At 66.2% G+C, this 115343-nt stretch carries 104 protein-coding genes, 2 tRNA genes, 1 other RNA gene and 1 pseudogene (1 of these 108 running past the window's edge); 38 read left to right on the top strand and 70 right to left on the bottom strand.

Features of this window, described 5'->3' with window-relative positions; translation table 11 throughout:
* Together E3O39_RS09675 and E3O39_RS09670 are read right to left on the bottom strand one after the other, a co-directional pair.
* Nucleotides 1-1859, bottom strand: the 5' portion of a protein-coding gene (locus tag E3O39_RS09675; RefSeq protein ID WP_134447407.1) for a hypothetical protein. 1648 nt of this gene lie to the left of the window's left edge; the window shows 1859 of its 3507 coding nt (coding positions 1-1859); its start codon is at nt 1857-1859; its stop codon lies beyond the left edge, outside the window.
* Between the two features lie 4 nt (nt 1860-1863).
* The gene (locus E3O39_RS09670; protein ID WP_134447405.1) at nt 1864-4953 is read right to left on the bottom strand and encodes a DUF6603 domain-containing protein; all 3090 of its coding nucleotides are present in this window, start codon (nt 4951-4953) and stop codon (nt 1864-1866) included.
* Between the two features lie 308 nt (nt 4954-5261).
* Between E3O39_RS09670 and E3O39_RS09665 the strand changes: the two genes are divergently transcribed.
* Entirely contained in the window at nt 5262-6050 is a 789-nt protein-coding gene (locus E3O39_RS09665; RefSeq protein WP_134447403.1) for a ParA family protein, read from the top strand.
* Between the two features lie 91 nt (nt 6051-6141).
* Here E3O39_RS09665 and E3O39_RS09660 read toward each other — a convergent pair whose 3' ends face one another.
* The 4 genes from E3O39_RS09660 to E3O39_RS09645 form a co-directional block, all read right to left on the bottom strand.
* Nucleotides 6142-7140: a DUF5684 domain-containing protein gene (locus E3O39_RS09660; RefSeq protein WP_166787300.1), complete on the bottom strand. Its 999-nt coding sequence runs from the start codon at nt 7138-7140 to the stop codon at nt 6142-6144.
* 172 nt (nt 7141-7312) lie between these two features.
* A tRNA-Gln gene (locus tag E3O39_RS09655) sits at nt 7313-7384 on the bottom strand.
* A gap of 119 nt (nt 7385-7503) precedes the next feature.
* A complete protein-coding gene (gene gltX, locus E3O39_RS09650) occupies nt 7504-9054 on the bottom strand; it encodes a glutamate--tRNA ligase (protein WP_134447399.1) in 1551 nt (516 codons plus the stop codon).
* An 80-nt stretch (nt 9055-9134) separates the two neighbouring features.
* Nucleotides 9135-10067 carry a LysR family transcriptional regulator gene (locus tag E3O39_RS09645; protein ID WP_134447397.1) on the bottom strand — a complete coding sequence of 311 codons (933 nt, stop codon included), beginning with the start codon at nt 10065-10067 and terminating at the stop codon, nt 9135-9137.
* An 80-nt stretch (nt 10068-10147) separates the two neighbouring features.
* Between E3O39_RS09645 and E3O39_RS09640 the strand changes: the two genes are divergently transcribed.
* The gene (locus E3O39_RS09640; protein ID WP_134447396.1) at nt 10148-11254 is read left to right on the top strand and encodes an aminotransferase class V-fold PLP-dependent enzyme; all 1107 of its coding nucleotides are present in this window, start codon (nt 10148-10150) and stop codon (nt 11252-11254) included.
* Nucleotides 11255-11364: 110 nt separating this feature from the next.
* Here the strand turns inward: E3O39_RS09640 and E3O39_RS09635 are convergent, their stop codons facing one another.
* Together E3O39_RS09635 and E3O39_RS09630 are read right to left on the bottom strand one after the other, a co-directional pair.
* Nucleotides 11365-12069, bottom strand: coding sequence for a type 1 glutamine amidotransferase domain-containing protein (locus E3O39_RS09635; RefSeq protein WP_134447394.1), 705 nt, complete (start codon nt 12067-12069; stop codon nt 11365-11367).
* Nucleotides 12070-12126: 57 nt separating this feature from the next.
* The gene (locus E3O39_RS09630; RefSeq protein ID WP_134447392.1) at nt 12127-13143 is read right to left on the bottom strand and encodes an NADP-dependent oxidoreductase; all 1017 of its coding nucleotides are present in this window, start codon (nt 13141-13143) and stop codon (nt 12127-12129) included.
* Nucleotides 13144-13262: 119 nt separating this feature from the next.
* On the opposite strand from E3O39_RS09630, the gene E3O39_RS09625 reads away from it, so the two are divergent.
* Nucleotides 13263-13868, top strand: coding sequence for a TetR/AcrR family transcriptional regulator (locus E3O39_RS09625; RefSeq protein WP_134447390.1), 606 nt, complete (start codon nt 13263-13265; stop codon nt 13866-13868).
* Nucleotides 13869-13877: 9 nt separating this feature from the next.
* On the opposite strand, the gene E3O39_RS09620 is transcribed toward E3O39_RS09625, so the two are convergent.
* From E3O39_RS09620 to E3O39_RS09605, 4 genes are all read right to left on the bottom strand, one after another.
* The gene (locus E3O39_RS09620; protein WP_134447388.1) at nt 13878-14642 is read right to left on the bottom strand and encodes a fumarylacetoacetate hydrolase family protein; all 765 of its coding nucleotides are present in this window, start codon (nt 14640-14642) and stop codon (nt 13878-13880) included.
* Nucleotides 14639-15823 (bottom strand): branched-chain amino acid aminotransferase, encoded by a 1185-nt coding sequence (locus E3O39_RS09615; protein WP_134447386.1) that lies wholly within the window; start codon nt 15821-15823, stop codon nt 14639-14641. Before E3O39_RS09615 ends, E3O39_RS09620 begins: the two co-directional genes overlap by 4 nt.
* Complete coding sequence (locus E3O39_RS09610) at nt 15820-16902, bottom strand: 3-isopropylmalate dehydrogenase (RefSeq protein ID WP_134447385.1); 1083 nt, start codon at nt 16900-16902, stop codon at nt 15820-15822. Before E3O39_RS09610 ends, E3O39_RS09615 begins: the two co-directional genes overlap by 4 nt.
* Nucleotides 16903-17001: 99 nt before the next feature.
* The gene (locus tag E3O39_RS09605) at nt 17002-18528 is read right to left on the bottom strand and encodes an MFS transporter (protein ID WP_241985032.1); all 1527 of its coding nucleotides are present in this window, start codon (nt 18526-18528) and stop codon (nt 17002-17004) included.
* A gap of 91 nt (nt 18529-18619) precedes the next feature.
* On the opposite strand from E3O39_RS09605, the gene E3O39_RS09600 reads away from it, so the two are divergent.
* Nucleotides 18620-19213 (top strand): TetR/AcrR family transcriptional regulator, encoded by a 594-nt coding sequence (locus tag E3O39_RS09600; RefSeq protein ID WP_134447381.1) that lies wholly within the window; start codon nt 18620-18622, stop codon nt 19211-19213.
* On the opposite strand, the gene serA is transcribed toward E3O39_RS09600, so the two are convergent.
* The gene (gene serA / locus E3O39_RS09595; RefSeq protein ID WP_134447379.1) at nt 19203-20795 is read right to left on the bottom strand and encodes a phosphoglycerate dehydrogenase; all 1593 of its coding nucleotides are present in this window, start codon (nt 20793-20795) and stop codon (nt 19203-19205) included. The two genes, E3O39_RS09600 and serA, sit on opposite strands and share 11 nt — an antisense overlap.
* A gap of 96 nt (nt 20796-20891) precedes the next feature.
* On the opposite strand from serA, the gene E3O39_RS09590 reads away from it, so the two are divergent.
* Entirely contained in the window at nt 20892-21305 is a 414-nt protein-coding gene (locus E3O39_RS09590) for a hypothetical protein (RefSeq protein ID WP_134447377.1), read from the top strand.
* Between the two features lie 27 nt (nt 21306-21332).
* Here E3O39_RS09590 and E3O39_RS09585 read toward each other — a convergent pair whose 3' ends face one another.
* The 3 genes from E3O39_RS09585 to E3O39_RS09575 are packed head-to-tail and all read right to left on the bottom strand — an operon-like array spanning nt 21333 to nt 23140.
* A complete protein-coding gene (locus tag E3O39_RS09585) occupies nt 21333-21737 on the bottom strand; it encodes a hypothetical protein (RefSeq protein ID WP_134447375.1) in 405 nt (134 codons plus the stop codon).
* Entirely contained in the window at nt 21734-22285 is a 552-nt protein-coding gene (locus E3O39_RS09580) for a DNA polymerase III subunit gamma/tau (RefSeq protein ID WP_134447373.1), read from the bottom strand. Before E3O39_RS09580 ends, E3O39_RS09585 begins: the two co-directional genes overlap by 4 nt.
* Nucleotides 22286-22294: 9 nt before the next feature.
* Nucleotides 22295-23140 (bottom strand): FadR/GntR family transcriptional regulator, encoded by an 846-nt coding sequence (locus E3O39_RS09575; protein WP_241975377.1) that lies wholly within the window; start codon nt 23138-23140, stop codon nt 22295-22297.
* Nucleotides 23141-23218: 78 nt separating this feature from the next.
* Here E3O39_RS09575 and E3O39_RS09570 point away from each other — a divergent pair, with 78 nt between their 5' ends.
* On the top strand, nt 23219-24187 hold the full coding sequence (locus E3O39_RS09570; protein WP_134447371.1) for a carbon-nitrogen hydrolase family protein: 969 nt from the start codon (nt 23219-23221) through the stop codon (nt 24185-24187).
* A 9-nt stretch (nt 24188-24196) separates the two neighbouring features.
* Nucleotides 24197-25567, top strand: a complete 1371-nt coding sequence (locus E3O39_RS09565) for an APC family permease (protein WP_134447369.1) — start codon at nt 24197-24199, stop codon at nt 25565-25567.
* 89 nt (nt 25568-25656) lie between these two features.
* Here the strand turns inward: E3O39_RS09565 and ilvC are convergent, their stop codons facing one another.
* The 5 genes from ilvC to E3O39_RS09540 all read right to left on the bottom strand — a co-directional run bounded on the left by ilvC (nt 25657) and on the right by E3O39_RS09540 (nt 33102).
* Entirely contained in the window at nt 25657-26685 is a 1029-nt protein-coding gene (gene ilvC, locus E3O39_RS09560; protein ID WP_134447367.1) for a ketol-acid reductoisomerase, read from the bottom strand.
* Nucleotides 26686-26750: 65 nt separating this feature from the next.
* On the bottom strand, nt 26751-27260 hold the full coding sequence (gene ilvN / locus E3O39_RS09555; protein WP_134447365.1) for an acetolactate synthase small subunit: 510 nt from the start codon (nt 27258-27260) through the stop codon (nt 26751-26753).
* Between the two features lie 4 nt (nt 27261-27264).
* Complete coding sequence (locus tag E3O39_RS09550; protein WP_134447363.1) at nt 27265-29109, bottom strand: acetolactate synthase large subunit; 1845 nt, start codon at nt 29107-29109, stop codon at nt 27265-27267.
* Between the two features lie 38 nt (nt 29110-29147).
* The gene (ilvD, locus tag E3O39_RS09545; protein WP_134447361.1) at nt 29148-30842 is read right to left on the bottom strand and encodes a dihydroxy-acid dehydratase; all 1695 of its coding nucleotides are present in this window, start codon (nt 30840-30842) and stop codon (nt 29148-29150) included.
* A 43-nt stretch (nt 30843-30885) separates the two neighbouring features.
* Nucleotides 30886-33102: a bifunctional alpha,alpha-trehalose-phosphate synthase (UDP-forming)/trehalose-phosphatase gene (locus E3O39_RS09540; RefSeq protein ID WP_241985031.1), complete on the bottom strand. Its 2217-nt coding sequence runs from the start codon at nt 33100-33102 to the stop codon at nt 30886-30888.
* A 178-nt stretch (nt 33103-33280) separates the two neighbouring features.
* Between E3O39_RS09540 and E3O39_RS09535 the strand changes: the two genes are divergently transcribed.
* Nucleotides 33281-34138 (top strand): sugar phosphate isomerase/epimerase, encoded by an 858-nt coding sequence (locus E3O39_RS09535; protein ID WP_134447359.1) that lies wholly within the window; start codon nt 33281-33283, stop codon nt 34136-34138.
* Nucleotides 34139-34227: 89 nt separating this feature from the next.
* Here the strand turns inward: E3O39_RS09535 and E3O39_RS09530 are convergent, their stop codons facing one another.
* The 3 genes from E3O39_RS09530 to E3O39_RS09520 are packed head-to-tail and all read right to left on the bottom strand — an operon-like array spanning nt 34228 to nt 39889.
* Entirely contained in the window at nt 34228-36225 is a 1998-nt protein-coding gene (locus tag E3O39_RS09530) for a YhgE/Pip family protein (RefSeq protein WP_134447357.1), read from the bottom strand.
* Nucleotides 36222-39245: an MMPL family transporter gene (locus E3O39_RS09525; protein WP_134447355.1), complete on the bottom strand. Its 3024-nt coding sequence runs from the start codon at nt 39243-39245 to the stop codon at nt 36222-36224. Before E3O39_RS09525 ends, E3O39_RS09530 begins: the two co-directional genes overlap by 4 nt.
* A 5-nt stretch (nt 39246-39250) precedes the next feature.
* On the bottom strand, nt 39251-39889 hold the full coding sequence (locus E3O39_RS09520; protein ID WP_134447353.1) for a TetR/AcrR family transcriptional regulator: 639 nt from the start codon (nt 39887-39889) through the stop codon (nt 39251-39253).
* Between the two features lie 139 nt (nt 39890-40028).
* On the opposite strand from E3O39_RS09520, the gene E3O39_RS09515 reads away from it, so the two are divergent.
* From E3O39_RS09515 to E3O39_RS09485, 7 genes are all read left to right on the top strand, one after another.
* Nucleotides 40029-40217, top strand: coding sequence for a hypothetical protein (locus E3O39_RS09515; RefSeq protein WP_134447351.1), 189 nt, complete (start codon nt 40029-40031; stop codon nt 40215-40217).
* Nucleotides 40218-40330: 113 nt separating this feature from the next.
* On the top strand, nt 40331-40762 hold the full coding sequence (locus E3O39_RS09510) for a hypothetical protein (RefSeq protein WP_134447350.1): 432 nt from the start codon (nt 40331-40333) through the stop codon (nt 40760-40762).
* A 73-nt stretch (nt 40763-40835) separates the two neighbouring features.
* Nucleotides 40836-42677 carry a glycoside hydrolase family 15 protein gene (locus E3O39_RS09505; protein WP_134447348.1) on the top strand — a complete coding sequence of 614 codons (1842 nt, stop codon included), beginning with the start codon at nt 40836-40838 and terminating at the stop codon, nt 42675-42677.
* Between the two features lie 67 nt (nt 42678-42744).
* Nucleotides 42745-43395: a biotin transporter BioY gene (locus E3O39_RS09500; protein ID WP_134447346.1), complete on the top strand. Its 651-nt coding sequence runs from the start codon at nt 42745-42747 to the stop codon at nt 43393-43395.
* 6 nt (nt 43396-43401) lie between these two features.
* The gene (locus tag E3O39_RS09495) at nt 43402-44082 is read left to right on the top strand and encodes an energy-coupling factor ABC transporter ATP-binding protein (protein ID WP_134447344.1); all 681 of its coding nucleotides are present in this window, start codon (nt 43402-43404) and stop codon (nt 44080-44082) included.
* Nucleotides 44079-44672: an energy-coupling factor transporter transmembrane protein EcfT gene (locus tag E3O39_RS09490; protein WP_134447342.1), complete on the top strand. Its 594-nt coding sequence runs from the start codon at nt 44079-44081 to the stop codon at nt 44670-44672. Before E3O39_RS09495 ends, E3O39_RS09490 begins: the two co-directional genes overlap by 4 nt.
* A gap of 118 nt (nt 44673-44790) precedes the next feature.
* On the top strand, nt 44791-45228 hold the full coding sequence (locus tag E3O39_RS09485; RefSeq protein WP_134447340.1) for a flavodoxin family protein: 438 nt from the start codon (nt 44791-44793) through the stop codon (nt 45226-45228).
* Between the two features lie 57 nt (nt 45229-45285).
* Here E3O39_RS09485 and mgtA read toward each other — a convergent pair whose 3' ends face one another.
* Both mgtA and E3O39_RS09475 read right to left on the bottom strand, forming a co-directional pair.
* A complete protein-coding gene (mgtA, locus tag E3O39_RS09480; RefSeq protein WP_134448038.1) occupies nt 45286-47997 on the bottom strand; it encodes a magnesium-translocating P-type ATPase in 2712 nt (903 codons plus the stop codon).
* 150 nt (nt 47998-48147) lie between these two features.
* Nucleotides 48148-49542, bottom strand: a complete 1395-nt coding sequence (locus E3O39_RS09475; protein WP_134447338.1) for a cation:dicarboxylate symporter family transporter — start codon at nt 49540-49542, stop codon at nt 48148-48150.
* A gap of 134 nt (nt 49543-49676) precedes the next feature.
* On the opposite strand from E3O39_RS09475, the gene E3O39_RS09470 reads away from it, so the two are divergent.
* Nucleotides 49677-51347, top strand: a complete 1671-nt coding sequence (locus E3O39_RS09470) for a sensor histidine kinase (RefSeq protein WP_134447336.1) — start codon at nt 49677-49679, stop codon at nt 51345-51347.
* On the top strand, nt 51340-52053 hold the full coding sequence (locus E3O39_RS09465) for a response regulator (protein ID WP_134447334.1): 714 nt from the start codon (nt 51340-51342) through the stop codon (nt 52051-52053). Before E3O39_RS09470 ends, E3O39_RS09465 begins: the two co-directional genes overlap by 8 nt.
* 3 nt (nt 52054-52056) lie before the next feature.
* Here the strand turns inward: E3O39_RS09465 and E3O39_RS09460 are convergent, their stop codons facing one another.
* Nucleotides 52057-53115 (bottom strand): YbhN family protein, encoded by a 1059-nt coding sequence (locus E3O39_RS09460; RefSeq protein WP_134447332.1) that lies wholly within the window; start codon nt 53113-53115, stop codon nt 52057-52059.
* A gap of 7 nt (nt 53116-53122) precedes the next feature.
* Nucleotides 53123-53635 (bottom strand): DinB family protein, encoded by a 513-nt coding sequence (locus tag E3O39_RS09455; RefSeq protein WP_134447330.1) that lies wholly within the window; start codon nt 53633-53635, stop codon nt 53123-53125.
* A 164-nt stretch (nt 53636-53799) separates the two neighbouring features.
* Between E3O39_RS09455 and E3O39_RS09450 the strand changes: the two genes are divergently transcribed.
* Both E3O39_RS09450 and E3O39_RS09445 read left to right on the top strand, forming a co-directional pair.
* The gene (locus tag E3O39_RS09450; protein WP_134447328.1) at nt 53800-54972 is read left to right on the top strand and encodes an AI-2E family transporter; all 1173 of its coding nucleotides are present in this window, start codon (nt 53800-53802) and stop codon (nt 54970-54972) included.
* 9 nt (nt 54973-54981) lie between these two features.
* Nucleotides 54982-55644: a GAP family protein gene (locus tag E3O39_RS09445; protein ID WP_134447326.1), complete on the top strand. Its 663-nt coding sequence runs from the start codon at nt 54982-54984 to the stop codon at nt 55642-55644.
* Between the two features lie 67 nt (nt 55645-55711).
* Here the strand turns inward: E3O39_RS09445 and E3O39_RS09440 are convergent, their stop codons facing one another.
* From E3O39_RS09440 to E3O39_RS09410, 7 genes are all read right to left on the bottom strand, one after another.
* Nucleotides 55712-56098, bottom strand: a complete 387-nt coding sequence (locus E3O39_RS09440; protein WP_134448037.1) for a DUF1622 domain-containing protein — start codon at nt 56096-56098, stop codon at nt 55712-55714.
* Nucleotides 56099-56150: 52 nt separating this feature from the next.
* A complete protein-coding gene (locus E3O39_RS09435; RefSeq protein ID WP_134447324.1) occupies nt 56151-56864 on the bottom strand; it encodes a GAF and ANTAR domain-containing protein in 714 nt (237 codons plus the stop codon).
* Nucleotides 56857-57591: a GAF and ANTAR domain-containing protein gene (locus E3O39_RS09430; protein ID WP_134447322.1), complete on the bottom strand. Its 735-nt coding sequence runs from the start codon at nt 57589-57591 to the stop codon at nt 56857-56859. Before E3O39_RS09430 ends, E3O39_RS09435 begins: the two co-directional genes overlap by 8 nt.
* A gap of 218 nt (nt 57592-57809) precedes the next feature.
* Nucleotides 57810-58451: a ScbR family autoregulator-binding transcription factor gene (locus E3O39_RS09425; RefSeq protein WP_134447320.1), complete on the bottom strand. Its 642-nt coding sequence runs from the start codon at nt 58449-58451 to the stop codon at nt 57810-57812.
* Between the two features lie 69 nt (nt 58452-58520).
* Nucleotides 58521-58760, bottom strand: a complete 240-nt coding sequence (locus E3O39_RS09420; protein ID WP_134447318.1) for a hypothetical protein — start codon at nt 58758-58760, stop codon at nt 58521-58523.
* A 230-nt stretch (nt 58761-58990) separates the two neighbouring features.
* A complete protein-coding gene (locus E3O39_RS09415; RefSeq protein WP_134447316.1) occupies nt 58991-59410 on the bottom strand; it encodes a hypothetical protein in 420 nt (139 codons plus the stop codon).
* Nucleotides 59411-59568: 158 nt separating this feature from the next.
* Nucleotides 59569-60075: a hypothetical protein gene (locus tag E3O39_RS09410; protein ID WP_134447314.1), complete on the bottom strand. Its 507-nt coding sequence runs from the start codon at nt 60073-60075 to the stop codon at nt 59569-59571.
* Nucleotides 60076-60319: 244 nt separating this feature from the next.
* Here E3O39_RS09410 and E3O39_RS09405 point away from each other — a divergent pair, with 244 nt between their 5' ends.
* Nucleotides 60320-61756: an HNH endonuclease signature motif containing protein gene (locus E3O39_RS09405; RefSeq protein WP_134447312.1), complete on the top strand. Its 1437-nt coding sequence runs from the start codon at nt 60320-60322 to the stop codon at nt 61754-61756.
* Nucleotides 61757-61926: 170 nt separating this feature from the next.
* Here the strand turns inward: E3O39_RS09405 and E3O39_RS09400 are convergent.
* Nucleotides 61927-62002: transfer RNA gene (locus E3O39_RS09400), tRNA-Lys, on the bottom strand.
* Nucleotides 62003-62119: 117 nt separating this feature from the next.
* Here E3O39_RS09400 and E3O39_RS09395 point away from each other — a divergent pair.
* A complete protein-coding gene (locus E3O39_RS09395; RefSeq protein WP_241985030.1) occupies nt 62120-62998 on the top strand; it encodes an inositol monophosphatase family protein in 879 nt (292 codons plus the stop codon).
* Nucleotides 62998-63561: a septum formation family protein gene (locus tag E3O39_RS09390; protein ID WP_134447310.1), complete on the top strand. Its 564-nt coding sequence runs from the start codon at nt 62998-63000 to the stop codon at nt 63559-63561. The genes E3O39_RS09395 and E3O39_RS09390 overlap by 1 nt, the downstream gene beginning before the upstream one ends.
* Nucleotides 63562-63579: 18 nt before the next feature.
* On the opposite strand, the gene E3O39_RS09385 is transcribed toward E3O39_RS09390, so the two are convergent.
* From E3O39_RS09385 to prfB, 8 genes are all read right to left on the bottom strand, one after another.
* The gene (locus tag E3O39_RS09385; RefSeq protein ID WP_134447308.1) at nt 63580-65304 is read right to left on the bottom strand and encodes a SulP family inorganic anion transporter; all 1725 of its coding nucleotides are present in this window, start codon (nt 65302-65304) and stop codon (nt 63580-63582) included.
* Nucleotides 65305-65350: 46 nt separating this feature from the next.
* The gene (locus tag E3O39_RS09380) at nt 65351-66010 is read right to left on the bottom strand and encodes a dihydrofolate reductase family protein (RefSeq protein ID WP_134447306.1); all 660 of its coding nucleotides are present in this window, start codon (nt 66008-66010) and stop codon (nt 65351-65353) included.
* A gap of 127 nt (nt 66011-66137) precedes the next feature.
* Nucleotides 66138-66524, bottom strand: a transfer-messenger RNA (tmRNA) gene (gene ssrA / locus E3O39_RS09375).
* Nucleotides 66525-66643: 119 nt separating this feature from the next.
* Nucleotides 66644-67618 carry a hypothetical protein gene (locus E3O39_RS09370; RefSeq protein ID WP_134447305.1) on the bottom strand — a complete coding sequence of 325 codons (975 nt, stop codon included), beginning with the start codon at nt 67616-67618 and terminating at the stop codon, nt 66644-66646.
* A 90-nt stretch (nt 67619-67708) separates the two neighbouring features.
* Nucleotides 67709-68185: an SsrA-binding protein SmpB gene (gene smpB, locus E3O39_RS09365; protein WP_134447303.1), complete on the bottom strand. Its 477-nt coding sequence runs from the start codon at nt 68183-68185 to the stop codon at nt 67709-67711.
* An 89-nt stretch (nt 68186-68274) separates the two neighbouring features.
* On the bottom strand, nt 68275-69189 hold the full coding sequence (ftsX, locus tag E3O39_RS09360; protein WP_134447301.1) for a permease-like cell division protein FtsX: 915 nt from the start codon (nt 69187-69189) through the stop codon (nt 68275-68277).
* A complete protein-coding gene (ftsE, locus tag E3O39_RS09355) occupies nt 69186-70511 on the bottom strand; it encodes a cell division ATP-binding protein FtsE (protein ID WP_134447299.1) in 1326 nt (441 codons plus the stop codon). Before ftsE ends, ftsX begins: the two co-directional genes overlap by 4 nt.
* A 90-nt stretch (nt 70512-70601) precedes the next feature.
* Nucleotides 70602-71714, bottom strand: coding sequence for a peptide chain release factor 2 (prfB, locus tag E3O39_RS09350; RefSeq protein WP_134447297.1), 1113 nt, complete (start codon nt 71712-71714; stop codon nt 70602-70604).
* Nucleotides 71715-71799: 85 nt separating this feature from the next.
* On the opposite strand from prfB, the gene E3O39_RS09345 reads away from it, so the two are divergent.
* Genes E3O39_RS09345 through E3O39_RS09335 form a run of 3 tightly spaced genes read left to right on the top strand, consistent with a single transcriptional unit; the run spans nt 71800 to nt 74325 of the window.
* Nucleotides 71800-73113 (top strand): MFS transporter, encoded by a 1314-nt coding sequence (locus E3O39_RS09345; protein WP_134447296.1) that lies wholly within the window; start codon nt 71800-71802, stop codon nt 73111-73113.
* Nucleotides 73114-73156: 43 nt separating this feature from the next.
* Entirely contained in the window at nt 73157-73660 is a 504-nt protein-coding gene (locus tag E3O39_RS09340; RefSeq protein ID WP_134447294.1) for a nitroreductase family deazaflavin-dependent oxidoreductase, read from the top strand.
* 2 nt (nt 73661-73662) lie between these two features.
* Nucleotides 73663-74325 (top strand): pentapeptide repeat-containing protein, encoded by a 663-nt coding sequence (locus tag E3O39_RS09335; protein ID WP_134447293.1) that lies wholly within the window; start codon nt 73663-73665, stop codon nt 74323-74325.
* Between the two features lie 73 nt (nt 74326-74398).
* Here E3O39_RS09335 and E3O39_RS09330 read toward each other — a convergent pair whose 3' ends face one another.
* The 7 genes from E3O39_RS09330 to E3O39_RS09300 all read right to left on the bottom strand — a co-directional run bounded on the left by E3O39_RS09330 (nt 74399) and on the right by E3O39_RS09300 (nt 78305).
* The gene (locus tag E3O39_RS09330; protein WP_134447291.1) at nt 74399-74887 is read right to left on the bottom strand and encodes a helix-turn-helix transcriptional regulator; all 489 of its coding nucleotides are present in this window, start codon (nt 74885-74887) and stop codon (nt 74399-74401) included.
* Nucleotides 74888-75042: 155 nt separating this feature from the next.
* A complete protein-coding gene (locus tag E3O39_RS09325) occupies nt 75043-75876 on the bottom strand; it encodes a DMT family transporter (RefSeq protein WP_134447289.1) in 834 nt (277 codons plus the stop codon).
* 80 nt (nt 75877-75956) lie between these two features.
* Entirely contained in the window at nt 75957-76601 is a 645-nt protein-coding gene (locus tag E3O39_RS09320) for a phosphoribosyltransferase (RefSeq protein ID WP_134447287.1), read from the bottom strand.
* A 73-nt stretch (nt 76602-76674) separates the two neighbouring features.
* Nucleotides 76675-77172 carry a pilus assembly protein TadG-related protein gene (locus E3O39_RS09315; protein WP_134447285.1) on the bottom strand — a complete coding sequence of 166 codons (498 nt, stop codon included), beginning with the start codon at nt 77170-77172 and terminating at the stop codon, nt 76675-76677.
* Entirely contained in the window at nt 77169-77564 is a 396-nt protein-coding gene (locus tag E3O39_RS09310) for a hypothetical protein (RefSeq protein ID WP_241975381.1), read from the bottom strand. Before E3O39_RS09310 ends, E3O39_RS09315 begins: the two co-directional genes overlap by 4 nt.
* Nucleotides 77565-77670: 106 nt before the next feature.
* Entirely contained in the window at nt 77671-78063 is a 393-nt protein-coding gene (locus tag E3O39_RS09305; protein WP_134447283.1) for a TadE/TadG family type IV pilus assembly protein, read from the bottom strand.
* A 56-nt stretch (nt 78064-78119) separates the two neighbouring features.
* Complete coding sequence (locus tag E3O39_RS09300; RefSeq protein WP_134447281.1) at nt 78120-78305, bottom strand: hypothetical protein; 186 nt, start codon at nt 78303-78305, stop codon at nt 78120-78122.
* A 207-nt stretch (nt 78306-78512) separates the two neighbouring features.
* Here E3O39_RS09300 and E3O39_RS09295 point away from each other — a divergent pair, with 207 nt between their 5' ends.
* Nucleotides 78513-79976 (top strand): recombinase family protein, encoded by a 1464-nt coding sequence (locus tag E3O39_RS09295; protein WP_166787299.1) that lies wholly within the window; start codon nt 78513-78515, stop codon nt 79974-79976.
* Here the strand turns inward: E3O39_RS09295 and E3O39_RS09290 are convergent.
* A complete protein-coding gene (locus E3O39_RS09290; RefSeq protein ID WP_134447276.1) occupies nt 79938-80492 on the bottom strand; it encodes a recombinase family protein in 555 nt (184 codons plus the stop codon). The genes E3O39_RS09295 and E3O39_RS09290 overlap by 39 nt on opposite strands.
* A 151-nt stretch (nt 80493-80643) precedes the next feature.
* Here E3O39_RS09290 and E3O39_RS18965 point away from each other — a divergent pair, with 151 nt between their 5' ends.
* Genes E3O39_RS18965 through E3O39_RS09270 form a run of 4 tightly spaced genes read left to right on the top strand, consistent with a single transcriptional unit; the run spans nt 80644 to nt 81914 of the window.
* Complete coding sequence (locus tag E3O39_RS18965; protein ID WP_166787298.1) at nt 80644-81006, top strand: hypothetical protein; 363 nt, start codon at nt 80644-80646, stop codon at nt 81004-81006.
* Nucleotides 80985-81257, top strand: coding sequence for a hypothetical protein (locus E3O39_RS09280; protein ID WP_134447274.1), 273 nt, complete (start codon nt 80985-80987; stop codon nt 81255-81257). Before E3O39_RS18965 ends, E3O39_RS09280 begins: the two co-directional genes overlap by 22 nt.
* Complete coding sequence (locus E3O39_RS09275) at nt 81257-81598, top strand: hypothetical protein (RefSeq protein WP_134447272.1); 342 nt, start codon at nt 81257-81259, stop codon at nt 81596-81598. Before E3O39_RS09280 ends, E3O39_RS09275 begins: the two co-directional genes overlap by 1 nt.
* A 28-nt stretch (nt 81599-81626) precedes the next feature.
* Nucleotides 81627-81914 (top strand): hypothetical protein, encoded by a 288-nt coding sequence (locus E3O39_RS09270; RefSeq protein ID WP_134447271.1) that lies wholly within the window; start codon nt 81627-81629, stop codon nt 81912-81914.
* A 194-nt stretch (nt 81915-82108) separates the two neighbouring features.
* Here the strand turns inward: E3O39_RS09270 and E3O39_RS09265 are convergent, their stop codons facing one another.
* The 12 genes and pseudogenes from E3O39_RS09265 to E3O39_RS09210 all read right to left on the bottom strand — a co-directional run.
* On the bottom strand, nt 82109-82453 hold the full coding sequence (locus E3O39_RS09265; protein WP_134447269.1) for a hypothetical protein: 345 nt from the start codon (nt 82451-82453) through the stop codon (nt 82109-82111).
* Nucleotides 82454-83040: 587 nt separating this feature from the next.
* Nucleotides 83041-83349 (bottom strand): hypothetical protein, encoded by a 309-nt coding sequence (locus E3O39_RS09260; RefSeq protein ID WP_166787297.1) that lies wholly within the window; start codon nt 83347-83349, stop codon nt 83041-83043.
* Nucleotides 83349-83879, bottom strand: coding sequence for a hypothetical protein (locus tag E3O39_RS09255; RefSeq protein ID WP_134447265.1), 531 nt, complete (start codon nt 83877-83879; stop codon nt 83349-83351). The genes E3O39_RS09260 and E3O39_RS09255 overlap by 1 nt, the downstream gene beginning before the upstream one ends.
* 122 nt (nt 83880-84001) lie before the next feature.
* Nucleotides 84002-85072, bottom strand: coding sequence for a hypothetical protein (locus E3O39_RS09250; protein WP_134447263.1), 1071 nt, complete (start codon nt 85070-85072; stop codon nt 84002-84004).
* 33 nt (nt 85073-85105) lie between these two features.
* Nucleotides 85106-85369, bottom strand: a complete 264-nt coding sequence (locus E3O39_RS09245) for a hypothetical protein (protein WP_134447261.1) — start codon at nt 85367-85369, stop codon at nt 85106-85108.
* Nucleotides 85370-85430: 61 nt separating this feature from the next.
* Nucleotides 85431-85655 carry a hypothetical protein gene (locus E3O39_RS09240; RefSeq protein ID WP_134447259.1) on the bottom strand — a complete coding sequence of 75 codons (225 nt, stop codon included), beginning with the start codon at nt 85653-85655 and terminating at the stop codon, nt 85431-85433.
* Nucleotides 85652-86527, bottom strand: coding sequence for a hypothetical protein (locus E3O39_RS09235; RefSeq protein ID WP_134447257.1), 876 nt, complete (start codon nt 86525-86527; stop codon nt 85652-85654). The genes E3O39_RS09240 and E3O39_RS09235 overlap by 4 nt, the downstream gene beginning before the upstream one ends.
* A gap of 17 nt (nt 86528-86544) precedes the next feature.
* On the bottom strand, nt 86545-89871 hold the full coding sequence (locus E3O39_RS09230; RefSeq protein WP_134447255.1) for an FtsK/SpoIIIE domain-containing protein: 3327 nt from the start codon (nt 89869-89871) through the stop codon (nt 86545-86547).
* Between the two features lie 10 nt (nt 89872-89881).
* Nucleotides 89882-90856, bottom strand: a complete 975-nt coding sequence (locus E3O39_RS09225) for a hypothetical protein (RefSeq protein WP_134447253.1) — start codon at nt 90854-90856, stop codon at nt 89882-89884.
* Complete coding sequence (locus tag E3O39_RS09220) at nt 90853-92253, bottom strand: protein phosphatase 2C domain-containing protein (protein WP_134447251.1); 1401 nt, start codon at nt 92251-92253, stop codon at nt 90853-90855. The genes E3O39_RS09225 and E3O39_RS09220 overlap by 4 nt, the downstream gene beginning before the upstream one ends.
* Nucleotides 92254-92258: 5 nt before the next feature.
* Nucleotides 92259-93008, bottom strand: a complete 750-nt coding sequence (locus E3O39_RS09215) for a VWA domain-containing protein (protein WP_134447250.1) — start codon at nt 93006-93008, stop codon at nt 92259-92261.
* Nucleotides 93009-93543: 535 nt separating this feature from the next.
* Nucleotides 93544-94443, bottom strand: a pseudogene (locus tag E3O39_RS09210) (IS1380 family transposase); the annotation flags it as partial.
* Nucleotides 94444-94727: 284 nt separating this feature from the next.
* Here E3O39_RS09210 and E3O39_RS09205 point away from each other — a divergent pair.
* The 5 genes from E3O39_RS09205 to E3O39_RS18960 all read left to right on the top strand — a co-directional run bounded on the left by E3O39_RS09205 (nt 94728) and on the right by E3O39_RS18960 (nt 102070).
* Nucleotides 94728-95240 (top strand): hypothetical protein, encoded by a 513-nt coding sequence (locus tag E3O39_RS09205; RefSeq protein WP_134447246.1) that lies wholly within the window; start codon nt 94728-94730, stop codon nt 95238-95240.
* Nucleotides 95241-98576: 3336 nt separating this feature from the next.
* Entirely contained in the window at nt 98577-99002 is a 426-nt protein-coding gene (locus E3O39_RS09200; RefSeq protein WP_134447244.1) for a hypothetical protein, read from the top strand.
* A gap of 9 nt (nt 99003-99011) precedes the next feature.
* A complete protein-coding gene (locus E3O39_RS09195) occupies nt 99012-99542 on the top strand; it encodes a hypothetical protein (RefSeq protein WP_134447242.1) in 531 nt (176 codons plus the stop codon).
* Nucleotides 99543-99897: 355 nt separating this feature from the next.
* Nucleotides 99898-100554: a hypothetical protein gene (locus E3O39_RS09190; RefSeq protein ID WP_134447240.1), complete on the top strand. Its 657-nt coding sequence runs from the start codon at nt 99898-99900 to the stop codon at nt 100552-100554.
* A gap of 1366 nt (nt 100555-101920) precedes the next feature.
* Nucleotides 101921-102070 (top strand): hypothetical protein, encoded by a 150-nt coding sequence (locus tag E3O39_RS18960; RefSeq protein WP_166787292.1) that lies wholly within the window; start codon nt 101921-101923, stop codon nt 102068-102070.
* A 643-nt stretch (nt 102071-102713) separates the two neighbouring features.
* On the opposite strand, the gene E3O39_RS09185 is transcribed toward E3O39_RS18960, so the two are convergent.
* From E3O39_RS09185 to E3O39_RS09165, 5 genes are all read right to left on the bottom strand, one after another.
* Entirely contained in the window at nt 102714-103769 is a 1056-nt protein-coding gene (locus tag E3O39_RS09185; RefSeq protein WP_134447238.1) for a PD-(D/E)XK motif protein, read from the bottom strand.
* Nucleotides 103770-103785: 16 nt separating this feature from the next.
* Complete coding sequence (locus E3O39_RS09180; RefSeq protein WP_134447236.1) at nt 103786-106584, bottom strand: Z1 domain-containing protein; 2799 nt, start codon at nt 106582-106584, stop codon at nt 103786-103788.
* A 10-nt stretch (nt 106585-106594) separates the two neighbouring features.
* Complete coding sequence (locus E3O39_RS09175) at nt 106595-108499, bottom strand: DUF262 domain-containing protein (RefSeq protein ID WP_134447234.1); 1905 nt, start codon at nt 108497-108499, stop codon at nt 106595-106597.
* 54 nt (nt 108500-108553) lie between these two features.
* Nucleotides 108554-109921 carry a DNA cytosine methyltransferase gene (locus tag E3O39_RS09170; protein ID WP_134447232.1) on the bottom strand — a complete coding sequence of 456 codons (1368 nt, stop codon included), beginning with the start codon at nt 109919-109921 and terminating at the stop codon, nt 108554-108556.
* 885 nt (nt 109922-110806) lie between these two features.
* Nucleotides 110807-110995 carry a hypothetical protein gene (locus E3O39_RS09165; RefSeq protein ID WP_134447230.1) on the bottom strand — a complete coding sequence of 63 codons (189 nt, stop codon included), beginning with the start codon at nt 110993-110995 and terminating at the stop codon, nt 110807-110809.
* Between the two features lie 404 nt (nt 110996-111399).
* On the opposite strand from E3O39_RS09165, the gene E3O39_RS09160 reads away from it, so the two are divergent.
* The 3 genes from E3O39_RS09160 to E3O39_RS09150 all read left to right on the top strand — a co-directional run bounded on the left by E3O39_RS09160 (nt 111400) and on the right by E3O39_RS09150 (nt 113494).
* Complete coding sequence (locus E3O39_RS09160; protein WP_134447228.1) at nt 111400-111603, top strand: hypothetical protein; 204 nt, start codon at nt 111400-111402, stop codon at nt 111601-111603.
* Nucleotides 111604-112441: 838 nt separating this feature from the next.
* Nucleotides 112442-112933, top strand: a complete 492-nt coding sequence (locus E3O39_RS09155; RefSeq protein WP_134447226.1) for a hypothetical protein — start codon at nt 112442-112444, stop codon at nt 112931-112933.
* A 21-nt stretch (nt 112934-112954) separates the two neighbouring features.
* Nucleotides 112955-113494 (top strand): hypothetical protein, encoded by a 540-nt coding sequence (locus E3O39_RS09150; RefSeq protein ID WP_134447224.1) that lies wholly within the window; start codon nt 112955-112957, stop codon nt 113492-113494.
* A gap of 594 nt (nt 113495-114088) precedes the next feature.
* Here E3O39_RS09150 and E3O39_RS09145 read toward each other — a convergent pair.
* Nucleotides 114089-115343: tetratricopeptide repeat-containing protein (locus E3O39_RS09145; protein ID WP_134542319.1), on the bottom strand; the 1255-nt coding region annotated here is incomplete at its 5' end.

Here is a 115343-nt window from a genome sequence, read left to right as displayed (position 1 = left end):
GTGTCGACGGCCTTCCAGCGGCTCGGCTCGGTGAGGTAGGTGGCGAAGCCGCCCGTACCCTCGACGCGTGCGTTCGCCTCCTTCAACAGTCCGCCGATGGTGTCGATCGGAGCGCCGATCGCCGCACTGACGAGCTGCAGGTCGAGGTGGGCGACGACATCGGCCGTGAGCCGCCCGATGCCCTCGGGGTTCGCGTATACCCGGGTGAAGTCCCGGAGCCCCGCGTCCGTTCCCACGACGTTGCCCGCGCGTTCGCGGGAGGCGGCATCCGTTCTCCTGATCATCGGTCCGGCCGGGCGGGTGACCCGCCGAAAGGCGCTCGTCGTCGCTGCGACCGGGGTCGAGCTCAGGACCACATCGGCGAACAGCGTGCTGCCCGCAGCGACCGAGATCCGGGTGGCGAGAGGAGCGGCGACCTGCAGCAGGTGCCCGGCCTGCAGCTCACTGATCCTGCCGTGGAGCCTGGTGGCGAGCAGTTCTGCCAGCTGTGCCAGGCGGATGGCGCGATTCGCCGCCTCCACCTCCCCGAGCTGGGCCCACGCCGACTGCATCAGACGCTCCTGGTCCCTCTGTACCACCCGGGTTCCAAGCCCGCCCACGATGCGCTTCACCGGAGCGAGGTTCAGCTCGGCGAACCAGTCGGAGCCCTCGATGACGGCACTCCCGCGATGCAGCTTGGCGTAGATGCGCGGGCCGATGATGGGCAGGTCGGGCACGCCATCCGTCTGCTCCTGCGTGCCCTCGATGGCGGCAGGCAGATCGAGTTCGGCGCGCAGGCCGTCGACCATTTCGGCGGGCCAGACCGCCGTCTCCGCGATCTGCTGCTCAGGAGTTGACGGCGCGCTCGGCGAGAACAGGGCACAACGCAGCACCTGCTTGCGCCCGACCTCGTCGGCACCGAGGGCCCGCAGTGGCTTGCCCGGCTGCGACGTGTCGATGAACTTGCGCCCGACCTCGTAGGGTGCGGCGATCCCCTGCAGCTTGATCGCGAGCGAGCGGAAGTCGCCGTCGGGACCGGTGCGGAACTCCCAGCTGTCGTAGACCGGGAGTCGCACCGGGTCTGGTGAGGAACTGGTCCAGGCCGGGTCGAGGGTGCCGCCCGCGAGGCCGAGACCTCCGCGCACGCCCACGTCGGTCGTCGGCACGAGGGCCGCGATGTAGTCGGTGTCCTGTTTCAGGATGCGCGGTGAGATGACCCGGGACAGGTTGACGGGAGCGTGCGCTGGTGAGAACCGGGCGGAGAGGTCCTGCCCTGTCGTCGTGGCCGGTACCTGGGCATGCGCCCACAGGTCGGCGCGAGTGAGCGTCGGCAATTGCGCGAGCGCCACCTGGAACACGGGGAGCAGTGTCCTGGACGCCGGCTCGCGCATGACCGTCGAACGCTCGAGCACGACGAGAGTAAGCCAGGGACGCATGACCGGAGCCTGCTGTGCGGCGCTGAACGCCCACGGCAGCTCGGGGCGATCGAATTCGATGTGGGCCAGCACGGTCTCCTCGGCTGTGCGAACGCCCGGGGCGGGGAAGCGCCGCACGATCTGCGCCGGGTCGATGCCGCGCACGTCGCCCGGACCGTACAGGGTCACCGAGAGGTCTGCGGATGCCGATCCCCCGGCGCTGTCGGTCAGGGGAACCTTCACCTCGGAGCTGGAACGCACCTTGCCGGGGGGCGGAGCGCTCGCCGCTGCGGAGAGGCCGCCGACGACCGTCGACGCGAACTCGAGCGACTCGATCGCAACGGCGCTCTCATCGAAGTCGTCCTCAGGAGCGATCGCCAGGGCGAAGGCGTCGCGCACCACATGAGTGGCCGTGCGGTCGAGCGGCGCGACGACGCTCGCTGCGAGGGCATCCAGGTCGGCCATCAGATCACCCCTTCACGATCATGCGCGTCGCAGTTGCGGCGCTCTCGGTGTTGATTGCCGCTGTCACGAGCGCGGCCTGCGTGGCGCTCAGTTCTCCGAGGCCGGCGAGCAGCGCCGCACCGGTGGCGGCATCCGCGATCCTCGACGAGCCCTTGTCGGAGACCGTGACACCGGCGTTCGGCGGAGCCGGCTGCGTGTACGGATTGCCGACCTCGCGCACAGCCCTGCCCACGTTGGTCTTCGTGGCATAGGAGTTCGCGATGGTGGCGAACGTCCCCGTGAACTCGATCATCGCCGATGGCTCGTCGGGATTGCGCACGTAGGTCTGGTACGCCACGGTCGCCGACGTCGGGGTTCCGACCTTCGGGGTGGTCGCCGCGGCGATGCGGCATCCGCCCGTCATGTCCTCGAAGCCCGAGCGGGCGAGCAGGGACTCGCCCTCGAGCGCGAAGAACTGCCCGGGGGCGAATGCCGTCCTGAGCTCGCTGACGGCGCCGACGAGCCCGGAGTCTGGGGTCGCCGTCGGAGTGCCGATGGTCACCATGTCGGCCTTCACCGATGCCGAGCCGATGCGCGCGATCTTGACGCCCAACGGCACCTGGGTCTGCGACACCTCGACTCCGGCCAGCGGATGCCCGATTCGGCCCTCGACGTCGTCGACCTCGGCCAGGGTGACCAGTTGCGCGGCGTGGTCGGGCAACTGTACTTTCCAGGCGTCGGGCTCGTTCATCGCCGCTGCGGCGATCTGGAGGGCATCGACCGTGGCGATGAGCGGCGGCGGCTTCTCACCCCACTCGACGGGACCGAGATCCTCATCGAAGGTGGGGAGGAACCAGACGTCGACCTTGATGTGCCCAGCCAGGCGGAACGGTTTGGTCCCCTCGAGCGAGCCGCGGAAGACGATCGAGCAGAGCGTGAAGCCGAGCAGCTCAACCTCGACGCCCACCTCGATGGTGATCTTGAAGGCGAAGCGCGGCGCCCAGATGAAGATCATGTCGAGCGTGAGCCAGGCCTTCGCCACGATGACGGAGAAGTCGGCGTTGAGGCGCCCATCGACGCCGAGCATGACCGAGCCCGCCGTGATGGCGAAATACGCCTTGATGACAAAACTGATCGCCTTGGACGGCGAAAGGTCGATGGTGACCCTGTCCATGTCACCGAGCTTCGGCTTGCCGCCCGTCAGCTTCTCGTACTCGGGGTGAAAGCCGCCGACCGAGAACTCGAACGCTCCGTTGCCCGACCACTGGATGTAGAGGCCGAGGTCACCCGAGATCTTGATGCCGGCCACGGTGGAGTCGCGCATGCTCGCGAACAGCAGCAGGTAGTCGGGGGTGATCGCCACGAAGACGTCGGCGCGGATGTCGGTGATCGGCGCCTCCTTTGTCGGTACTCGCACCCGCAGGGAGCCGAGAATGACGATCATCGGATCGGGAAGCGCGAGCACCACGCCGAGCTTCATCTCCACGAACTTCGCCTGCGAACCCCAGCCGAGTTCGACGATCGGGCCGAAGACGAAGCCGCCGTCCTTCGGCGGGAACACGTGCGCCACCTTCTCGAGCAGCTTGGGCGCCTCGGCGACGGGGTTGTCGGGGAACAACATCTTGTCGAGGATGTGCTCCTTCATCCCGGAGCGGAGCTCTTCGAGGTCGAGACCGCGGTTGAGCGCCAGGATGCCACCGATGCCGTTCAGAGTGAATCCCATGCTGAGGTCGATCGCCACGGGGAAACGCACGCCGATGACGAGCACGATGGAGAACGGGTCCGGCGAGAGGATGACTATGGCCGACAGGCCGAACTTGAGGATCTGAAGCTGGACGACCCCGCCGAACTCGACCCGCTTCACGTCCTGCCCGCCGACCTTGTATGTGCGCTCGACGCGTTGGATGAACCCGCCACCCGTGACGGGGCCTGCCTTCACTCGCAAGCCGATCGCATCCGGCCAGCGAGGCGAGACGGGGAGGTTGAAGACGGCCTGCTGCTCGGCCTCACCCTCGGGTGTCACCACGAAACCGGAGCCGACGATCTGCAGCCCGATGACATCCCCCAGCTTCGCGGCGATCGACGTGGTGAGTTCGAATCCGGTGACCTCCCGAGCCGGGTTGCGCACGAGCCCGAACGCCACCTCGCGCAGTTCGACCCCCGGGAACGAGAAACGCGTGGGCAGAACCGCCTTCTCATTACCGCGGCCGTCACCGATGTAGAACCCCTGTCCGGTGTCGAGCGAGACCGTCGTGAGGGTCGTGGCCTTCGGGTCTTCGGAGCCCGGCATGACCTTCGCCAGCAGGGGGTCGCTCGTGAGGCCGGGCTGCAGGATCGTGCGGAAGCGCAGACCGAGGATCGCCACATCGCCGATGAACCACTTGCCGTCGCGCTCCAGCAGGCTGGTCTTCTCCTCGGCCGTCGGGTTCGCGATCTCGCGGTCGCTGAACTGCAGGAACGCCTCGAACGTGACCTGGTCGAGCGTCATCGCGCCCAGCTTCACCTGGCCGGAGCGGAGGAATGTGGCAGCCAGGAGGAACTTTCCGTCGGTGCGGTCGAGGGCGAGGTTGTCGCCGAGCTTCTTCACCAGGTCATCGACGCCGAGCACGTTCTTCCCGAAGCTGTTCAGAAGCTTGCCGGAACCGGCGCCGAGATTCTTGAACGGTTGCGCCCACGGGTTCCAGAGATCCATCAGGCCGGAACGGATGGTCTCGTCGACGGTGCCGTCCGCCTTCTTGGCCAGCTCCTTGGCGACGATGTTGAACGCCTCGTCCATCGCGGCGAGGGCCATGCCGATGCGCACAGCGACCCTCGCGGCGGTATCGACGTTGAAGTCGTCCTTGTCGATGTCATCTGCCGACTCCTTCACCATCTTGGCGATGAGCTCGGTCTGCTTCTTGATCTTCTCGGCAATCGGTTCCACCAGGGCGACGGCGGCCTTGATGTCGGCCTTGAGCTTCTCGAAGGTCGGCTTGACGTCGCCGACGGCGCCGAAGGTGACGATCGACTCGAGGAACGGCACCGTGTCCTTGAAGGACGTGCCGCTCATGGCGCCGAGGCGTGAATTGGCGAAAGCTTCGATCCCGTTGAGGAATCCGGTTCCGATGTCGGTCATCGTGTCCCACTTTGTGTTCAGGAGCAGCGCTGGCCTGCAGTCCTGGCTTCGTGCGTCCGTCCGCAGTGCTGCGGACGTTTCGGCTCCGGGCGCGGAACGACGAGTGTGCAGACTCGAAGCGCGAGCGGAGGACGCCCGAACACAGCGGGCATCGCGAGAATTCAGTTGTTCCGGGGGTGGTCAAGTGGCGCGACGTTGCGGGAGCTGAGAACTGATCTGGGCAAGAGCATAGACCCGGGGCAGGGCGGGCGTCTAGAGCACCGTCCCTCCTCACGTCAGCACGAATGGCAACGTCGTACTATCGGAGAATGAAGGTCATCGCGGTCTACAGCACCAAGGGTGGGGTCGGCAAGACAACGACGGCCGTGAACCTCGCATGGGAAGCATCCCGGAACTCGCGTGTTCTGCTCTGGGACCTCGACCCGCAGGGAGCCGCGACCTTCGTTCTCAACGTCAAGCCCAAGGTCAAGGGCGGCGTGAACTCGCTCGTCACGGGCAGGACAGATGCAACGGCATCCGTTCGGGCCACGGCATACGAGCGACTCGACGTGCTGCCCGCCGATGACAGCTACCGTGACCTCGACCTCGTGCTCGACGCCGCGAAGAAATCGACACATCGTCTCGGGCGCATACTCGAGTCGGTCGCCAGAGAATATGACGTCGTCGTGCTCGACTGCCCTCCGGGATCGTCCCTCGTCGCAGAGAACGCCCTCCGCGCAGCCGATGTCGTGGTCGTTCCGCTGATTCCGTCCCCGCTCTCCCTGCGGTCGCTCGACCAGGTGGTCTCGATCGTCACGGAGTCCGCGAAGTCCACACCCATCCTGGCGTTCCTTACGATGGTCGATCGGCGCAAGACCGGGCACCGAGTCGCAGCCGAATCATTGCACGGCGCCCGACCGGAGGTGCTTGCGATCAGCGTGCCCGCGACCGTCGTGGTCGAACGGATGGGTGCCGAACGAGCCCCGGTCGCAGCCTTCGCCCCGAACACGACTGCCGCCCGCGCCTACAAGGACCTCTGGACCGCAGTCGCCGCAGCGGTGCATCTCACGAAGCCGGCCACAAAGCCCACGAAGAAGAGCCACCCCAAGGCCCATTGACACGCGACCCTGCCGGGAGGCTGTATTCGACCGCTATCCCGTGGTCTGGCGCTCTGGCCGCAGGAAACGGGTCTGCAGGGATGCCCAGGGGCTAGAACTGGGCCGGTCGAGAGGCCGAGCCATAGCCTTCGAGGGGAGGCGGGTAGCCGTGCATCGCGAGCAGCTCCGGCGCGTACTGCTCGTCACGGCCGCCAAGGATGATCGCCCAGACGAACGGCAGGAACATGCCGAGCACGAGCATCCCGGAGTCTTTTCGGAACGCGATCCCAATGCGGTACATGCCGATGTAGACGAACACGGAGGAAACCACATTGCCGCCGGGCACAAGCCCCAGCCACACCCAATTGCCGCTCTGACCGCCGAGCCGCAGCAGCGTCCACGTCTGCAGGAAGGGAACCCACGCCTTCCAGGAGGGTATTCCCGTCTTGCGGAACAGTGTCGCGAGCGACGCAGCAAGGAGGAGGTAGCCCGCGAGGAACGACACGAACACGATTCCCGCGGTCGCGGTGAGGACCACGCCCAGTGCCGGTGTGAGAGCGCCCAGATCGAAGCGGCTGAAAGGCCCCTGGCTCGCGAGCGTGGCCAGCGGCGCCGAGAGCGCGCGATCGTTCGCATCGATCGCGAGACAGGCGACAAACCGGTCTCCGACGGCCCACTCCTCCTCCGTCGGATTGAACCAGATGTACGTCAGCCAGCTGGGCACGCCGGAATCGAAAGCTGCACCGCAGCGAGATTCACCGACCGAATTCAGCTGAGCCGTCGACGGGTAGTCGCCGGCAGGGAAGGTGAACGTGTTGTACACCTCGCTGCCGTGCGGGGAACCGCAGTCAAGGATGTCGACCGTGTCGTAGACGACTGTATTCGCGGAGATGTCCGTGCACTGTCCTGGCGTGAGCTGGCTGAACGGTTCCGTGTCGACGACCAGAGAACCGTGTAGATCGGGAGCACCGGGCGCCCCGCTGCCCCCTGCAGATGACTGCGGCCACGCGCATCCCGAAAGGGCCAGAAGCGCGAGCACACCGATCATCCCGCCGAGGACTGCTCGTCGTGCCACAAGTGCGGGCCGCAGCGGGCCGGAGCGTGTCGTCATCGACATGATCCTATGGGCGCGACGAACAATGATCCGGGCACCGATTGTCCGGCGTGTCGCCGAGCCCAGACTGGCGAGAGGTTGTGGCACCCACAGCGGCACTTGTGGCGAAAAAACCTGTGCCTGGAAACAAAAGAACCCCTGGTTTCCGCGGAAACTCAGGGGTTTTAAGCTGGGGTACCTGGACTCGAACCAAGAACAACTGAACCAGAATCAGTCGTGTTGCCAATTACACCATACCCCATTGGCCGTTGGCCTCTCCGAAGATCGGCCGACTCGTAACTCTAACCCACAGAGCGGATGCTGGCCAAACTGAGCGCCACATCGGCGGGTTGCGAGCCCCGAATCATCGGTTCACGCCCGTCAGCTCGCGACCACCGGCGAGCTCGCCGCGTCAGCGGCCACGACCGCAGAGAGCACTCCGAGCCGCGCGAGCGACTCGCCTCGGCCGAGGATCTCCATCGACTCGAACAGCGGCGGCGACACCTTCCGGCCCGAGATCGCGACGCGCAACGGCCCGAACGCGACCCGCGGCTTGAGCCCGAGCCCCTCGATGAGCGCAGCGGTGAGCGCCTCGTGCACCCGGTCGTGGGTCCACTCGGCCTCGGGAATGCTCTCGAGGGTCGTGACGGACGCCGCGAGGATCTCGGCGGCATTCTTCGGGAGGCTCGCGAGGGCATCCGCCTCGTGCACGAGCGCGTCGCTCGTGACGAACAGGAACCCGAGCATGCCCGGCGCCTCGCCGAGCAGCGCGATGCGCTCCTGGATCAGCGGCGCCGCGGCCGTGAGCACGGCCTGGCGGGCGTCGCCCAGCGGCAGGTCGACGACTCCGGCGGAGACGAGGTAGGGCACGATACGCGCGGCGAAGTCAGCTGGCTCGAGCAGGCGGATGTGGTCACCGTTGATCGACTCGGCCTTCTTGAGGTCGAAGCGCGCCGGGTTCGGGTTGACGTTCTCCACGTCGAAGGCGGCGACGAGCTCGTCGACGCTGAAGACGTCCTGGTCCTTGGAGAGTGACCAGCCGAGCAGTGAGAGGTAGTTGAGCAGCCCCTCGGGGATGAAGCCGCGCTCGCGGTGCAGGAACAGGTTCGACTCGGGGTCGCGCTTGGAGAGCTTCTTGTTCTTGTCGCCCATCACGTAGGGCAGGTGGCCGAAGCGCGGCACGAAGGTCGTCAGGCCGATCTCGATCAGCGCGTGGTACAGCGCGATCTGGCGGGGCGTCGAGGACAGCAGGTCCTCGCCGCGCAGCACGTGGGTGACGCCCATCAACGCGTCGTCGACCGGGTTGACGAAGGGGTAGAGCGGATGCCCGTTGGGGCGCACCACGACGAAGTCGCTGAACGAGCCGGCCGGGAAGGTGATCTCGCCGCGGACGAGGTCGTCGAAGCTGATGTCGGTGTCCGGCACCTTGAGCCGCAGCGCGGGGGCGCGGCCCTCGGCACGGTAGGCGGCGCGCTGCTCCTCGGTGAGGTCGCGCTCGAAGTTGTCGTAGCCCTGCTTGGGGTCGCGGCCGAGGGAGACGTTGCGCGCCTCGATCTCCTCGCCGGTCGCGAAGCTCTCGTAAATGTGGCCAGAGGCCTTGAGCTGCTCGACGACGTCCCGGTAGATGTCGTAGCGCTCGGACTGGCGGTACGGCCCGTGCGGTCCCCCGGCGTCGACGCCCTCGTCCCAGTCGAGCTTCAGCCAGCGCAGCGCGTCCTTGAGCTGCAGGTAGCTTTCCTCGCTGTCGCGGGCGGGGTCGGTGTCCTCGATCCGGAAGATGAAGGTGCCGCCGGTGTGCCGCGCGTAGGCCCAGTTGAACATGGCCGTGCGAACGAGACCCACGTGCGGGGTTCCGGTCGGTGAGGGGCAGAACCGTACGCGAACATCCGTGCCGGTCGCGGTGGAAAATGGGTACACAGTGGTCTCAGACATCGGTATCGAGTCTACTTGGCGCGTCGATCACGCGGTGGGTGCACGCGGGGACAGGTGCGTGCCTGCGTGCGTGCGGGGCACTATCGGGCGGATACGGTGAGCGATGCGAGTGCGCGGAGGGTCTCCCCCAGCGCCGGCACGCCAATGGCCCCGTCAGCGGTGACGGCATGGAGCGTGCGATACTCTCCCGGCCGGGTCGGACGGATCAGCACTCCCGACCGAGCGCCGACGGAGTCGATCGCGAGCGTCGGCAGCACGGCGACGCCGATGCCGGCGCCGACCATGCCGAAGACCGCGGCGACATTGTCGGTCTCGTAGGAGATGTCCGGAACGAACCCGCGCCGTTCGCAGAGCTCGAGCAGGTGCCCGCGGCAGCGCGGGCAGCCGCCGATCCAGCGCTCGCCCGCGAGATCGCCGAGGTCGATCGACTCCGCATCGCCGAACCGGTGGCCGGCCGGAACCACGAGCAGCACCTCGTCCCGTCCGAGCGTCGTGACCGAGAGCCCCTCCGCACTGTCCCGGTGCGGGTCGACGAGGTCGCCGGGGTAGCTGAACGTGATCGCGAGGTCGACGCGGTTCTCGCGCACGAGGGCGACGGCCTCGGGTGGTTCGGCTTCGACATAGGTGATCGACAGCCCCGGATGCCGCCTCCCCAGGTCGGCGAGCAGGCGCGGCACGATCGTCGCGGACGCAGAGGGAAAGGCCGCAACCCGCACCAGGCCGGCCCGGAGACCCTGGAGTTCGGCGAGGTCACCTGCGGCGGCGTTGAGGGCTCCGGTCACGGTACGGGCGTGCCGGGCGAGCAACCGGCCGGCCTCGGTGAGACGCACACCCCGGCCGACCCGCTCCACCAGGGCGAGTCCCACCCGCAGCTCGAGGCGCTTGAGTTGCTGGCTGACCGCGGGCTGGCTGTAGCCGAGGGCGCGGGCCGCTGCCGTGATCGAACCGTGCTCGGCGAGAGCCTGAACGATGCGCAGCGAATGGGAGTCGAGGGCGGAATCGGCGAGAGGCATCCTCAAGGATAACGCTGGGTTATGGTTTCTATCACTCACTGGCGATTGTCGAATGAGTGCGAGCGGCGGATGCTGGAGGAATGACCAGCCCAGCCTCCCCCGACACGACCCGCTCGCGAATCGACGGTCCGCTACAGGGCATCCGCGCAGCCCGGGCGCAGTTCCCCGGCGGGCGCGGGTACCTCGCCGCCTGCACGCTCGGGCTGCCGACGGCCGGAACGGTCGCGGCCCTTCGCGCAGACCTCGACGCCTGGGCGAGCGGCTCTGCCTCGGCCGCAGGGTACGCCGCGCTCGTCGAACGGGTGCGTGCCGTCTACGCGCGGCTCGTGATGGTACCGGTGAGCCGGGTGGCAATCGGTTCCCAGGCTTCCGTGCTCGCGGGCCTCGTGGCCGCGAGCGTTCCGGACGGGGCGGAGGTGCTCTGCGTCGACGGCGACTTCAGCTCGATGGTCTTCCCGTTCCTGAACCAGGCCCACCGCGGCGTCACTGTGCGACACGTTCCGCTCGCGGACCTGGCCGAGAGCATCACGGGTAACACCTGGTTGGTCTCCTGGTCACTCGTCCAGTCCGCGACGGGCACTGTCGCCGAGACGACGGCGATCATCGCCGCTGCGCGCCGTCACGGGACCTTCACCCTGTGCGACACCTCACAGGCAGCCGGGTGGATGCCGGTGGACGCCTCGGTCTTCGACGCCACGATCTGCCACGCTTACAAGTGGTTGTGCGCGCCGCGCGGCGTGGCTTTCCTCACGATTGCCGAGGGGTTCGGCTCCGTCGTGCGCCCGGCCCAGGCCGGCTGGTACGCCGGCGAGGACGTCTGGGGCTCCTGTTACGGGCCGGGAATGCGGCTCGCGGCCGACGCCCGTCGTTTCGACGTGTCGCCGGCGTGGCAAGCCTGGGTCGGTGCGGAACCCGCCCTCGAGTTCTTCGGCACACTCGACCTGGCCGAGGTGCGACGGTACGACGTGGGCCTCGCCGACGCCTTCCGCGCCGGACTCGGCATCGACCCGACCGAACAGACCGGCCAGGCCACCGTGACGTGGGCGGATGCCGCGGGCACCGACCTCGCGCGCCTCACGGCGGCCGGACTCACGGCATCCGGTCGGGCGGGCCGCGCTCGCGTGGCCTTCCACCTCTGGAACGATGCCGACGACGTTCAGGACGCGCTCCGCGCCCTCGGCCGCTGACGCCGCAGCCGCTGACAACGCGACCGCCGGCACCGCGTGAGGTGTCGCAGATCGAGGTTCGCGGGCCTCCGGAACCTCGATCTGCGACACCTCAGGCGCGCGTGCTTCTACTACTTTGCAGCGACGACGGCGATGATCCGGGCCGCGAGCTCGCCGGAGGATGCCGGGTTCTGACCGGTGTACAGGTTACGGTCGACTTCGATGTGCGCGGTGAACGGCGCCGCCTCGACGAAGTCCGCGCCGAGGTCCACCAGGCGGGTCTGCACGAGCCAGGGCGCCTTGGGCGCCAGTCCCCCGATGACCTCTTCCTCGTTCGTGAACCCGGTCATGCGATAACCGGTGAACGGCCAGCTGCCGTCCGCGCGCTTCGCGGCGAGGAGCGCGGCAGGGGCGTGGCACAACACGGCCAGGATACGGTCGGTGTCGAGCGCCTCGGTCATGAGCGCGCCGGACGTCGCGTCGACAGCGAGGTCCTCCATCGGGCCGTGGCCACCGGGGTAGAAGACCACGTCGTAGTCGGCGACATCGATGTCGTCGATGCTGCGCGGGGCGTCGAGCTCCTCGCCGATCGACCCGAGGTAGGCGATGATCTCGGCGGCCCGGTCCTCCCCGCCCGCGGCCTGGGGGGTGAGGCTGCCGCGGTCGATCGTGGGCGCGACCCCGCCGGGAGTCGCGATGGTGATGGACCATCCGGCCTCGCTGAATCGCCGGTGCGGTTCCGCGAGCTCCTCCGCCCAGTACCCGGTCGGGTGCAGGGTGCCGTCATTGAGGGTCCAGTGGTCAGCGGCGCTGACGACGAAGAGTACGTGGGCCATGATTCTCCAATGTTCAAAAATGGGTGGATGCGTGTCGTGGAGCGGGATCGAGTCGGCTCAGACGGTCGTGCGCACGACCATCTTGCCGGTGTTCTCTCCGCGCATGAGGCCCAGGAAGGCCTCGACCGCGTTGTCGATCCCGTCGACGACGGTCTCGTCGAAGACGACGGCGCCGCTCGTCAGCCATCCGGACATCTCGGTCGAGAACGCGCCGAAGTGCTGCAGGTAGTTGCCGACCGTGAACCCCTTCAGGGTGAGCCCGCGGGTCACGATGTTCGACATGTTGCGGGGTCCCGCGGATGCCTCGGTCGTGTTGTAGAGGGAGATCGCGCCGCAGAGTGCAGCGCGTCCGCCGTCCTTGAAGGCGCCGAGGGCGGCCTCGAGGTGCTCTCCCCCGACGTTGTCGAAGTACACGTCGATGCCATCGGGTGCGGCGAGGGCGAGCTGGCCGGCGATGTCGCCGTCCTTGTAGTTGAAGGCGGCGTCGAAGCCGTACTTGCTCGTGAGCAGCGCAACCTTCTCGGGCGTGCCTGCGGAACCGACAACGCGGCCGGCACCCTTGAGGCGGGCGATCTGGCCGACCATGCTGCCGACGGCCCCGGCTGCGCCCGAGACGAAGACCGTGTCGCCGGGCTTCATGCCCGCGATGTCGAGGAGGCCGACGTAGGCGGTGAGAGCGGTCATCCCGAGCACGCCGAGGTAGGCGGAGAGCGGAACGCCGGGCAGTTCGGGCACGACGCGGAAGCCCGCGGCGGGGGCCTGCACGAGGTCGCGCCAGCCGTACTGGTGCACGACGACGTCGCCGACGGACACTCCGTCGGCGGCAGATGCGACGACCCGGCCGACCGCGCCACCGGTCATGGTCTCGTCGAGTGCGTAGGGCGGCGAATAGCTCTTCACATCGTTCATCCGGCCGCGCATATAGGGGTCGACGGACACGAACTCGTTGGCGACGCGGATCTCGCCGGGCGCGAGCTCCGGCAGGTCGACGTGGACCGTGCGGAAGTCGGCCGCCGTCGGCCATCCGACGGGGCGTGCGGCGAGCTGGATCTGGGTGCTGGTATTCGCTGTCATGGGTGACTCCTGAACTTCTCTGTGCCGAACGTGGGGCTCGGAACGTTTTTGTACCGACTGGTTTACTATATGCTGAATCGAACGGTACACAAAAACCCGACCACTGACTGGAGACCGAGATGGGCCGCACGCCGAGCTTTGACGCTCCCGTCGTCGTGACCGCGGCACGCGACCTGTTCTGGGACCGCGGCTTCGAGGCGGCGTCCCTCGCCGACCTCGAGCGGGTCACCGGGCTCAACAGGTCGAGCCTGTACCACGCGTTCGGAAGCAAACGCGGGCTCTTCGACGCCGCGGTCGCGGACTACCTCGAGACGGTCATCCGCCCGCGCCTGCGCCCGCTGCTCGCCGAATCGGCCGGCCGTGCCGCCCTGCTCGCGTACTACGGCGACCTGAGCCTGGCCGTCGCCTCCCTGCCCGACGATTCACCGCGCCGGGGCTGCCTGCTCGTCAACTGTGCAGCGGGACTCGCCGGCCACGACGACCCCGCCAGGAAGGTCGTCGACGACTACCGCGCCGAGCTCACGGCGGCACTCCGCAACGCCCTCGCGGGAGCGGCGGCCGAGATCGCTCCGGGCACGGATGCCGGGGCCGCTGTCCTCGACGAACGCGCCCGCACGCTCGCCGCCTTGTCGATGAGCGTCATGCTGCTCGCCCGGGTGAACCGGGACGAGTCGCTCGCACTCCTCGCCACGGCCGCGGACCAGGTCCGGTCCTGGCACCCCTGATCTATTGCTCTAGAGGCGCTTGACCGGGTTCGTCAGGATGCCGATGCCCGGGATCTCGATCTGCACGGCGTCGCCGTCGTGGACCTTTTCGGCGCGGTCAGGGGCGCCGGTGAGGATCACATCGCCCGGCAGGAGCGTGAAGACGCTCGAGACGAACGCGACGACCTCGGCGACCGAATGCTTGTAGAGCGCAGCCGTCCCCTTCTGGAACTTCTCGCCGTTGACCCGACCGGTCAGGTGCAGGCTCGTCCAGTCGTACTCGGTGTCGATCACGGGGCCGAGCGGGCAGAACGAGTCGAAGCTCTTGGCGCGGGCGAGCTGCCCGTCGCGCTCGAGGAGATCGCGCGCCGTCACGTCGTTCGCAATCGTGTACCCGAAGATGACGTCTTCGGCGTTCTCGACCGTCACGTTCTTCGCGATCTTGCCGATCACGATCGCGAGTTCGCCCTCGACGCGCACGTCGTGGGACTGCGCCGGGAGGAAGATCGGGTCGTCCGGCCCGATCACCGAGGTGTTCGGTTTGAGGAAGAAGAGGGGCTCGCGCGGTTCGGCGTGCTCGCGTTCTTCGTCGTCGGAGAAGAACGCATGCGCCATGCCCACGATCTTGGAGCGCGGGATCACGGGCGCGAGCAGCTTCACGTCGCGCAGGGCGATCCGGTCGCCGGTCGGGTCGTACCCGGCGAACATCGGGTCGCCCTTGAGTACGACGAGCTCATCGTCGTCGACGATGCCGAAGGCGATGATTCCGCCCTGGCTGAACCGCGCGACCTTCACGCCTGGTCCGCGGGTACGTCGAGGCGGGTGAGCCAGCCGTGCCGGTCGGGCAGCAGCCCGTACTGGATGTCGGTCAGCTCCTGGCGGAGCGCCATCGTGATCGTGCCGGCCGGCGCATCCGCATCGCCGATGGCCAGGCCGCCCGGTCCCTTGAGCTGTGAGATCGGGGTGACCACGGCGGCGGTGCCGCACGCGAAGACCTCGGTGATGGCACCGGATGCGATTCCGTCGCGCCAGTCGTCGAGGGTCACGTCGCGCTCCTCGACAGTCAGTCCCCGGTCACGAGCGAGCTGGATGATGCTGTCGCGCGTGACACCCTCGAGGATGGTGCCGGTCAGTCGCGGGGTGACGAGCGTGTCGGTGCCGTACACGAAGAAGACGTTCATCCCACCGAGCTCGTCGATGTGCGAACCGGTTTCCCCGTCGAGGAAGAGTACCTGGGCGCAGTCGTTGTCGTATGCCTGCATCTGCGGCAGGAGCGAGGCGGCGTAGTTGCCACCGCACTTCGCGGCCCCGGTTCCGCCGCGGCCGGCACGGGCGTATTCGGTCGAAAGCCAGATCTTGATCGGGGCGACGCCGTTGGCGAAGTAGGCGCCCGCAGGGCTCGCGATGACGTAATAGCCGACCTTGTGGGCGGCGCGCACACCGAGGAAGCTTTCGTTGGCGATCATGAACGGTCGCAGGTAGAGACTCGTCTCATGGTCCGACGGCACCCAATCGCCGTCCACGGCGATCATCTGCCGGATCGATTCGATGAAATCGCTCTCGGAGAGCTCCGGCAGGGCGAGCCTGCGTGCCGAACGCTGGAGCCGGTCGGCGTTCTTCTCCGGGCGGAAGGTCCAGATGGAGCCGTCGGCGTGGCGGTAGGCCTTGAGCCCCTCGAAGATCTCCTGGCCGTAGTGCAGCACCGAAGAGGCCGGGTCGAGCTGCAACGGGCCGTACGGGATGACCCGGGCATCGTGCCAGCCCTCCTCGACGGTCCAATCGATCGAGACCATGTGATCGGTGAACTTTTTGCCGAAACCGGGGTCGGCGAGGATCTCCTCACGCTCGGCCCTCGTGCGCGCCATCGTGGACGGCGTCAGGCTGAAGGTCAGCGGGAAGGCGCCCGTGGTCGCGGCGTCGGTCGTGGTGCCTGTGGTGGTCTCGGTGGTGGTGTCGCTCAGTGCTGCCTGGCTCATTGGAGTCCCTTGTCTGTCATTCGAGTCACGATGGCGTCGCCCACCGCGCTGGTACCGCGCGACGCCGTGAATGCCCCATTTTCCGTACGGGCCGCGATATCGGCGACCACCGCGTCCCGGACCCGGGCCGCGGCATCCGTCAGGCCCAGGTGATCGAGCAGGAGGGCGACGGAAAGGATGGCGGCCGTCGGGTCCGCAAGCTGCTTGCCCGCAATGTCGGGGGCCGAACCGTGCACCGGTTCGAACATGCTCGGGAACCGGCCGTCCGGGTTGATGTTCCCGGATGCTGCCAGGCCGATGCCGCCGCTGATTGCGGCCGCCAGGTCGGTGAGGATGTCGCCGAAGAGGTTATCCGTGACGATGACATCAAATCTACTCGGATTTGAGACGAGGAAAATCGTCGCAGCATCCACGTGCAGGTAGTCCACCGTCACGTCGGGGTATTCGGCGGCGACGGTCGTCACGATCCGCTGCCACAGGCCGCCGGCGAAGACGAGCACGTTGGTCTTGTGCACGAGGGTCAGGTGTTTGGCCGCGCGGCCCCTGGCGACCTCGAAGGCGTAGCGTACGACGCGTTCGACGCCGAAGGCCGTGTTGACCGAGACCTCGTTGGCGACCTCGTGCGCGGTGCCCTGGCGGATGGCGCCGCCGTTGCCGACGTACGGCCCTTCGGTGCCCTCGCGCACGACGACGAAGTCGACGTTGCCGGGAGCCGCGAGCGGGCTCGGCACACCGGGGAACAGCACGCTCGGTCGCAGGTTGACGTAGTGGTCGAGCGAGAAGCGCAGCCTGAGCAGCAGGCCCCGCTCGATGTTCGCGTTCGCGAGGCGCGGGTCGCCGGGCACTCCCCCGACGGCGCCGAGCAGGATGGCGTCGTGGGCGGCGATCGCCCCGAGGTCATCATCGGTGAGCACGTCGCCCGTCTCGAGGAACCGGGTCGCGCCGAGCGAGAACCAGGTCAGCGCGAATTCGACGTCGTCGGCCACTGTCGCTGCGCCGAGCACCTTGACGGCCTCGGCGACGACTTCGGGTCCGATCCCGTCTCCGGGAATGACGGCGAGCTTGATCTGACGGGACATGGGACTCCTGGGGGCTCGGATTGCTGTACCCAAACCCTACTGCGACGCGTCAGGTCGGGTGATCCCCGCGTCTTCGTCACTCCCGGAATCGACGCCGGCTCACCGCGCCGAGCGCAGTGCGACCCAGGCGACCATGGCCGCTACGACCACGAGTCCGGCTCCGATCCAGGCGGTGGGACCGATTCCGGTGAGGAAGGCCTCCCGCGCAGACTCCAGCAGCATCCGGCCGGCTCCTGCCGGCAGCTCGGCCGCAACGGCGACGGCCCCGCCGAGGGTCTCCCCCGCCGCGGCCCGTTGTCCGGCGCCGAGCCCATCAGGCAGCACCACCGCGGAGCGGTATGCCGAGGTGAGGATGCTGCCCAGGACCGTGGTGCCGAGAACCGCGCCCAGTTCGTATGCGGTTTCCCCGACAGCGGATGCAGCGCCCATCTTCTCCGGCGGTGCGCTCGCCACGATCAATTCGTTCGACACCGTCTCGGCAGCCCCGATCCCGATCCCGAGGGCGACGAAGGCGACGGCCACACCGGCAGGGCCGAATCCGGCTCCGCCGATCGCGAATGCCGTGTACCCGGCCGCAGAGAACAGCAGCCCGGCCGGGATCACGATCGACGGCCGGATCCGCCTGGCGATCGGGACGACGATCAATCCGGCCAGGATCATCGCCACCAGGCCGGGCACGAGTACCAGGCCGGCAGCGAGGGGCTCCAGGCCGAGGACGAGCTGGAGGTATTGCGAGACGAAGAACAGTCCGCCGACGAGCGCGACGACGCTCAGGAAGTTGACCCCGACCGCGCCGCTGAACGAACCGCGACGGAAGAGTGCGAGGTCGAGCATCGGCTCATGGAGACGCCGCTGCCGATGGGCGAAGAGGATGCCGGCAACCAGTCCCACTGCGATCGACACGGTTCCGGCGACGCCGAACCCGGAGTCGGCGAGCGTCTTGATGCCGAAGACGATCGGGAACATCGTCAGGAGCGAGAGCAGGATGCTCGGCACATCGATCGCACCCGGGTTCGGATCCCGGGATTCCGGCACGATCAGCGGCGCCACCACGAGCAAGGGCAGCAACAGCGGGACCGCGAGCAGGAAGACGGATCCCCATTCCCCGTTCTCGAGGATGAGTCCGCCGACAACGGGGCCGAGTGCGCTGCCGGCCGCGAAGCCGCTCGCCCAGATGGCGATGGCGAGGCGGCGCTCATTGCGTTCCGTGAAGACGGACCGCAGGAGTGCGAGCGTGGGCGGCATCAGCATGGCCCCGAACACGCCCAGTGCAGCACGGTCGAGGATGAGCCATTCGATGCTCGGCGCGAAGGAGGCGATCACCGACATCGCTCCGAAGCCGGCGGAGCCGATCAGCAGCAGTCGGCGCCGGCCGATCCGGTCGCCGAGGCTGCCCATCGAGACCAGCAGCCCCGCGAGTACGAGGGGGTAGATGTCGATCACCCAGAGCAGCTGGGTGCCGCTCGGGCTGAGGGCCTCGGAGATCTGCGGCAGGGCAAGGTTCAGCACGGTGTTGTCGATCGAAACGAGCAGCACCGGCAGCATCAGCACCGCAAGGGCCCACCAGCGGCGCACGGGCGCGGCGCCGGGTTGGACGGGGATCCGGGGGCGGGTCGGGGTTGACACGGTGCAACAACTTTCCGGGCAGGGGACGGGTGGACCCGTCGCAGAAGGGGGACGGCACAAAACTATACCGTCCAGACGGTACAGTAGCACCATGACACCCTCGCCCGTCCAGCCCCCGCTCCGGTCAGCCGACTATTCCCCGACCCGGGACCGGGTCCTCGACGCGTTCACCGGGCTCCTCATCGACCAGGGCGAACGTGCGGCCACCCTCGAGGGTGTCGCCGCGGCGGCCGGCCTGTCGAAGGGCGGGCTGCTCTACCATTTCGGGTCGAAGGAGGCCCTGGTCCGGGGACTGCTCACCCGGCTCGAGGAGCTCGTGGCCGACGACATCGTACGCATCCGCTCTGCGGCGGCCGGACCCGTTGACTACCTGATCCGGACCTCGATGAGCGAGGGCACTCCCCTGGACCGCACCATCGCGGGAGCCGTGCGCCTGGCGCAGGGATCGCATCCGCTGGCCAACACGGCCGTTGTCTCAATGCGGCGCCAGTGGCTGGCCGTGATCGAGGAGACCGTCGGGGATCCGGACGTCGCAGAGGCGATCATGTTGATCAGTGACGGACTGTACTTCGGTTCCACCATCACGAGCGCGGCCTATCCCGCCGCCGACGTGGTGTCGGCGGCGAGACTGGACCGGTTGCTCGCCGTGATCGGTCGAATGACCGACCGGACCGCTACTCCGTGATGGCGATTTCGACCATCACGTCGGCCGAGATCGCGTCGCGCACGGTGGCGAGCAGGCTCGCCGAGACGGGTGAGTCGACGGTCAGCACGCTCAGCGCCTTGCCGCCGGCCTCGTGGCGGGCGATCTGCATGCCCGCGATGTTGATCTGGGCGTCGCCGAACTCGCGGCCGTAGACGGCGACGATTCCGGGGCGGTCGGTGTAGACCATCACGATCAGGTGCTCGGCGAAGGTGACCTCGACGTCGTACCCGTTGATCTCGACGATCTTCTCGATCTGCTTCGTGCCGGTCAGGGTGCCGGAGACGGAAACCTGTGAGCCGTCTGCGAGGGCGCCACGAATCTGGATGACGTTGCGGTACTCCGGCGATTCCTTGTCGGTGAGCAGGCGGACCGCGATGCCACGCTGCTCGGCGAGCAGCGGCGCGTTCACGTAGGAGACGGTCTCGCTCACGACGTTCGTGAAGATGCCCTTGAGTGCCGCAAGGCGCAGCACGCTCACGTCGTAGTCGGCGAGCTCGCCGCGCACGTCGATGTCCACGCTTGTGAGCGGGCGCTGTGCGGTGAGGCCGGAGAAGACCTGGCCGAGCTTCTCGACGAGCGGGATGCCGGGGCGCACGTAGGGGTCGATGACGCCGCCGGCGACGTTGACCGCGTCCGGCACGAGTTCGCCGGAGAGGGCGAGGCGCACCGACTTCGCGACGGAGACGCCGGCCTTCTCCTGGGCTTCGTCGGTCGATGCACCGAGGTGCGGGGTGGTGATCAGGTTTTCCAGGCCGAGGAGCTTCGACCCGGTCGGGGGCTCAGACACGAACACGTCGAGGCCGGCCCCGGCGATGGTGCCGGCAGTCAGGGCGTCGTAGAGGTCGTCTTCGTCGATGAGGCCGCCTCGGGCGACGTTGATCACGAACGCGGTCGGCTTCATGAGCTTGAACTGCGCGGCTCCGATCATGCCGGTCGTCTCCGCCGTCTTCGGCATGTGGATGGTCACGAAGTCGGACTGCGCGAGGAGTTCTTCGAGAGTCACGGGCACAACGCCGAGCTGCTGCGCACGGGCGGAGGTGATGTACGGGTCGAACGCGATGATCTTCGTGCCGAAGGCCTGCATTCGAGCGGCGATGAGGGCGCCGATACGGCCGAGGCCGATGATGCCGACGGTCTTTTCGTACAGTTCGACACCGGTGTACTTGGAGCGCTTCCACTGCCCCTCTGCGAGGGCGCCACTCGCGGCGGGGATGTGACGGGCGAGGCTAATAATGTGACCGACGGTCAGTTCTGCGGCAGAGATAATGTTCGAGGTCGGTGCATTGACGACCATGACGCCTGCGGCCGTCGCAGCCTTAATGTCCACGTTGTCGAGTCCGACACCGGCGCGGGCGATCACCTTGAGCAGGGGTGCAGCCGCGATAGCCTCGGCGTCGACCTTCGTCGCGGAGCGCACGAGCACGGCGTCGGCCGTTGCGAGCGCGGCGAGCAGGGCCGGCCGGTCCGTGCCATCGACAGTGCGGACCTCGAAGTCGGGTCCGAGTGCATCGACGGTTGCGGGTGATAATTCTTCAGCGATAAGAACGACTGGTTTTGACACGAAAACAGAACCTCCGATAGCAGCAGCAATTGTGGCTCGCGCCGCGACCGTGGGGCGCCAGTATTGGGTCGAGTCTATCGGCCGTAATATTCCCCAATGAGCACTGTTACGTTGGACTCCCTCCAGTTCGTCCTGCGCTGCCTTCTGGCCGTCTTCTTCTTCGGCGCGGGGATCACCCACTTCATCCCGGTGGTCCAGCGCACGATGGCTGCCATGATCCCGCCGGGACTCCGCTTCACGGGATTCTTCGGCGCGCGTGGCCCCGTCGTCCTGGTGATCTTCACGGGCGTCTGCGAGATGCTCGGCGGCCTCGGCCTGCTCTGGCCGCCGACCACCGGAGTCACCGGAGTCACCGGAGTCATGCTCGTGATCTTCCTGATCGCGGTCTTCCCGGCCAACGCGTTCGCCGCCCGCGACCCGCTGCGCTTCGGCCGGGCCGCGATCCCGCTCCGGACCCGGGTCATCGAGCAGGTCGCGCTCATCGCCCTCGTCGTGCTGGCGATTCTCTGAGCCTGCGATCCCGGTCCGACGCCTCGATCAGACGATCAGGCTGCCGAGTCCGAACTGGTAGATATCGAGGGCGAGGGCGGATGCGAGGGCCAGGCCGACGAGGAACAGGGCGGCCTGCGCGTACAGCGGCCTGCCCCGTCCGATCCGGGCGGCGAGCAGGAAGATCAGGATCGGCAGGAGTACCCCGGCGATCAGGATTCCCCAGCCGAACCCGCTGAGCTGGGTGTCGAGGGACCCGGCGGCGAGGTTGAGGCCGATCAGGTTCCCGAGGGCCGCCCAGACATCCCAGGCGTAGAACAGTCCGACGAAGACGGCGACGACCAGGAACGGCCAGGAAGGCCTGCGGCGCTGTGGTGCGGCGACGGTCTCGGTCGAACCGGTGCCGGACGCATCGGGACCGGACGGGTTCGGGAGTGCGACGGGCTCGCTCATGCGACGGCCCCTCCGCTCACGAGGAGCGGGAGCGGAGCGAGCAGCACGACGCCGAGGAGCAGCCAGAGGATTCGTCCGCGCGGCCGGGTCGGGGTCAGCCAGAGCGTCACCGCGAACCACGCGACGGGGGCCGCGACGGCGAGCCAGGTTCCGAGGCTGAACATGAAGCTCGCGAGAGCGTCGCCGAGCGGATTGTCGATCCGGCTCACGCCGATGAACCAGCCGATCGTGAAGAGCAGGTAGATGCCGCCGAACACCCCGAGGGAGATGAGGGTGAATGAACTCATCGGCGAGCGTTCCGAGTTGCGGGCCGCGGCATCCGCTTCGATCGCAGCGGTCGGGCCCTTGACGCTCCAGCCGTCCGGCAAAGCGGCGTAGACCGGAGCGCTGGCCGGTGCGGAGGCAACGGGGTCTGACTCGACCGGCGTGCGCGAGTTCTCGCGGGCGTCGGCGTCCTCCGACCGGGTTTGCAGGGTGGGATCGTCGTCGCCGGCCCAGCCGAGCGCGTCGTCGTCGCGCGGATTTCCGCCGCGTGGTGCTGAAGTCATAGGGCCAGATTAGCCGTCGGAGTGCGGCGCCGCGTCAGGCAGCGGGTCAGGAGACCTGGAGGGGGGCGTGGCGGTGACCGCTGTCGGGGCATCGTTCGGTGGCTGCGGCAGCCCCATGAACATGGTGTGGTGCAGGGCCTCGACGTGCGCGCGGGCGATGCGCACGGCATCCACAGGGTCGGAGCGGCGGAGCGCGGCAACGAGGTCGGCGTGGTCGTCGTTGACCCCGTGCAGGAAGGAGATCGGATAGGGCAGGAAGTATCGGTAGAGGGCGGCGAGGGCGGCACGGTAGAGGGGAAGAGCGAAGTCGAGGCCGCTCGCGACGGCGACTCCGACGTGGAAGCTCTCGTCGGCCAGGTGGTACTCGGTCCAGCTTCTGGCCTCCCGCATCCGGGTGATCTGCAGGTCGAGGACGGCGAGGTCGGATTCCGTCGCGGCGAGCGCGGCGTGGTGCACGACGGCGCACTCGAGGAGCACCCGTCGGTCGATGAGATCGTGTACTTCGGCGGCGTCTGCGAGATAGCTGCGGATCTCGGCGACGGCCGAGTGGGCGGGGACGTCGGCGACAAAGGTTCCGCCGCCTCGGCCCCTGCGGCGCACGAGCACGCCGTCGTCCGCGAGGCTTTCGAGCGCTCGCCGGGCCGTGATCGGGCTGACGGCGAGAGCCTCCGCAACGTCGTCGACGGGCGGCACTCGTTCGCCCGGCAGCAGCAGGCCGAGGTCGACGGCGAGGGCGAGCCGGGCCCGCACGGTGTCGATGGCCGCGAGGCGGGTGATCCCGGTGACGGCGGCGGCGGTCAGGGCCGCGAGGCCCGATGGCGCCGCTTCAGTGTCGCCCGGTATCGATGTGGTCACGACACCACAATAATCGACACGAAACGCGCCGGTAATGTTCAAAATGATCTAATTTAGGAGAACTCGGAAGGACGAAGGATGAGAACCCTGAAAGTGGCCGCCGTGCAGGCGGCTCCCCAGCTGATCGGAGCCGCGATCGAGCCGTTCGCCGCCGAGCTGCGGTCCGTGCTTGCCGGAGCCCCCGATGCCGACGTGGTGGTGTTTCCCGAGTTGCATCTCTTCGGCTCCCCCGCGGACCGCGGCGACGTCACGTCAGAACCTGAGTCGGCCGACGCACGGAACGCGAGCCTCAGGGCATCCGCCCAGCCCCTCGACGGCCCGCTCGGCGATTCCCTCGGAGCGCTCGCCAGGGAGGCAGGCATCTGGCTCGTTCCGGGGAGCGTGTGCGAACTCGGCCAGAACGGGGAACTCTTCAACACGGCCGTGGTGTACGCCCCGACGGGGGAACGCGTGGCCTCATACCGCAAGATGTTTCCCTGGCGGCCGTTCGAACCGTACGATCCCGGCGACCGGTTCGTCGTCTTCGATGTGCCCGGTGTCGGGCGGCTCGGCCTCTCCATCTGTTATGACGCCTGGTTCCCCGAGGTGACCAGGCATCTCGCGTGGCTCGGTGCAGAGGTGGTACTGAACCTCGTGAAGACGACGACGGACGACCGCGCCCAGGAGCTCGTGCTCGCCCGCGCCAACTCGATCGTGAACCAGGTCTTCACCGTGAGCGTCAATTGCGCAGGTCCCGTCGGCCGGGGTCGGAGCATCGTCGTCGACCCGGAGGGCCACGTCCTCGACGAGAGCGCTGACACCAACTCCGACGTGCTTCTGACCACCATCGACCTCGACCACGTGACCCGGGTGCGAGTGCAGGGAACCGCGGGTACCAACCGACCGTGGGCGCAATTCGCCGACACGGATGCCCCGATCGAGCTCCCCCTGTACGGCGGCCGGATCTCTCCTTCCAGCTGGCAGCCCCAGTCCTGGTCCCCGACCTCTCCAGCCCCGCTGATCTCAGTAGTAGCCCCCTCAGTTCGCCCCGCCACCCCAACCCAGTAAGGACGACCCATGGTTACGCCAACGCACCCCAGTCCCACCCTCACTCGTTCTCTCACGCTCTCCTCTGTCGTAATCTTCGGCCTCGCCTATATGACGCCGATCATCGTGCTCGGGATCTTCGGCATCGTCGCCGAGGTCACCGGCGGCGCCACGCCCGCCGCCTACCTCGTGGCCCTCGTCGCGATGCTCTTCACCGCATCGAGCTATGGGCGGATGGCCGCCGCGTACCCGGTCGCGGGGTCGGCATACAGCTACGTGCGCCGCGCGATCGACTCCCGCGTCGGTTTCCTCGTCGGCTGGGCCGTCCTTCTCGACTATCTCTTCCTGCCGATGGTGATCTGGCTGATCGGTGGCGCGTACCTCGGCGCTCAATTCCCCGACGTGCCCGGGTGGATCTGGATCCTCGGGTTCATCCTCGCGACGACCGCGCTCAACATCATCGGGATCCGGGTGGCACAGAAGGCGAACTACATCCTGATGGCCTTCCAGGTGCTCGTGATCGTGCTCTTCGTGGCCCTCTCGATCGGCTCCGTCCTCACGAACTCCGGCCCGCTTGCCCTCTTCAGCTCCACGCCGTTCTTCAACGACACGGCGAGCCTCACCGGCATCTCCGCAGGGGCCGCGATCGCCGCATACTCCTTCCTCGGTTTCGACGCCGTCACGACGCTGACAGAGGAGACGATCAACCCGCGGAAGAACATGCCGCGCGCGATCATGCTCATCGCCCTGATCGGCGGAGCGATCTTCATCGTCGTGGCGTACACGACGACACTCGTCCAGCCGGGCGGCGTCTTCGAGAACGTGTCGTCCGCCGCCTTCGACATCGCTCTCACCATAGGCGGCAACGTGTTCGGCGCGATCTTCATCGCCGGGCTCGTGCTCGGCCAGTTCGCCTCCGGGCTCGCCGCCCAGGCCGGAGGAGCCCGTCTTCTCTACGCGATGGGCCGCGATGGCGTCCTCCCCCGCCGAATCTTCGGCACCATCAGCGAGCGCTACCGCACGCCCGTGATCAGCATCATCATCACAGGAGCCGTCGGCCTCATCGCCCTGTTCCTCGACGTGGCAACCTCGACATCGTTCATCAACTTCGGCGCCTTCACCGCGTTCACGTTCGTGAACCTCGCCGTGATCGCCTTCTTCATCCGCGAGCGCAGGGCCGGCCGGCACCACAACGTGTGGCTGTACGTGGTCGTGCCCGCGATCGGAGCCGTCATCGATGCATGGCTGCTCACCAAGCTCGACGTGAACGCGATCACGCTCGGCCTCACCTGGCTCGGCGTGGGCGTCGTCGTGCTCGCCATCCTGACCAGGGGCTTCCGGATTTCGCCGCCCGACCTGGCCTTCGAGGAGGCTGAAGAGGCCGTCCTCACCGAGCACTGACCCTGCGGGGCGTTACGACGAACGGCGGGGCTCCTCGGGTAGAGGGGCCCCGCCGTTCATGGTGCGGTGCGTCGTGCGCGATGCGGTGGTTAGCGGGCGGCTTCGCCGTCGACGTAGTCGTCGTCGTTCGAGGCGTTCCACGCGAAGAGCTTGCGCAGCTCGCGGCCGGTGGCCTCGATCGGGTGCTCTTCGCCCTTCTTGCGGAGAGCGAGGAACTCGGGTGCTCCGGCGTCCTGGTCGGCGATGAAACGCTCGGCGAACGCGCCGCTCTGGATGTCGGCGAGAACGGCCTTCATGTTCTCCTTGACGTGCGGGTCGATCACGCGCGGGCCGGAGACGTAGTCGCCGTATTCCGCGGTGTCGGAGACGCTCCAGCGCTGCTTGGCGATGCCGCCCTCCCACATCAGGTCGACGATGAGCTTGAGCTCGTGCAGCACCTCGAAGTAGGCGACCTGCGGCTGGTAACCGGCCTCGGTCAGGGTCTCGAAGCCGTACTGGATGAGCTGCGAGACGCCGCCGCAGAGCACGGCCTGCTCGCCGAACAGGTCGGTCTCGGTCTCTTCGGTGAAGGTGGTCTTGATGCCGGCGGCACGGAGCCCGCCGATCGCCTTCGCGTAGCTGAGAGTCAGCGGCCAGGCATTGCCGGTCGCATCCTTCTCGACGGCGACGATGACGGGTACGCCACGGCCGGCCTCGAATTCGCGACGCACGGTGTGGCCGGGCCCCTTGGGGGCGACCATGACGACGTCGACGCCCTCCGGTGCGGTGATGTAGCCGAAGCGGATGTTGAACCCGTGTCCGAAGACGAGCGCCTTTCCGGCCGCGAGGTTCGGAAGCACGTCAGCGGCGTAGAGGTGACGCTGCACCTGGTCGGGCGCGAGGATGACGATGACGTCGGCCCACTTGGCTGCCTCGGCGGTGCTGAGGACGGTGAAGCCGACCTCTTCGGCCTTGGCCTTCGACTTCGAGCCATCCTTCAGGCCGATGACGACCTCGACACCCGAGTCGCGGAGGTTCTGGGCATGCGCGTGTCCCTGCGAGCCGTAACCGATGACGGCTACCTTCTTGCCCTGGATGATCGACAGGTCAGCGTCTTTGTCGTAGTAAATCTCAGACACGAGTGGTTATCTCCTAGTTGTTTGGTGAAGAAAGGTCGGTGAAGAAAGGGGGTGAGGGGCGGACGCTAGCTCTTGAACACGCGTTCGGTGATCGATTTGGACCCGCGGCCGATGGCGAGCAGTCCGGACTGTGCGATTTCCTTGATCCCGTAGGGCTCGAGCACGCGCAGCAGCGCCTGGGTCTTGCCGGAATCCCCGGTCACCTCGATCACGACGGAGTCAGGGGCGACGTCGACGACCCGCGCACGGAACAGCGTGACGGCTTCGAGCACCTGGGACCTCGTCGTGTTGTCCGCACGCACCTTGACCAGCAGGTGCTCGCGCTGCACGGACTGCGCGGGGTCGAGCTCGACGATCTTGATCACGTTGATCAGCTTGTTGAGCTGCTTCGTGACCTGCTCGAGCGGGAGGTCCTCGACGTCGACGAGGATGGTGATCCGCGACAGGCCGGGGATCTCGGTGTGGCCGACCGCGAGGCTTTCGATGTTGAAGCCGCGCCGGGCGAAGAGGCCGGCGACGCGGGTCAGCAGGCCGGGCTTGTCCTCGACGAGGAGGCTCAGGACATGGGAACTCATGGGCTTACTCCTCTCCCCAGGTCGGTGCGTGGTCTTTCGCGTACTGCACGTAACTGTTGCTGACGCCCTGGGGCACCATCGGCCAGACCATCGCATCGCGGCTCACGACGAAGTCGATCACGACCGGGCGGTCGTTCGTCGCGAGGGCGAGCTTGATCGCGTCGTCGACCTGGTCCGCGCTCGTGACGCGGATGCCGAGCGCACCATACGCCTCGGCGAGCTTCACGAAGTCGGGCACCATCGCCGAGCCGTGCCCGGTGTTCAGGTCGGTGAAGGAGTGCCGACCGTCGTAGAACAGGGTCTGCCACTGGCGCACCATGCCGAGCGAGGAGTTGTTGATGATCGCGACCTTGATGGGGATGTTGTTGATCGTGCAGGTCGCGAGTTCCTGGTTGGTCATCTGGAAGCATCCGTCACCGTCGATCGACCAAACCACCCGGTCGGGTTCTGCGACCTTGGCGCCCATCGCCGCGGGAACGGAGTAGCCCATCGTGCCGGCACCGCCCGAGTTGAGCCAGGAGTTGGGGCGCTCGTACTTGATGTACTGGGCCGCCCACATCTGGTGCTGGCCGACGCCGGCGGCGTAGACGCCCTCCGGCCCGGTCAGTTCACCGATGCGCTTGATCACGTACTGCGGGGCGAGCAGGCCGTCCGTCGGCTCGGAGTAGCCGAGCGGGAACTCCTCGCGGAGACCGTTCAGGTAGCTCCACCACTCGGTGAAGTCCGGGGTGGTGGTCTTGAGCACCGCGGAGAAGGCGACGGTCAGGTCGGCGAGCACGTCCTTGGCGTCTCCGACGATGGGCACGTCTGCGGTGCGGATCTTGGAGATCTCCGCGGGGTCGACGTCGACGTGCACGATCGTGGCGTGCGGCGCGAACTCGCTGACCTTCCCGGTGACCCGGTCGTCGAAGCGGGCGCCGAGCGCGATGATCAGGTCGGCCTCCTGCAGGGACAGCACGGCGGGAACGGTGCCGTGCATGCCCGGCATGCCGAGGTGCTGGTCGTGCGAGTCCGGGAAGGCGCCACGGGCCATCAGCGTCGTGACGACGGGCGTGCCGGTGAGTTCGGCGAAGGCGAGGAGCTCGGCGGATGCGCGGGCGCGGATGACGCCGCCGCCGACGTACAGCACGGGCTTCTTCGCATCGGCGAGCAACTGGGCTGCCGCCTGCACCTGCTTGCCGTGGGCCTTGGTGATCGGACGATAGCCGGGCAGGTCGATCTTCGGCGGCCAGATGAACGGCGCCGTCTTCTGCTGGGCGTCCTTGGTGATGTCGACGAGCACAGGGCCTGGCCGGCCGGTCGAGGCGATCAGGTAGGCGGATGCGATCGCACCGGGAACGTCTTCCGGGCGCTTGACGAGGAACGAGTGTTTCGTGATCGGCATCGTGATGCCGACGATGTCGGCCTCCTGGAAGGCATCCGTGCCCATCAGCGTCGAGAAGACCTGGCCGGTGATGCACAGGATCGGCACCGAGTCCATATAGGCGTCCGCGATCGCCGTGACGAGGTTCGTGGCGCCGGGGCCTGAGGTCGCGATGGCGACGCCGACGCGGTTGCTCGCCGAGGCGTAGCCCTCCGCAGCGTGGCCGGCGCCCTGCTCGTGGCGCACCAGGATGTGCCGGATGGCGTCCTGGGTCATCAGCTCGTCGTAGAGCGGGATGACGGCGCCGCCGGGCAGGCCGAAGACATCCGTCACGCCGAGCAGTTCGAGGGTGCGGATGATCGCACCGGAACCGGTGAGGAGTTCGGGCTCACCGGATGCTGCCGCGGCCGTCGCCGCGGCGGACGACGTGGCGGCCGAGGTCGGCGAGGGCGTGGGTGATGGCACGGGGTTCTGTTCCGCGGTCATTGATTCAGGTCCCTAAGGTCGAGTACGAATGGTGAGCGCTACCCCGTGACGGCGCCAACGGCCGCCGATTGCACGAGCTTCGTGTACTTGGCGAGCACGCCGCGGGTGTAGCGCGGAGGGAGAGGCGCCCAGCCGACTCGTCGGGCGTCGAGCTCTTCAGGGTCGACCAGTAGGTCGAGCGTGCGAGCTGCGATATCGACCCGTATGAGATCACCATCGCGCACGAAGGCGATCGGACCTGCGTCCACCGCTTCGGGTGCTATGTGGCCGATACACAGTCCGGTTGTGCCGCCTGAGAATCTGCCGTCCGTTAACAGTAGTACATCGGCACCGAGCCCGGCGCCCTTGATGGCCGCGGTGATCGAGAGCATCTCGCGCATGCCGGGGCCTCCCTTGGGGCCTTCGTAGCGGATGACGACGACGTCGCCCTTTTCGATGGTGCCCTCGGTGAGGGCGTCCATCGCCGCGCGCTCGCGCTCGAAGACGCGGGCGGGTCCGGTGAACACGTCACTGTCGAAGCCGGCGGTCTTGACGACAGCGCCCTCCGGCGCCATCGAGCCCTTGAGGATGGTGATGCCGCCGCTCTTGTGGATCGGGTTGTCGAACGTGCGGAGCACCTCGCCGTCGAGGTCGGGCGGGTCGATCTCCGCGAGGTTCTCTGCGACGGTCTTCCCGGTGACGGTGAGGGCGTCCCCGTGGATGAGGCCGGCCTCGAGCAGGGCGCGCATCACGGCGGGCACCCCGCCGTGGCGGTCGACGTCGTTCATGACGTACTTGCCGAACGGCTTCAGATCGCCGATGTGCGGAACCTTGTCGCCGATCACGTTGAAGTCGTCGAGGCTCAGTTCGACCTCGGCCTCGCGGGCGATGGCGAGCAGGTGCAGCACCACGTTCGTGGAGCCGCCGAAGGCCATGGCGACGGCGATCGCATTCTCGAAGGCCTTGCGGGTGAGGATGTCCCTGGCCGTGATGCCGAGGCGCAGGAGGTTGACGACGGCCTCGCCGGAGCGGTGCGCGTAGTAGTCGCGGCGGCGGTCGGCCGAGGCGGGGGACGCGGATCCCGGAAGGCTCATGCCGAGGGCTTCTGCGACGCTCGCCATGGTGTTCGCGGTGTACATGCCGCCGCAGGCACCCTCGCCGGGGGCGAAGGCGCACTCGATCCGCTTGGCGTCGGCCACGGACATCCGCCCGGCCTTGACGGCGCCGACGGCCTCGAACGAGTCGATGATGGTGATGTCTTTTTCGGTGCCGTCCGAGAGCTTGACCCAGCCAGGCGCGATCGAGCCGGCGTAGAGGAAGACACTCGCGAGATCGAGCCGGGCAGCGGCCATCAGCATGCCGGGCAGGGACTTGTCGCAGCCGGCGAGCAGCACGGAGCCGTCGAGGCGCTCGGCCTGCATGACGACCTCGACGGAGTCCGCGATGACCTCTCGGGAGACGAGGGAGAAGTGCATGCCCTCATGGCCCATCGAGATGCCGTCGGAGACGGAGATGGTGCCGAACTGCAGCGGATAGCCGCCACCGGAGTGCACGCCCTCCTTGGCCGCCTGCGCGAGGCGGTCGAGGGACAGGTTGCACGGTGTGATCTCGTTCCAGGAACTCGCGATGCCGATCTGGGGTTTGTCCCAGTCCGCGTCGCCCATCCCGACGGCACGGAGCATTCCGCGGGAGGTCGTGGCTTCGATTCCGTCGGTGACGTCGCGACTACGCGGTTTCAGATCGATCTCAGGCATGTAGTGATTCTAGAACCTGTGTTTCGGGAACTTTGCCGCAGGGTTACCGTTCGCTGGGAGTTCCGGGGGTTCCGGGAGCTGGGGCGGCCTCCCGGAGGTCGGCGATCAGCTGCAGCACGATCGGCACTTCCTCCGGTCCGCGCACCCGGTAGCCCGCGAGGGAGGTGCCTGCGCCGATCTTCAGTCCGAGGTCGCCGGGGTGCAGTGCGGTGAAGGCGTCTTCGTCCGTCACGTCGTCTCCGGCGTAGAACACCCGGTCGGCGCCCGTGTATGCACGGAGCCGTTCGAGCGCGTCACCCTTCGAGCTCGAGCGCACGGAGAATTCGAGCACATTCTTTCCCTCGCGCACGGTGAGGTCTGGCAGCACGGCGCCGAGCTGCACGCGGGCGTCGCGTTGCACGGCCTGGCCGGCCTGCGCGGTCGACTTGCGGGTGTGCAAGGCCAGGCCGGCGGGCTTCCGTTCGATCCACGCACCCGTCACGGATGCCGAGACCCGTTCGAGCACGCGGGCGAGCGTGTCGAGCTGGTCGAGTTCGTCCTGGTCGAGTCCGAGCTCTTCGCCCGGGGTGTCCAGCTGGACCTCGATGCCGTGTGAACCGGTCAGAAGCACCTCGACCTGCGGTTCGGCGACCTGGCGCAGGCTCGCGAGCGACCGGCCGGAGACGAGGGCGACACGCACGCCGTCGAGTCCGATCAGGCGTTCGACGGCCTCCCGGGTGCCGGCGACGGCACGCGAGTCCTGGGGGTTGTCGACGATCGGGGCGACGGTGCCGTCGAAGTCCAGCGCGATGAGCAGCGAGCCCGCGGAACTGAAGTCGCGGAGGGCGTGAGCGAGATCATCGGGAACGCCGGGCTGCACGGCGGCACCCTCCCGGAGTGTGCGGAGGAAGGACGACGACCAGGCGGCGACGTCGTTGTCGAACACCTTGCGGCGCAGGGCGCGCATCCGCCGCTGCCGTTCGGGGCGCGGCATCGCGATCGCACGCAGGATGGCTGCCTTCATGCCGTCGATGTCGTGCGGGTTGATCAGCACGGCCTGCTTGAGTTCGTCGGCCGCCCCGGCGAATTCGCTCAGGACGAGCACGCCGTCCTTGTAGTCGCGGACGGCGACGTATTCCTTCGCGACGAGGTTCATCCCGTCGCGGAGGGCGGTGACGAGCATGACGTCTGCGGCGAGGTACAGGGCGACCATTTCCTCGCGCGGGTAGCCGTGGTGGTGGTAGCTGATCGCGGTGTGGCTGATCGTCGAGTAGTCGCCGTTGATCCGGCCGACGGCGAGTTCGATCTCGTCGCGGAGGGCCATGTACGCTCCGACCCGTTCCCGGGACGGGCTCGCGACCTGCACGAGGGTGACGTCCTCGACGGAAATCGACCCGTCCTCGAGGAGCTCGCCGAAGGCCTTCAGCCGGTGGCCGATGCCCTTGGTGTAGTCGAGCCTGTCGACGCCGAGAATGATCGTCTTCGGGTTGCCGAGGTCCTCGCGGATGCGGCGCGCGCGGGCCTGGATCTCCGGACGTTTCGCGAGGTCGGCGTATGCGACGGCGTCGATCGAGATCGGGAAGTGCTTGGCGATCACCCGGCGGTGGTGTCCCCCGGCGCCTGGAACGTCGATCGCGACACCGCGGGTGGTGTATCCGAAGAGGCGACGGACCGCGCGGGAGAAGTTGCCGGCATCCGCCAGCCGCTGGAAGCCGATCAGGTCGGCGCCGAGCAGGCCGTCGAGGATCTGCTTACGCCACGGGAGCTGCGCATAGATGCCGTACGGCGGGAACGGTATGTGGTTGAAGAAGCCGATCACGAGGTCGGGGCGCATGTCCCTCAGCATCCGCGGCACGAGTTGCAGCTGGTAGTCGTGCACCCAGACGGTTGCACCGGCTGCCGCGGCCGCGGCGGCCGCTTCGGCGAACCGGCGGTTGACGCGCACGTACGCCTCCCACCATTCGCGGTGGAAGCTCGGCGGGGAGATCACGTCGTGGTAGAGCGGCCAGAGGGTGTCGTTGGAGAAGCCCTCGTAGTAGTCCTCGAGGTCGGCGTCGGTCAGCGAGACGGGAACGATGTTGATGCCGTCGTTTTCGAAGGGGGCGAACTCGCGGTCGGCGACGCCGGGCCAGCCGACCCACGCGCCGTCGGAGGAGCGCATCAGCGGCTCGAGGGCGGTGACGAGTCCGCCGGGTGAGGTCTTCCAGCTTTCGGTGCCGTCCTCGGCGACGACGAAGTCCACGGGCAGCCGGTTCGAGACAGCGACGAGGGCGTATGTCACCTTCGGCTCGGCGGCGGGCGTGTTAACGGCTTCAATCGAAATGGCTGGTCCGTTCCGGTACCTGCACGGCGCACGCACCTCGGTGAACTTCCAAGGATACCAGCAGCCCCGGCGGAGCCCCCTGACTATTCGGGCGCGCGACACCCGTTGTTCAGCAGTCGGGTTTACTCTGGCGCCAATGATTCGCATCGGCATGAGCACGACCTGCGCCTATCCGCTCTCGACGGAGCACGCCTTCCGGCTCGCGAAACTCGCGGGCTACGACGGCATCGAAATCATGGCCTCCCGCGACGACGTCACCCAGGATGCCGCTGCGCTCCTGGCCCTGTCGCGGAAATACAAGCTGCCGATCTTCTCGATCCACGCTCCCGTGCTCCTGCTCACGCATTTCGTCTGGGGTCGGGACCCACTCGTGAAGCTCGAACGCTCGGCGGCGCTCGCGGCCGAGGTCGGGGCGCGAACCGTCGTGGTGCATCCGCCGTTTCGCTGGCAGGCCGACTTCGCCGTCACGTTCCTCGACTCCGTGCGCGAGATCAGCGCGGACAGCGGCATCGAGATCGCGGTCGAGAACATGTTCCCGTGGAAGTTCGGCGGCCGGGGCATGAAGGCGTACTCCCCCGGCTGGGACACCACCCGGATGGACTGCGACGCCGTCACGCTCGACTTCTCGCACTGCGCCCTGAGCGGGCTCGACAGTCTCGCGATGGCGACGGAGCTCGGCGACCGTCTCCGGCATGTGCATCTCTGCGACGGCTCCGGCTCCCTCGACGAGGGCAAAGTCTTCGACGAGCACCTGCTGCCCGGCCGTGGCAGCGAGCCGGTCGCCGAGGTGCTCAACCTGCTCGCGCGCACCGGCTGGGACGGCCGGATCGTCGCGGAGGTCAACACCCGCAAGGCGCGCACCGAGCAGGAACGCCTCGTGCTGCTCGTGGAGACCCTCGCGTTCGCGCGCTTGCACACCGCCCAGCGCCGGGTGCGCCGCGCCCCGCGGTCGCCCCGCGCCCACGAGTCCCTGCGCCCCGGACAGCAGCACTAGCCCCGTCCCCACGCGCGAAAGCGGGTGAATCGTCGGTCTGGTCCGCTCAAACCGACGTTTCACCCGCTCTCGCGGAAGGAGCTCGTGCGTCAGCCGCGGGCGAGGGCCAGGGCGAAGGAGCGCGGGCCGCGCTTGGCGGCAACGGCCCAGAACGTCAGGCCGATGCTGACCACCGCGAAGAGCAGCAGGATGCCCACGGCATTGAGCGCACCTGCTCCCCCTCCGGAGACGATCCCCTGCATGCCGCTCACGGCCCAGGTGAGCGGCAGGAACGGGCTGATCGCCTGGAACGGCGCCGAGACGAGCTCGATCGGGTACAGTCCGCCGACCGCAGTGAGCTGCAGGGCGAGGAGCACGAGGGACACCACGATGCCGACCCGTCCGAACGCCACGGTGAGGAACTGGTGCACCGCGACGAAGACGAACGCGAGGAAGACCGCGAAGCCGAGTGTCGCCGGGAGCAGGGTCCAGGTCACGCCGAGCGAGGCGTGCAGCAGCGCGACGACGACGACCGCCTGGGCTGCGGCAAGGCCGAACGCCCGGCCGAAGCCACGCGAGACAAGGCGCCCTGTTGAGGCGGTCGAAGCGAGAGCGGTGCTTGTCACCGGGCGCATCACGAGGAAGATCGCGAGCGCGCCGATCCAGAGCCCCACCGGCACGAAGACCATCCCGAGGAGCGGGCCGATCGTCGCGATCGGGTTGTCGCGGCTCGTGGTGATGGCGACGGGCTCGGAAACGACCGAAGCCGACTGCGCAGGGTCGTCCTGGTTCAGCTTCTTCGCGCTCTCGGCTCCGGACGCGAGCCCGGTCGCGAGCTGGCTCGCGCCCGTCTCGAGCTGGTGCACCCCGGTGGCCGCGGCCGCGGTCCCCGTCGCGAGTTGGGAGACGCCGCTCGAGAGGCTCGAGACGCCGGAGGCGAGGCCGGTCGCGCCCGTCCGCAGCGATGCCGAACCGGCTGCGAGCTTCGCGGCCCCTGTCGCGCTCTGCGCCACGCCGCCCTGCACCCCGGTGAGGGCGGATGTCGTCTGCTGGCTGAGTCCGGCGCCCTGCGTCGAGAGGGTGTCGAGTCCGCCCTGGAACTGGGTCAGTCCGGCCTGGTAGGTGTCGAGTCCGGCCTGGTACTGGGCGATGTAGGCGTCGGCGTTTGCGGGGTCAGCCTTGATCGCCGCGGCGACCCCGGCGAACTGGCCGGCCAGCGTCGTGAAGCCCGCCGAGACCTTGGTGAACCCGGTTGCCGCCTGCGTGACTCCCCCGGTGTACTGGGCGACGCCACTGCTGAGGGCGCTGAGACCTGCCGTGCCGGTGTTGAGTTTGCCGAGGCCCGCACTGAGCGCATCCACCCCGTTCGTGTACGCGGTAACCCCGGTCGCGAAGCTCGACGCTCCTGTCGAGGCGGACGCCGCCCCGGTTGCAGCGGAGGCCGCGCCCCCGGAGAGGGAATCGAGGCCGGTGGCCACTCCGGTGACGCCCGTCGAGACCTGGCCGGCGCCATCCGCTGCCGTCGTCAGCGAGCCGCCGAGCGTTGACAGGCCGGAATACAGGCCGCTCAGGTACTGGGTCGTGATCTGCCGGCCGAAGACGCCCGTCATCGCGGAGCCGACCGTCCCTGCGACGGTTCCGGCGAGATAGGAATGCGCGTCATCGGTGCGGATGGCGAGCTCGGCCTGGGTCGGCGCTGCGGTGCCGATCGAGGTGATCGACTTGGAGAAGTCTGCGGGGATGGTGAGCACCGCGTATGCCTTGCCGGAGGCGAGTGCCGCCGCAGCGTCCGCGGAATTGGAGATCGTCCAGGCGAACCCGGTCGACGCCGTCCGCGACGAGGCCGGCGCGGTGAGCTCGGTCACGAGCAGGCGCCCGGCGAGCACGGTCTGCTTCGTGCCGTCCGCGGCCGTCGTCGTCACGAAGGTGTCGTTGTTGACGACGATCGCCGGCAGGGTGTCGAGCCGCTGGTCGGCGGTCGCGAGCGCGCCGGCGAAGACGCCTGCGACCGCAAGGGGTACCACGATCAGTCCGGCGAGTACGGCGCCGAAGGTCCAGCGGCGCTGTCCCGGCGTGCGGCTGAAGAGTCGTTCGAGCCTGGTGCTCATCGCAGTGCGGCCTTTCCATCCAGGGCGTCGGCGCCGAAGACGGCGTCGCGGGGGTCGAGGGTGTCGGTTGGCCGGGTCGCATGACGCGGCTCCGGGTCGAGCGGTGGGTATCCGCCGAGAGCTCCGCGGGCGGCGGGACCCGTCGTTTCGACGGGCTCGAGCGTTTCGAGGTCGACGACCAGCACGGCCCGGCCGGCTGCGGCGAGCGGATGCTGCGACGCCGCCGCGATGATGAGCGTGGTGTCTGCGGGGGCGAGCGTCGCAACCACGACACCGATGCTGAGTCCTGCGGGATCGGCGGGGAGTCCTTCGCCCAGGTCGATGACGACGACGCCAGGACGCTCGGCGAGCGCCGCCGCGACGAGGACCGCGGCACGGGACACGGCGGAGAGGGAGGACACCGGGGTGTCCGCGGTGGGGGGTGCGACCGGGGCACGGTCGTCGGCGATGGCACGGTTGATCCGTCCGATCCAGGCGTCGAGCTGACCGCGCCGGCTGCGGGAGCGGAACCGTGGCTGGGTGAGGTCGAGCCGCTCGGCGAGCAGTTCGCCGATGGTCAGGCCGTTGTCGCGGCTGTCGCCGACGTCGGCGAGCGCGACGACGCGCAAGGCGCGGCCGCGTTCGGAGGGCAGCGGGTAGCTGAGCACCTGGAGCCGGCCGGAGACCGGGTCGAGACGGCCGGCGAGCGTCGCGGCGACGACCCGGCGATGGGCGGTGGTCCCGGTGAGGACCAGCACCGATCCGGTCGGCACGGAGACGGTGAGCGGGCCGATCGTGCTGCCCGGCAGGCCGAAGACGGCCTGGTCCGCCGTGATGGCGCCGTCCTGGGCCTTCGCCCAGTGGCTGTCGAGCATGTGGTGGCGAAGTCCCTCGCCCTCGATGTCGACGTTGGGGAGCAGGCGGTCGAGCCAGCGCGGCAGCCACCACGCCGCCCGGCCTGCGAGGGCCATCGCTGCGGGCACGAGGGTCATCCGCACCAGGAAGGCGTCGAGGAACACGCCGACGGCCAGGGCGAATGCGATGCCCTTGATCGCCCCGGTGCCGTCGGGTACGAAGGCGAAGAAGACGAAGAACATGATGAGTGCCGCAGCGGTGACGACGCGGGCGGCGTGTGCGAATCCGTAGACGACGGCCTGGCGCGGGTCGTTGTTCTTGACGTACTCCTCACGCATGCCGGAGACGAGGAAGACCTCGTAGTCCATGGCCAGTCCGAAGAGCACGGCCATCAGCAGGATCGGCAGGAAGCTCAGGATCGGACCGGGCGTGCTCACCCCGAGCAGGTCGGCGAACCATCCCCACTGGAAGATCGCGACGGTCGCACCGATCGAGGCGAAGACGGAGAGCAGGAACCCGACCGCGGCCTTGACCGGAACGAAGACGGAACGGAACACCATCGTCAGCAGGATGATCGAGAGCCCGACGACGATGAGCGCGAACGGGATGAGGGCGTTGCTGAGCCGGTTCGAGATGTCGATCGACACGGCCGTCGCTCCCGTCACCGTGACGGGAGTCCCGAGTTCGGAGTCGATCCCCGGCGCGAGGTCGCGGATGGCCTGGACGAGATCCTTGGTCTTGGGGTCGTTCGGCGCGCTGTTCGGCATCACCTGGATGATCGCGGTGTCGACGGTGGCGTTCGGGGTGCCCTTGCCGACGAAGGCGACGTCGGGCAGGGTACGCAGCTTGGCGCTGATCGTCTCGAGGTCAGGGAAGATGTTCGTGGTCTGGGTGATGTCGACGACCACGATGAGCGGGCCGTTGTAGCCGGGACCGAAGCCCTCCTCGATCATGGTGAACGCCTTGTGCTGGGTCGAGTCGACCGGCTCGGACGCTCCGTCCGGCAGGTTGAGGTCGAGGCTGAGCGCGGGGATCGCGAGGGTGCCGAGGATTCCGACGACGAGGATGACGGCGACGATCGGCGCCTTCATCACGAGGCCCACCCAGCGGCGGCCCATCGTGGGCCTGCCCGTGTCCGGCATGGTCGCCCGGTTGTGGGCGCGCCCGCCGGGTTTCGGGGTGAGGCGGCCCTTGGCGAGGCCGAGAATCGCGGGCAGGAGGGTGATCGCGACGAGGATGGCGATGAAGACGGCGACCGCGGCTCCCACACCCATCACGCTCAGGAACGGGATTCCGACGACGAGCAGTCCGAGCAGGGCGATGATGACGGTGAGCCCGGCGAAGACGACCGCGCTCCCGGCGGTGGCCACGCTCGTCGATGCCGATTCGTGCGGCTCGACGCCCCTGGCGAGCTGGGTCCGGTGCCTGGACAGGATGAACAGTGAGTAGTCGATGCCGACGGCGAGCCCGAGCATCATTGCGAGCATCGGTGCGGTGCTCGAGACGGGCACGAACGCGGAGATCGCGGTGATACCGCCGATCGCAACGCCGACGCCGATGAGCGCCATCAGCAGGGGCATCCCAGCCGAGGCGAGCGACCCAAAGGTGATCAGCAGCACGACCCCGGCGAAGAGGAGGCCGAAGACCTCGGTGATGGTGATGCCGAAGGTGTTGGACGAGAAGACCTGGCCGCCGAAGGCGACCTCGAGACCGGCCTTCTCCGCGATCGCGGCCGTCGCCGTGACGGCGTTGAGGGTAGCGTCCGTCACATCCGCGGATGGACCGTCGAGTTGAACGACGCTGCGCGCGGTGGCCTCGTCCGTCGAGATGGCGCTCGAGGCGTAGTCGGAATACGGGGTGATCACGGACACGACGCCGGGAACGGCCTCGAGTTCGGTCGCCATGTCGGTGATGGCCGTCTTGTACGGCTCCGTGTTGACGGATGCCCCGTCCGGCGTCCTGTAGACGACCTGCACCGAGGCTCCGGCCGCCTGGGGGAAGACGGCGGCGAGCTGGTCGATCGCGTCCTGCGATTCGGTGCCTGGGATCGCGAAGGACTCGGCGGTCTTGCCGCCGAGCGCGATGCCGCCGCCGAGGATCCCGACGAGGAGGAGTGCCCAGACGCCGATGACGAGCCACGCGCGCTTGTAGGCGAAGTGGCCGATCCGATACAGAAGGGTTGCCATTGTGATTACTTCCTGGGCTGGGTGGTGCGGACGGCGACGGGGGCGAGGAGCTCGGAGAGGAGGGTGATGAGGGCGGGCCGGAGATCGTCGGTCGGCGTGATGTCCTCGTCGAAGAACGTCAGGCCGGCGACGAGGGAGTACGCGGCGCCGCCGAGCGCGACACCGAAGCGCATCCGGTCGATGGTCGTGGCGTGCTCCTGGCAGAGGGCGTCGCCGAGGCGCACGATCAGGGCCCTGGCCCGATCGATCACGGCGATGCCCTTGAGGGACTGGGCCTGGTTGATCAGGACATGCACTTCGAGCCGGTACTGGAGCAGGAAGTCGACGAAGTCCTCGATGAACCGGTGCCGCGAGGCCGCGTTCTCCGAGGTCGACGTGAACCCGCCGAGGATGGCCTCGAGGCGTTCGATGGCCGGGGTCAGCACCTCGCCGAGGAGGGCGTCCTTCGAGGCGAAATGGTAGAGCACACTCGATTTCGAGTACCCGGCGGATGCTGCGATCTGCTGCAGGGAGGTACCGGCGAACCCGACGGCAGCGAACTGCTGGAGCGCCATGACCCGCAGTTCGGCTCCCGCGCCGGGGCGGACGGTCGCGGTCGCGGTCGCGGCCGCTGCGGGGACGAGGTCTTCCGGTTCGATCTGCACTGGACTACCTTACCTGACCGATCGGTCAGTTCCTGCACGGTCGGTCAGTTTGTTCACCCGACGGAAACATGCCGGATGCCTGGGACCGGGCGGCACACGACCCGGTCCCGATCCGGGTACCGTGGTCCTCGGAGGACCCATGCGAAAATTCATCTTCAGCAGCGCGATGCTCGGCGTCGTCGCCGGCGGTTGGAACATCCTGCAGGCCACCCGGCGCGGACCGCGCGACTGGCGATTGCTGCTCATGTGGATCGGCTGGGCGCTGAGCGCAGCCGTCGCCATTGGCACCATCGTCAAAGATGCCGATGAACGGCAAATCGACAGCTAGAAAGCCCCGGTTTCCCTCCCGGACTCGCGATTGACCGGCGTGTCCGCGGTTCAATCATGCCCGGGGCCGCCACACTGATAGCAGAAAGAGCTTTCGATCGAAAGGGGCTCCCGATGTTTGGTCGACGACGTCGTGCCGCGCCTGCTATTCCGGTACCGGTGCTGCCCACCCCCGAGCTCAGCGACGACGAGGTGTTCGACCTCTTCCACGGCGAGCTGTCGCGGCTGATCGGCGAGCAGGGACTCTGGACCCTCGTTCCGCGCAGCCCCGCGGACACCGACGTGATCTTCCACGACCTCAAGGCCCGCCAGGTGGCCGCCTCCCTGACATCCGCGCTCCGCAGCGCCACCTCGGAACTGCGCGGCGAGTCCGTCGGTGAACCGGCGGCACTGTCGTTCACCCCCGCCCCCATCACCGTCTGGGCCGAACCGGATGCCGCGGCCCGCAAGCCGACTGCCCCGCAGGCGGAACGTTTCGTCTCGGCCGTGCCGCTCCCGGGGTACACCGCTGTCGAACCCGCAGAACGCGCCCGCCTCGTCGCCTGAGGATTTCCTCCGGGTCCCGGCCCGGGCATCCGCTCACGGCCGGAGGACGCCCGCGCGGTGACAGGATGTCTGCATGCCCCTGAACATCGAGGATTACGCCCTGATCGGCGATTGCCATTCAGCGGCCCTCGTCGGCAGTGACGGAAGCATCGACTGGCTCTGCCTGCCGCGCTTCGACTCCGCGTCCATGTTCGGCGCGCTCCTCGGCACCGAGGACCACGGGCGCTGGCTGCTCGCCCCGGCAGACCCCGCTGCAACGAGCACGCGCAACTATGTCGACGGCACCTTCATCCTGGCCCAGGTCTGGACGACCCCGACCGGACGTGTCGAGGTCCTCGACTTCATGCCGCACGGTGACGGCCGGCCGGACGTGCTCCGCCGGGTGCGCGGCCTGGCCGGTGCCGTTGAGATGACCGAGGAACTGCGCATCCGTTTCGGCTATGCAGTGAGCATTCCCTGGGTGCGCCAGGTCCACCAGGACGGCGAGACCGTGCTGCTCGCCGTCGCGGGGCCAGACGCCATCGCCGTGCGCGGCCCGGAACTGACCGCCGCCGATCACCGGCACACGGCCACATTCACGGTCGCGGCGGGAGAGGTCGTCGACCTGCAGCTCGCCTGGCATCCCTCGCACCGGCCGCCGCCCGCCCGGATCGACGTCGACGCCGCCCTGGCTGCGACGACCGCCTGGTGGACAGACTGGGCGCGCTCGTGCACCCACGACGGTCCATACCGGGACGAAGTCGTGCGCTCCATGCTCGTGCTGCGGGCGCTCACCCACGAGGAAACCGGCGGCATCGTCGCGGCGGCGACGACCTCGCTGCCCGAATTCCGCGGCGGCCACCGCAACTGGGACTACCGCTACGTCTGGCTCCGCGACGCGGCGCTCGCCCTCAGCGTGCTGCTCGCGCACGGGTACGCCGAGGAGGCCCAGAACTGGCGCGGCTGGCTGTTGCGCGCGATCGCCGGCGACCCGGACGACGTGCAGATCATGTACGGCCTCGCCGGCGAACGCTACCTGCCGGAACGCGAGCTCCCGAGCCTGCCCGGGTACCGCGGGTCCAGCCCCGTGCGGGTCGGCAACGGCGCCGTCGACCAGTTCCAGGCCGACGTCATCGGCGAGGTCATGGTGGCACTGCACGCCGCGCGCCACAGCGGCCTCACCGAGGGCGAATTCTCCTGGCCGCTGCAGCGCGCCCTGATCGGGTCCCTCGAACGAACCTGGTCCCGGCCGGACCAGGGTATCTGGGAGGTGCGCGGTCCGGCCCGCGAATTCACCCACTCCCGCGTGATGGTCTGGGCGGCCTTCGACCGGATGGTGCGGGGCTGTACCGAATTCGGCCTCGACGGCCCCGTCGAACGCTGGACCGCCCTCAGGGACGAGATCCGCAGCGACATCGAGCAGCGGGGCTTCAACGCCGAACTCGGCACATACACCCAGTACTTCGGCGGCACGGAGGTCGACGCCTCCCTGCTCGTGCTTCCCCAGGTGGGCTTCCATGATCCGACGGATGCCCGGATGCTCGGCACGGTCGCCGCGATCGAGGCCGACCTGTTGCGGGACGGCCTGGTGCTGCGCTACCGCACGGAGGTTCCTGTCGACGGACTGGCCGGTGGCGAGCATCCGTTTCTCGCCTGTTCCTTCTGGCTCGTGGAGCAGTACGCGAACTCCGGACGGGGTGAAGACGCCCGGGCCCTGATGGACCGGCTCGTCGGATTCGCCAACGACGTGGGCCTGTTGAGCGAGGAGTACGACGTCGGCGCGGGCCGCCAGGCCGGCAATACACCGCAGGCGCTCAGCCACCTCGCCCTCGTGCGTGCCGCCGATGCGATCACGGCGATGGAGGATCGGGCAGCCCGGCTCGCCGGGACGGGCAACGACGCCGCCACTGTGGCCGTCCCCGGCGCCGGGGGATAGAGATCCGCCGGATTCTTTGTAGGTCTCCTCTGGAAACCGCCCCCGCGCTGCTCGTACATTGAAAACCATGACCGCCAGAACCCTGACCGTGCGCGACCTCGCGCAGATCGCCATCTTCGCCGCGCTGATCGCGGCGCTCGGCGTCCCCGGACCTCTCTCCCTCGGCGTGATCGCGGTGCCGATCACCCTGCAGACCCTCGGCGTGATGCTCGCCGGCGCGGTCCTCGGGGCCCGCAAGGGCTTCTTCGCCGTACTGCTCTTCCTCGCCCTCACGGCCGCAGGGCTGCCGCTGCTCGCCGGCGGCCGTGGCGGCCTCGCCTGGTTCACGACCTCGCCGTCCGCTGGCTATCTCTACGGCTGGCTCCTCGGCGTACTCGTGATCGGGTATCTCACCAGCCGGCTGCTCCCGAAATACCCGTTCTGGCCCGCCCTCGGCGCGACCGTGCTCGGCGGCATCGTCATGATTTACGCCATCGGCGTTCCCGTCACGGCGTTCACCCTGCACCTCCCGATCTGGGGCGCCCTGGTCGACGCCTCGAAATTCCTGCCCGGAGACGCGATCAAGGCCGTGGTCACGGTGCTCGTCGCCCGGCAGGTGCACCGCGCATACCCGGGGCTCATCCCCCGCCGCCGCGCAGTCACCGCGTCGTCCGCAACCTCGACCCCGACCTCGACCTCGACCGCGACCCCGACCCCGGCCCGGGCCTCGGACGAGTAGGCCACCGTGAGCACGATCGTCTTCGACGGAGTGTCGCACTCCTTCGGCGACCGCAGCGTGCTCCGCGACCTGAGCCTCACCCTCACCGAACGCCGCATCGGGATCGTCGGCGCGAACGGCTCGGGCAAATCCACCCTCGTCCGCCTGATCAACGGGCTCATCACACCGGATGCCGGGACTGTCACGGTCGACGGGCTCCTCGTCGCGAAGAACGCGCGCGAAGTACGGCGCAGGGTCGGCTTCATCTTCACCAATCCTGACAACCAGATCGTGATGCCCACCGTCGAGGAAGACGTCGCGTTCAGCCTCCGCAAACGCGGACTGGGCGCCGCCGAGATCGCCGGCCGTACCCAGGCGGCACTCGACCGCTTCGGGCTCAGCGCCCACGCCGCCCATCCGGCGCATCGGCTCTCCGGTGGCCAGAAGCAGTTGCTCGCCCTCGCCGCCGTCCTCGTCGGCGAGCCGCAGGTCGTCGTGGCCGACGAGCCGACAACGCTCCTGGACGCCCGCAATTCCCGGCGCATCGCCGACCTCTTCCGGGCCATGACCCAGCAGGTGATCGTGGTCACCCATCAGCTCGACCTGCTCGAAGACTTCGACAGGGTGATCTGCATCGAGGACGGCACGGTCGTCGCGGACGGCGCACCGGCCGTGGCCATCGATGCGTACCGGGCATTGCTGGCATGATCGGCCTCTACTCCCCCGGGCATTCACTCCTCCACCGGGCGCCGACCCTGCTCAAGCTCGCCGTCCTGTCGGCCGGGGTGCTCTGGGTCGGCATTCTCGGCGAGCCGTGGCAGCTCCTGGTCGCGCTCGGCATCATCGCCGGCCTGTATCCCGTGGCCGGCGTGCCTCCGCGCGCAGCCTGGCAGCAGATCGGTCCGATCCTGTGGATCCTCCTGATCGCCGTGCCGATCCAGGCGCTCCTGTCTGGCTGGGTGCCGGCGGCGCTCATGGCCGGGCGGCTGCTCGCGGCCGTCGCCCTCGCAGCGCTCTTCACGCTCACGACCACCGTCACGGCGGTCCTCGAGGGGTTCCAGCGGCTGCTCCGCCCCTTCGATCGCTGGGTCGATGCCGACAGGGTCGGACTGCTCGTTGCGATCACTCTGCGCTGCATCCCCCTCGTCGCCGAGATCGTCACCGAGGTACTCGAGGCACGCAGGGCCCGCGGCACCCAGGGTTCCCTGCTCGCGCTCGCGGTGCCGGTCGTCGTGCGCTCCCTGTACGCAGCGGATGCGATCGGTGAGGCCCTCGTCGCGCGCGGCCTCGACGACTGATCGCACCCGTCTGACACCCGTTCTGGGTGCTTCTCCGGCACGAACGAGCCTCGACAGGCCCACCCTCCGGGACCACACTGAGAGCATCTGAACCGTCGTTTCCGACTGGAGGCCGCTCGTGAGCGCGCTCGTTGTCTTCGATTCCAACTACGGCACCACCGAATCCGTTGCAGGGGCCATCGCGGATGCGATCGGCGGCAGTGCGGTGTCCGTTTCGACCATCAGCCCGGACAGCCTGACCGGAGTGGATCTCCTCGTCGTCGGCTGCCCGATCAACGGCTGGCGTCCGTCACCGCGGATGCAGGCCTTCCTCGACCAGTTGAACCCCGGCACCCTGCGCGGCATCCAGGCTGCCGCCTTCGACACCCGGGTCCACTCGCCCCTGCACGGGGATGCCGCAGGAAGGGTGACCCGCAGGCTCAAGTCCGCAGGGGCCCACATCCTGACCCGGCCGACGGGGTTCATCGTCGACGGCAAGACCGGACCGCTCGCCGACGGGGAGCTCGACCGGGCACGACAGTGGGGCGACTCGATCGTCGCCGCCCTCGCCTCCTGATCCGTTTCCTGATCGGCCCCTGATCAGCCTCCGTCAGGATCCGCCTGCGTCGTGAGGCTATTTCCGCCCGGCCCTGGCACGTCGGCGCCGCGAGGCCGACCGTCGCCTGGCGACGACCGCTCCCGGTTCCACGACGCTGAAGCGTGCCGCGCGCCGGGCAAGGTGGTGGCTCGAGACCCGCTGACGGGTGGCCGTCGGCTGCTGCGCGGGACGGCTGAAGAACCACTGCTTGGCGAACTCGACCAGGACGAGGTACAGCACGGTCATCCCGGCCAGGGCGAGGAAGAACGGCAGCGGCAGGGGGTCGAAGCCGAGGACTCCGGCGAGCGGAGAAAACGGCAGGTACATGCCGATCGCGACAACGGAGAACGCCGAGATGGTGAGCCCTCGAGAGGCCCGGCTGCGCAGGAACGGCACCCGTCTGGTGCGGATCGCGAAAATAATGAGCGTCTGCGTGGCCAGCGATTCGATGAACCACCCGGCCCGGAACTCTCCGGGCGCGGCCTGGAAGACCAGGAGCATCAGCGCGAAGGTCGCGAAGTCGAAGAGCGAGCTGATCGGGCCGAACAGGAACATGAAGCGCCGGATGTACCCGATGTCCCAGTGCGAGGGCGCGAGCAGCTGCTCCTTGTCGACCCTGTCGCCGGGAATGGCGAGCTGGCCGGCGTCGTACAGGAGGTTGTTCAGCAGGATCTGCCCCGGCAGCATCGGCAGGAAGCTGAGCACGACGGATGCCGTCGCCGCGCTGAACATGTTGCCGAAATTGCTCGAGGTGCCCATCAGCACGTACTTGATCGTGTTCGCGAAGATCCGTCGACCTTCCATCACCCCGTCTGCCAGCACTCCGAGGTCTTTGTCGAGCAGCACGACATCCGCGGCGTCCTTGGCGACATCCGTTGCGCTGTCCACCGAGATCCCGATGTCGGCTCCGTGCAGGGCGAGGGCGTCGTTGACGCCGTCGCCGAGGAAACCGACGGCACGCCCGTTCGCCCGCAGGGCGTGGATGAGCCGGGACTTCTGCTCCGGGGACACCCGGGCGAAGATGCTCGCTTCCTCCGCCCGGACCGCGAGTTCGGCATCCGTGAGGGCGTCGATCTCCCCGCCCGTCAGGGTGCCTCCCGACTCGAGGCCGAGGTCGCCGCACACCTTCTCCGCGACCCGGGCGTTGTCCCCCGTCGCGATCTTCACGGAGATGCCCAGGGTCTCGAGCCGCTTCAGTGAGGCCCGCGCGCTCTGTTTCGGGCGGTCGAGGAAGATGAGGAACCCGGCGAGCGTGAGGTCGTTCTCATCGGCCGGGCTGATGTCCGTGAGCCCGGAGCCGGTCCGGGTCGCCACCGCGACGACGCGGCTGCCCTTCGCGTATTGCTGGTCGAGCAGGTGCCGGGCGGCCGGTGCCACGTCGCGGCAGACCCGGAGCACATCCTCGGGCGATCCCTTGGTGACGAGGGTGAGCGTCCCTGCCGGGTCTCGCACGAGCACGCTTGTCATCCGGCGCTCATGGTCGAATGGGATCACGTCGAGCCGGGTGTACTCGGACACCTGCGAGGCCGGGGCCTCCGGTGCGGCCCAGACGGCCACATCGAGCGGGTTCTGGCCGACCGTCGACACCGTGCCCGTCGAGTAGTCGACCTCGGTCGCGAGCAGCCCGAACCGGAGGACGTCACCCGCGTCCACGTGCGGGGCCGCAGGGAGCGCCGTCGTGAACGAGATCTTCCCCTCGGTCAGGGTTCCCGTCTTGTCCGTGACGAGCACGTCCATGTCTCCGAGGTCCTCGATCGAGACCAGGCGCTTGACCAGCACCTTGCGCTTCGCGAGCTCCCTGGTTCCGGTGGCGAGGCTCGTAGACACGACGGCGGGCAGGAGCTGGGGCGTGATCCCGACCGCGATCGCGAGCGAGAACAGCAGGGACTCGAGCAGGGGGCGCTGGAGAAGCAGGTTTGCGACGAAGATGAGCGTCGTCAACCCAATGGCCACCTGGAGCAGCAGCAGCGAGAAACGCCGCAGGCCGAGCTCGAACTCGGTCTGCGGCTGCCGGGTGCCGAGGCCGAGCGCAATGCGCCCGAATTCGGCGTGGGCGCCCGTGTAGACGACCACGCCGACGCAGCTTCCGGACTGGATGACCGTGCCCATCAGCACGCAGGAGTTCAGGTCGCCGAGCGCCGCTCCGGCGGGGATGGGTTCCGGCGACTTGTCAACCGGCAGTGATTCCCCGGTCAGGATGCTCTCGTCGCAGAGCAGGTCCTCACACGAGAGCAGGCGGATGTCGGCGGGGACGACGGCGCCGAGGGACAGGTGGAGGATGTCGCCGGGAACGATGTCGACGACATCGATCTCGACCAGGGACCCGTCCCTGACGGCGACGGCCTTGTGCGTCACCCGCGAATGCAGCGCCTCGGCGGCGAGCTCGGCCCGGTACTCATTGCTGAAGCCGAGTCCGACGCTCGCCAGGAGGATGACGCCGATCACGATGGAGTTGGTGACGTCCCCGAGGAGAAGCGACAGGGCGGCGGTCACGATCAGGAGGATGAGGATAGGACTGCGCAGTTGCCTGCCGAGCACGGACAGGGGACCTGCCTTGTGCGTGCGCACCGCATTGGGTCCGGTCGAGGCGAGCCGACGAGCTGCCTCGACGCCGGTCAGGCCCGCAGCCGTTGACCCGAGTCGGCTCAGCACCTCACCGGCGCTGCTGCTCGCGAAGTCCGCGAGCGTCGTCGCCTCGGGAGGCTCCGGGTTCAGCCTCGCGGTTTCCTTCGACGTGAGGTCGGGCATCTCCGTCATCTTCTTCTCGGTCCCCCGGTCAGGCGCCTCCGGCGGCGCTGATTCCGAGACTATCCCTCCCCGGCGAGAACACGGATGCGCGACGGCGAGCCCGCCCTCGAAGGGGGCGGGCCCGGCGCCGCGCACCAGGTGGGGCCTGGGTCAGTGCCTGGCGTCTTCGAGCACCGCAGACTGCGCAGCCCGTTCTGCCGCGACGGACCGCTCCGCGGGGGTGGGATCGATGGTGTGCGCCATCATCGTGGTCTCGTCGAACGGCTCCAGTCGGTCGAGGACCCGGTCGACCTGGGCCCTGTCGATCTCCCGGGTCCAGGAGCCGATCAGAACGGTGGCCACGGCATTGCCGGTGAAGTTCGTGAGTGCGCGGGCCTCCGACATGAACCGGTCGATGCCGACGATGAAGCCGACACCGCCGAGCAGCTGCGGGGCGTGGGCCTGCAGCCCCGCAGCGAGGGTCGCGAGGCCGGCACCTGACACACCGGCGGCTCCCTTCGACGCGATGATCATGAACACGAGCAGGCCGATCTGCTCGCCGAGGGCGAGGGGCTGGCCCATTGCTGTGGCGATGAAGAGGGAGGCCATGGTCAGGTAGATGGCGGTGCCGTCGAGGTTGAACGAGTACCCCGTCGGCACGGTGACGCCGACGACCGGCTTCGAGACACCGAGGTGCTCCATCTTGGCGATCAGCCGCGGCAGCGCCGCCTCAGACGACGACGTCGAGAAGATCAACAGGTATTCCCGGCCGAGGTAGCGCATCAGCTTGAAGATGCTCACGCCGGTGGAAATCTTCAGCAGCCCGCCGAGGATGACGACGATGAAGAGGATGCAGGTGAGGTAGAAGGCGCCCATCAGGGTGAAGAGACTGACCACGGCCTGGAAGCCTGTCGCGCCCACGACCGCCGCGATGGCGCCGAACGCGCCGATCGGAGCGAGCCACATCACCATGATCAGGATCCGGAAGACGAGGGCCTGCACGTTCGCGATCGCCTCGAGTATCGGTTTGCCCGCCCTGCCCATCTTCTGCAGGGCGAACCCGGCGATCAGTGCGACGAAGAGGGTCTGCAGGATGTTGCCGCTCGTCAACGACGAGAAGAGCGTCGTCGGGATGATGCCCAGGAAGAAGCCCTGCGAGTCCGCGGCGGCCGGCGGCACGTATGCCGCGGCCGCTTTCAGGTCGAGCCCTGCGCCGGGGTGGATCAGGTTCCCGACCAGCAGCCCGATTCCGAGTGCGAAGGTCGACATGACGAGGAAGTACCCGAGCGCCAGTCCGCCGATCCGTCCGACCGTCGCGGCCTTCGCGATCGAGCCGATGCCGATCACGATCGTGCAGAAGATGATCGGCGAGATCATCATCTTGATGAGTGCGATGAACACGTCGCCGAGCGGCTTGAGCGAGACGGCGAAGCCGTCCTTCCCGCCGAAAAGCAGGCCGACGGTGATGCCGAGCACGACGGCCACGACGACCGCGATGTACAGGTAGTGGGACGTGTCGATCCGTTTCGCCGGCCGGACCGGACGTGTGGCTCGCAGTGCTGCCATGAGAGACTCCTTTGTCTGGTGTTGTGCGTTTCAGAATGGTCGACGCGGCGCGTGGCGTCACGGTTGCGGTCATATTGTTCACGCGCGACGGGCATATGGTTTCATTCACATCGAGGTGAGAAGGGCGGCACGCCATGATCCGCGACTGGAGCATCGCGCGCCGGCTCTTCCTGGCCCATTCCGTCTTCATCGTCGCGCTCGCCGCCTCGGTCGGCACGGCACTGTTCATCGACGCTCGCGATCGCGGCTACGCCGAAACCGAGAGCCGGATGCTGTCGGTCGCGACGGCCATCGCGGAGAACCCGCTCGTCCTGGAGGCCAGCGGGGCCCCGGATCCGAGCGCGCTCCTGCAGCCATACGCGCTCAGCGTCACGCAGAAGGCGGGGCTCGACTTCATCACGATCATGGCGCCGGACCGCACCAGGTGGACTCACCCGACCGAATCGGAAATCGGGCGGCCGTACATCGGCACCATCGCGCCGGCCCTGGCGGGAACGCCGTTCACCGAGGTCACGACGGGAACCCTGGGCCCGTCCGTCCGCGCAGTCGTGCCCGTCGTCGATGCGCAGGGCGCCGTCCGCGCGCTCGTCGCTGCCGGGGTGAAGACCAGCAACCTGTCGATCGCCCTGACCGCCCGACTGCCCGCTGTCCTGGGCCTGGCACTCGCCCTCCTCGTGGCCGGCGCGATCGTCACGTCCCTGATCGGGCGCTACCTGCGCAGGGTCACCCTGGGCTGGGGACCGGAACAGCTCGCCCAGCTGTTCGTGTACTACGACTCCGTACTGCATTCCGTGCGGGAAGGCCTCGTCCTCGTTGATCTGAAGGGCGACCTCGTTCTCTACAACGACCAGGCCGCCGAGCTTCTCGGCATCCCGTCCCGACCGGCGAATCCGAGGGGCGGAGCCGCCGCCCCGACCCTCGGCGAGCTCGAGCTCCCGGCGGGACTCGGTGACCTGCTCCGCAGTGGCCGCCCCGTGCAGGATGAGATCCACCTCACCAGCACCCGGGTGCTCGTCGTCAGCCAGCAGCCCGCACTCGCGCCACCGGTGAGCGGCCGTGGGAAATCGACGCCGATGGGGTGGGTCGCCACGATCCGCGACCACACCGATCTGGAGTCCCTGGGCAGCGAGCTGCAGTCCATGCAGACCCTGTCCGATGCCTTGCGGGCCCAGACGCACGAGCATGCCAACCGGCTGCACACGATCGTCTCGCTGATGGAACTCGGCCGCACCGGAGACGCACTGGAATTCGCGACCAGGGACCTCGAACTCGGCCAGATGTTGACGGACGAGGTGGTCGCGTCGGTCGACGAGCCCGTGCTGAGCGCACTGCTGATGGGTAAGTTCGCCCAGGCCAGCGAGCTCGGCGTCGTCCTCGCCGTCGAGGCCACCGGCAGCCTGTCCGACACCGGGCTGCAGGCCAGGGACCTCGTCACGATCGTGGGCAACCTGATCGACAACGCCCTCGACGCGGCCATGGACGCCGCGGCGCCGCGGGAGGTCCACCTCTCCGTGCACAGCGGTGCGGCCTCCGTCGTCGTCGAAGTCGCCGACAGCGGCCATGGCGTCGATCCGGAGACGCTCGACGACGTGCTTCGCCGCGGCTTCAGCACCAAGGAACCCGGTGAGTTCGGGCGTGGGCTCGGCCTCGCACTGGTCCAACAGACCGTCAACCGCCTCGGCGGTACCCTGACGATCGGATTCCGGAGGGGCGCGGTCTTCACGGTCACGCTTCCCTGCCGGGCACCCTCAGCGGAGGTCGCCGCCGTGCGCCCCACCGGAGCGAGGGATCCGCACGATGCCTGACGCGGACATCCGCGTGCTCGTCGTCGAAGACGAGGCCATCGCGGCTGAAGCCCACGCGGTCTATCTCGGTCGCCTGGCAGGCTTCGTCCACGCCGGAACCGCGCGGGACGGACACTCCGCCCTGCGTTCGCTGGCAGAAGCCGAGTCCGCGGGCCGCCCGATCGACCTGGTCCTGATGGACATGACCCTCCCCGACCTCCACGGCCTCGACGTCAGCCGCCGGATGCGTTCGGCCGGGCTGATGACGGACATCATCGCGATCACGGCGGTGCGCGACCTGAAGATCGTGCGTGGCGCGGTGGCAGCAGGCATCGTCCAATACCTGATCAAGCCGTTCACCTACGCGACCTTCGCGCAGAAGCTCGGCCAGTACCGGGACTTCCGACTCCAGCTCGGCACCCAATCCCGGGTCACCAACCAGTCGGACGTCGACCTGGCATTCGCGAGCCTGCGCGCGCCCGCCGAGCTTCCCCGGCCGAAAGGACTCGCGGAAGGCACCCTCTCGGCCGTCGTCGACTTCCTCAAAGAGCACGAGTCCCCGGTCTCCTCGAGCGAGGTCACCGACGCACTCGGGATCTCCCGGGTGACGGCTCGCCGGTACCTCGAGTACCTCGCGGACACCGGAACCGTTCTGCGCTCTCCGCGCTACGGGACGCCTGGGCGTCCGGAGAACGAATATTCCTGGATGCGCATACCGCGCCCGTGACGCTCAGGGAGCGGCGGGACGCCGCCGGAGCACGCCGAGGCGCAGCGAAACGTAGGCGGCGAGACCGAGCGGGATCGGAAGCCAGAACTCGAGCACCCGCCAGCCGACAACGGCGAGCAGCGCCGTCGCGTGCGGAGTCCCGACCGCGACGAGGGCGGGCACGAGCACACCCTCGACGATACCGAGGCCTCCCGGGGTCAACGGCAGGAGCGCGAGGAGCCCGCCGAGCCCGTAGACCGCCAGCAGCGGGCCGATGGCAAGCGGATGCCCGAACGCGGCGAGCAGGACTCCGAGCGAAGCAGCGTCGAGAAGCCAGTTCGCGCCGGCGAGGCCGAGCGCGGCGGACATCCGCCGTCGGTCTGTGACGAGCTCGAGGACCTGCGCCGCCACGCTGCGAACGAAGACCTCGACCCGATCCTCGGAGACCAGCGGCACGCGCGCCGCCACCCGGCGCGATCCACGCACGACGAGCTCAGTCCGGCGGGTCAGGAACCAGACGCCGGCGCCCGTGCCGACCAGCAGGACCAGCACCACCGTCCCTGCCACGATGTACGTGCCCGTGACGACAAGGGTCGTGATCGACAACAGGATCCCGCCGGCGAACACGATCCCGAGCACGAGGTTCGAACCAGTGGTCTCGATGGTCGCCGTGGTGAGCGCAGCGCCGGATCGCACTCCGGCGCGGACGAGGAGCCGGAAGCGCACCGCGGCTGCCGTCGCTCCTCCGCCGGGCACCACGTGGTTCACCCCGAGGTCCGCGAGGTCGATCCGGAGGAGGGTGAAGTAGCCCGGCCGGACGGGTCCGAGCACCGCGGCGGTCAACGCGCTGAAGGAGAGCAGCGAGGACAGCTGGAGGGCAGCGGCCAGGAGAACGAGCGGCAGCGAAACGCTTTCCAGCGACGCGAGGGCTGCCTCAACGCCGGCGAACTGCGGCACGACGACGAACCAGACGATGACGAAGAGCAGGGCCGTCGACAGGAGTACCTTGAGCCACAGCGGCACGCGCGCGCGGGTCCCGGCAGGAGTTGCGCCGGCGGCGGGAGGAACAGCGCCCTGGCGCACGGCGGGGTCAGTCCCCGGAACGGACCGCCAGGCCCCGCACGAACGCGGCCTGGCCCGCGTGCTGCAGGTCGTCGGCCAGCACGCTCACCAACCGGGCTCCGAGGGTCACGGGCGGGTTCCACGAGGTGTCGACGATCCGGTCGAGGTCCTCGGGGGTCAGCGTCGGAAGATAGGCGAGGGTCCGGCTGTGCACGGCGTCGAAGTAACCGCCGAGCAGCTCGGCACTGGCCCGGACGCCGCCGACCTGTTCCGCGGTCTGGCCGTATCCGGTCTCGGAGTCGGAGAAGGGCAGGTCGAATTTCGCGGCCCAGCCGCCGCTGATCCAGACCTCGTCCTCGCCGAGAAGTTCGGAGACATGTCCGTCCTGCACCCGTGTCAGGTGCCAGACCAGCCAGGCGATCGAATTCGCCTCCGGGTCCGCCCGGTATTCGAGCAGGGCCGGTCCGGCCTGCCGCAACACCGAACGCACCACGCCGCCGACCCGGCCATAGGCCTCACTCAACAGCTCGCCTGACAGCATCCGTCTCCCCCGCTCTGGTTTGTTCCTCTCAGACTAGCTTCGAGGCGCCGAAGCGGAGAAACGCGGAAACGACGCTGGGCGCACGAAATGGGACTACGTTTCCCAATGAATCGTTGGCGGAGCCACTCGATGGACAACCCATCGAAGAGGATGGCGGGACAAGTATGAGCATCGTCGGACCCGACCCCACACCCCTGCCCCGGTATCCCCGCGGGACGCTGCTCCTGGTCGGCCTCGCAGCCGCCACGATCACGGCGATCGGGATGAGCAGCATCCGCGGCATTCTGGCGCCGGTCCTGCTCACTCTTGTGCTGTCCATCTGCGCTCATCCTGTCCGGGTACGCCTGGAGAAGCGCGGGGTGCCGCACGGCCTCGCGACCGGCTCGGTGATCCTCGTCGTCTTCGCGCTGCTGTCCGGCTTCTTCTATGTCGTCATCGTGGCCATCTCCCAATTCGTCTCGATGCTGCCTGGCTATGCCGCGGAGATCCACGATCTCGGCGTCTCCCTTGGCGAGTTTCTCAACACGATCGGCATCGGCGACGCGCAGATCCAGGCGATGACGGAAGGCTTCACGCCCAGCAGGTTCGTCCCCTACCTCAGCGGTTTCCTCGGCAGCTTCTTCGGCATCGTCGGCTTCCTGGTCATCGTCCTGACCATGCTGATCCTGATGTCCTCGGACGCTTCCTATGCGCACACCATTCTCGGGCAGTTGAGCCAGCGCCGGCCGGGCCTCGTCGATGCCCTCAAGGTCTTCGCCGCGAACGTTCGCCGCTACATGATCGTCACGACCGTGCTCGGGTTGGTGCAGGGATTTCTCAACACCATCGCGCTGTGGATCCTCCAGGTGCCCGCCGCCCTGCTCTGGGGGCTCCTGGCTTTCCTCTGCAGTTTCATCCCCAACATCGGCTATTTCTTCGCCATCACCCCGCCCGTCGTGTTCGGCTATCTTGTCGGCGGCTGGCCGACCGTGATCGCCGTGATCATCGTCTACGGCGTGATCAACGGCGGCGTGCAGTCAATCATCCAGCCCAAGGCCGTCGGCAGCGCCGTCTCTCTCAACCAGACCATCACCTTCTTCTCCGTGCTGTTCTGGGCCGTCGTGATCGGGCCCATCGGCGCCATCCTCGCTATCCCCCTCACCCTGCTCGCCCGAACGTTCCTCGTCGACTCCGATCCCGACGTCGCGTGGGTCAGGCCGGCATTCGGCCCGACAGTCGAGACCCGACGTCTCCTGAAGGCGGCCGATGTCGCAGGCAAGAATGCGCGGAAAGCGAAGCCACCCTCATCTCCCCGCCCGACAGCCACGCAAGCGCCGGAGCCCGGGCACGAGGGGTGAGGCGCTCCCATGCTCGCCACAATCGGACGGCTGCTCCCGCTTGCACTCGCCGTCGCGCTCAGCACCACCCCGCTCCTCGTGACGGTGCTGTTGCTTCTGTCTCCGAAACAGCGCTGGTCGGCCCCCGCCTTCCTCGCGGGCTGGATCGTCGGGCTCATCGTCGTCACGGCCGTGTTCACGGCCACACTGACCTGGCTTCCCCCGGCCGACATGACTGCCCTCCAGCCGGCCATCGGCTGGACGGAGATCGTTCTCGGCGCCGTGCTGATCGGGTCCGGCGTGTGGAAACTCCTGCATCCGTCCCCTCCCCGGCTGGCCGAACCCGCCTGGCTCAACCGGATCGCGACCCTCGGGCCCGTGTCCTGCGCCGGGGTCGGACTTGTGCTCAATATCCGGCCGAAGGCCCTCGTTCTCGGCACTGCAGCGGGGCTCGCCCTCAGCGCGCACGCGCTCCCGCTTGCCGAATTGGTGATCTGCATCCTCGTCTACACGGTCATCGGGGTGTCCAGTGTCGCGGTCCCTGTGATCCTCACGCTGGCGTCCCCGCAGACGATGATCAAACCCCTCGTGGCGCTCAAGAAGCGCATCATCAATCCGTCCCAGACCGTCACGGTTGTCGTGGCCCTGATGCTCGGTGCCCTGATCCTGGGCGACGGCATGACCCGGGTCTGAAGCAGCCACGCCACCTGGTGTGGCGTGGCGTGTTCGTGACCCGACCGCCACGGGGCTACGGCGCAGGCTACTGAGCAGGCGGCTGCGGGGTGACCGGGGAGACGGGATCGACCCGCCAGCGTGACCACGGCCATACCCCGTCCATTTCGACTTCGAGCGAGAAGCTCAACACAACGCGGATCACGACGATCACGGCGAGGACGACGACGCTTTGGACGGTCGGTTCGACGAGGATGGTCCGGATGATGTCGGCCACGATCAGGACCTCGAGGCCGAGGAGGATGGCCCGGCCCAGGTCACGACGGAGGTCCACGTACGCCTGGGCACGGGTGGAGCTCCGCAGCACGCGCGGAAGGGCGACCGCGAAAGCCAGGGCCCCACCGAGCACCATGATGATTGCACCGGCAGCCTCGACGACCTGCACGCCGGCCGAAATGACCTGCTCGAAGTCCATGGACATCCCTCTCCTCGTGGTTCAGCGTGCAGACGGTCGGCGGGATGCCCGCTCAGATCACGAGTGTTTGTTCGACAAGACCTTGGGCGACGCTTGAGAGCAGCAGGCGGTTTGCCCGGGCATACGTCCTCAGCAGGGTGAACGCTTCCTCCATCGACACGCCTCGGGAGTGCGCAAGTACGCCCTTGGCCTGCTCAATGACCACCCGGGAGGTCAACGCGTTTGTCAGCTGTTCCCGGACCGACATGCTTTCCCGGAGCGTACGCTCCTGCAGGATTCCGATCGTGGCAACGTCGGCCAGCGCCTGGGAGGCCCGCACGTCCTGCTGGCGAAGTGCACCCGGAACATTCGACAGCAGGTTGAGGGCACCGATTGTCGTCTCCCGCAGCCGCAACGGTATGGCGAAGACCGCGGCAAAACCCTGCTCGCGTGCGCTGTCCCGAAAACGCTGCCACGCGGGCGGACTCTCCTCTACATCCGTCAGGGATACGACGGCACCGGTGACAAAGCATTCCACGCAGGGGCCCGCCCGAGCGCTCAGTTGCATGACCTCGACAAGTCTGCTGGCCTCGCTCGTCGAAGCGACAACTTCCAATTCGCCATCGGCGTCGGCCAGAAGAATTCCAGCGGCCGCAATATCGAAGAGATCAGTGCAACTCTCGACCAGGGTCTGCAGGAGATCCACCACGTCGTAGTCGGCCACAAGCGTGTCGGCAAGGGTCGCGAACGTGTCGATTAAACGGTCCTCTCTCGTTCCATCAATCATGGGACCCTTCGATCTGGCTCTCGATTACCGCGAAACTCAATCGGCGGTCAATGATTTCTGCCGCAATCTCGGCCATTGACCGGCCAGCCGCAAAAGCATGGCCCTGCATGACGAGGAGGGCATCCGCGGCAGGAATTCTCAGTTGAGCCAGGACCATTCCGGTGGCTTGATGGATCTCGCGACGAGAGAATTTCTGGCGAGTGGCACTGTCGGTCTCGTTTTCGATCTCGGTGTGGGACAGTCTGATGGCTCGAGAGAGGACCAGACGACTGACCACGGTCGCAAGGCTCGAAATCTGCTGGACGCTCTGAGAGCTGAGACGATAAGGGCGGTTGGTATACAGATCGATCGCACCGATGCGCAAAGGCCCCAGGATCAGGGGAAAAGCAAAGACCGCACCGAGGTCATCTGCAAGGATCGCTTCCGAAAAGGCCGGCCAGGTCCGGTTCGGCCGTTTGCGAATATCAGGCTCGAGGACCGGAGCCGCGGTCTGCAGTGCGTCCCAACAGGGGCCCTCGCCAAGATCGAATTGCAACTCGTCGAGACGAAACGACTGGGCGTCACTGGCCGAAATCGTTTCAGCGGCAAGAATATCGCCGAACGTCGAGACGGATGCCCCGTCCACGGGCAACGCCGCCAGGAGCGGCTCGTACAGACGCGCCTCCTGCCCGGTCAGGGCGTTCAGTGCATCAGCAGCCACGGCAAACAGATCAGGCATCGGGGTCATACCCGCGATTCTGGTCGCAACCACGATTCACTCCCGTCCGCTGCATGATCGCAACGTACTCCTCCGGCGTCGAAAAGGAATGCAGGCAGCGCTCGGGCTCTCTCCGCCACCGTCCCGGCCCCGACAACGGTGTGGGCGTGCGCACCGGGAATCGCTCTCGTGCGTTCCCCGGAGTGTGCTCGGGAGTGCAGTCGTCGTGTCGGTTCACGACTGAGACCTTATCGAATCGGGAATGCCGCTTCCAGCATCCACTCGATGGAATTCTGATTTTCGGGAGGCACGATTGCGGGCAAGAGAATCTCCCACATTTCCCGTACGCGTCGACAGAGGTCGGCACGTTCGGTGAAGACATCAGAAACCATCTGGACCCCCGTGAAAGCGGGAATGATGAAGTGCGCCAGCTTCTCGGCGTCGGTGCCTGCGCGGAGTTCGCCGGCCTCCGTGGCGGCCAGAGTCAGTGCCTCGAAGGTCGCAAGCCAATCTTCGTATGGTCGCGCCATCGACCGATCGAAAGTCGAGGTTTCGGTTGTGAGGCGGATGCCGGCACGGACGATGGGGTCGGTGGTCAATCGTCCGGCCAGATCGCTGCAGAGCCTGAGCATCGACTCAAGCGGCCCGGTTGTCGTGTCGAGTATCGCCGTCGCGGCAGCTGTCGCGATCTCGTGTTCCGCTTCGATCACGGCGAGGGCGACGTGCTCCTTGGACTGGAAATGAAAGTACAGCGCGCCCTTGGTCACTCCGGCGGCGGCCGTGATGTCCGAGAGCGTGGCCCCGCCGAAACCCTGGCGATAGAAGACGTCCGCAGCCCCCGCGATAATCTTCTCGCGAGTGAGTACGGCGCGCTCTTGTTTCACGGTCATGGTGCGCCTCCTGGCGATTCCGCATCGAACATGGACCCGACGGCACCTCTGCATCCCCGTCCGGCACCCTCACTCCGGCTCGATCAGCGCCTCTGGGTTGGGTTCCGATCTGAGCGCCGACCGAATCATCAGGACACCGATGGCCAACAACACCGAAATACCGAGAATCGGCCCCACTGCGTAGCCGAGCCAGAAGAGCGGCACGAATACGCAACCGGCGATGACGAGTGCTGTTGAAATGTCCACCAGCTGCGCGCGAGTTGATTGTTTCAAACTTCCCCCCAGATGTTTTTTCGGTGAGCGCGGCACCGGCCGAACGCGAGTTCGACTCCGTGCTCACCGACCCCCGACGGCACAGACGCCGGCGATGCGCCTTTCAGCGAACGCCGATGCCATCCAATAAAAAACCGGTTTCCCCGTTTGTTTGGTTCCCCTCGATGAGTGTATGCCATTGTGCGCAGCGACAGGGTGGTCTCACTCAAGAAAAGTGGCGACGTGGGCGAGGAACCGGGCGGCCTCAGGTACCGATGCAGGTGGCCTTACTGGTTACGCGACGCGGTCGCGGGTGATGTCGTTCCCAGCCGCATCGACGAGAAAGCGAACATCATCGCGATCAAGATGTTCGTGACCAGTGGAACCATCAGGCCCCCCGATTCCGGCCGACTGACAAAAGCGATAAGCACGTAGATCGCCTGGGAACCGAACAGGAGTGCAAACACGACACCGGATGTCCGGTGCGCCGTCATCTTCCACCACGGGCGCCTCTGTTCGACCGGTTCGTCCTCGGCGCGAAAGGTTCTCGCAGCAAAGACGACCAGGACCAGCGCAAGGACGGCTGCCGCGACGGACGCAACAGGCACCGGGAGACCGATCGTCAGGGCCGACCCGAGAATGACGAGAACGCCACCGCTCGTCACGTAGGCGATTTTCGTTGACGTGCTCGTGATTCGAATTGCCATGGACATCCCCCTCGATGAAAAGACTGACTGGCGTAGACCTGGCTACCGCACCTGCCGGACCCACCCCTGCGACCGATCAGGACGCGGTGCGTGGTGGCGCTTCTTGCACACCCGCGTCTCCGTGTTCCTGATTATGCCGCAGTGCGCTCAGCAGCCGGTCACGGGACAGCGACCCGCGAGGCCCGGCCCGCGCGCGCCCGTCCGATCGCCTTGTTCACTTCCACGAGCAGGAAGATGACGGCGGAAAGTCCCAGCGTGTACGCCCATTCGCGAACCCCGATCGGCGTCGAGCTGAACCAGAGGTTCATGAATGGCGTGCAGAGGGTGAGGCTCGACGCCCGGAGGAACCGGGAAGTGAACAGGAACGCGAGCCGGCTGAAGGTGGGCATGGTCGCGGCCGCGGTCTGCGCTTCCACGGTGGTGGACCCGATTCCCTGCTCGAGGAAGAACACCCCGACGGTCGCGGCCGTGATCAGGTTGACCCACAGGATCTGCGTCGGTTGGAGCGGCAGCGCGAATCCGAACAGCACGGCGAGCAGGAGCACCAGAGACTCGGCTGCGGTCGTGGGCAGAATGAAGACGATGGATTTCTGCAGGTTGTCGCGGATGCGACGGCCTTCGTGAACTGCACTCTGGATGGTGGCGAAGTTGTCGTCGGCGAGCACGATGCCTGCCGCTTCCTTCGTCGCTTCGTGCCCTTGATCCCCCTTGCCAGTCCGACGTCCGCTCGACGAAGCGCGGGCGCGTCGTCGACCCCGTCGCCGGTCATCGCGACCTCCTCCCGGTGTGGCTGGAGGGCCTTGGGGAGAAGTTGTCCACAGAAATCTTCTTTGACCGGGTATTCCACAGGTGGCTTGTGGGGTGGCGGATGCCCCGGGAATGTCGGTGGTGGTCCGTAGAGTGACCGGTATGACAGCTGAAGAACCCTCAACTATTCGTTCGGAAAGCACGGCGGAACCCCCGCCCGGGATCCCTCCCGACTCGTACCTCAACCCCCGGCATCTCAGCCTGGTGGAGCCGTCCCTGCCCGAGGTGTATGACGCGATCCGGGAGGCGGACCGGGAGATGAACCGGGCCGCCGCGAAGCGGGCGGCCGCGATCTATGCGGCGCAACGGGTGCTCGCGGACGTGGGCCGGGCCCGGGCGGAGGCCGCAGAACGCGCCGGCGGGCCGCGAATGCCGTGGTCTCCGGAAGAAGCCACGAAAGAGGAATTCACCTGCGAGGTCAGCGCCCTGCTGCGGCTCCCGCGCCGGACGGCGGAGACCCTGATCGAAGCCAGCCGCACCCTCGCCGAAGACCTCCCCGCAACCCGGGATGCCCTGGCCTCCGGGGTGATCAGTTACCGGCACGCGCAGGTGATCATGGAGCAGGCCTGGGGCATCCGGGTCGATGACCCGGAAGCGGCCGCGCGGGCGCGTGCGGTGTTCGAGGAGGTCCTTGTCCCGGATGCGGAAGTGCTGACCGTGGCGAAGCTCGCCGACCGGGCCCGAAGGGTGCGGGAACGCACCCACCCGGAGACCATTACCGCGAGGCACCAGAAAAGCGTCGAGGACCGGCATGTGGTGTTCCAGGCCCTCAACGACGGCATGGCCTCCCTGTATCTGACCGGGGATGCGGAGAAGGTGCAGGCTGCCTACCACCGCACCGTCGACACCGCGCTGACCCTGCAGGGCCCGGAGGAGTCACGCACCCTGACCCAGATCGCGGCGGACGTCCTCACCGATGTCCTGATCGGCGGGGTCACCCCGGACGGACTCGGTGCCGGGGTGGCCGCGCAGGTCAACGTCACCGTCCCCGTGCTGACCCTGCTCGGGAAGAGCGAGGAACCCGGGTATCTGGCCGGGTACGGACCCATCGAACCCGACACCGCGAGGCGTCTCGCGGCCGGGGCGCCGAGCTTCACCCGGCTCCTCACCCACCCGGAAACCGGCGTCGTGCTCTCCATGGGACGCGACACCTACAAACCGCCCGCGGCTTTGAAGAAGTGGCTCGAGGTGCGCGATGAAACCTGCACCTTCCCGGGCTGCCGGCGCTCCGCCAAACGATCAGACCTCGACCACAGTGTGGAGTGGCAGCACGGCGGGGAGACCGACGCGATGAACCTCGCCCACCTCTGCCCGTATCACCACGCGGTGAAGAGCTACACCCGGTGGTCGCCCAGGCACCTCGGCGACGGTCGCATCGAATGGACCTGCCCGGCCGGGTACAGCTACATCGTCGAACCCTCCGCGGATATGAGACCACCCCGGAAACCGAAACCCGCACCGAAACCACCGGTCCCGTTCGTGGACGTCTGGAACCTCGACCCCACACCCGACGACCCCGACGACCCGACACCGTTCTAGAACGCAGGGCGTTGCCCGGCAGGAAGTATTGCTCGTGGCGTGCGGTCGTGAGCCTCAAAGTCATGGTCGAATCTGGCGGACCTGCACATGTCGCAGACATGGCTGAATCTCAATGCAACAAAAAAGGGCCCCGTTCGTGAGAACGGAACCCTCCGCTGATCTGGCTTTACTGGTGCACCCCCCGGGACTTGAACCCGGAACCCACTGATTAAGAGTCAGTTGCTCTGCCAATTGAGCTAGAGGTGCGTATTTGTTTCTCCGGGACGACCCGAAGCGACTCTAGAGAATAACACCGGAAACGTCCCCGGCGCCAATCGAGGCCGCGCACCGGTGAGTCGCGCGGAAATTACTATCCTTGGGAGTGTGACCGACGCGACAATTCCTCCCCGAAACAGTGCCTCCGACGAGGCCTCGACCTACAGCCTCGACGATGACCTGGCCCTCGCCATCGAACTCGCCGATGCCGCGGATGCCATCTCCCGCGACCGCTTCACCGCGATGGACCTCGTCGTCACGACCAAGCCGGACCGCACCCCCGTGACGGACGCCGACCAGGCCGTCGAACGAGCCATCCGCGCCCTCCTCGCGGAACGACGTCCGAAAGACGGCATTCTCGGCGAGGAATACGGCACCGCCGGCTCGACCGTGCGCCAGTGGATCATCGACCCGATCGACGGCACCGCCGGTTTCCTGCGCGGCGTGCAGATCTGGGGAACTCTGATCTCCCTCGCTGTCGACGGTATCCCCGTCGTCGGAGTGGTGAGCTCCCCCGCCCTCGGCAAGCGCTGGTGGGCGCGAGCCGGCGCCGGCGCCTGGTCCAGCGACGAGCGCACCCCCGACGCAGCCCCGCGCCGGCTCCAGGTCTCCGGCGTCCCGACCCTCACCGACGCGTCCCTGAGCTACAACAGCATCCAGCAGTGGGACCAGACCGGCCACCTCGACGAGCTTGTCGCCCTCTCCCGGTCGGTGTGGCGCACTCGGGCATACGGCGACATGTGGTCGTACATGCTCCTGGCCGAAGGCGTGCTCGATATCGTGGCCGAATTCGACCTCAAGCCATACGACATGGCCGCGCTCGCCCCGATCGTCCAGGAGGCCGGCGGCACCTTCACCTCGGCCGACGGGCTCGAGGGACCCTGGCACGGCAGCTCCCTCGCCACCAACGGACTGCTGCACGCCGCGACCCTCGACGTCCTCCGTGCGTCCGCGGCCGGCACCGCCGGCACGGCCCGTCACGGCTGATGCCACCCTCGCGCCCCGGGCCGGTCCGGGTTGCCCCCCTCTCTGCCCGGCGCGCCGTCATCGCGCGAGCCGCGGCCACAGCAGCACTCGCCCTCGGCCTGTCGCTTGCGGTGAGCGGATGCGCCTCCGTCGCCCGTCTGGCCCCCTCGGCCAGTGACGGGGCCGCCTCGCTTGCCGCATCAGCCACGGCCGTGCCGATCGAGGTGTCAAAGGTCGTAGTCGGGGACTGCCTCGACAACGCCGGGGACGCCGATGTGGCATCCGCTGTCACCGTCACGCTGGTGCCGTGTGCCGAAGTGCACGCCTTCGAGGTCTACGCGGGCTTCGACCTGCCGATGGAGTCGTATCCCGGCGAAGACGCGGTCGTCGCGGCGGCCGAAGACGGCTGCGGAACCCGGTTCGAGGCCTTCACCGGCAGCGCCTATGACGGCTCCCAGCTCGATTACAACTACTTCGTTCCGCCGGAGGACGGCTGGACGATCTCCGGCAGCCACCTGGTCTCGTGCCTGATCGACGACCCCGCCGGCCCCGTGACCGGAACCCTCGCCCAGGCCCGCCGTTGATGCCCTGACATCACGAGGTCAGGCGTCACGGTCCCACTGCGTGCCGTCGAGGTCGCCCCGCAGCGTCCCGGTCGCCGCGTCGACGGCAGCGCCGACGGTGTCGGCGAATCGTTCGGGCGGGAACCGTTTGCCGAGGCCGTATCGACGCAGGACGTCTTTCACGGGACCCTTCATCTCCGCGAAAACGAGGGTGGCGCCGCGCTTCTGCAGGAACTCATCCAGTTCGAGCAGTTCGTCGACGGCGGTGGTGTCGATATCGGTGATGGGTTCCGCGGCCAGGATCACGGTTTGCACGTCGGCGCCGGCCGCGCTGACGGTCGCCCGGACGTAGTCGTCGAAGATCCCGCCATTGGCGAAGAAGAGCGGCGCGTCGAAACGCACGATGACGATTCCGGGCAGGCGCTCGCCTTCCGGGTGCCGGGACAGGTCGTGGTAGCCCCGGAGGCCATGAATGCGACCCAGCTCCGCACGATACGGCCGCCAGGCGTGGCCGACGAATTCGCCGAGCGACAAGACGACCGCGACGATGATCCCTTCGATCACGCCGACGACGAGCACGCCGAAGAAAGCAGCGACGGACAAGAAGGCATCGGTCCTGCTCATCCGCACGAGGGCGACGAATCCCGTGATGTCGACGAGCCCCGCCGCCGCGACCATCACGACGGCCGCGATCGTGGCGGATGGCAGGAAGTCCGTGAGGCCGGGTGCGAGCAGCATGAACAGAACGAGGAGGACAGCCCCGGCCACTCCGGCGAGTTGAGAGCGCGCCCCGGCGCTCTCAGCGGCGGCAGTACGCGACGACGACGCCGAGATGGGGAACCCGCCGAACAGGCCGGCGAGCAGATTCGAAGCGCCGACCGCCACCATCTCCTGGCTGCCGTCGACGTTGTCCCCGCGGCGCGCGGCGAAGGTGCGGGAGAGCACCGCGGTGTCCGCGAAGGCGATGAGCGCCATCCCGAGCGCGGGAAGGGCCAGGCCGACGACATCTGCCCCCTGCAGGCCGGCGAGGGCGGGTGCCGGAAGGCCGGCGGGGAGAGCGCCGACGACGGGGAGGCCGTCGTGGAGGCCGAGGGCGAACGTCAGCACCATCGAGGCCACGACCGCGACGAGGATCCCAGGGATCCGGCTCTTCGTCCAGACCAGGACGACGATGACACCCAGTGAGCCGATCCCGAACAGCATCGCGGTCGGGTTCACCTGGCCGCCGACGATGCCGGTGACGATGGCGATCGCATCTCGCAGCGGCGATGCCGACGAGAGAGAGAATCCGAGGAGCGGCGGGATCTGCGACAGAATGACGATCACCGCGAGTGCGTTGAGGTAGCCGACCCGGAGCGGCTTGGAAAGCAGGTCGGTCACGAACCCCAGGCGCAGCAATCCGCCCAGGATGAGTACCGCGCCGACCATGATTCCCAGGAGTCCGGCGAGGGCAACGGCACGGGCGCTGTCCCCGGCGGCGAGCGGCAGGATGGCCGCGGCGATGATCGGCGCGAGAGCCGAGTCGGGAGCGAGCACCAGGATCCGGGACGGCCCGACGACGGCGTAGACGAGAAGAGGAACGATCGTGGCGAACAGGCCGGACTCGGGCGGAAGGCCGGCGACCTCGGCATAGCCGATGCCGACCGGGATGAGCAGGGCGGTCAGGATCGCCCCTGCGCGCAGATCGGGCAGCAGCCAGATGCGCCGATAGCCCAGCGCTGTAGCGACGCCTGGCGCCCATTTCCGCAGTCCGGTGTCGGCCATGAGACTCCTCGTCCGAGGTCATCATGCCCCGAAAGCGCGCGGCGGACTACCGAGCCGTGCGACGGGTGAAGACCAGATGGACGACTCCGGACGGAGAAGGGGTCGCCTCGATGTCAAAGCGTTGCTCGAGCCCTTCGAGTCCGTCCCACAGTCGTTCGCCCCGGCCCAGGACGATCGGTACGAGGACGATGTGCATGTGATCGATCAGGTCGGCCTCGAGGAACTGTCGAACCGTGCTGACGCCGCCACCGACCCGGACGTCGCGGTCGCCGGCCAGGGCGCGAGCCTGTTCGAGCGCCGAGACGGGGTCGGAATCAACGAAATGGAAGGTTGTTCCGCCGTCCATCACGAGCATCGGCCGGGGATGGTGCGTCAGCACGACCACGGGGGTGTGGAACACCGGGTTGTCGCCCCACCATCCCTTCCACTCTTCGTCCTCCCAGGGACCACGCACCGGGCCGAACTTGTTGCGGCCCATGATCTCCACGCCGATCCCGGGACCCCAGGCGCTGGCGAACGCATCGTCGACGCCGAAGGATGCCGCAGACTCCCCGTGAAGGCCCATCTCGCGGAAGGTGCGTGTCGCGATCGCCCATTCCAGGAGCCGGGAGCCTGCGTGTCCGAAGGGAGCGTCGAGTTTCTGGCCTTCTCCGGTGCCGAAGCCGTCGAGGGAGACCGAGAAGTTGTGCACGCGGACGAGGGACATGTCATCTCCTGGAGTCGTGGTCGTAGGGAATCACACTATGGTGATTCGACCCACGGGCTCAAGGGGTCACGAGCTCACGACCGACGGTCCGAGACTCGAGGACTCAAGAGCGTGTGACAGGAACCGATGGTGGAGATGGGGGGAATTGAACCCCCGTCCACTGCTGTGGTCATATGCCTTCTACGGGTGTATCCAGTGAAGTCGTTCTACTCGGCTCCGGAATTTGCCACTGTCAGCTAATCCGACGAGCCCAGCCCTCGTTTAAGTCCCCCTACACCCCGCGGCTCAGAGTAGGAGCAATCTCTCTAAATGACGTCAGGGTCCGGGTAGAGAGCATTCCCGGCCTGACGGACTCTCTAGTTGCTTTACTTAGGCCGCGAGGGCGTAAGCAGAAGCAGAGTCAGTGCGGTTTGTTTTGGCACTTATTGTTTTGCAGGGAGCGTTAACGAGTTAACCCTGCATCCTCGACCCGCTTCTCACAATTGCGCAGTCAATGTCGAAACCGATCATCCCCATGAGCACTCGTCGCCATTGTTCGGCGCCACCGACGTGCGGCGGAATGAGTGGGTCCTGTCACACGCTGTTGAGTTGTCAATACTGCACTCGTTCTTTTCGAACTGATCGTGCAGCCCTTCAGTCTACAACACTTCTGCCGGAATGCGGGGCGACGGCCAGCAGGACGCGCTCGGCCTCGGAGTCGCCGGGAACGATCACATCGATGCGCGCAGCACCAGACCGGACCGTGACGATACTCGCCTCGGCGTAACGCGGATGCCGCTGCACGGTGACCGACTCCAACCGCGCCAGGAACACGATCAGCCGGGAGCTCGACAATTCGGACCGATCGGCCAGACCGAACCAGTCGCGACGGGACAGCACTTGAACCTCCGCGTCGGTCCCGCAGACGATGGCGCCGTGCAGCACAGTCGGACGGAACAGGTTCAACACCCGCGCCATGAAGCCGCCGGTCGCCCGAACCCGCTCACGCGGATGCGCGGCGTAGAGGTGGAGTTCCGGCTCGCGATCCCGCAGATTCGTCCAGTCCGCCATCAGGTCCGCGTCGGTTGCCCGGAATACGGCAGAGTTGAGGACGGCATTGGGCCGCCGGTCGATGGCGGGGCCGACCGGGAAAGTCAGCATCGAAGCAGCGGCCGTTGCGGCGTCGTGTGAGCCGAACGTCACTCCCAAGCCCAGCGACATGTCACGGAGCATGTCGACGAATCCGCTGACGACCTCGCGCGAGGAGCCGTTGTAGCCGACCTGGAGCACGCTGCCGTCCCGGGAGTACACCCGAAGGCGCCCGTCGGTGAGGTCGACGCTGTCCTCGATGGCAACGACGGCGTCGTAGGGCAGAGTCGAGCCGGCGTATGCCGAACCTGTCCTGCTCAGCACAGTGAGGGCGTCGCTCCCCGCGATGATCAGGTGGTCATAGAGGTCCATGGTCGGATCCGCGTCCCTGCGCGGGATGTTCCGCGGCACCTTGAGCACGAGGCGCTCCGACGTGGGATCGCACCCGAAGTCGCGAAAGAGCCGCGGGACCTCATCCAGTGTCCGCACCGCGTCCACCCAGGGGCCGAAGGCGTTGTATTCCGCGTCGGCTGTACTCATTGCCTTCATCGTAACGCCCCGCATCCGCCGCATCGACGCGTGCGGATGCCGTCGCCCGCTCGTCCGACGGGCGGGCGATTCAACCGGGTGTCAGTCGCCGAGGTGCTTGCGCGCGGACATCGCGCGGTCGGACTCGCGCTTGTCCTGGCGCTCACGGAGCGTCTGGCGCTTGTCGTATTCCTTCTTGCCCTTGGCGACGGCGATCTCGACCTTGGCCTTGCCGTTGCTGAAGTAGATCCGCAGGGGAACGAGCGTGTAGCCGCCCTCCTTGGTCTTGTGGCTGATCTTGATGATCTCCTGCTTGTGCAGCAGCAGTTTGCGCTTGCGCCGCGGCGGGTGGTTCGTCCAGGTACCGGCCATGTATTCCTGGATGTGAACGGCGTCGAGCCAGGCTTCGCCGCCCTCGATGAAGGCATAGCCGTCGACGAGCGAGGCGCGGCCGGCGCGCAGGGATTTCACCTCGGTCCCGGTGAGCACCATTCCGGCCTCGTACGTCTCCTCGATGAGGTAGTCGTGGCGTGCCTTGCGATTGGTCGAGACGACCTTTTCGCCGATTTCCCTGGGCACGGGTTACTCCTCAACGTCGGTGGGTGGGCAGACCGGTACCGGCCAGCCCACCAGTCTAGCTCTCGGCCTCGAGCCGTTCGGACGAACGGCTACACCTTCAGGTAGCGGGTGATGGCGAAGTTCGCGGAGAAAGCCGCGAGTACCGCGCCGACCACCAGCAGGATCGGCACGACGAGGAGCGCATCCTGCATGCCCACAAGCGAGAAGCCTGTCAGCCGGGAACCGAGGAAGCCCTGGACGAACCATTGCACGAGGGCAAGGACCGCACCACCTGCCAGAAGCGATCCCAGCAGCGCCGCAAAGACGCCCTCGAGGATGAACGGCGTCTGGATGAACCGGTTCGATGCACCGACGAGTCTCATGATGCCGAGCTCACGCCGCCTCGAGAAGGCCGACAGCCGGATGGTGGTGGCGATCAGCAACGCTGCAGCCACGAGCATGAGCGAGGCGATACCGATCGCCGTGTAGCTCGCCGCATTGAGCACGGAGAAGATCTGGTCGAGGTACTTGCGCTGGTCAGCGACGTTCTCGACCCCGGCCACGCCGGACAGGCTCTCCACGAGCACATCCGATTGGGACGGGTCCTTGAGGTTCACCCAGAAGGTCTGGTTCAGTTGCTCCGGAGTCACATAGTCGGCGACCGGGTTGCCTGCGAACTGCTTCTTGAAGTTCTCGAAGGCCTGTTCATGCGTCTCGAAATAGTACTTGTCCACGAACGGCGAGAGCGTCGGCGACTCGAGCTGGGCCTTGACGGCGTCGATCTGACCCTGGCTCGCCTCTCCCCCGGTGCAGGTCTCCCCCGGTGAGATCGCGGTGCACATGTAGATTCCGACCTGGGCGCGGTCGTACCAGAAGTTCTTCATCTGGCCGATCTGCATCTGCATCAGGATCGCAGCGCCGACGAAGGTCAGCGAGATGAAGGTCACGAGCACGACAGAGACAACCATCGAGGCATTGCGACGCAGGCCGTTGGCGGCTTCGGAGAGCACCAGTCCGAGTCTCATCGGGTGGGTCCCACATTCTGTTCGCCGGTCTGGTCTGGTTTTTCGCCGGGAGCACGAAGCCCCAGCCTCTCGGCCAGGGTGAGCTGGTCGAGAACGTCGTCCTGGGTAGGTGCCATCGGACGCGACATGTACTTCGGTTGCTCGGCAGCACCCGCATCTGACGGGGAATCGTCTGCACCGGTCCCGGTTGGCGTCGTCGCGGCATCCGCCTGCTGCTCGCGGCCGGGCAGGAAGATCGCCGAGGTCAGCGGGAGGGGCATGCCGGAATCTGAGGCAATAGCCATGGCCTGCTCGCCGAACGGCTGCGGAATGGCGGCGGGCGGCGTGGCCGGGGCCGCAGCGTCTGCGCCCGTCTCGGCGAGGGCGCCCGCACGAGCCGGGGCGTCGGGGACGATGACGACCGGCGTGATGGGTGCAGCAGGAACGGGAACGGCCGCTGGCACGAGCGGCGCGGGCACGGGTGCGGAGGGGTGGGTGAGGGCAGGAGTGGCCGGGGCCATCGGGTTCGCCTGGTTTGCCTGGTTCGCCGGGGCGAACACCGACGGCAGTGCGCTCGGCGCAAGTGCTGACACGGTGTGCTGCGGGTCGATGGCCGGCTTCCGGTGCAGGCCAGCTCCGAGCGGAATGATCGGGATGCCTGCGGTCGCGTAACCACCCTGGCGTTCGTCGCGCACGATCTTGCCGCCGGAGAGCTCGATGACCCGGCGCTGCATCTGGTCGACGATGCCGGCCTCGTGCGTGGCCATGACCACGGTCGTGCCGCCCGCGTTGATGCGCTCGAGCAGGGCCATGATGCCCGCGCTCGTGGTGGGGTCGAGGTTTCCGGTCGGCTCGTCGGCGAGAAGCACCTGCGGCTTGTTGACGATGGCTCGCGCGATCGCGACCCGCTGCTGCTCACCGCCGGAGAGTTCGTGGGGCAGCCGGAGCGCCTTCTCGGCGAGTCCGACCATCTTGAGCGTGTCAGGAACGGCCTCCTGGATGAAGCCGCGCGACTTGCCGATCACCTGCAGGCTGAAGGCGACGTTCTCGAACACGCTCTTGTTCGGCAACAGCCGGAAGTCCTGGAAGACGACTCCGAGGTTGCGCCGGAAGTACGGGACTTTGCGGTTCGAGATCGACCGCAGGTCCTGTCCGAGCACGTGGATGCGCCCGCTCGTGGGCTTGTCCTCCTTGAGGATCAGCCGCAGGCAGGTTGACTTACCCGAACCGGATGCACCGACGAGGAAGACGAACTCGCCGCGCAGAACCTCGACGTTGATGTCGTCGAGGGCCGGTCGGGTCGTTCCCGGATATTTCTTAGTGATGCTGTCAAAACGGATCATGGCCCCTTGAGCCTAGGCAGGCATCCTGTGTTTTGCCAGTTCGACATACCGGCAAGCTTTTCCTCACAGGCAGGAACCGCCGAATTGGGCTCAATCCTGCGGTGCCTGCTTCCGCCAGCGGATGCCGGCGGCGATGAAACCGTCGAGGTCGCCGTCGAAGACCTGGGTGGGATTGTTGACCTCATAGTTGGTGCGGAGGTCCTTGACCATTTGGTACGGGGCGAGCACGTAGCTGCGCATCTGGTCGCCCCAGCTCGCCGTGATGACGCCGGCGAATTCCTTCTTGGTCGCGGCTTCCTGCTCGCGCTGGATCAGCAACAGCCGGGACTGCAGCACCCGCATGGCGGCCGCGCGGTTCTGGATCTGGCTCTTCTCGTTCTGGCAGCTCACCACCGTGCCGGTCGGGAGGTGGGTGATCCGGACGGCGGAGTCCGTCGTGTTGACGGACTGGCCGCCGGGTCCGCTCGACCGGAACACGTCCACGCGGATGTCGGTGTCCGGGATCTCGATCGACTCGGTCTGCTCGATGAGCGGCACGACCTCGACGGCGGCGAAAGAGGTCTGGCGCTTGCCCGCGGAGTTGAACGGGCTCATCCGCACGAGCCGGTGGGTGCCGGCCTCGACGCTCAGCGTGCCGAAGGCATACGGCGAATCGATCTGCAGGGTCGCGGACTTGATGCCGGCCTCTTCCGCGTATCCGACGTCCAGCACCGTCACCGGGTAGTCGTGCTGTTCGGCCCAGCGCAGGTACATCCGCATCAGCATCTCGGCGAAGTCGGCGGCGTCGACGCCACCGGCGCCCGAGCGGATGGTCATCACGGCGGGTCGTTCGTCGAATTCGCCGTTGAGAAGGGTGTGCACTTCGAGTTCGCCGAGTACCTTCTGCAGGCTCGCGAGCTCTGCGGTGGCTTCCTCGGCCGACTCCTCGTCGCCCTCGCCGTCGTTGGCCATCTCCACGAGGACTTCGAGGTCGTCGAGCCGGGACTCAATGCTCTCGATGCGCGCGAGCTCCGACTGGCGGTGGCTGAGGTCGCTCGTGACCTTCTGGGCGTGCTCCGAGTCGTCCCACAGGTCGGGGGCGCCGGCCTGGTCGTTCAGGTCGGCGATGTCGGTGCGCAGTTGATCGATGTCGATCACGGCCCGAATGTCGCCGAAGGTGGCCCGCAATGCGGCGATCTGCTCCGAAATGTCCAGCTCAATCATTTGCTGCCCAGCCTACCCGGCGTCGCAGGTCCCGGGCTGGTGCCCGCCCGGGCGCGGCTGCGCACCCGGGTAGCATCGAGGAGTCATGACAAGCACCGAACGCCCCTTCAGCCTGCGCTCGGTGGCCCTTGCCGCCTTCCTGCCGACGTTCCTCTTCTCCGTCGGTGAGGGTGCGATCATCCCGCTGATCCCGATCGTGGCCAACAACCTCGGGGCGTCACTCGCCATGGCCGGGTTCATCGCCGCGATGATCATGGTCGGCGAGCTCATCGGCGACATCCCGAGCGGCTGGGTCGTCTCCCGGATCGGCGAGCGCAACGCGATGATCTGGGCATCGTTCCTCGCGATCATCGCGATCCTCGTCTGCCTGGTCGCCCCGAACCCGCTCGTGCTGGGCGTCGGGATCTTCATCGTCGGCCTCGCGACGGCGATCTTCTCCCTCGCCAGGCACGCCTTCATGACGAGCTACGTGCCGGTCGCCTACCGGGCGCGTGCGCTGTCGACCCTCGGCGGGATCTTCCGCGGCGGCTGGTTCGTCGGCCCCTTCATCGCGACCGCCGTCATCCGCTTCACCGGGGGCACCCAGGCCGTGTTCTGGGTGTTCGTCGTCGCGTGCCTCGGCGCGGCCCTCGTGCTCCTGCTGCTGCCGGACCCGGAGAGCACCTTCGGCACTCCCGAACTCGCGACGTCGCCGGACGGAACCGTGCGCCCGGCCGGCCAGGAACTCGCGGAGGAGGAGAGCCAGGGCCTGTTCCAGACCATCTGGAGCTTCCGCGGCGTCCTCATCCGGCTCGGCACCGGCGCGGGCCTCGTCGGCGCGATGCGGTCCGCGCGCGCCGTCCTCATCCCGCTCTGGGCCGTCAGCATCGGCATCAGCGAGCCGGACATCGCGCTCATCATCGGCATCGCCGGCGGCATCGACTTCGCCCTGTTCTACGCGAGCGGCCAGATCATGGACCGTTACGGTCGCATGTGGAGCGCGCTCCCCTCGATGATCGGCCTCGGCCTCGGCCTCCTCGTCCTCGCGTTCACGCATGACCTGTCCACCAACGTGCAGTGGCTCATCGGTGTCGCGATGTTCCTGTCGGTCGCGAACGGGATCGGCAGCGGAATCCTGATGACTCTCGGCGCCGACCTGGCCCCCAAGGACAACCCGGCACCGTTCCTCGGGGCGTGGCGGTTCACCGGCGACTTCGGCAGCGCCGTCGCCCCCGTCGCGGTCGCCGGGCTCACGATCGTGTCGATCTCCCTCGCGAGCGGCGTGATGGGCGCCTTCGGGCTGATCGGCGCCGTGTTGCTCGGCCGGTACATTCCGCGCTACGTGCCCCGCCGCCCCCGGCCCGGAACCAAGCCCGGACCAGCGTCGGGGACCCCCGGAACGCTGCCCGGCCGGGAATGACCGATGTGGAATGTTCCCCAGTGCAGTGACGTTTAATGGTGTCATGCCCCTCATCGGAGAATATGAACCCAGCCCACAGCAGTGGGTCCGCGACCAGGTCGCCCTCTACGAGAGCTCCGGCGGCGAGCAGGGCACCACGATGCGCGGCATGCCCGTCATCGTCCTGACCACGCTCGGTGCGAAGTCCGGCAAGATCCGCAAGGCCCCGCTGATGCGCGTCGAGCACGACGGCAGCTACGCGGCCATCGCCTCGCTCGGCGGCGCACCGCGGAACCCGGTCTGGTACGCCAACGTCGTCGCCCACCCCGAGGTCGAGCTGCAGGACGGCACCCGGAAATGGGACATGGTCGCCCGTGAGGTCACCGGCGACGAACGCGCCGCGTGGTGGGAGCGCGCCGTCGCGGCGTATCCCGACTATGCCGACTACCAGGTCAAGACCGAACGGATCATCCCCGTCTTCGTGCTCGAGCCCGTCGCCGCAGAGCCGGTAACCGCAGAGCCTGTCTCCGCCGTTCAGAGCACCGCCGCACCCGCGGCGCAGGACTGAGCGTGGCGCGCGCCCGCTCCGGCACCAGACCTCCCCTTCTCGACCCGATCCGCCTCGACGACCTCACGGATGCCGATGGCTCAGAGCTCGTCTCGGGCGCCGATGTCGAAGCACAGCGTTTCAGCGACTGCGACTTCGACGGACGGGACCTCACCGGGGTCGCCTTCCGCGAATGCGAATTCCACACGGTGTCGCTGAACGATGCGAAACTGCGCGGCGCGACCCTGTCGGAGTGCGTCGCGGGCGAACTGCACGCGGCCATCTTCAGCGCACCCCGCTCGGTCTGGCGCGACGTGCGCGTCGAGCACTCCCGCCTCGGCTCGGTCGAACTCTACGAGTCGAGCCTCCGGTCCGTGCAATTCGACGGCAGCAAGCTCGACTTCGTCAATCTGCGGAACGCCCAGCTGCACGATGTCCTGCTGAGCAATTGCATCATCGAGGAGCTCGACCTCGGCAGCGCGACGGTGCAGCGCCTCGAGCTCCGGGACTGCCGGATCGGCACTCTCGACGTGACGAGGGCCGCGCTCAAGGACGTCGACCTGCGCGGAAGCGATTTCAGCGCCATCCGTGGTCTCGAGGGTCTCCGTGGCGCCACGATCGACGACTCCCAGCTGAGCCTCCTCGCCCCGATCATGGCGGATCACCTGGGCATCATCGTCGAGTAACGGCGTCGCGGCGCGGCGGCGCGGCGCGTTACTGCCCCCCCCACGCGCAACGTCTCGCCGGCCCGGGGCGGGCTCAGGGCTTCCGCGCACCGCCCGATTTTGCCGGCTTCCGGAGTTTCCCGGCCTTCGACTTGGCGGATTTCTTATGGGACTTCGGGGACTTCGGCGCCTTCGAGGACTTCACTGGTCCCGCAGGAGCGGAGCGGCCCGCGGAGAGGCGGGAGGTGGCCTGCAGGTCGCTCGGGTCGGCATCCGCTTCGGCCCACATGGACGCAGACTCGACCGGCTGGTCGCTCGGCGCTGCGGGAACACGGCGATACCCCTGCAGCCAGGCGTCGAGCTCGTCGAACCCGGTGGATGCGAGCGAGTAGATGCGTTGCTGGGCGCGGGGCTCCACGGTGACGAAGCCCGCCTCGCGCAGGGTGCGCAGATGCCGGGAGGTTCCGGGCTGGCTGAGGCCCAGGTGCGCCGCGAGCTGTCCGGTGCTGCGCACGCCGAGCCGCAGCTCGGCAAGGATCAATCGACGATTCGGGTCGACAAGGACATCGAACGCGGTTTGCATACCCCCGGCATGGGTATCTTTCGGCGAACTGCCCATGGTCTGCATTGCTTTAGTATGCCTTCGGCTTATATAACCGTCAAGCTCATATAAGCGCCGGTCCTGGACTACGGGATGGCGCCCGCTGTCGCCTCCAGGTCGGAGATCGGGCGGTCGCGCTAGGTCGCGATCGCGGCGCCCGCGGCCACGCAGACCACGACGATCGCGATCTGCTGCTGGAGCAGCAGAGTCTCCCCGAGCACGAGCACACCGAATATCGCCGCGATGACCGGTCCGAAGCTCGTGATGATCGCGTAGAGACGCGGAGTGATCCGGCGCAGGATGTACGTGTCGAGCACGTACGGGAATGCAGAGGAGAGCACCCCGATCGCGAGCAGCAGCCCAAGCACACCCCAGTCGAGCCGGGTGTAGTCGACCGTGAGGAGCGCAAACGGCACGAGCAGGGTGAGACTGACGACGCTCGCGACCGAGATGCCCTCGAGGCCGGGGAAGGTCACGGCGACCCGTCGGGTCAGCAGGATATACCCGGCCCACGCCGCCGCCGCGACGAGGGCGTAGAACAGGCCGAGCAGGTTGATCTCTCCGGAGGACCAGGTCAGCAGGAAGACTCCCCCGGCCGCCGTGGTCGCGCAGAGGAAGTCGAGCGGTCGCCGCGAGGTGAAGAGGGCGAGGGAGAACGGGCCCAGGAATTCGATCGTCGCAGCGATGCCGAGCCCGAGCAGGTGCACCGCCTCGTAGAAGGCGAGGTTCATCACGGCGAGATCGACTCCGAGAAGGAGCGCGGGCCAGAGCAGCCGCCACGTCAGGGTGGACAGTTTCGGTCGGTAGAACGGCAGGACCGCGCAGGCCATCACGATCTGCCTGGCCGCGACGACGACGGGGGAACCCACGATCGGGATCGCGAGTCCGGCGAGCGAGGAGCCGTAGTTGATGCTGACCTCGGTGACGAGCTGGGCACCGGCCCCCGCCAGCCGTCTGGATTTCGCCGTCACGCCGGGCGCCCCTGTCTCGTTCACGATGTCGTGCCGCGCGGATCGCGCTCGAATTCGAGGCTAGCGGGTGACGGGACGGTTCACGGCCCGGCCCACGCCTCGGCCAGGAGTGTGACCGTTTCGTCATCGGAGAGCTGGTGGAAGTCGACGTAGAACTGGCCGATCGCCCAGAACTGCTCGGGGGTCTGCACCACGACGACGTCGTCCGCGAGCCCGCGCATCTCCTCGACGACATCGGCCGGGGCGACGGGCACCGCAAGGACGATACGGGCGGCGCCCTGGCGCTTCACCGCGACGAGGGCCGCCTTGGCCGTCGCTCCCGTGGCCAGCCCGTCGTCCACGACCACGACGACCCGTCCGTCTGGGTTCACCCGGGGACGGTCTCCGAGATAGACGGCGCGCCGCCGCTCGATCTCGGTGAGCTCCCGGCGCCTGGCCCGGCCGAGTCCCGCGGCGTCGGCCCCGGTCTCGACGAAGACGTCCTCGTTGACGATCATCTGGGCGTCTGCCCCGTCCACGACGGCGCCCATCGCGACCTCGGGGAATCCGGGTGCACCGAGCTTGCGCACGAGGATCAGGTCGAGAGGAGCGTGCAGGCGCCGGGCGACCTCGAGGGCGACCGGCACTCCGCCGCGGGGCAGCGCATAGACGACGGGGTCGGTGAGGTCCAGCTCGGCGACGAGCTCGGCGAGCAGGCGGCCGGCGTCGCGGCGATCGGTGAACATGGGGCCTCCCGGTTCCTCCCGGTTCCTCCCGGACTCTCCCGGTTCACTGTGGAGAGTAGCCCCGCGTGCGCCTCTACCGGAAGACCGAGCGGGCGACGGCCGACACCTCGAGGGGAACACCCGCCGGCACCACGAGGGTGAGGACGGGCGGGCGCCAGTACGCACTCAGGGACACCGTCGCACTCTGACCGTCTGCGGATACCGCCCGACTCACGACCAGTTCCTCGAGGGTGGGGTGCGGGGCCGCCGCGAGGTAGGCATCCGCTGCCGTGCGTACCGCAACGGAATCGAGTTCGGTGCGCAGCGGGACCGCCGAACCATCCGGGGCGATGGTGACCGCGTCCAGGGTGTACGCCTCAGCTGCGGCGAGCGCGGCACCGTCCGCGAGGGTGAGCAGGCGTTTCCGCTCGAGGTAGAGGGACGATGCGGCCACGACCAGGAGGATCACGACGAGCGCGAGAAAGCCGTAGAAGATGGTGAGCAGGAGAGTGGAACCGGTGTCGTCCGACAGGTCGTCCCGCCTGTCGCCGGCTCGCACCTCGGGCGCCCGGCCTCGTGGTCGCACGGTCATGGTCCGGTCCCCGGCTGCCAGAATCGGGACACGGTCTGGGTCGCGTTCGACTCGAGGGGCACGCTCGCCGTCCCGGCCAGCCCAAGCACGTCCGGTACAAGGGGCAGGGACACCCGCAGGCGCACGGTGACCGTCACTGCGGTGCGGCGTTTCAGGCATCCGCCGGCCGCGGCCGCGCAGTCGATCGACACCTGCGCGTCCCCGGCCGGAAGGCCGTAGTCGGCGAGGGCGAAGTCGACCGCGCGCTGAGCGCGCTCCGCCGCGACTGCCTCGCTCGGCGCGCGCACATAGACCCGGGCGGCCTGCCGGGCGGCGCCCTCCACGGCGAGCGCGCCGCCCTGAAGCACGGACATGGCGAGCACGAGGTAGACGAGCGGCACAAGGAGAATCATGCCCGTCGTAATGAATTCGAGGGACGCTGACCCGTGGTCAGAGCGCAGTCGGCGGGAGATTCGCTCCACAAAACCGGCGGGGGCTGAATGACGGGTGGCGTCTGCCTCAGTCCGAGCCTTCGACGACGGCACGCCCGATCACCTCCAGGCTCCGATCGGGGCCGAGCAACCCGAGCAGCGGAAGCGGGGCGACCACCCGCATCCGCACGGTTGGGAAGCCTCCGTCACTCGCGTAGGTCGCGGTCACGTCGGTCGCGAAGGCGGGACCGAGCGCGGCCACGATCAGGTCCCGGGTGCGCGCGGTGCCGGCATCGAGGCCGGTGTCGGCGAGCGAACCGTAACGGGCGCCCTCGGCGGCGGCATCGAGCACGGTGTTGCGCACGTGCAGCGCGAGTGCGAGTTGAAGCACGGTCAGGGTCAGCACCGTCAGCAGTGCCGCGACGAGCACGAACTCGACCGGCGAGGAGCCGCGGTCGGCGCCGAAATCGAGGCGCAGCATCCCTCGTCGACCGCCGGTCTGCGGCGCGACGCCGTGCGCCGGGCGGGCCGAACCCGTCAGAGTCCGCTCACCCGGTTGATCGCCTGTTGGAAGATGCCGCTCAGCGCCGGCCCGGCGAGACCCCAGATCACGATCACCAGCCCGGCGGTCATCAGCGTGATCAGGACCCAGCCGGGCACGTCCCCGGTGTCGTCGTGCCTCGCCGTCCACTGCCTGCGGATGCGCCGCGTCAGGGTATGCATGTTCGTCTCCTCTTCTCGGTGGTCGTCGTGTCGGTGCTTGTCGTGCACGTGGTGAGGGTGCCAGGGTGCGGTCCATATATGCGGTCGAGGCCGGCACGGTCAGAAACCGGCCTGCAGGATGAAGAGGCCGGGGAAGATCGCGAACAGGATCGTCATGGGGAGGATCAGGAATACGAGCGGGCTCATACAGAGACTAGGATGTTAACTATGCGAGCTGCGATTTACACCCGGATCAGCGAAGACTCCGCGGGCCGCGGCCTCGGTGTTGCCAGGCAGAAGCGGGACTGCGAGGAGTACGCCGCACGCAAGGGATGGGACGTCGCCGACTACTTCACGGACAACGACATATCCGCCACGCGGTCAAAGGTGCGCCCTGAATACGAGCGGATGCTTGCGGATGTCCGGGGGCAGCGTATCGATGCAATCATCGTTTATTCGATGGACAGGCTCACTCGGCGCCCCTCAGAACTTGAGTCCGTAATCGCCCTGGCCGACATCTACGGGCTGGAACTTGCGACTGTTGCCGGCAACGTGCATATCGCGACGCATGAGGACCGTGTGCTTGCCCGGACGATGGGGGCACTGGCATCCTACGAAACTGCGAAAATGAGCCAGCGGCTCAAACGCAAATTCTTGGAGAAGGCAGAGCTCGGCGAGCCGCACGGCTTCTCCCCCTACGGATACACGCGGATCCAGCCGCTTGACCCTGACGGACGGCGCACCAGTAAGATCGGCCGGGACGTAGTCCATCCGGAGCATGGCGAGGTAGTGCGGGAAGCCGCACGGCGCACGCTTGCGGGCGAATCGCTCCGTTCGATCGTGAGCGACTTCAATGAGCGCAGCATCCATGGGCCGAAAGCCAACCAGTGGAACTCGACCATCCTTCGTCAGATTCTGCTACGGCCGACGAACGCCGGGCTGCGGCAGTACCAAGGCAGGGTGCTAGGCCCGTCAACGACCCAGCCGCTGTACGACGTCCCAACGCATGACCGTCTGGTTGCACTACTGAAAGACCCCAGCCGTAAGAGCAACTTCGCCGGGTCCAGCTACAAGTACCTGCTAAGCGGCCTCGCCATTTGCGGCTTGTGCAGAGGTCCGATGCGCCGCCAGATCGGGCGCACGGTAGTAAGCAAGAAGACCGGCGCCACTAAGCGACGGCCGGCGTCGTACAACTGTGCAGACTGCTACAGGGTGCGACGCAGCCAGGAGGCCGTCGACGAACTGATCGTTGAGCAAGTAATCGCCCGCCTATCGATGGCCGACGCGGAGGGACTCTCCAGAACTGGTGACAGTGAGCTCGCCCAGGAAGCGCAAGCTTCCATCGAAGCGATTGACGCGAAGCTGGCTCGTGTCGCCGACCTGTTCGCCGGCGATGAGATCACACACGAGCAGTTGAAACGGATGACCGAGACGCTACGACGGAATCGTGTTGGCGCTGTACGCGACCTCGACGGGGCCCGACCCCGCACGCACCTGACAGAGCTGGCCGGCGGCGAAGTCAGAGAGAAGTGGGGCGCTCTACCAATTGACGCCAAGCGAGCGGTCATCGCCGACCTTCTCACGGTAACCATCATGCCGACCGGGTCCGGCACGCGTTTCGACCGGGACCTCATCGTGGTCAACTGGAAGACCTCAGGTGAGTTGAAGAGCGCGGTAGACGACGCTCCGTGAGCACCCAAGCTCGGTACCAATCTCGATGGCGCTCGAGCCGCGCTTGAACATGACTCGAGCCAGCTCGACCTTTGCTTCACTGAGCGCACGAGGTCGGCCGCCGATGCGGCCGCGCTCACGCGCTGCTCGCAGTCCAGCGTTCGTCCGTTCGATCAGGATTTCTCGCTCCATCGTTGCGAATGAGATGAGCAAGGTTTGGAGCATGCGTCCAGCCGGCGTCGACGAGTCGAGGCCCTCAGTGATCGACCGGAAGGCGACACCCCGGCGTTCGAGGTCCTGCAAGAGTTCCAGGACCGCCAGTGTGTTGCGCCCGAGACGATCCAAGCGGAAAGTCACCAGCTGATCACCATCGCGGAGGAAGTCTAGAGCCGCGGTTAGGCCGGCCCTAACCGCGACCGAGCCGCTAACCCCGACATCCTCGAAGATCTTCTTGACCCCGGCTGCGGCCAACGCGTCGTACTGAAGGTCGGTCTTCTGCTCGCTGGAAGAAATCCTCACGTATCCGATGAGTGCCATGTCGTTTCCGCTCCCCAATACGCCCCAAACCGTTTCTGGGAATGACCCGGTTTAGGGACTTCTTCTGGGACGCCGATCGGCGTCTGACGGACACATGCGCGGGAGTTCCCGGAACCGGTCGTTTTTGGGACGCCCCGCGCATGTACTCCGTATGACCACCACACCGAACCCGCGAACGTTTAACATCTTCCGCATCACGACCAGCGCTGACGAAACCGTCACGTTCTTTCGAAGCCGGACTTCCGCTCACTCCGAGGCAGCGATCGGCGAGGGCGCTCCGCAGAGGGCGGCCGTCGGCTGTAACTTCGAGATTGGGGAGCCGGCCGTCGTCCAGTGGGCTGACGGCGGCGGTTGGACTGGCGGCCTGGTCGTTGACGTCGTGCAAATCGTGGAGATCGTGGAGATCGTGGAGATCGTGGAGATCGTGGAGATCGTGGAGATCGTGGAGATCGTGGAGATCGATCCTGCAAATACTCCGCGCATGTACTCCGCATGCCCACCACACACGACCTGACCAAGCTCTCACTGTTCAAAATCACTACGGCCCGAGAAGTGATTCTGTACGCGCGGCACGTAGTGACCGGCCGCGCCATGGCTTCGGCTGCCGAGGGGCTCCCATACGCACCATGCGCAGGCGTCCGGCTGGAAGCAGGCTCGCCGGCATTGATTGATTTCGACGATGACGGCCGTGCCGTCCATTTCACCGGCGGCGTCGTGCTTTCGGTCGAGCAACTACCCGGACCGCCATTTGAGCCGCTGCCGTGATGGACAACGGCCTCGGGCCTCGAATCGTCAACCTTGGATCCCTCCGCGGGTGGAGTTACACAGCAATCACGGATGCGGAGATAGTCGTCGTTCGGATCTACCAGAACGGCTCTATCAAAATCGGCCGCGGCGTTGCCAGAGGCAGCTCTGGCCCGCACCTGATCACCGACGGGCGAATGTACGCGGTCGACCTCTTTGAACTGGCCAAAGGCTCCTATGGGTGGTGGTCATTCCGCGACCCAGACGACGTGATCGGATCAGGCGGGACGACCGCGGCTCCCATCCTTTGGGTCGATGCGGAGCCAATTCCGGAGATACGACCTGAGTGGCGTACCTCCTAATCGAGCCCGGTCCGCGCATGCACCTGTCGTGAAGCAACTCACGAGCGCAGACACACCCGACATCTACACCGCGGCCGGCGCCGGCACGGTCGCGGTCGTCGAGATCGACGAGTCACAAACGGTAGTCACCTGGCGACTCCGAGAGGTCGCCGATGACGACGACAGCTCCCCGGAATCCGAGTGGCCTGGCGGGCCAATCAACGACCTCCACCTGACAGTCGGCAAGCCCGGTACCCTCCACGGAGCCGGCACCATCGGTGATGCCGAACTCGGGATTATCCGGACCATCACGAAGCTGAGTCCGCGGGTACCCTGACCGATATGAAACCCTCGAATAACAGCGAGCCGGCCCGGCTGCCGGTGGATCAGGTGTGGGCGGCTAATCCCTTGGATCTCAGCGGCGGGGAGTGCTGGCTAGCGACTGGGCCCGAGCTGTTGCCTCAGTCCCGATTCCGCCAGGTAGCGGGCTAGCGCGAAGATTTCAGGACCTGGCGATCGTCTGGATCTGACTCAGCACTCCGGCATGAAGAATTTGATCGCTCGCTCGCGCACCGCACGGCGGTCTCCGTATAGGCCGAAATCACCGGTCCCGCGCAGCTGGCGGTCGTCAGCCATGCCACGGCCCGATTCCTGCCACAGCCCCTCGCCGGCGCGGTTCGTGTAGAAACGGCGAGCGACGGTGCCGAATGGGTAATTTTCGTCAAGAACGGCCCAGGTGTAGCCGCCAGTTGTGAATTCGTCGATCGTTGAAACAAAGACTTCAACCTCCCCGTACTCTGCAATCTTCGTACTGCGGAAGTACCTTTGGCCCTCGAAGACGATCGAGCGTGCTGACCGGATCTTGGCTCCCGACATCTCATTCCCCTGACGTCTTGAGGCCGCCGCTGGTCTTGCCTTCGCGGTTGTGATGACAATTCGTGCGGTTGCAGTTCTTGCCTGGCCCACTGGCGCCCCTTTGAATATGGGGCTTCACCTGCGTTCTGCCCTCCACATAGAGACATGCGGCGATTAGGGATGCGCCAAGACAGGTGTTATGGAAATGTTACCAAACCCATTCGGTGAGGCGAGCGGAGGGGGACGTCGGCCTGCCTGGCCGTCGGTCAGTCTTCCTGTTGCGCCTGGAAGGAATCTCTCGACTTGCCGGCGAGGAGGACCCCGTCACGTAGGGCGACGCCCATCGGTGCAAGTAGCATCTCGACGGAATCCGAGTTCCATATCGCTGCAAAAGGGGTCATCGAACGGTGGGCCCCACGGAAGCGGGAATCTTGCGCGACCTCTGGACTCGTGATTTCGACGGGCTCGAGAAGTTCGAGTCCCTACGGTGCACGTCTGGGGTCTCGATGCCTCGGGCCCGGGACCCCAGGCAAGCATCGCTGACGACGTGTCGACGACAACATAGACCGGCAGAACCAAGGATCTCTTGATCACGGGCTCAACCGGGCTCATGCGAGGAGTTTGAACAGGCGTATTTCGACTTTGTGGTCTTCATGACCGAGCCGGGTCTCCCAACCGCGCAGCTCGTCTCCGACGAGGGTCAGTGCGGATCGGTAGTCGCCGATCTGGATGACGGCGTGATTGGTGCCGCTAGTGGCATCGACGACATAGGTGCCCGTCCAGCTGGGCCGATCGTCGGCACCGAACATGTTTTTTTCGCTCAGGCCGTTCGCCCGGATCGTGACCAGAAAGCTGGATCCCTCAGCGGTGACTTTCACCCAGTTTCCGAACAACGCCCTGTCCCCCAGATACATCATTATGACTCCCGTTCGTTTCGATTCGTGGACCGTGCGATGGTGAACTTCCCTGCGATGATCTGGGACCAGACGCGCGGGAACCCCTCGCCCTCGACGGTGCGAGAAATCAGCCGGAATCCTTCGCCGTACGGATCGTGTCGGCGCTGGAACATGGCATCCGCTATTCGGAGCGCGGCCGGCGACGCGTCGCACTGTCGAAGGTAGGACCAGCGCACATACTCGGCCAGTCCCTCCTCGATCGCAGCGCCGATCGAGACGGCGCCGGCGGCCACCATGGCGACATGGGTGTACTCATGGGCCAGGCACGACCGGAAGTGCACCAACGGCAGCCCCGCGCGGATCGTCACGACGAGACTTCCGGGCACGACCCGGGAATCGACGAACCGACCCCGGGTGATGCCGTGGATCTCATCGGGCAGCGACGGAATGCTGCGTTGCATCGCGGTCAGGGAGCGAAGTTGCACGGTTACGCCGGCCGGCACAGCGAGGCCGAGGTCCCGGACATCCCTCAATACCGCACGCGCGGGCATGCTCACCTGCGTCGCGTGATCGATCACTGAGTCGGTGCACTCCCGGCAGGCGAATGGGCCGGACGGACGGGCACCGGTGTCCCCAAAAAAGCTGTTCAAGACATAACACCAGGAACACCGGATCATATCTTGGGCTCGGCCAGCCGAGGAGGCGACGTGCAGATCGTTGTGCCCCTCTCCTCAATCCGGTAGCCCCACTGAGCTGCGTCGGGACACGGATCGGTCAGGTTGCCCAAGACAGCGCCGATCGTGACGACGGCCGGGTACTGCGCCGTCGCGGCTATATCGCAGGGCACCGGGTCGGGGCTCAGGTCGGCCTCCGCGCGCTCCATACTGGCCACTCGGCGGCACTGCCCGACGTGAAAAACATTCGCCCGGCACAACTCGTCCGTCCCGACTCTGATGAGAGTCTCGCCCGAATTGCAGGTTACGCCCGCGTCCGTCGCGGCCCGGGAGGCGATGACGTGGGTTGCCGCCGGATTCTCGCACGGCACAACCAACACGGGCTCCGTGATCAGAAGAGATTGCTCCTCTTCGGTAGGCCGGAACAGTATCGTCGTGCACACGCCCGCCTGTAGCGGTTTCAGAACCTCCAGGTAGGCCAGCCAGGCATCATTAGCCGCAGTCGATTTCCCGGCCCCGGACAGGTTGAAGACGACCAGGCCGACCACGATGAGGGCCATCACCCCACCCCAGGCGAGCCAGAATCGGCTCGTGAGCGTCGTCGGCGGGGCCTTACTAACGGGGGGTTTCCCGGGCACACCCGCTTTCACCACCACCTGGCGCGCTACCGGCTTCGGCGCCACCGGCTTCGGAACGGCTTGTGACATCGTTAGGTTCGGAACGTCGTGCAACTCCTTCAGGAGTCCCGGAAAGGCTGGCCAGATGACCTGAGCCACGAGAGCGATTTCCGGCGCGGGAATGCCACACGAGTGGATGAGCTGATAGATCGCCCCCAGAACGTCCGACGTTTCTCGCCCGGTTCGTCCGCCCAGATTGGAGGGCCAGTTCAGCCGACCGATGTTCGACCACAACTCCCCGGGCACGAGAACGCTCCCGTTTTCACCGATGGTGATGACCGCCACGACGGCGGTGGATGAACGGACGGGTCGAGAGATCTCGTCGATGCTCGTCTGGCCGATTTTCTTCACGCCGAACCGGTCTGCCAGAACGACGACGATATCGGCCGTCAACTTGGGCCTACGGTCGGTCGCACTTTCCACACGCTACTTGGCCCCCATACTCTTGGCCTGCGCGATGACGCGTGCCAGGAAACGTTCCATCTCCACTGCATCCGCTTCGAACCCGGCCACCTTGCGACGCGCGGCGGCGAAGGTGTTCTCAAACGATTTACTGTTCGCGTCATTCCAGTCGGCCGTCCGCAGGGCAGAATCGACCGCCCGGAGGGCGTCTTTGACCGCTCGGTTCGACTTGGCGAGTTCGGCCTTCAGGCGCTCGACGTCGGCCACTTTGATGTGAATGTCTGGCATAGGGACTCCTCAGTCACGGGTGTTCGTTAGTCGTCTTCAGGTCACTAATCGTTGTCGGTCACTAATCGATGTCGGCCACAGTGCGCAGTGCAGCGGTCAGCACCTCACCCAGCTGGTCCAAAGCGCGACTGGTGCGCTCGTTCACCCGGGCCACCGGGACCACAACCCGCTGGCGGTATTCCAGCGAACGAGTGTCATTCCAGTGGGCAAAAGCGGCCTCGGCACGCTGGTTCCAGAGCATCGCGGAATCGGCCGCTATGGAGATCTGGTACAGGAGCGGATTCACGGCACGATCCTCGCCGGTACGCTGTGGCGCCCGTCTCGCAGCGCGACCCAGATGCGATGCTGGCCGTTCGCAATCGAGAACTGACCGCCCGGCTCCGCGTTCAGTCGAATGGAGTCCCCGTCGTTGAGAAACTGCGAACGGGTCATCGCGTAGGACCGCGTTCCACTCAGACCGGAGCGAGTGTCCCGGTCGACGAGAGCATCGCGGGGTACCCCGTCCCGAAGGCCCGGCAGCACCACCTGGTCAAAGGCGTCGAAAGCCCAGCTCAAATCTGCCGGGCTATAGCCCTTGCCGAAATCCGCCGGACCCGTGACCGTCGATCGGGAGATGTCGATGCGCGACAGGGGGACCAGAGCGAATCCGGCCGGGAGTCCGGGCGGATACTCCAGCGCGTCGGGAACCGTTGCAGCCTGGCCCGGTACCGCTCCTGTGGAGCCCGTGCCGCTGGCGCCGGGCAGAGAGAAGTGGGCCATTGCCTGGTAGTCCCGGAGATCACCCGTCAGCGTTCGCAGCAACGCGACGCCGATCTGACCCACGGAGTGCAGTTCGATCTCAAGGCGCCGTGTTTCCGCGGCGAATGTCGTCCGCGCCGCATCGACTTGGGTGAGGGCCACCCGAACCCGATTCAGGTTCGCTTCCGCCTGCGCGAGTCGACGACGTGGCTCCGAACAGCCAGATCTACCACCGGAGACCCGGCACGCGTCGAGCTCGGCGCGCAGACGCTGGGTCAGCTGTTCGAGTTCACTGATTCTAGCCGCCACTCTCCGGTGCACTTCCGCCGCCTTGCGTGCACCCTCGGCGAGAACCTGATCGGTGCGTCGCACGGAGTCCTGCAGGTCGAGCCTCGCCCGAATCAGCGTGCGTTCGTTCACCCGGGCCGCTCCCCCGCTCATGAACTCCTCCAGAATGCGAGGGTCGGTTCGACGAAGGCGCGCGCAACCACGGTGGTGTCACGGGACCGATCATAGACGATCAATTGTTCCGGCAGCAGGTTGGTCGCATCGGCGCTGTCGATGAGGCGGTGGGAATCCTCCCGGCTGAGCTGGCCGACGACGCGCAGGTCGAAGCGGTCCTCGGCGGAACCGCCCAGTTTGCGGCTCAGGGTGGCGAACCGGTCGAGGGAGACGATGGTGTGAATGCCGACCGCGGGGCCGTCGTCCAGTATGCGGTCCAGTACATCGCTGAGCGGCTTTGCGGCCTCCAGCTGGGAGGATCGATCAACATTGGCGAGCATCAGCAGCACTCCACGTTCCTCGTACCGGCCCTGGGTGTGTCTGCGTTCGACCAGGGACAGCACGCCGGCAATTCCGGATTCGATCTGACGTCCGCGAAGGGACGTGAGCGAACCTGCCGTGGCCGCCCGCGTCTGGAACTGGTTCAGCGCAGGTTCCAACGCAATGCTGAATTCCGAACCCAGCCCTCCGAAGTCACACACGATGACATCGAGGTCGCCGCGCATCACCGTTGCTGCGGCCAGGGTGAGTACGGGCACTGACCGTTGAGCCGGGCCGACAAGAAGCAGATTGCCGGCCACAGACCGAGCGAGTCGAGCCGTGACTGGACCACCCAGATTCATCGGCAGGCCCACTGCAACAGGAATCGTCTGACCGGGCTGGACGGCGCGCACCAGGGCACCGATCGACGCCGGCACCGCGCACTCAGCGATGCCTTCGAACACGATGGGTCGGAGCCGGATTCCCTTGAGATCCGCCAGCTTTCGCACGAGGCGCGTCGTTTTGGCGGCGAGGTCGCGGGACACCAGCGTCGCCTGGAAGCGTTCGTTGTCGCCCTTCCTCCCCGCTCGCAGGTTGATGATTCCTTCCCCGGGTCGGTTCAGCACTGCCGCTTCCGGGTTGTCCTCCGCCAGGAGCAGCCGTGCGTCAGCATCGGCTGAGGCGAACACCACTCGCGTCGGCACGAGGCTCAGTGCATCCTTCGGCAAAGCTTCCGCGCCCGACAGCGTTTGCGAGGCCAGTACCAGGTGGATGCCGATCGCGCTCCCTTGCTTGAGGATGCGGCGCAGCAGCCGTTGAGCCTCGTCTCCCAGCGCGTCCGCGGTCTCGAAGAGCGCATGGAACTCGTCGATCACCGCGACGACCCGGGGCATCGGCTTGGCCACCTTGCCGCGATATTCGGCCAGATTGGCAACCTGTTGCGCACGGAACAAGGCGCCGCGATGTTCCATCTTGTCGACCAGGGCCTGCAATACCGAGATGCCGAACTCCCGCCCCGATTCCAACGCAACGACCCGCGCATGCGGCGACGCGGTGTACGCCTTGAACTCGACACCCATCTTGATGTCGATGAGGAACAGTTCGAGTTCGTCGGGGCCGTAGGTCTGTGTCAGCGATGCGATCAGCGCATGCAGGAATACCGATTTCCCCGAGCGGGGGGCACCACCGACGAGCACATGGGCGTTCTCCAGCTTGGACGCGATTTCAACTTCGGCGATGTCGGCGGAACCTTTCCTGCCGACCCGTGCGATAAGTCCGTCCCGCGAATTGCCCTGCCACCAGGTGTCGGGCCGGCCGGGAACGGCGACCGGCGGGCCGCCGGCCAGCGCCTTGCCCAATCGGTCGGCGCGCTTGCGCTGGGCTAAGTCGCTGACCCGTTCCGGGCTGACTTCGACAGTGGATGCCCGCTCCAGACCCTTTTCAATCTTCACCATGAGCTGCCCCGTCACCCCGCCCACAATTGCGGTGGGGTCGCTGCCCTGCCAGACCAGTTCCGACGACGACGTGAACAGGTTGCGATCCCGCGGCAGGGCAACCGATGTAAGCAACTGCTGAATAGTGCCCCCGGCGGTCGCGGCCCTCGATGCCAGACGGGCGCGGTCTGAGATTCTCTGCATCGCGAGGGGCCAGCGTGCGCTCACTGAGTATCCGGATTCCAGCACGGGGAGGCCCGAAGGGATGGGGGCCGCATCACCCCAGCGTGCGCCCGGCGTCGCCCGAGCACCCGAGATGGCGGCCCCTTCGGTCACAATGAGCGTGTAGACACCGCAGCGCGGCCCGGATGTGATGATCTTTTCCAGTTGCGCGATGGCCTCGTGATCGACACCGCCGCCGGCCCGCTCGAACCCCTTCGGGTAGTCGAAGAGCAACAGGACCCGATATGGCTCGGCGATCTCGCCGGCAGCCAGGTTGTACTCGTGCAGGCTCGAATGCTGGGCGCCCAGGTATTTCTGGGTAACGAAGGTGATATGCGCTTCGACACTGTCGAGCAGTTGGTGCAACTCGGTAGCCGTGCTCCTGACCTTGTCACCGATGATCCGGCTGGCCGCTTCGCCCAGCTGGAAGATGTATTTCACCGAGTCGCCGAGCCCCACCGGATCGAAGACGTTGAGTTTCAGGTCACCGGCCGGGAGCAGCCCCAGCAGCCGCAGGACCAGGCTTTGCAGGGACACTCGGCTGTTGGTGATCGCGCCGCCGTCACGGTCCAGGTCGATCAGGGCGGGGATCCAAAATGGTGTGGACTGCACCACGGTCGCCTGAAACCCGACACCGTGATGTTCCGCCGTCCCGGATGGACCCGCTATCTGAACCGTGGGACCCGGATCGACGAGCCAGCCGAACTGCACGACGAGGGGGCCGTGGCCGGGGATCACAGCAAGAATCTGGCGGTCGACCAGGTCGGCGATCCCTGCGGGGAGGCGGAGCATCCGGTTGGCGGCGGTGACGGCGCCCTCATCGCCGGGGATGTGGGAGTGCATGGCCAGGGCCGACGCCGAGATGCGTCCTCGAAGGTTCTGCGCGATCTCGATCTGCGCGGCCGTGGCCTCGGCACAACACTCGGCGAATTCGGTGCGTTCGGCCTGAAAAAGCCAGTACTTGCTGGTGGACAGAAGCGGCATCCGCGCGCTGAGCAGCCGTGCCGCCAGATCGGACAGCAGTGTTGCTGCCTGATCGATCGTCACCCTCCCCGTGGCCGACTGCGGCTCCCGCAGTTGGGCAACCGTGAGCTCGAGCCGCCACTTTGCCGCGTCCTTCTTCACGATCTGGCCGTTCCACCGCTGCAGGAAGGTAGACTCTAGAGCCGTCAGGGCCCGCTGGATACGTTGCATGCGGCGTGATGGTCCGTCGGCGACGGCGTCGAGCACTGAAACTATCTTCGCGACGCGCTTCGAGCGCAAGAGCAGAAGCCGGTCGACGGAGCGCTCGAAACTGCTCGGTCGCGACAGCGCCCAGGTGGCGAGGGTACTCGGAGGGGATGCCATCGGGATGGATCTATGATTGGCGAACGAAATCGTCGAACAGCACGTCGATGGTGGGTCGATCTTTGGGCTCGGCGGCGAGTGCCGCAGCCAGCGTTGCGGCGAACCTCTTGCCGCGAAACTTCGTAATTTTCGCCATCGACTCTGGAGAATGTCGAGTGGATAGGGATTTCTCTCCCCCGTCGAACAGCCTGAGGATCAGAATCGCCGTCTTGAAGACGTCGCTTCGTTTGTCCTGGATGTCCACGGCGGCCCGCGCCGAAGCGATCTGGTTCGCCGAAGCGCCCGCCGCTACGAGCGATTTGTAGAGCGCCGACCTCTTGGCATTCTCGGGGGTCTGCCAGTCGGGCGTGTGTCCCTGCACGAGGGCAGGGACACCCGAACCGAGCCGGTACGAATCCACGTCCACGAACATGACCGAATTGCGCTCTTTCTGTTCCGTGGGATGGATGAAAAAGAGCACGTTTGCCGAACTGAAGTCCCCGATGACCACGTCGAGTTCGTGCATCAGGGCCACGTACCGCAGCAGTCGCGCGGTGAGGTAGAGCCTGCCGTGCAGCGTGAGGGGGGTGAGGTTTCGGGCCCTGATGTCGGCTTCGGGCTGCAGATACAGCGAGGCTTCCGCCGGATCCCGGAAGGTCTTGCCCGAACTCGTCGTCACCTGCACGAAGAAACGGTCCGGGATCTCGCGCATCAGAAGCCCGATCGCACCGACGTGATCTTCGACCACGGCCACCGGCCACACGCTCGACGCGTCAATACGCTGCCGCTGCGCGGGAGTCGCACCGCTGCGCACCCGGATTAGGCCTACGAGCGACCGCCGGATTCCATGCTCGATCCCCGAGCGCACCTTGGACCGATACTCCTTGTAAACGTACGGCCCGTCACTCCCGGGCAGGGTCACCGCGGGCGCGCGGTAGAGGATCGCCTGTGATCCCGAGTTGAGGGGCTTGAGACCGCCCAGGGCATCACGGCGAACGCTGATCACGCCCACACGATCACCACCGTGCGGTCGTCGTCGGCTTGAAAAGTCACGAAACTCGCTGCACGCACGAGGTCGACCGGGCCCACCGGGGATTTGAGCGCGTTGTGCAGATACCCGCCGACCTCCGTCGACCCGTCCAGTAGAAAATCCCCGATACCGTCAGTGGTCACCAGTAGCGCCTGCCCCCGATGGAGCGTCCCGTGCTGAACCGTCGCGGGGCCGGGATCCAGGGGAAGCGCGGTGACCGCGTTGGACTTCGTTCCCGAGCTGGTCGATTTTCCCAGGCTGAGTACCTGCCAGCCCTTGGACGGGTCGAGGATGAGACTGGAGCCGTCACCGGCGACGACGACTCGGACATAACGGTGCGCGCCGTCGATGTCGGCGCGATTGGCAACGACGATGAATTCTGCTGTCGTTCCGAGCTGTACGGCATACTGCCGATCCGACACCCCGGCGACGTCCATGGGTTCCCCGCGCGGGTTGCTGATCGAGCCGGCCAACACGGCCTCGGCCCGCGCGCGAACGGCATCCCGCACCTTGACGGCGACGGATTGCCAGTCCGCGTCGTCAAATCCCGAACGCGCGAGTTCAGCCTGAACCTGGCTGACCCCGGTCTGCGCTGCCGCGTCAGCACCAATCTGGGAGAGTGCCCCCTGGGAGACCCCATCGGCGATCGTTGCGATGAACCAGGCCCCGTCCCGGGATTCGCCGACGGAGTAACTGTCCTGGCGCACACGGCCACCGTCGTAATGCGCCGCCCCCCGCAGCGACACGGCGCCGATCGCGAGCGCCCCGGAATCGATGCGATCGACCACGATGGCCGGCCGGTGTCCTCCGGGGGTCGGCATGGCCAGTCTGGCCATCACCTCCAGCAGGGAACCCGCGGTGCCGATGACGGCAGAGCCGGCGTTCGGGCCGTCGGCTACCGGGACTGCGACGAATGGCCCGGGCTTCACCCACCGACCCGGGGGAAACGCGCCCGACGCGATCGGTTCGATTGCGGGCACATTTCCGACCGGGACCCGCGGCGCGACCAGCGGAGGTACGACAGCCGCTGGCTCCGCTTCCTGTGGTTCGGCCGCTTCGGCCGCTTCGGCCGATGTGACCGAGACGTCTTCAGGCGTGGCCCCCTCCACCGCGCCAGTGCGATCGGCGCCTGGATCGGCGCCGACGTTCGCCACGTCAAACGGGCTCACGGTCAGTGAGGAGGTCCCGGATTGTGACGCCGCTCCCATCACCGGCACGGGCTCATCAAGCGGGTAGGAATCGACGGAGTGACTCATGGGTTGACCTGGCCTCGTGTTCGCAATCGTTGGAGCCGCGTCGGCGCCGAGATGGCGCCGCGACCGCTGTCTGCCGAACAGCCCGAACGGCCACAAGAGCCTGATCAGGTGCTTCATATCGGTTAGTCGTAGACCTTGACGTCGAAAAGATCGGAGTCGATGCCGTCCAGGTCGATCGTGATTTCTTCGTCGCCCTCGTCATCACCAGACTTGCCCACCGCCGTGCCGATAATGGTGCTGACCAGCGGTTTGATGATCGCAGCCAGCGCCGCGCCGGCATCGACGCCTGACTTCGCGACGATGAGCGCGCCATGTTTCTTTGTGACGTAGCGGTCAAGCGTCGTAGCGGATGCTTCCGCTACGCCGAATGCGACGATTGTCGGGTGGGCGACGAAATTGTCATCGATGAGGTCGTTAAACGCTGCGTCTCGAGCCGCTTCGTCATTGTCGTTGGGTTCACCGTCGGTAACGAAGAATACGAGCGGCCGATAGACGTCGACGTCGTCCGATTTCAGGGATTGATAACCCAGATCCAGTTCGTGCCGCAAAAGCTGGAAGACCTTGGTGTAATTCGTCGCCCCATTCGCCTGCAGCACGGGAGTCGGGATGAAGTCCTGCTTATCCCCGAGCGGAACAACGGTTCTGGCTTCGCTGGCGAACTCGATCAGGCAGAGTCGAATCTTGTCCCGCACGGTGGGAGTGCGTTCGATCTCGTCGACAATCGCGGGAATGATCTCATTGGCGATGTCAATGAGGCGCTTTCCCGCGGGGCCGTCCCGCATCGATGAGGAGGTGTCCACCACGATGTAGCAGGGCAGGAGCGCTGGCTTTTTGATAAGGGGAGCATCTTCGACAATCACGGACTCAGACATTGTTCTCCTTACGGATGACGGCACCTCAGGAGTCTTCGATGCCTTCTTTGAATGCTATCGGCGCGGCAGGTTGCCCTATCGACTAAGTGTGCAATTACAGTGCATCGTCGATTGCCCCAGAAAGGGTGACAACACATCGGAGACCCGCACCAGTTTCAGAACGCATTGGAATTTTCCCAACTCCACAGCCGCCGGCCCCGCGTCGGGGCGGTGCGCGGGACGGGCAGACGGGGGATGCTTTGAGCGGTCCGAAGGGCATCCAGTACACAGTCGAGCAGCTCGCGTCGATGGTCGAGCGGAGGCGTTGGCCGCTGAGCCGCCCCGTCTGCGCGTCGCCGTCGCCGAACGGGCCCGCCTCGCCACTGAGCGCGCGGTCGTCGAGTCACTCTAAGCCTCGATCCACCGATCGGGCTGGGGCTCGAGTCGGCTTCTGATTCGACCCGGGTCAGGGTTGTCGGGCGCGATTGAGTGCGGGGCCTCGCTGCCCGTGGTGTTCCACTCGTGGTCCTGATCGTTTGGGTCGGGGGTTTGGTCGTCAGCTGGGCGCGGGTCGGGGGCGCTCGGTGCTGTGGCGGAACAGGGCGGTCCACGCGGTTTCCCATGGCCATTGCTCGGGCAGGTGGAGCGTGATGCGTCTGGCGGATGAGGCGATCCTGGCTGGGACGGTGACGGGTTCCCGGCGGATGGTGGCCGTGGTTGCTTTGTCCAGGCCGGCGCCCGCGATGGTCGCCGCGGCGCGGGTGAGGTTGAAGGCCATCACGGCCAGGACCAGCCAGGCGGCGATCGCGGTGAACACGCCAGAGGGCAGGTGCGCGAGGGCGCTGTTCTTCAAGTCCGCGTTCACGAGATCGATCACCGCGTGAGCCCGGTGGGTTTTCTCCGCGGCGACCGTGGGCAGGTCACTGGTGGTGAAGAACGCGTGGAAGCGGTGCGTGTCGAAGAGAGTGGGGTGCTCGAGGTCTTTCTTGTTCAGTTCCGGGATTCGACGCACAACGAGGCGGCCAATGATGTGCTCACTCTTCTTCCGGGACGTGAAAGCGGTGAACGGTATTTCGGCGACTTCGGCCGTGCTGATCCAGGCTTTCGTGGCCTCGTCGTAGATGGCGTTGGTGTACTCAATGGCCTCCCAGGCGGTATCGGGAATGGCCGTGATCGCGCGTTTCACGGCAGGATGTATCCGGGCCGTGACAGACAGGGCCGCGCCCGCAGGATCGCTGCGCTCATCGTGGCGTAACCGTAGAACGCGGAATCGGCCCGGAGCAGCACTCGGGCGGAGGCCATGCCGTTGAGGCGTTGGTGGCGAGGGCGTCGCGAACCATCCGAGCCGCTCCGCGCGGCGACCCGCACGCGCCCCGCCGTAACCGCTGCCCGACGATGATCGGCGCGGAAACATCCGTTTCACCGTCGCAAGGAAAGCATTGATCCCATAGACCCCGAGTACAATTTTACCTGACAAGAAAGGCATTCTAGGTTTAACGCGCCGCTAGATGCCCAACCCTATCGGTGGATCGAGTTTTCACCGTGCACCCCACAACGGCCAACGCACGTGACATTTCAACCACCTACGATCTGCTTTTCCAGAGGTGCCAGCACAATTCGGACCTGACCACCACGTTCATCGCGCTGACCCAAATCGGGTGACGCGAGCACGTCTCTTCAGAATCAGAGCCGCCGCGCATGCAACCGACATCGCACTTATCTTCGCTTCAAGAGAGTCCAATGAATACCGCATCAGACCATCGCATGTCCGTACATGAGGACATAGGGATCGAAATCCTCTTGGGGCACCTCGCCGCCGGAACGATACTTCCCGCACAACGGAGTTGGGGCGGCGGTGAGGTTCACGCATCGGCGGGCACTGTGACGAAGGAGTATGCACGGCTGGATGCGATGGGCCTTGTCATCGCGCACGCTAACAACCGTAAGAAGGTTGTCGCTGCGGGTGTTGCCGCGAGCGAGCGACTGAGTGTGGCAACACAGGAACTCGTGGACGTCTCTCGCTCCGACGGACGGTCGCTGGAAACGACGATCCTGCTCCTGAGGGGCTTGTGGCGGCAGACCGAGGCGACCGAATGCCTGGCCGACCCCTGGCAGAACTTCAGCGCGGATGTACTTCCTGGATCGACGCGAATCGGGGCAGAGGCGCCGCCCGAAGCCGCCGGGCCAGAAGACGATGCATACGATCAAGAGCGCAGCGCCATCAGTAACGACGGAGATGACGACGATTTCTAGCCCGAGATCTGACGAACAATCGGCGTCGCTTTAAGGGTCTCGCCAAGGCACCGGTGACGCCTGACAGGACCCGATTCAGAGCCACTCCGCCCGATTTCATCGCCAACACCTGCACTCCGGCCAGCCGGGCTCAGCCTGTCGTCTGCGTGCCGGTGCGGCACCCGAGCAGTTGCCCGCGCACGGCCGATCCGTCGCCAAAACGTGCGCAGGTAACCCTGCGTCCCTACGGGACAGTGGAACGCTGCGCTCATGCGTTTCAGCACCTGTCGCTTACGCTCGTCGGAAGATCCGTGCCATTCAACTGTCACAGATTTTGAGCCGCTGAATGTCACGCAATCTGTGCCGCTCAGCGCGCACACTTTCGAAAATCGCGCTAGCCAACCCGCACAAAACGCGGCTTGTCCCGGTTGACCGACACGAAAACGATTTGTGCCGTTCGCGTGTGACAGACCCGATTTGTGATGACCTGCTGGTACAAACGCATTCCGGACCGACACGACTAGAGCGGAAACGCCGCCGGAATGCTTCGAAGCGCCAGAACATTACCAGCGTTACCAGCACATTACCAGCATCTGGTAATCTATTTTTACCTGATCAGACCGCAAATTTGAGGCAAAATTACCAGATTACCAGTTTGGCGAGGTACTACTAGTAGATATAAGAGAGACATAGAGAGAGACCCCTGTGAGATACCTCCCTCTCTCTTCCCTTGTATGTATGTATCTGTTTAAACTGGTAATTTGGTAATAAGTAAGAAGAAGGGCTCTGCAGCCCTTCTAAACATTGGGGACTGAAGATTACCAGTCGCTGGTAATCTTCTGGTAATGTTGGTAATCTTGAGGATTTGTCACTCATGAGGGCAATTCTCACCCGGCTTGATAGAGAATTCCGCCGGATCAACCGAGAAGACCTGCGTCGCAAGCTAGCGCCGGGTAGCGCGCCAGTCAAATCGATCATGGGCAGACCCTCTGATGTGCTCACTGTGCCCTCAGCGGCCCTGTGAGCTTGCTGAGAGCGATTTGCTCTGCATCCGATAGTCGGGTGCGTCCGCCGCCCCTAACGCGTCAGTCGGGCGCACAGCGCGTTGGCAAAGAGAAGACACTAGGCCCGGTGAATCGGCCCCGCATCTACTCTCGTGCACTTTGATCGGCTTCGTAAGACAGAGGGCCGCGCCACGTCAGCTAATTTCTGCGCTTGGCCCGTTCACGTCGCCCGCAGCTACGCGACGATCAACGCGGCGGTGCGGATCCGCTCGCTGCAGAATCGGCGCCGGGCGGTCTGCCGTCATTGCCGATCGGTGGGGGACGATCCCGGCGACGGCTGTCGAGTCTGGGCCGCAAAGCCGACGAAGGGCCAGGAAATAGCCTTCAGCTCGACCGTGAGCGAGCTGTGAGCTGCCTCAGAGGCTCGGCATGCACGCATACCCCGAGGCTCGCCCAAGGGCGAAGACGGGCGCACAAGGCCATCGGCGGCTTGCCGATCGGAGCGCGATATCAGCCGCAAGATCCCCGTGCTCATCGGCAATCCAACCAGCGAGGTCGAGCGGCCTCAGCAGATGTTGGATCCAGCCGGACTACCGCCGTCGGTATTCCGACGCTTGCCCCGCACGGACGGGTGACGCATCAGTAGTCGAGCGGTCCAGAACGCGGACCATAGAAGTCTGTGCACGGGCGGTTGTGACGCTCCGGCCCCGGGCCGGTGCGCCTAGTGGCCGCGGACGGGCACGTTCGGACCAGCAGAAACGCGACGAACGACGCCGGCAACCGCATGCGCGATGGACATCTCCCCATGTGGACGTGAGTACCGCCGACCACCCAAGACCATCTGCAATTGGCTCCGGCCGACTCGGTCAGCAAGAACACGGCGCCGGCTGCACGAAATCCTTATAGCGAGTTCGCGCGGGCGAACGGCTGAGCTTGCTTTGGGGATTTCGTGATCGGAATTCCAGGCGACGGCTACAGGTGCGCCGGGAGGCGCGCACGAAACTCTTGTTCCGCATCATGATGCGAGGGGCGTCGTGGAGATAGCGAGGCCAGCCGTTGAACAACACGCATGCGGCGGCGCCACCGTCGCTCAACGGAGAGCAATCAGATGACTGCATCGACGCCTCTGAAACCGTCGGCGGTGGCGGCGTGCGCACTCCCCGCGGCTGCACGTCGGGACCAGAATTCAAACCTATCCAGCGCCGGGCCCGCGCCCCGCACACTCGAGATCACGCGAAGGAGTCGGCCGCCCCGAAACGAGCGTCCGATGCACCCACATCCCCGCTCATCCAGCACGAGCAGCTGGGCGCTTATGCACGAATCCCCGTTCCGAGCGCACGACCTCCAAGCCTGAAAGGGCATGGGATACTCGACGGCCGCAAAAATAACTCGCCCGGTCTGGGGAGCACCCGGGCATCGCCCACGACGCGCAGGTTTTGGGACTCTTTCTTATCCACGGCTCTGCAATACTTTCTCGACTGCAACGCAGAAATCCTTCCCGCCTTCTGCCACGACAGAGCCCCGGCCCGAACCGCGACCTGAGTCGACGCTGGTCGGAGCAGGCACAGTACTCACTCTGCGTGAGCGCCCACCTGGCATTCAGCCCGTCCGCCCCCTAGTCAAAGCCCGGTGTCGTGCGCTCCGCGTATGCTCAGCCGTCAGAAGAAATGGCAAGGCGCCCGCAACGCTCGCCGTCGAGGTTGGCCGCGGATCTCGTTCCGCACGTCTGCCGAGCCTCGCACCGCGTGAGTTCGCGCTGGCAACTGACGCATCACCGACTGACCTGCCGGTACTACTCGCCAGCGCCGACGACGCGGGCACCCTCGAAGGGTCTGGGGCGCAATGAAGAAATGCGGACGGCCGACGTGCAAGTGCACTGTCGGACACGATGAGTTACGTCCCGGCCATCGGGGCGGCCCGCATCCTGCGCATCGTGACAGCGGGCGGGCGACACCGGATTACGACGGCCGGATTCACTACGTTTAGCGCGCCGGGTTTCGGTCGCGGACGCGCAGTGGCGAGGTTCCAGTTCTCACCATTTTCCCTCAACTCGGCGACTCCGATTCTCCGCCCTGAGCCCGGCTCCTTCGCGTCTCCTCGCCCTCAGCCCGGCTCCCCCGCTCCAACACAGCCAGCCAGCCAATCAGCCGCCCTGCCCGCTATCGCGGTCCTCGGCCTGCGGCCATCGAGTCTTCACTGCGATCATTCCACAACCAAGGATGGTTTTGTCATGTCTGCTCGTGCGGGTCCAGTTTGAGTACAGAGAGGTTGCCCGCGTTACCATCAGCGCCAAAATAGACGATCTATCGGTCGACCGGTCGTGCCTCGGGCAGAGTGGCGTACCGCGCATGTAATGAGCATGTTGACAATCCTTGTAACCGAGCGCCGCCTCGATGGTGAATTTGAACAAACGGAATATGGCTTCGCTGACCTCGATAGCCTCAACTCATGGTTCCGACCAGCCCACAATCACATCGAAGCCGTCACCGAAAACATGACACCTGCGGCTGCGGAACCGACCAGCCCGAAGCGCCGTCACCGCGATCCAGACATGGCATTCCGCACCCTTCGAATGGCCGCCCATGACGTGATCGCATTACTCACGGCCGGCGTTGCTGCCGAGGCCGAGGTCATCGATCCAGACGCCGGAATCGACACGACAGCCGAGGAGATCATCAAGATCCGCAAGAGAATGGTCGCTGCAGTGGTCGCCGGCGTGGACACTTGCGATCAGCTAGCCGCAGAGCTGCGCGATCCCCATGTCGGCGGCCAGCGCTAGCCTGTATTCGTGGACGCAGAACTTGAAACTCAGCTGGCTGGGCACGCCGGCGAGCTGCAGCTGCTTGGTGCCGAATTGGATCGTCAGCGCGCGTCATATTCTTCGAGAATGTCAGCCTCCAATTCCCGGGCTGCGATCCTCATTGGAGCCGCGAGTATCGGTGCAGGCTTCCAATTGGACGCCTCAACAAGCAGTTGGTTGATCGCGTCGGTAAGTATGACAATTCTCGCCGCTCTTTGCGGTCTCGTCGCCATGTGGCCGCGTCGCGGCGATGAATTGAATATCGGCCCGATGGTCGACGTCATGTACAACTTCGGTCCGCGCACGACGGAGTGGAACCTTCTGAAGCACAAGCTCCACGTGCACAATTTGGATGAAGTTGCGCTACGTAGACGCCGCCGCTGGGTTCTGGCCGGGTTTTCCTTCTTGGCGCTATCGGTCGCGTTCACAGGGCTCCGGGTTGCCGGCATTCCTAGTCCCCAGTTCACTCACAGTTCCCCTGCACCTACATCCACGAGCGCATACGGGGAGGTGAAATGAGCGACGACGAATCAACGACCAGCCCTCTTGCGCAAGTAACGCCGACCAGGCCGCCTCGAGATCTGAACCCTGCCTTCTTCAGCAAGATTTCGAAAGAGTCCTACAGCCCGAAAAGCGAATCCCGCACGGAGCCGGAACCGGCCCACAAAGACTGACTTACGAACCGCGACAGGCGCTGTCTTCGGTGTGGCTTCAGGATGTCCGAAGACAGCGCCTGCGTTGTGTGTCGGCGACGCCTAAAGACCCCAAGGTTGGCAAGACGACTCCTCGCGCCCGCCCACCGTCACGGCCAACACCTCAACAGAACACGAGCCACGGTGGTCGATGCGAGACTTTCGTTCGAAAGAGGAGACTCGTGGAGCGCTACAAGATTGACCGTGTAACTTCCATGCCGTGGGTCGAGGTGGCTCACAGCGCGCGGATCATGCGTGACGTTCTCGATTCCGTCGGAGCGCCTCTTCCCGGGTCCGCGTTCGCGCAAGTCGACAGGCTTTACCCCTGGGAACCTGCGTCCGAGTGGGCGCGAGACTATCTCAGCGCCGGGCTTGAGCATTTGGAGTTCTGGGCCGATGCCACCGCGCCCATGAAGTTCCATCCCGACGCAATCGTGGTCCACAGGCTTCGCCCAGTGCAAGCTCTCGCACGGGCGGCAGTCGAGTCAGCGTCGCAGTCAGTGTGGATGATGGACGCCACTGACGCTCGCTCGACAGCCTTGCGACACCTCAACTTAGTCCTCGATGACATCAATGAGGAACGCAAGGCACTCCCTCTCGAAGAGAAGCAGCGAATGACCGATAGGCGAGCCCAATTGCTAGCAAGGGTCGCCAACGGGACGAACGAGAAGGAGATTGGGCAGTTTAAGGGTTACATGGACGTGGTGAAGAAGGCCTCGGCCGCGGCGGCTAAGCATGGCAACAAGCAGGGTGGCATCCTGATCCAGCTGAGGTGGAGCGGATGTGGAGGACTTCCGCTGGGTCTGCACACGGCAAGCGCTGGCCGTTGGTCGCATTGAAGATAGCTGTGCCTCCCTCCGATTCCGCGGATAGCGCACTTGAGACCGCAACGATGCCGGACCCGACAGCGATCACGAAGATCTTGAGACTCGCAGATGCTGTGGTCACCTAGGGTGTCGTGCGTTTCGCTGTGCACTCCGGCTACGAGCCGGAGCTCGGCGGCATCATCGCGGACGCAGGCGCCCGACTCCTCGCTGTCATTCCGAAGATCGACGCAGGGATGGATAGGGCCGGCTAGCGGCGGCACCCCAGCCTCCGATCAATCGGCCCGCGCCAGTGTCAGCGACAGCGCCCTCCGCCGCCCTGGCTCCGGTCGCGGACATAGACAGGCATGGCATTCGCCTGTACCGATGTTCGATGTTCTATGTCGCGGGCATAGAAATCCGGCTTCGGTATCTGGACTCCTTGCTTTAGGAACGAGTCGGCCTGCGCTTGCCCGAGCCTAAATCACTACTGCCGTAAACAGAATGAGAACTGATTCAACCGTTTGCGAGCACCGCCGTCCTGCACGACGGGCAAACCCAAAAAGGATGCCGTGTCGTCCCAGCGACCACACAGCGAATCAGGCACGCCGGACAGTTGGGCCGGTCGAGATCGGTGAGCTCGTCCATGAGGAAAGATTACGTCGCGGGTACGCCTGGGCACACCCCGATCGTGAGCCATTGAGGCCGCGCATACCGAGAGGCTCTGGGGAGTCAGACCGTCGGTCATTAGTTCAACGGCGGCGTCAGCGATCGCCCGGGTGGCTTCTATTTTCGCTGCGTCGCCCGCCTGGCTAAGTGATCGAACAACGGCTTGATCCTGCGCGGTCAGGTCTCCCCCGATGGGGAAGGTACGTTTTTGACGACGCCGGGCAGACCTTAGCCTCGTTGATGTGGATATGCGATGGATTGTTTCGGCGATGACAGTGTTTGGTTTCTTGCTGACCGCGGGCGGCCTAGTGAGCGCTTTTGCCTCAGCCCATACACGGCTCTCAGCGGAAGCTGTGCGGATAGAGGACATGCAACGTCTCGCTTCGGAGGAGACCGCCGAAATGAAGGCACGGACACTAGATGAAGAACGATCTTCAGTCGTCAGTGCGGAGATTCATCGACGATACACCGCTCGGTATGACGCAAGAGGGTTGGTCCGTCCGAGTATGGGCAACTTTGCTTTTCTGCCGGCCTTGGAAGCGCAGAGGCTACTCCGACTCGTTTTTGAGTCCGCACGCGGAGACCTCGTGTGGGCGGGTTTCGGCTTACTCCTCTCCACGGGCGCGAGCACCTGGTCACTTTGGCTCCCAGCGTCCGTCCTAGGTGGGCCGTAGGTTCAGACGAACCAGATGGGGGCAAATGGGAATCATCAACCAATACAAAAGCCGAACCGATGCAGGAATACCTCACGTTTTTCGTGCTCGAGGAGTCGGACGTCCACACTCGAGGTGCGGCCAACCGGAACGACGCGTTGGCCCTCGGAATTGAAAGGCATGTATTTACGCTTTTTGCCGAACTGGGCCTCGGCGCACTCTCGCCGTGACTCTGTCATCGTTCTAAATTTAGGATAATCGGCGCCGTGTCAATCGCTCTTGCCGACTCCATGGTCGTGCCATTGAGTAGCAGGGTGGACCCCGAAACGCTAGCGATGCCTGGCCTCTGCATAGTCGACCAGGAGGTCGGGCGTCAGTAGTCGACTAGCGACTCCGCTTCCCTCGCGGAGAGCATTCGCGTGACCTCCACCGACACGGCTTACAAACCTGCCCCTCGCGTAGCAAACGCTTCGCGCGCCTGGAACGCCTCGAATCGGGGCTGATGCACAGACCCATTGAGCAGGCAGGCTCGCCGCGCGAAGGTTGTGTTCGGCGTCGTGCGGCGCTTTCACCTCGGACGTTTTCGAGGCTAAAGCGGCCCCGGACTGCTGCGGCGGGTAGGGAAGTCAACGTTTCGAAGCACCGGTCACATTGGTCAAGGCGGCGTCTAGCCGCACAGTACGGCAGGGAGCGCGACCGCTGAGAGGCACTGCAGGCGAGGCTGCCATTCCGCGTCGCGATCCTGCCTCAATCCGCGAGCCATCCAAATAGCAGCGGCCCGCTACAATGCAATCGCGACAGCGGGCATGCTGGCGGCGCCCCAACAACCCGGCGAAGTCGTCGGCGAGGAATCTTCGTGGCGTATGGATCCGCCTACCCGATGATCGCCTCGGCGACCTGGTTAGCCCCATTGATGGGGTTATCCGCGCTCGCCGACACGGGCAGATCTACGCGAAACGTCACGGACCCGATATCGGTATGCGAGCGCGCCGCGATGTCCTGCCTGCGCAGCACTTCAATATTGGGATCAGACATGTCATATGCCCGGAAGAATGATGTAACGAAGCCGGTCGCGTATGCGACGTCCGACGCCTGAACGTGGTGGTCGTAGCCGCCTCCGAGGTTCGCGCCGTACTCTGAGACGTGAAATAGGAACTTCTCAGCCTCGCTATCCCGGAGGCCAGCCGCAAACATGCGCGCGAGGATGCGATCTACCAACTGTGGGATCGTGAATGCATTGCCCCCCTCTGCATTCGGTTCCAGGCCAATACTGACGAGGATGAGACGATCCTCAGGAGTGCCACCACCGAAGCCGTCATCGAGTTCAACTTGGTGGACTCCTTCGACGAAGTGCGAGGACGTTGGGCCAGTGGTTGTCTTGACCTCGATGCCCGTAACGCCCAAAACCAAGTCGCGGGAAGACCGTTTCCAACCGTCCCACCCGGCAATGATGTCGGCCACCTGAGTGTCCTGCGCGCTTCTACACAGGGCATCGATGAGCAGGAGTTCACCTGCGAGCCCGAGGATGGCCTGGTTCGAGAGGATGAGACGTTCAATGGCGAGTTCGATGATGGGCTCGGTCTGTGTGAAAGCGCGCGGGAGCGACGCGTCGGCGTCGCCACGGAGAAGCTCGGTACAGATGAAGGCGGCCACCTGGTCAAAGTGACTCAGTGCAGGAAAATGGAGTCGGTTGGCCTGGAAGGATGGTTGCCCGTCGCGGTGCACGACGCGGAACTCGATTACATCTCGGACGATAGCGGAAGACGGGTGCAGTTCTGTGCCCCTCAGGAACACCTCAACGCGCCCGTCGGTGTCCCTAGCCACGCCGACCACGTGGGCGTCCGTCATCCACTTGACATCGCGGATACCCGCGTCCTCGGCTCGCGGAACACTCGCGATTAATTCAAGGGCGTATTCGTAATTGGTCATCGGGATACAACCTCGATCATGCCGCCACAAGTGCCGAAGCTCGCGTGGCGGCGAACTGCTCCGGACCACCGGCGGGGATGCATACCCCAACTGAAACCGCCGGATACGGCTGCCCTGGAAGCTGGTTAACGTAAAAGAGTATCTGGCCATGTGACCCAGGCGGACGCCACGGGCTCCCGCTTGTAAGAACCGGGACCCTCTCATGGCGCTGGTAGTAGTCGAAGAACGCGTCGCCTCGATAATCGAGCGGCTCGGCCGCGGGGTTGTTCGCACCCCACTCATTTTCGAGTTCACCGCGCGTCCCCACGCTCTTCGTGGTGGCCCGTACTTTGAGAGCTTCGAGCGGTCCGGAACTGATGGGATCGCCTGCGCCATAGCGGATGCCGACTGAAAATGTCGGCTGATGCGCCTGCTTGTCTCGCAGGTCGGCCATCGACCATAGATCGGATGGTGCACCAATGACGAACAACCCGCGGACGTGCCTTGTCAGACATGCATCCCAAAGCCGTAGGTAGGCCGCTATCGAATACGGGCAGTTGGGCCTCACCGAGGTCGGATCCTCGCCATCCAGCGGCTCTGGAGCGCGATACAGCCGCGATTCGACAGGGAGTGGGTGCACGGCCGAGACTCGCGCCTGCACCTGGGACCAGAGTTCAGCAAGCCGGCTCTCCATCCCTGGCCCGTAGCCGTCGTAGGTGAGGCTTTGGAGCAGGTCGGCGGCCTCGACCAACGAAAGTTCTCGATCCAATGCGAGTCCTCGTGTGCTCCGCCCGACAGCCAGTTCTGACGACATACCCGACGCGAAGAGGTCAGCGACCACTTGCGCGTTCGGGTCCGTTGTCTTTCCGCTGTTGATGAGCGTCACGAATGGCTTCGAACTCGGGCATAGCGGGGTACGAGCCAGGTTCGCGATCTTACCCGTGGCAAGAAACTGGAGTCCGTGCAGCATCACGGGCGAGGGAGCATCGCCTGTCATAGCGTCCGAGATCGCGATTCGTATGGCTTCGTCGATGTCGTGGTAACTGCGGAACAGGTCGAGTTGCTGCCGGGTCGCGAACAGCCTGCACAATTCGATGCATTTACCGCGGTAGCCGAACCATCGCTGCATTTGGATCTGCGTGTCGGCGAAGGGCAGGCTCGCGCCACGCCGAAACAGCGCCGTCGTCAACCCCTCGAGCGTCAGCCCGCGTGCCATAACATTCCCAGAGACGAAGATGGTGGACAGGTCACGCGCCGCGCGCCAACTGCCGACTTTTTCGTCGAACCAAGGCTTGTAGTCGGGGCGGTCGTCGGCGCTCGGGTCGCTGTTGACCACCGAAACTCGTGTGCCTGGAATGATTTCCGTCTCCAAGAGGTGCCTGACCACTGGCCAATCCGGGATCGTCCGGGGGGTGATGACGTTGAACTGCCTTCCGAGCTCGGTCGACGAGCGCCGGTAGCGGTCGATCCATGCTTCCCACAGCGGCTGTTCACCCTCCATTCTCGCGATCAGCGCATCGGGCAGGCGCGCATCGCCGGACTCGAGGAGGTCTCGCGCTGCCGGGCGGTCGCTCATGCCCGCCCACCTCAGAACGTCTTCAGCACCCCTGAAGTGCTCCTCGATGTCAGCCGCTGGGTGGAACAGCATCGAGTGCGGGTCCGGTGACGCTGCCTTCGCAGCGGATTCATTCTCGAACAGCAACCCAGAGATTGACGACGGACCGTGGGCGCCGCTTGCCCAATGCAGCCGGATCGCACCAGCGACGAGAAATGCTCGGATCGACTCGCCGAGGTCGTCGTCGGGCCGGCCGGTGAGGTTCACACACAACTGTGCCGAAGCACCGCGCCGGTAAAAGACCTCACCGCCCGTGTAGAAGTTGTCGAGGCCGGTCGGCTCGGGGTAAGTGGACGAGCGCGGTGCATCTGCGCGGGTTGGGTCGACGGGTTGACCGATATCGAGCGGCGTTCGCAGCGAGATGACGAAATCGCGTGGCGCCAGCGGGTTGTGATCTTCCTGGAGCAGATTCGCCTGCGGGGTTGCAGTGTAGCCGACGTATGTCGTGAACAGGTCTTCTGGGGCATCTTCCGACCGCGGATCCCAGAGATCTGCAATGGCGCGTGGAATCTGTTTGTAGCCGGACCAGAGTGGGTTGTGGCCCGCCTCGACGACCGCGTCAAGTACCGAACCGTCATCCGCCTCATCGTCGAGCACCAGCATATGCACCGGACGCCCGAGCTCCCGCACCGCGGGAAACACGCTATTCCGCAACGTGCTCCCTAACGCATACAAGTGATCTGTCTGCTTCATGGCGACCATGATAAGCGGCCGACCGCTACCGAGCTTTCTCCTGACTTGCGCCGAGGAGAGCCGATAGGTGTCCTGGAGCGAACCCGACGCTCCGGAGAGCGCAACGCCCGGCGCCGGGCATAGGAGGCGCCGATTCGCCTTCACAGTGCCCTCCTCTCCGGCGTCCAGTTGATCGGCCAACCGCTCGTAAGTCTGACGCCACAGCGACAGTCGTGTGCCGGCGAGCAAGACGACGACATCGACACCGTGATCGAGCGCTAGTGCGCTGACGCCGAACATCGACGCGGTCTTGCCCGACTGAACCGAACCCATTACTAGGCCAGTACGCACCTGGCCGGTCCAGCCACCGTCACCCGGGTTTCCCGAGCCAAAGATGCCTCGGTCCAAGATGTAGCCACAGTCGGCCTCGAGCGCCGATCGAGCAGTCGTCGATATCCCAGTGAGTTCGGCGGAATAGCGCTCCCACCACGAATCGCGTTGCGAAGGCGGCACATCGAGATAAATGCGCTCAACCCCGTCCCTAGTCATGCCGCCACCATTAATCAGCCTTTGGGAGGATCGAGCCGAGGAGAGACTCGACGCCGGAGGAACCGAAGCGCGCGCGTATCGCATCCGATGCCGCCGAGATGTCGACTCCCAGTGTCTCGACCACGCCCTGTGCGATCCGCGCGATGAAGTCCCATTGTGTTCGCGTCTGGGTCTTGTTCGGGCGCTTCCACTCTTTCAAAGCCGCTTCGCGGATAGCGTCAGCAGATGCCTCGATGCGCTCCTCGATGTCGTCGGGACTGCCAGCAGAGGCGACCGCGATGCCGACGAGGGAGCCGACGAGCTGGAGGTCCTGCCATTTGGAGGTCTTGCCGCCACCGCGGAATTTGTCCGGCCACAGTTCGTCGTGCGATGCGTGGATATCGGCTGCCTTCGCTATCAGGCCGAAGAGTTCCGCGATGCGCGCGGGTTCGCGCAGTGGGTGCGACTCATGCTCTTGCACTTGTGCGAGTAGGAGGTCAGTGTGGCGCGCCGTGGAGGGCAGCAGCTTGCCATGCGTGTCGTTGACGAGGACGGCGACGATCGAACCAAGCACCTTCGTGCGGCGGTAACGCGCCTCGCCGAAACCATAGTCCGCCAGCGTTTTGCCCAAGTCGGTAATCCCAGGCACGCCAGCGAGGGACGGTGCGACCTCGGCGATACTGTTGCGCGAACTCGCGTCGCCCGCCGCAACGAGGATCGCCCGAGTCAGTTCGACATCGTGGTAGATCGCGTTGCGAATCTCCTCGGCATTGAGGTGCATGCCCTGCTTGTTATAGAGCTTGAACACCTCATGGATCTGGCGCTGGGAGGCCTTGGTGTACTCGATCACCGGCACCTTGTACGCGACCACGGACTCGAACAGGTCCCTGATGGTCACGCCCTCGTCAGCGACGTTGATGATGTTGTCCCGGATCTGCGTGAAGTACTTCCCGCGGAGCGGCTCAAGGTCCGGTCCGACGAGAGGCCCTTTGGGGTCGTTGCGGAGCTTGAACGGGAAGTAGAACTCGTCCTCCAACTTCGCTGTCAACGGGAAGCCCATGGCCTTTCGCCACATCACTCGAAATGTCGGATAGTCATCTCTGAAGAGGCCGCTGAGTCCAGCCTCCGGGTGCAGTGCGTCCGCTTCGGCGACCTTCGCGACTGCTAAGGGGTGCTTGCCGACGAACCGCAAGATAGCTGTAAGTCGCTGCTTGCCGTCGACGACTTCGTGCGGCGTGGATGCTCCGGTGCGCAGCAGGATCACCGATGGAAGCGGGATGCCGCGAAGGATGGACTCGATGAGTGCTTGCCGGTCGCCAGTGCGCCACACGTCGCCGCGCTGGTAGGAGGGGGCGAGGTTCAGCTTCCTTCCCGCCAACTGGGAGATCGGCCACACGTCTGCTCTCGCCGTCACCGGCTCGGGCGTCACGATGTCGTTTGTGTCCTCCTCGCCCTCCCATGCCTCGGACCAAGACGCGGTCGCCGAAGCCCTGCTGCCACCATCGGCATCGAGGTCCGCGAGGAAGCTTTGCTGGAGCCGAGCAGCGAACTCGGCGCGCTCGCCCAGCCGCTCCAGTGCACCCTCGGTCAGGCGCCTTACACCTTCGGACACCTCGACGCCTTCCGCCGAGTTCTCGAACCCGAGGCCTGCGGCCAAGCTAGCTACAAACACCGCCGGGTCTGCTGTTGGGAGGTCATCGCTGAACCGAAGCCACCCTTGAATATCCGCCACCCGGTTCATCCAGGCATCGCCGTCGAAACTGACATCGCTCGCGGAAAACTCGGCGCCTGCCTGCACACCATCTGGTGAATCCGCTGCCTCGGAGAGCTCTGCTAAGAGTTCGGCGATGCGGTCGTGCAGTTGCGCACGCGAGTCCTCTTCAGGTAGTTCGTCGGCAGCCTCTACGAGGTAATCCGACGCGGTCGGGTCAGTCATTGCGCTCCTAAATCTAGCTTCTCCACCATGAGACAGGTGGCGTCGTCCGTCTGGTTATGCCGCCCTCAGGCGCGAGGGGCTACTCACGGCCCCCAAGTCAGCCAGCAACGGTTCGGCGATGGCCTGGACTACGCGCGCGTTCACCGCATTTCCGAGAGCCTTGTAGGCTGCCAAGTCGCTCGCTGGCAAATCGATACTGCTCAGGCTCTGGAGCTCTGCGCATTCCTTCGGGGTCATGTACCGCCGCGCGCTAGTACGGGAGATGTTCGCACCCAGGATGGGGACCTGTGTTTGCGTCATGGAGATCAGGCTCGGCGCGGTAGTCGGGCGCTTGACACGAATGCCAGACGCCCGTACCTGGAGGATGTAATCGTCGATGTCGCGCTTGCCACCCTGCGCGTTCCACTCGAACTTCTGAAAGCTAGAGTGAAATTCCCACGGCTGCCACTTATCGAGCCACGGTTCGATCCACTTCCGGTTGTCTCGGTGGAACTCCCGGTTCTGGCGGATGAAGGTTTGCTTCCACGCAGGGAACTCGAGGTCGCCATCGCGTCGGGAGTGACTCGGAATAAGGGGCCTCTGCTCGCGGCTGCTGAGATCATCAAGCGAGAATCCGAACGAGCCGGAGTACCCGTCAAGCGAACGCGGGCAGTCGCGAGCCCATGCCAGCGGCGGGGTGGCCTGCTCGTACGGGTAGGTCGCGCGGAATTCCATCGCCCAGATCGGGAACGATGGGAGTTTTGTCCCCTCCGGCGAGCGGTGCAGGAAGTCGTTCCACATGTCGATCGCCCGCAAGGTCTGCTCGGGGATGGCGCGAGCGGCTCCAGTCTGCGGGTGGAGCGCCGAGTCAATCGTCGTGGGCTTCCCGAACTCCGTCGGCCACTCGAATCCCTCGAGGCCATCTAGTGATCCAACGAAATAGGCACGTTCGCGCACCTGCGGGATGCCGAACTGGTGCGGCGACAGCCTGTTGATGTCGACTGCATAACCGAGTTCTTCGAGCTTTTCGCGAATGGTCCGAAGTGTCTTCCCGCCATCGTGACTGAGAATGTTAGGGACGTTCTCGAGGATGAATCGGCGCGGCTTCTTTATCCGGAGGATGTCGTGCACCTTAAAGAACAGTCGCCCCTGCTCAGTGTGCTCAAACCCTTGCTGCTTGCCGGACTTCGAAAACGGCTGGCAGGGGAATCCCGCCGTGAGCACGTCGTGCTCCGGAACCCGTTCGATGATCAAGTCATCATCGAGCTGGCTCACATCGAGCCAGGGAGCGACCCCGAAGTTGTGCTTGTAGAGAGCGTTCAGCCCCGGCTCCCACTCGGCTGCAAACACGCCTTCGCCTCCGAGTTCGTCGAGCGCGACATGGAAGCCACCGAGACCTGCAAACAGGTCTATGAAGCGGAACGCTGGCGTCAGGCCTGTCATCCGGTGTGTTCTCCTTGTGTCCTTGCGGTTGGGGCGGGAGTTCGTCAAACTCTGCGGGCTCCAGAACTCAAGGAACTGATTCCTCTGAGCGCGGCCGCCACTGCGGAGATTCGCATCCCCATCTGCGAAACCAGCAGCGAACTTCCGCCCGAATCAAACCTAGCTGCGACGACCGACACAAAGCGTTCGGCCGCGCGGCGACCGCCGAAACTCAGGCACAGGCTCCTCATCGTCTGTCTGCAACTACTACGCGTCATTTCATGGACAAGCCCGATTCGCGACCGAAACACCCCGAATCGCTAGGGGGGACGTGCCCGCGCCACACCCATGACCCCCAAAATCGACTAAATGGGGGTCACTTTATTCAATCGCAGTGGATGTCTCGGGGTACGGCGCACGGCTCAAACTGGCGAGTAGGATTTCGCGACACGCCGCAGCGATCCGGCGATGCAGCGCACCGGTCGGGGCTACAGGGCGCCCCGCATGCTTCGACGACCGGAAGAGGGAAACGTCTGCTCGGCCCGCCGTCGGTCACCGGATCGCCGGCCGCAATCCGGGCCTGACCCATAACTCGTAGATGCCGCGTGTCCAGGGCGCGGGCACGCGTAGAGTTTTGCTCCCCCACCGCGACGCAGCGCTAGTCGCCCGCCCTATCGCCGTCACCGATCGATAACCCGGTTTGATCCCGGAGTCACAGCCCGCGCCGATACCGCTCCATAGGCACAACGCCCGAGGCCAAACCCTAGAGCCTTGAAAATTCGACCCGGACTCCGTTTACCGTCCGGATTCACGACCTCGCTACTGGGCCCGCGGACGCCTAGGCGCACGACGAGACACGAGACCCGGGCCCGAGTCGCGGGGACTCTTCGACCTGATGGACCGTCTTCAGTCCGCCTGGTATCCGGCGGGCAGATTGCCGAACCAGCCCGCCGCGAGCCTGTACGCAATGAACCGGTGCTCGGGGTCCGCGTCCTCGCGATGGATGTGCAGTTCACGCCCACCCGGCTCTGTGACCACGACTCGGGAGTCGGGGTCGCTCGGGTCTGCCACGATCTTGTAGGGCTGATTTTCCATACCGCTCACGCTAGCGTTGATGCCGTGCTCCGACGGCATGTTGCCATGTGGCACTGATGGCCTCCCATGAGAATAGGTTGAGCAGTCGGAGTGAACAGCTCCCTGAGCCAATCTTGTTCTGACCTGTAGGAGACGTCTCTCTGCGCCGTGCGGACACGCGACCGGATGTTTTTAAGCGAATGAGTAGGACTTCCCCCTGAGCCTGCCAACGAAACACCGAATGAGCATCAAGGCCAGCGACCCGAAATACAACATGACCCGCAACGAGATTTTCTTGCGCGACATCTACACGCGTCAGTCCAGGGGCGAGCTCGGCGAGGCGGAGTCACAGAAGCATTGAATACACAAGCTCGGCTTTTGGCTGGCGGCTTCAAGTGCGAAGAGCGATACGTCAGGAAGTCGGCATGACTACCGCTCACCCACTGGCCTCAGGCGAGATCGAATCTCGCCTCGTCGAGATCGAGAAGACGGCCGAGCTTGCCGGCCACGAGCCCAACGCGGCCAACATGGACCGGTGCAGGCGGATCCTACGAGGCGAGCTCACCCTAGAAGAGGCCCACGCCGAGATCGAGTCGAAGTACCACCAGTACCACGCCCCGGGCAACTGATAGCCCGGTGGCTTACGAGCGTGCCTGGGTGGCCGGCACACCTCGGAGCCGGGCGATGAGCTCCACCCAGCGGATGCGGCGGCGTAGACGGCCGGCGTCCGGGTATCTGTTCGGGCTGTCGGAAAAAGTGTGGGATCGGAAAGCCCAGCCTGGGCTGATCCGGCACATCGTGCAGCTCGAGAGTGCTGGGTAGGTATCGCCGATCAAGAGATACCGGCAATTGGCGCAGTAGGACGGCTCGAGGTCCTCGGCGGTTATCGGACGGATGGCGTCTACCCACCACCGCCAGTCTCGAGCGTTGTAGGTGGCCTTTCTGACCGCGGCCCAGGTGTTGTGTCGCCACGAGCGGATGCGGCCTAGCCGGCGTTCGATGCGCCGGCGGAGTGCGATCCGGCGCGGGTCAGCTCCGTCGTCACCCTCGAACCAGTCCGGCTGGACCGTGCAGCGCCAGCAGGGCAGGAGCAGTGGCCGTCGGCGGCCGCACCCGACGCAATATCCCGGCAGGCGCTGAATGGAGAGGACCGTCGACGTCTTATGCCAGGTGTTGCCGTACAAATAGGAGCCATCGCTCACCTCGAGCGAGACACGAGCCCCAACCTCCACGCGGCTGAGCCTGCGCAGCCGTGCCCACTGGCCGTCGTATGCGGCATCGAAAGACCCAGGCGCAGGCGTCCGGCGCCAGTGGAGGCTTGGCTCAGTCCTGAATTCGTGAACCGTGCCACTCAGTGTTGTCACTCGCCAGTGGCCGGGGCCATCCATCAGCTCGGAGTATTCGGGTTTCATACGAACTACATGCGCGGGACAGTTCGGAGCGCGATGCCCCGCGCATGAACTCCGTATGCCTCAGCCTCTGCGCGACCCGGACGTCTCACTTAGCCTCGATCTGCTGACCTGGGAGGAACCCATACCGGCGCTTGAGTGGATGAACAATCTGAGCCGTTGGGCGCCGATGACTTCGTGGGTGATGCTGGACGCCCTCGTGCGCATGGTCGGCAGCGGGCCCGATTGGCGATTCCTGGTAGTGCAGGAGGTCGCGGACCCATTTGCGGCGGACGGCCACTTGTACGCGCAGACGCTGGGATCGCAGGCTGCTGGGCTCGCCGTTGAAATCGGCGAATTCCGGCCACCTGACTCGGAGGACTTGTGGCGGCTCGGAACGGTTGGCGGGGCTACACGGCCACAGGTAAATGTCCACAGCGACCCTCAGCTGACGTTGATCGTGCAGCGGAATGAGGTGCTGGCTCCGGGGGTAGCGCTCGGCGGGCTGATCGCATGGCTTGCCGATCATGAGGTATCACCCGGGCTCCAACGGCAGCGCGTCTACTACTGAGCCACCGCGCATGCAGTATGCATGGGAAACGATCAGCAGCACGGGCCGGCGTTCTGGGCATGCGGCGAAGCGACCGGACAGGAACTGTGGCTGGGGTCGAGCCCGGCCGTCCTTCTGGGGTCGATCATCGGTGGCTACGGCAAGATCGGTAAATCACTGGCGAAGCTCGAAGGCATATCTTGGAGCGAAATGCTCAAACAGGTCCGCTTCGCATACGCGTGCGACTTGGCAAAGGATTTCCAAGGACGGGCGCTCGTCACGGCTAGGGAGGAAACGGGCTGGAGCACGCTAACCGAGAGCTCCGAGAACCTCGATCGTATCTACGCTGACAAGGCCTTTGTGGCCTCGAACCTGGGATGGTCTAAGAATTCCGTACGGTTGGTGATCGTCCATCCGATAATTGCTGTCGATTGGGAGCCCCCAGTCGAGCACCGGTCGCTCATCGTCATCGACCCCCGATCAGAGATTTCCTTGCTCAGATCTATGGTCCGCGTTGGGGTTTTGACGAATGCCGGTCGGCTCGATGCGCGGTCCCGCGTTGAGCATCCGTACGGCATGTGATCCGGCACGCGTTTCTGCCAGATCTTAACCGCGCATGCACCTCTTGCAAGATCGAATTCGCTCTTGCTCGAGAACAGCCGGACCGAAAGCCAGACACCATGAGCAGCAGCAGCACCAGCACCGCAACCACCACCACCGCCGAATGGGTCGCCCGCAACCTCGCGACCGCGCCCCCACTGGGAGATGAGCAGCTCCGCCGCCTGGCAGTGCTACTAAACCCTGCCGGCATACACCAGGCTGTAGCAGCCTGACCATGACCGAAGACTTCTAGCCTCTCACCGAAACGGTGAGGGGCTTTTGTCGTACCCAGCCCCATGGTGAATACTGGATAACAGCTGATCAGTGGCAATATTTGATGTGTGGTTTTAGTCCCCGCACGAGCGGGCTCAAACTGTCAACCCTGATTTACCCCCGGACAGACTCGACGCCGCTCGGTCTCGACTAACCGATGTTCGCGACAGATGTGAATCCCTATCGACTGGGTATTGTCTCTTGAATGCACGCTGGACAGTGATCTGATGACCGCCTGAACTTGGCACTGAAAAGTGATCTTGGCATGGTCCTTCACCCAGCCCCGAGGGGGACCGTCCGGAGCTAAAACTTGTCCGTTTCAAACCTCCTTCTGATTTCCTGTGCCTCCTGCATGGCAGCCACCGCCTCCTCCTCCCGCCGCCCCACCCCGGACAGCAGGATTGAGAGAGTGTGCAAGGAACTGGCTAGGTAGGGTTCGTACGCGGCCGGATCGACCTTCGCCAACCGGCGATAAATCTCCACCGCTTCCACGATCGGCGCCACCGCCTCCTCCCACTGCCCCACCCCGGGCAGCAGGATTGAGAGAGTGTGCAAGGAACTGGCTAGGTCGGGTTCGTACGCGGCCGGACTTACCTTCGCCAACCGGCGATAAATCTCCACCGCTTCCACGATCGGCGCCACCGCCTCCTCCCGCCGCCCCACCCCGGACAGCAGGATCGAGACATTGCTCAAGGACCCGGCAAGATCGGGTTCGCACGCGACAGGACTTACCTTCGCCAACCGGCGATAGATCTCCACTGCTTCCACGATCGGCACCACCGCCTCCTCCCGCCGCCCCACCCCGGACAGCAGGATCGAGAGATTGTTCAAGGAACTGGCAAGGGCAGGCTCGTACGCGGCCGGATTCACCTTCGCCAACCGGCGACGGATCCCCACCGCTTCCACGATCGGCGGCACCGCCCGCTCCCGCCGCCCCACCCCGGACAGCTGTTTCGAGAGATCGTTCAAGGAACCGGCAAGGGCAGGCTCGTACGCGGCCGGATTCACCTCCGCCAACCGGCGACGGATCCCCACCGCTTCCACGATTGGCGCCACCGCCTCCTCCAGCCGCCCCACCCCGGACAGCTGGTTCGAGAGAGTGTTCAAGGACATGGCAAGGTCGGGTTCGTAGGCGTCCGGACTCACCTTCGCCAACCGGCGATAGATCCCCACCGCTTCCACGATCGGCGCCACCGCCTCCTCCAGCCGCCCCACCCCGGACAGCTGGTTCGAGAGATTGTGCAATGAACCGGCAAGGTAGGGTTCGTCCGCGACCGGACTCACCTTCGCCAACCGGCGATAAACCTCCACCGCCTCCACGATCGGCGCCACCGCCTCCTCCAGCCGCCCCACCCCGGACAGCCGGAGCGAGAGAGTGTTCAAGGACATGGCAAGATCGGGTTCGTACGCGACCGGACTCACCTTCGTCCACCGGCGCCCGATCTCCACAGCTTCCACGATCGGCGCCACCGCCTCCTCCCGCCGCCCCACCCCGGACAGCCGGAGCGAGAGAGTGTTCAAGGACATAGCAAGATCGGGTTCGTACGCGACCGGACTC

It is taken from the genome of Cryobacterium sp. MDB2-A-1, from assembly GCF_004402675.1.
GTDB lineage: Bacteria > Actinomycetota > Actinomycetes > Actinomycetales > Microbacteriaceae > Cryobacterium > Cryobacterium glucosi.
Note: the sequence above shows the minus strand (reverse complement) of the source record. Positions and strands in the feature narration are given on the sequence as shown.

Coding starts and splice junctions, on each gene's coding strand:
- E3O39_RS09565 (WP_134447369.1), top strand. CDS start 24,197: ATGGTTACGCCAACGCACCCCAGTCCCACCCTCACTCGTTCTCTCACG.
- E3O39_RS09385 (WP_134447308.1), bottom strand. CDS start 65,304: ATGGCCGACACCGGACTGCGGAAATGGGCGCCAGGCGTCGCTACAGCG.
- E3O39_RS09500 (WP_134447346.1), top strand. CDS start 42,745: ATGACCGCCAGAACCCTGACCGTGCGCGACCTCGCGCAGATCGCCATC.
- E3O39_RS09515 (WP_134447351.1), top strand. CDS start 40,029: ATGCGAAAATTCATCTTCAGCAGCGCGATGCTCGGCGTCGTCGCCGGC.
- E3O39_RS09425 (WP_134447320.1), bottom strand. CDS start 58,451: ATGACCGTGAAACAAGAGCGCGCCGTACTCACTCGCGAGAAGATTATC.
- E3O39_RS09390 (WP_134447310.1), top strand. CDS start 62,998: ATGCCACCCTCGCGCCCCGGGCCGGTCCGGGTTGCCCCCCTCTCTGCC.
- E3O39_RS09625 (WP_134447390.1), top strand. CDS start 13,263: ATGGGCCGCACGCCGAGCTTTGACGCTCCCGTCGTCGTGACCGCGGCA.
- E3O39_RS09440 (WP_134448037.1), bottom strand. CDS start 56,098: ATGGACTTCGAGCAGGTCATTTCGGCCGGCGTGCAGGTCGTCGAGGCT.
- E3O39_RS09200 (WP_134447244.1), top strand. CDS start 98,577: ATGAGCATGTTGACAATCCTTGTAACCGAGCGCCGCCTCGATGGTGAA.
- E3O39_RS09380 (WP_134447306.1), bottom strand. CDS start 66,010: ATGTCCCTCGTCCGCGTGCACAACTTCTCGGTCTCCCTCGACGGCTTC.
- E3O39_RS09340 (WP_134447294.1), top strand. CDS start 73,157: ATGCCCCTCATCGGAGAATATGAACCCAGCCCACAGCAGTGGGTCCGC.
- E3O39_RS09185 (WP_134447238.1), bottom strand. CDS start 103,769: ATGACCAATTACGAATACGCCCTTGAATTAATCGCGAGTGTTCCGCGA.
- E3O39_RS18960 (WP_166787292.1), top strand. CDS start 101,921: ATGCAGGAATACCTCACGTTTTTCGTGCTCGAGGAGTCGGACGTCCAC.
- E3O39_RS09600 (WP_134447381.1), top strand. CDS start 18,620: ATGACACCCTCGCCCGTCCAGCCCCCGCTCCGGTCAGCCGACTATTCC.
- E3O39_RS09165 (WP_134447230.1), bottom strand. CDS start 110,995: ATGGAAAATCAGCCCTACAAGATCGTGGCAGACCCGAGCGACCCCGAC.
- E3O39_RS09405 (WP_134447312.1), top strand. CDS start 60,320: ATGACAGCTGAAGAACCCTCAACTATTCGTTCGGAAAGCACGGCGGAA.
- E3O39_RS09160 (WP_134447228.1), top strand. CDS start 111,400: ATGACTACCGCTCACCCACTGGCCTCAGGCGAGATCGAATCTCGCCTC.
- E3O39_RS09630 (WP_134447392.1), bottom strand. CDS start 13,143: ATGACAGCGAATACCAGCACCCAGATCCAGCTCGCCGCACGCCCCGTC.
- E3O39_RS09330 (WP_134447291.1), bottom strand. CDS start 74,887: ATGCAAACCGCGTTCGATGTCCTTGTCGACCCGAATCGTCGATTGATC.
- E3O39_RS18965 (WP_166787298.1), top strand. CDS start 80,644: ATGACCACCACACCGAACCCGCGAACGTTTAACATCTTCCGCATCACG.
- prfB (WP_134447297.1), bottom strand. CDS start 71,714: ATGATTGAGCTGGACATTTCGGAGCAGATCGCCGCATTGCGGGCCACC.
- gltX (WP_134447399.1), bottom strand. CDS start 9,054: ATGTCTGAGACCACTGTGTACCCATTTTCCACCGCGACCGGCACGGAT.
- E3O39_RS09550 (WP_134447363.1), bottom strand. CDS start 29,109: ATGACCGCGGAACAGAACCCCGTGCCATCACCCACGCCCTCGCCGACC.
- E3O39_RS09180 (WP_134447236.1), bottom strand. CDS start 106,584: ATGACTAGGGACGGGGTTGAGCGCATTTATCTCGATGTGCCGCCTTCG.
- mgtA (WP_134448038.1), bottom strand. CDS start 47,997: ATGCCCGACCTCACGTCGAAGGAAACCGCGAGGCTGAACCCGGAGCCT.
- E3O39_RS09345 (WP_134447296.1), top strand. CDS start 71,800: ATGACAAGCACCGAACGCCCCTTCAGCCTGCGCTCGGTGGCCCTTGCC.
- E3O39_RS09615 (WP_134447386.1), bottom strand. CDS start 15,823: ATGAGCCAGGCAGCACTGAGCGACACCACCACCGAGACCACCACAGGC.
- E3O39_RS09510 (WP_134447350.1), top strand. CDS start 40,331: ATGTTTGGTCGACGACGTCGTGCCGCGCCTGCTATTCCGGTACCGGTG.
- E3O39_RS09640 (WP_134447396.1), top strand. CDS start 10,148: ATGACCAGCCCAGCCTCCCCCGACACGACCCGCTCGCGAATCGACGGT.
- E3O39_RS09315 (WP_134447285.1), bottom strand. CDS start 77,172: ATGACCGTGCGACCACGAGGCCGGGCGCCCGAGGTGCGAGCCGGCGAC.
- E3O39_RS09470 (WP_134447336.1), top strand. CDS start 49,677: ATGATCCGCGACTGGAGCATCGCGCGCCGGCTCTTCCTGGCCCATTCC.
- E3O39_RS09645 (WP_134447397.1), bottom strand. CDS start 10,067: ATGCCTCTCGCCGATTCCGCCCTCGACTCCCATTCGCTGCGCATCGTT.
- E3O39_RS09535 (WP_134447359.1), top strand. CDS start 33,281: ATGATTCGCATCGGCATGAGCACGACCTGCGCCTATCCGCTCTCGACG.
- E3O39_RS09280 (WP_134447274.1), top strand. CDS start 80,985: ATGCCCACCACACACGACCTGACCAAGCTCTCACTGTTCAAAATCACT.
- E3O39_RS09260 (WP_166787297.1), bottom strand. CDS start 83,349: ATGATGTATCTGGGGGACAGGGCGTTGTTCGGAAACTGGGTGAAAGTC.
- E3O39_RS09505 (WP_134447348.1), top strand. CDS start 40,836: ATGCCCCTGAACATCGAGGATTACGCCCTGATCGGCGATTGCCATTCA.
- E3O39_RS09205 (WP_134447246.1), top strand. CDS start 94,728: ATGAATACCGCATCAGACCATCGCATGTCCGTACATGAGGACATAGGG.
- E3O39_RS09530 (WP_134447357.1), bottom strand. CDS start 36,225: ATGAGCACCAGGCTCGAACGACTCTTCAGCCGCACGCCGGGACAGCGC.
- E3O39_RS09450 (WP_134447328.1), top strand. CDS start 53,800: ATGAGCATCGTCGGACCCGACCCCACACCCCTGCCCCGGTATCCCCGC.
- E3O39_RS09665 (WP_134447403.1), top strand. CDS start 5,262: ATGAAGGTCATCGCGGTCTACAGCACCAAGGGTGGGGTCGGCAAGACA.
- ftsX (WP_134447301.1), bottom strand. CDS start 69,189: ATGAGACTCGGACTGGTGCTCTCCGAAGCCGCCAACGGCCTGCGTCGC.
- E3O39_RS09215 (WP_134447250.1), bottom strand. CDS start 93,008: ATGTCTGAGTCCGTGATTGTCGAAGATGCTCCCCTTATCAAAAAGCCA.
- E3O39_RS09310 (WP_241975381.1), bottom strand. CDS start 77,564: ATGATTCTCCTTGTGCCGCTCGTCTACCTCGTGCTCGCCATGTCCGTG.
- E3O39_RS09305 (WP_134447283.1), bottom strand. CDS start 78,063: ATGCTGCGCCTCGATTTCGGCGCCGACCGCGGCTCCTCGCCGGTCGAG.
- E3O39_RS09465 (WP_134447334.1), top strand. CDS start 51,340: ATGCCTGACGCGGACATCCGCGTGCTCGTCGTCGAAGACGAGGCCATC.
- E3O39_RS09590 (WP_134447377.1), top strand. CDS start 20,892: ATGAGCACTGTTACGTTGGACTCCCTCCAGTTCGTCCTGCGCTGCCTT.
- ftsE (WP_134447299.1), bottom strand. CDS start 70,511: ATGATCCGTTTTGACAGCATCACTAAGAAATATCCGGGAACGACCCGA.
- E3O39_RS09580 (WP_134447373.1), bottom strand. CDS start 22,285: ATGACTTCAGCACCACGCGGCGGAAATCCGCGCGACGACGACGCGCTC.
- E3O39_RS09455 (WP_134447330.1), bottom strand. CDS start 53,635: ATGCTGTCAGGCGAGCTGTTGAGTGAGGCCTATGGCCGGGTCGGCGGC.
- ilvN (WP_134447365.1), bottom strand. CDS start 27,260: ATGAGTTCCCATGTCCTGAGCCTCCTCGTCGAGGACAAGCCCGGCCTG.
- E3O39_RS09670 (WP_134447405.1), bottom strand. CDS start 4,953: ATGACCGACATCGGAACCGGATTCCTCAACGGGATCGAAGCTTTCGCC.
- E3O39_RS09265 (WP_134447269.1), bottom strand. CDS start 82,453: ATGTCGGGAGCCAAGATCCGGTCAGCACGCTCGATCGTCTTCGAGGGC.
- E3O39_RS09245 (WP_134447261.1), bottom strand. CDS start 85,369: ATGCCAGACATTCACATCAAAGTGGCCGACGTCGAGCGCCTGAAGGCC.
- E3O39_RS09295 (WP_166787299.1), top strand. CDS start 78,513: ATGCGAGCTGCGATTTACACCCGGATCAGCGAAGACTCCGCGGGCCGC.
- E3O39_RS09255 (WP_134447265.1), bottom strand. CDS start 83,879: ATGCCCGCGCGTGCGGTATTGAGGGATGTCCGGGACCTCGGCCTCGCT.
- E3O39_RS09220 (WP_134447251.1), bottom strand. CDS start 92,253: ATGAAGCACCTGATCAGGCTCTTGTGGCCGTTCGGGCTGTTCGGCAGA.
- E3O39_RS09320 (WP_134447287.1), bottom strand. CDS start 76,601: ATGTTCACCGATCGCCGCGACGCCGGCCGCCTGCTCGCCGAGCTCGTC.
- E3O39_RS09610 (WP_134447385.1), bottom strand. CDS start 16,902: ATGTCCCGTCAGATCAAGCTCGCCGTCATTCCCGGAGACGGGATCGGA.
- E3O39_RS09430 (WP_134447322.1), bottom strand. CDS start 57,591: ATGACCCCGATGCCTGATCTGTTTGCCGTGGCTGCTGATGCACTGAAC.
- E3O39_RS09415 (WP_134447316.1), bottom strand. CDS start 59,410: ATGGCAATTCGAATCACGAGCACGTCAACGAAAATCGCCTACGTGACG.
- E3O39_RS09490 (WP_134447342.1), top strand. CDS start 44,079: ATGATCGGCCTCTACTCCCCCGGGCATTCACTCCTCCACCGGGCGCCG.
- E3O39_RS09435 (WP_134447324.1), bottom strand. CDS start 56,864: ATGATTGATGGAACGAGAGAGGACCGTTTAATCGACACGTTCGCGACC.
- E3O39_RS09150 (WP_134447224.1), top strand. CDS start 112,955: ATGGGAAACGATCAGCAGCACGGGCCGGCGTTCTGGGCATGCGGCGAA.
- E3O39_RS09525 (WP_134447355.1), bottom strand. CDS start 39,245: ATGGCAACCCTTCTGTATCGGATCGGCCACTTCGCCTACAAGCGCGCG.
- E3O39_RS09660 (WP_166787300.1), bottom strand. CDS start 7,140: ATGACGACACGCTCCGGCCCGCTGCGGCCCGCACTTGTGGCACGACGA.
- E3O39_RS09475 (WP_134447338.1), bottom strand. CDS start 49,542: ATGGCAGCACTGCGAGCCACACGTCCGGTCCGGCCGGCGAAACGGATC.
- E3O39_RS09570 (WP_134447371.1), top strand. CDS start 23,219: ATGAGAACCCTGAAAGTGGCCGCCGTGCAGGCGGCTCCCCAGCTGATC.
- E3O39_RS09300 (WP_134447281.1), bottom strand. CDS start 78,305: ATGCATACCCTGACGCGGCGCATCCGCAGGCAGTGGACGGCGAGGCAC.
- E3O39_RS09175 (WP_134447234.1), bottom strand. CDS start 108,499: ATGACTGACCCGACCGCGTCGGATTACCTCGTAGAGGCTGCCGACGAA.
- E3O39_RS09370 (WP_134447305.1), bottom strand. CDS start 67,618: ATGAGTACAGCCGACGCGGAATACAACGCCTTCGGCCCCTGGGTGGAC.
- E3O39_RS09585 (WP_134447375.1), bottom strand. CDS start 21,737: ATGAGCGAGCCCGTCGCACTCCCGAACCCGTCCGGTCCCGATGCGTCC.
- E3O39_RS09275 (WP_134447272.1), top strand. CDS start 81,257: ATGGACAACGGCCTCGGGCCTCGAATCGTCAACCTTGGATCCCTCCGC.
- E3O39_RS09290 (WP_134447276.1), bottom strand. CDS start 80,492: ATGGCACTCATCGGATACGTGAGGATTTCTTCCAGCGAGCAGAAGACC.
- E3O39_RS09230 (WP_134447255.1), bottom strand. CDS start 89,871: ATGGCATCCCCTCCGAGTACCCTCGCCACCTGGGCGCTGTCGCGACCG.
- E3O39_RS09170 (WP_134447232.1), bottom strand. CDS start 109,921: ATGACAGGCCTGACGCCAGCGTTCCGCTTCATAGACCTGTTTGCAGGT.
- E3O39_RS09635 (WP_134447394.1), bottom strand. CDS start 12,069: ATGGCCCACGTACTCTTCGTCGTCAGCGCCGCTGACCACTGGACCCTC.
- ilvD (WP_134447361.1), bottom strand. CDS start 30,842: ATGCCTGAGATCGATCTGAAACCGCGTAGTCGCGACGTCACCGACGGA.
- E3O39_RS09155 (WP_134447226.1), top strand. CDS start 112,442: ATGCCTCAGCCTCTGCGCGACCCGGACGTCTCACTTAGCCTCGATCTG.
- E3O39_RS09445 (WP_134447326.1), top strand. CDS start 54,982: ATGCTCGCCACAATCGGACGGCTGCTCCCGCTTGCACTCGCCGTCGCG.